119 protein-coding genes, 2 tRNA genes, 1 pseudogene and 2 other annotated features (1 of these 124 running past the window's edge) are annotated in these 115,343 nt (G+C 46.6%); of the genes and pseudogenes, 104 read left to right on the top strand and 18 right to left on the bottom strand.

Going from position 1 to position 115,343, the window contains the following annotated elements; all coding sequences use genetic code 11:
* Window positions 1–2,358 carry the 3' portion of a type I pullulanase gene (pulA, locus tag B3M90_RS01830; protein ID WP_290782343.1) on the top strand. The gene continues 555 nt to the left of window position 1, outside the view, so the window shows 2,358 of its 2,913 coding nt (coding positions 556–2,913); the start codon falls outside the window, past its left edge; it ends in the stop codon at window positions 2,356–2,358.
* Between the two features lie 67 nt (window positions 2,359–2,425).
* Here the strand turns inward: pulA and B3M90_RS01825 are convergent, their stop codons facing one another.
* Entirely contained in the window at window positions 2,426–3,679 is a 1,254-nt protein-coding gene (locus tag B3M90_RS01825; protein WP_214854837.1) for a dicarboxylate/amino acid:cation symporter, read from the bottom strand.
* A 312-nt stretch (window positions 3,680–3,991) separates the two neighbouring features.
* Here B3M90_RS01825 and rpsU point away from each other — a divergent pair, with 312 nt between their 5' ends.
* The 21 genes from rpsU to B3M90_RS01720 all read left to right on the top strand — a co-directional run bounded on the left by rpsU (window position 3,992) and on the right by B3M90_RS01720 (window position 23,151).
* Window positions 3,992–4,165, top strand: a complete 174-nt coding sequence (gene rpsU / locus B3M90_RS01820) for a 30S ribosomal protein S21 (RefSeq protein WP_012369719.1) — start codon at window positions 3,992–3,994, stop codon at window positions 4,163–4,165.
* A gap of 21 nt (window positions 4,166–4,186) precedes the next feature.
* The gene (locus B3M90_RS01815; protein ID WP_214854838.1) at window positions 4,187–4,633 is read left to right on the top strand and encodes a GatB/YqeY domain-containing protein; all 447 of its coding nucleotides are present in this window, start codon (window positions 4,187–4,189) and stop codon (window positions 4,631–4,633) included.
* Window positions 4,634–4,814: 181 nt separating this feature from the next.
* Complete coding sequence (locus B3M90_RS01810) at window positions 4,815–5,324, top strand: NfeD family protein (RefSeq protein WP_214854839.1); 510 nt, start codon at window positions 4,815–4,817, stop codon at window positions 5,322–5,324.
* Window positions 5,321–6,304, top strand: coding sequence for a flotillin-like protein FloA (gene floA, locus B3M90_RS01805; RefSeq protein WP_023467489.1), 984 nt, complete (start codon window positions 5,321–5,323; stop codon window positions 6,302–6,304). Before B3M90_RS01810 ends, floA begins: the two co-directional genes overlap by 4 nt.
* A gap of 13 nt (window positions 6,305–6,317) precedes the next feature.
* Window positions 6,318–6,788, top strand: a complete 471-nt coding sequence (locus tag B3M90_RS01800; RefSeq protein ID WP_214854840.1) for an MSCRAMM family adhesin SdrC — start codon at window positions 6,318–6,320, stop codon at window positions 6,786–6,788.
* 171 nt (window positions 6,789–6,959) lie between these two features.
* Complete coding sequence (locus tag B3M90_RS01795; protein WP_023467492.1) at window positions 6,960–7,922, top strand: PhoH family protein; 963 nt, start codon at window positions 6,960–6,962, stop codon at window positions 7,920–7,922.
* Between the two features lie 36 nt (window positions 7,923–7,958).
* On the top strand, window positions 7,959–10,016 hold the full coding sequence (locus tag B3M90_RS01790) for an HD family phosphohydrolase (RefSeq protein ID WP_214854841.1): 2,058 nt from the start codon (window positions 7,959–7,961) through the stop codon (window positions 10,014–10,016).
* Complete coding sequence (gene ybeY, locus B3M90_RS01785; RefSeq protein ID WP_056060122.1) at window positions 10,013–10,489, top strand: rRNA maturation RNase YbeY; 477 nt, start codon at window positions 10,013–10,015, stop codon at window positions 10,487–10,489. The genes B3M90_RS01790 and ybeY overlap by 4 nt, the downstream gene beginning before the upstream one ends.
* A gap of 29 nt (window positions 10,490–10,518) precedes the next feature.
* Window positions 10,519–10,836, top strand: coding sequence for a diacylglycerol kinase (locus B3M90_RS01780; RefSeq protein ID WP_251137938.1), 318 nt, complete (start codon window positions 10,519–10,521; stop codon window positions 10,834–10,836).
* A 48-nt stretch (window positions 10,837–10,884) separates the two neighbouring features.
* Window positions 10,885–11,283, top strand: a complete 399-nt coding sequence (locus B3M90_RS01775; RefSeq protein ID WP_023467498.1) for a cytidine deaminase — start codon at window positions 10,885–10,887, stop codon at window positions 11,281–11,283.
* The gene (gene era, locus B3M90_RS01770) at window positions 11,276–12,184 is read left to right on the top strand and encodes a GTPase Era (protein ID WP_023467500.1); all 909 of its coding nucleotides are present in this window, start codon (window positions 11,276–11,278) and stop codon (window positions 12,182–12,184) included. The genes B3M90_RS01775 and era overlap by 8 nt, the downstream gene beginning before the upstream one ends.
* 3 nt (window positions 12,185–12,187) lie before the next feature.
* Window positions 12,188–12,937, top strand: coding sequence for a DNA repair protein RecO (gene recO, locus B3M90_RS01765; RefSeq protein ID WP_214854844.1), 750 nt, complete (start codon window positions 12,188–12,190; stop codon window positions 12,935–12,937).
* A 290-nt stretch (window positions 12,938–13,227) separates the two neighbouring features.
* Window positions 13,228–14,118 carry a glycine--tRNA ligase subunit alpha gene (gene glyQ / locus B3M90_RS01760; protein ID WP_029341034.1) on the top strand — a complete coding sequence of 297 codons (891 nt, stop codon included), beginning with the start codon at window positions 13,228–13,230 and terminating at the stop codon, window positions 14,116–14,118.
* Window positions 14,111–16,171 carry a glycine--tRNA ligase subunit beta gene (gene glyS / locus B3M90_RS01755; protein ID WP_290782340.1) on the top strand — a complete coding sequence of 687 codons (2,061 nt, stop codon included), beginning with the start codon at window positions 14,111–14,113 and terminating at the stop codon, window positions 16,169–16,171. Before glyQ ends, glyS begins: the two co-directional genes overlap by 8 nt.
* A gap of 21 nt (window positions 16,172–16,192) precedes the next feature.
* Complete coding sequence (locus B3M90_RS01750) at window positions 16,193–16,822, top strand: helix-turn-helix transcriptional regulator (RefSeq protein WP_029341036.1); 630 nt, start codon at window positions 16,193–16,195, stop codon at window positions 16,820–16,822.
* A gap of 12 nt (window positions 16,823–16,834) precedes the next feature.
* Window positions 16,835–17,644: a pyruvate, water dikinase regulatory protein gene (locus B3M90_RS01745; protein ID WP_290782338.1), complete on the top strand. Its 810-nt coding sequence runs from the start codon at window positions 16,835–16,837 to the stop codon at window positions 17,642–17,644.
* 146 nt (window positions 17,645–17,790) lie between these two features.
* The gene (gene dnaG / locus B3M90_RS01740) at window positions 17,791–19,587 is read left to right on the top strand and encodes a DNA primase (protein ID WP_290782336.1); all 1,797 of its coding nucleotides are present in this window, start codon (window positions 17,791–17,793) and stop codon (window positions 19,585–19,587) included.
* Window positions 19,588–19,621: 34 nt separating this feature from the next.
* Window positions 19,622–20,707, top strand: coding sequence for an RNA polymerase sigma factor RpoD (gene rpoD, locus B3M90_RS01735; RefSeq protein WP_023467512.1), 1,086 nt, complete (start codon window positions 19,622–19,624; stop codon window positions 20,705–20,707).
* Window positions 20,708–20,860: 153 nt separating this feature from the next.
* Window positions 20,861–21,202: a cytochrome c550 gene (cccA, locus tag B3M90_RS01730; protein ID WP_056060134.1), complete on the top strand. Its 342-nt coding sequence runs from the start codon at window positions 20,861–20,863 to the stop codon at window positions 21,200–21,202.
* A gap of 120 nt (window positions 21,203–21,322) precedes the next feature.
* Window positions 21,323–22,039, top strand: coding sequence for a tRNA (adenine(22)-N(1))-methyltransferase (locus tag B3M90_RS01725; RefSeq protein ID WP_290782449.1), 717 nt, complete (start codon window positions 21,323–21,325; stop codon window positions 22,037–22,039).
* The gene (locus B3M90_RS01720; RefSeq protein WP_214854853.1) at window positions 22,039–23,151 is read left to right on the top strand and encodes a Nif3-like dinuclear metal center hexameric protein; all 1,113 of its coding nucleotides are present in this window, start codon (window positions 22,039–22,041) and stop codon (window positions 23,149–23,151) included. The genes B3M90_RS01725 and B3M90_RS01720 overlap by 1 nt, the downstream gene beginning before the upstream one ends.
* Before the next feature lie 98 nt (window positions 23,152–23,249).
* Here B3M90_RS01720 and B3M90_RS01715 read toward each other — a convergent pair whose 3' ends face one another.
* Window positions 23,250–24,197, bottom strand: coding sequence for a 4-hydroxy-3-methylbut-2-enyl diphosphate reductase (locus B3M90_RS01715; RefSeq protein WP_214854854.1), 948 nt, complete (start codon window positions 24,195–24,197; stop codon window positions 23,250–23,252).
* A 145-nt stretch (window positions 24,198–24,342) separates the two neighbouring features.
* On the opposite strand from B3M90_RS01715, the gene B3M90_RS01710 reads away from it, so the two are divergent.
* The 8 genes from B3M90_RS01710 (at window position 24,343) to B3M90_RS01675 (ending at window position 32,676) form a co-directional block, all read left to right on the top strand.
* On the top strand, window positions 24,343–26,106 hold the full coding sequence (locus B3M90_RS01710; protein WP_214854855.1) for a two-component system sensor histidine kinase NtrB: 1,764 nt from the start codon (window positions 24,343–24,345) through the stop codon (window positions 26,104–26,106).
* A complete protein-coding gene (locus B3M90_RS01705; RefSeq protein WP_290777402.1) occupies window positions 26,103–27,056 on the top strand; it encodes a sugar ABC transporter substrate-binding protein in 954 nt (317 codons plus the stop codon). The genes B3M90_RS01710 and B3M90_RS01705 overlap by 4 nt, the downstream gene beginning before the upstream one ends.
* A gap of 47 nt (window positions 27,057–27,103) precedes the next feature.
* The gene (locus B3M90_RS01700) at window positions 27,104–28,456 is read left to right on the top strand and encodes a DEAD/DEAH box helicase (protein WP_064300313.1); all 1,353 of its coding nucleotides are present in this window, start codon (window positions 27,104–27,106) and stop codon (window positions 28,454–28,456) included.
* Between the two features lie 98 nt (window positions 28,457–28,554).
* Entirely contained in the window at window positions 28,555–29,457 is a 903-nt protein-coding gene (locus B3M90_RS01695) for a deoxyribonuclease IV (RefSeq protein WP_290782333.1), read from the top strand.
* A gap of 20 nt (window positions 29,458–29,477) precedes the next feature.
* On the top strand, window positions 29,478–30,095 hold the full coding sequence (locus tag B3M90_RS01690; RefSeq protein ID WP_290782331.1) for a hypothetical protein: 618 nt from the start codon (window positions 29,478–29,480) through the stop codon (window positions 30,093–30,095).
* A gap of 176 nt (window positions 30,096–30,271) precedes the next feature.
* Entirely contained in the window at window positions 30,272–30,505 is a 234-nt protein-coding gene (locus B3M90_RS01685; protein ID WP_290782329.1) for a FeoA family protein, read from the top strand.
* On the top strand, window positions 30,502–32,481 hold the full coding sequence (gene feoB, locus B3M90_RS01680; RefSeq protein ID WP_290782327.1) for a ferrous iron transport protein B: 1,980 nt from the start codon (window positions 30,502–30,504) through the stop codon (window positions 32,479–32,481). Before B3M90_RS01685 ends, feoB begins: the two co-directional genes overlap by 4 nt.
* Before the next feature lie 12 nt (window positions 32,482–32,493).
* Window positions 32,494–32,676 (top strand): FeoB-associated Cys-rich membrane protein, encoded by a 183-nt coding sequence (locus tag B3M90_RS01675; RefSeq protein WP_087679837.1) that lies wholly within the window; start codon window positions 32,494–32,496, stop codon window positions 32,674–32,676.
* 55 nt (window positions 32,677–32,731) lie between these two features.
* On the opposite strand, the gene B3M90_RS01670 is transcribed toward B3M90_RS01675, so the two are convergent.
* The 3 genes from B3M90_RS01670 to B3M90_RS01660 form a co-directional block, all read right to left on the bottom strand.
* Window positions 32,732–32,902 (bottom strand): XapX domain-containing protein, encoded by a 171-nt coding sequence (locus B3M90_RS01670; protein WP_023467523.1) that lies wholly within the window; start codon window positions 32,900–32,902, stop codon window positions 32,732–32,734.
* A gap of 65 nt (window positions 32,903–32,967) precedes the next feature.
* A complete protein-coding gene (locus B3M90_RS01665; RefSeq protein ID WP_290782326.1) occupies window positions 32,968–35,121 on the bottom strand; it encodes an RNA degradosome polyphosphate kinase in 2,154 nt (717 codons plus the stop codon).
* Window positions 35,118–36,656, bottom strand: coding sequence for a Ppx/GppA family phosphatase (locus B3M90_RS01660; protein WP_290782324.1), 1,539 nt, complete (start codon window positions 36,654–36,656; stop codon window positions 35,118–35,120). The genes B3M90_RS01665 and B3M90_RS01660 overlap by 4 nt, the downstream gene beginning before the upstream one ends.
* A 215-nt stretch (window positions 36,657–36,871) precedes the next feature.
* Between B3M90_RS01660 and B3M90_RS01655 the strand changes: the two genes are divergently transcribed.
* The 5 genes from B3M90_RS01655 to B3M90_RS01635 all read left to right on the top strand — a co-directional run bounded on the left by B3M90_RS01655 (window position 36,872) and on the right by B3M90_RS01635 (window position 42,413).
* Window positions 36,872–37,639: a metal ABC transporter ATP-binding protein gene (locus B3M90_RS01655; protein ID WP_035409184.1), complete on the top strand. Its 768-nt coding sequence runs from the start codon at window positions 36,872–36,874 to the stop codon at window positions 37,637–37,639.
* Window positions 37,636–38,505: a metal ABC transporter permease gene (locus tag B3M90_RS01650; protein ID WP_035409182.1), complete on the top strand. Its 870-nt coding sequence runs from the start codon at window positions 37,636–37,638 to the stop codon at window positions 38,503–38,505. Before B3M90_RS01655 ends, B3M90_RS01650 begins: the two co-directional genes overlap by 4 nt.
* A complete protein-coding gene (locus tag B3M90_RS01645; RefSeq protein ID WP_035409180.1) occupies window positions 38,477–38,908 on the top strand; it encodes a Fur family transcriptional regulator in 432 nt (143 codons plus the stop codon). Before B3M90_RS01650 ends, B3M90_RS01645 begins: the two co-directional genes overlap by 29 nt.
* Before the next feature lie 94 nt (window positions 38,909–39,002).
* Window positions 39,003–40,433: an NAD(P)H-hydrate dehydratase gene (locus B3M90_RS01640; RefSeq protein WP_290754764.1), complete on the top strand. Its 1,431-nt coding sequence runs from the start codon at window positions 39,003–39,005 to the stop codon at window positions 40,431–40,433.
* A 204-nt stretch (window positions 40,434–40,637) separates the two neighbouring features.
* The gene (locus B3M90_RS01635) at window positions 40,638–42,413 is read left to right on the top strand and encodes a bifunctional diguanylate cyclase/phosphodiesterase (RefSeq protein WP_290782322.1); all 1,776 of its coding nucleotides are present in this window, start codon (window positions 40,638–40,640) and stop codon (window positions 42,411–42,413) included.
* Window positions 42,414–42,473: 60 nt separating this feature from the next.
* Here the strand turns inward: B3M90_RS01635 and B3M90_RS01630 are convergent, their stop codons facing one another.
* The 5 genes from B3M90_RS01630 to B3M90_RS01610 form a co-directional block, all read right to left on the bottom strand.
* Entirely contained in the window at window positions 42,474–42,854 is a 381-nt protein-coding gene (locus B3M90_RS01630) for a GGDEF domain-containing protein (protein WP_251137899.1), read from the bottom strand.
* Window positions 42,842–43,552 carry a LytS/YhcK type 5TM receptor domain-containing protein gene (locus tag B3M90_RS01625; RefSeq protein WP_290782318.1) on the bottom strand — a complete coding sequence of 237 codons (711 nt, stop codon included), beginning with the start codon at window positions 43,550–43,552 and terminating at the stop codon, window positions 42,842–42,844. Before B3M90_RS01625 ends, B3M90_RS01630 begins: the two co-directional genes overlap by 13 nt.
* Window positions 43,553–43,650: 98 nt before the next feature.
* Entirely contained in the window at window positions 43,651–44,220 is a 570-nt protein-coding gene (locus tag B3M90_RS01620; RefSeq protein WP_251137900.1) for a 5' nucleotidase, NT5C type, read from the bottom strand.
* 99 nt (window positions 44,221–44,319) lie between these two features.
* Window positions 44,320–45,429, bottom strand: coding sequence for a flavodoxin-dependent (E)-4-hydroxy-3-methylbut-2-enyl-diphosphate synthase (gene ispG, locus B3M90_RS01615; protein ID WP_035409173.1), 1,110 nt, complete (start codon window positions 45,427–45,429; stop codon window positions 44,320–44,322).
* Window positions 45,430–45,596: 167 nt separating this feature from the next.
* Window positions 45,597–45,902, bottom strand: coding sequence for a hypothetical protein (locus B3M90_RS01610; protein ID WP_290782316.1), 306 nt, complete (start codon window positions 45,900–45,902; stop codon window positions 45,597–45,599).
* A 387-nt stretch (window positions 45,903–46,289) separates the two neighbouring features.
* Between B3M90_RS01610 and B3M90_RS01605 the strand changes: the two genes are divergently transcribed.
* The 22 genes from B3M90_RS01605 (at window position 46,290) to B3M90_RS01500 (ending at window position 68,500) form a co-directional block, all read left to right on the top strand.
* On the top strand, window positions 46,290–47,933 hold the full coding sequence (locus tag B3M90_RS01605) for a Na/Pi cotransporter family protein (protein WP_290782314.1): 1,644 nt from the start codon (window positions 46,290–46,292) through the stop codon (window positions 47,931–47,933).
* Window positions 47,934–48,059: 126 nt separating this feature from the next.
* Window positions 48,060–48,133 (top strand) — tRNA-Met (locus B3M90_RS01600).
* 11 nt (window positions 48,134–48,144) lie between these two features.
* Window positions 48,145–48,218, top strand: a tRNA-Ile gene (locus B3M90_RS01595).
* A gap of 115 nt (window positions 48,219–48,333) precedes the next feature.
* Window positions 48,334–49,794 carry an alpha-amylase gene (locus tag B3M90_RS01590; RefSeq protein WP_290782313.1) on the top strand — a complete coding sequence of 487 codons (1,461 nt, stop codon included), beginning with the start codon at window positions 48,334–48,336 and terminating at the stop codon, window positions 49,792–49,794.
* Between the two features lie 93 nt (window positions 49,795–49,887).
* On the top strand, window positions 49,888–50,496 hold the full coding sequence (locus tag B3M90_RS01585) for a superoxide dismutase (RefSeq protein ID WP_035409166.1): 609 nt from the start codon (window positions 49,888–49,890) through the stop codon (window positions 50,494–50,496).
* A 133-nt stretch (window positions 50,497–50,629) separates the two neighbouring features.
* Window positions 50,630–52,702 carry a peptidoglycan D,D-transpeptidase FtsI family protein gene (locus tag B3M90_RS01580; RefSeq protein WP_056060174.1) on the top strand — a complete coding sequence of 691 codons (2,073 nt, stop codon included), beginning with the start codon at window positions 50,630–50,632 and terminating at the stop codon, window positions 52,700–52,702.
* A 226-nt stretch (window positions 52,703–52,928) separates the two neighbouring features.
* Complete coding sequence (locus B3M90_RS01575; protein ID WP_290754778.1) at window positions 52,929–53,873, top strand: PstS family phosphate ABC transporter substrate-binding protein; 945 nt, start codon at window positions 52,929–52,931, stop codon at window positions 53,871–53,873.
* A gap of 89 nt (window positions 53,874–53,962) precedes the next feature.
* Window positions 53,963–54,904, top strand: a complete 942-nt coding sequence (pstC, locus tag B3M90_RS01570; protein ID WP_035409160.1) for a phosphate ABC transporter permease subunit PstC — start codon at window positions 53,963–53,965, stop codon at window positions 54,902–54,904.
* Between the two features lies 1 nt (window position 54,905).
* Window positions 54,906–55,814, top strand: coding sequence for a phosphate ABC transporter permease PstA (gene pstA / locus B3M90_RS01565; protein WP_035409158.1), 909 nt, complete (start codon window positions 54,906–54,908; stop codon window positions 55,812–55,814).
* A gap of 95 nt (window positions 55,815–55,909) precedes the next feature.
* Complete coding sequence (gene pstB, locus B3M90_RS01560) at window positions 55,910–56,686, top strand: phosphate ABC transporter ATP-binding protein PstB (RefSeq protein WP_052019099.1); 777 nt, start codon at window positions 55,910–55,912, stop codon at window positions 56,684–56,686.
* A gap of 18 nt (window positions 56,687–56,704) precedes the next feature.
* On the top strand, window positions 56,705–57,367 hold the full coding sequence (phoU, locus tag B3M90_RS01555; protein WP_035409154.1) for a phosphate signaling complex protein PhoU: 663 nt from the start codon (window positions 56,705–56,707) through the stop codon (window positions 57,365–57,367).
* A gap of 113 nt (window positions 57,368–57,480) precedes the next feature.
* Window positions 57,481–58,206 (top strand): DUF4912 domain-containing protein, encoded by a 726-nt coding sequence (locus tag B3M90_RS01550; protein ID WP_064300297.1) that lies wholly within the window; start codon window positions 57,481–57,483, stop codon window positions 58,204–58,206.
* Window positions 58,207–58,238: 32 nt separating this feature from the next.
* Entirely contained in the window at window positions 58,239–60,422 is a 2,184-nt protein-coding gene (locus tag B3M90_RS01545) for a 1,4-alpha-glucan branching protein domain-containing protein (RefSeq protein ID WP_214854889.1), read from the top strand.
* 104 nt (window positions 60,423–60,526) lie between these two features.
* Window positions 60,527–60,676, top strand: coding sequence for a 50S ribosomal protein L33 (rpmG, locus tag B3M90_RS01540; RefSeq protein ID WP_012369771.1), 150 nt, complete (start codon window positions 60,527–60,529; stop codon window positions 60,674–60,676).
* Window positions 60,677–60,733: 57 nt separating this feature from the next.
* Window positions 60,734–61,279 (top strand): 5-formyltetrahydrofolate cyclo-ligase, encoded by a 546-nt coding sequence (locus B3M90_RS01535; RefSeq protein WP_214854892.1) that lies wholly within the window; start codon window positions 60,734–60,736, stop codon window positions 61,277–61,279.
* Complete coding sequence (locus B3M90_RS01530) at window positions 61,273–62,052, top strand: DUF92 domain-containing protein (RefSeq protein WP_290782309.1); 780 nt, start codon at window positions 61,273–61,275, stop codon at window positions 62,050–62,052. Before B3M90_RS01535 ends, B3M90_RS01530 begins: the two co-directional genes overlap by 7 nt.
* A 165-nt stretch (window positions 62,053–62,217) precedes the next feature.
* Window positions 62,218–63,174: an L-lactate dehydrogenase gene (locus B3M90_RS01525; protein ID WP_214854896.1), complete on the top strand. Its 957-nt coding sequence runs from the start codon at window positions 62,218–62,220 to the stop codon at window positions 63,172–63,174.
* A gap of 255 nt (window positions 63,175–63,429) precedes the next feature.
* Window positions 63,430–63,939: a GNAT family N-acetyltransferase gene (locus B3M90_RS01520; RefSeq protein WP_214854898.1), complete on the top strand. Its 510-nt coding sequence runs from the start codon at window positions 63,430–63,432 to the stop codon at window positions 63,937–63,939.
* A 160-nt stretch (window positions 63,940–64,099) separates the two neighbouring features.
* The gene (locus B3M90_RS01515) at window positions 64,100–65,137 is read left to right on the top strand and encodes a M42 family metallopeptidase (RefSeq protein WP_290782306.1); all 1,038 of its coding nucleotides are present in this window, start codon (window positions 64,100–64,102) and stop codon (window positions 65,135–65,137) included.
* Window positions 65,121–65,324, top strand: a complete 204-nt coding sequence (locus B3M90_RS01510) for a YqgQ family protein (RefSeq protein ID WP_035409139.1) — start codon at window positions 65,121–65,123, stop codon at window positions 65,322–65,324. The genes B3M90_RS01515 and B3M90_RS01510 overlap by 17 nt, the downstream gene beginning before the upstream one ends.
* Before the next feature lie 83 nt (window positions 65,325–65,407).
* Window positions 65,408–66,358: an ROK family glucokinase gene (locus tag B3M90_RS01505; protein WP_214854902.1), complete on the top strand. Its 951-nt coding sequence runs from the start codon at window positions 65,408–65,410 to the stop codon at window positions 66,356–66,358.
* A 216-nt stretch (window positions 66,359–66,574) separates the two neighbouring features.
* Window positions 66,575–68,500 (top strand): LTA synthase family protein, encoded by a 1,926-nt coding sequence (locus B3M90_RS01500; protein WP_035409136.1) that lies wholly within the window; start codon window positions 66,575–66,577, stop codon window positions 68,498–68,500.
* 105 nt (window positions 68,501–68,605) lie between these two features.
* Here the strand turns inward: B3M90_RS01500 and B3M90_RS01495 are convergent, their stop codons facing one another.
* Window positions 68,606–68,785 (bottom strand): DUF2759 domain-containing protein, encoded by a 180-nt coding sequence (locus B3M90_RS01495; RefSeq protein WP_035409134.1) that lies wholly within the window; start codon window positions 68,783–68,785, stop codon window positions 68,606–68,608.
* A gap of 168 nt (window positions 68,786–68,953) precedes the next feature.
* On the opposite strand from B3M90_RS01495, the gene B3M90_RS01490 reads away from it, so the two are divergent.
* On the top strand, window positions 68,954–69,571 hold the full coding sequence (locus B3M90_RS01490; protein ID WP_214854904.1) for an MBL fold metallo-hydrolase: 618 nt from the start codon (window positions 68,954–68,956) through the stop codon (window positions 69,569–69,571).
* Between the two features lie 41 nt (window positions 69,572–69,612).
* On the opposite strand, the gene B3M90_RS01485 is transcribed toward B3M90_RS01490, so the two are convergent.
* Window positions 69,613–69,876 carry a DUF2626 family protein gene (locus B3M90_RS01485; protein ID WP_023467555.1) on the bottom strand — a complete coding sequence of 88 codons (264 nt, stop codon included), beginning with the start codon at window positions 69,874–69,876 and terminating at the stop codon, window positions 69,613–69,615.
* 224 nt (window positions 69,877–70,100) lie between these two features.
* Here B3M90_RS01485 and B3M90_RS01480 point away from each other — a divergent pair, with 224 nt between their 5' ends.
* The 13 genes and pseudogenes from B3M90_RS01480 (at window position 70,101) to gcvPB (ending at window position 78,905) form a co-directional block, all read left to right on the top strand.
* Complete coding sequence (locus B3M90_RS01480) at window positions 70,101–70,487, top strand: Spx/MgsR family RNA polymerase-binding regulatory protein (RefSeq protein ID WP_035409130.1); 387 nt, start codon at window positions 70,101–70,103, stop codon at window positions 70,485–70,487.
* Between the two features lie 62 nt (window positions 70,488–70,549).
* Window positions 70,550–71,392: an ATPase, T2SS/T4P/T4SS family gene (locus B3M90_RS01475; RefSeq protein ID WP_056060197.1), complete on the top strand. Its 843-nt coding sequence runs from the start codon at window positions 70,550–70,552 to the stop codon at window positions 71,390–71,392.
* Window positions 71,393–71,406: 14 nt separating this feature from the next.
* Window positions 71,407–72,348 (top strand): type II secretion system F family protein, encoded by a 942-nt coding sequence (locus B3M90_RS01470; RefSeq protein WP_290754799.1) that lies wholly within the window; start codon window positions 71,407–71,409, stop codon window positions 72,346–72,348.
* Window positions 72,349–72,365: 17 nt separating this feature from the next.
* Window positions 72,366–72,677, top strand: coding sequence for a competence type IV pilus major pilin ComGC (locus B3M90_RS01465; protein WP_023467559.1), 312 nt, complete (start codon window positions 72,366–72,368; stop codon window positions 72,675–72,677).
* On the top strand, window positions 72,646–73,107 hold the full coding sequence (locus tag B3M90_RS01460) for a prepilin-type N-terminal cleavage/methylation domain-containing protein (protein ID WP_035409128.1): 462 nt from the start codon (window positions 72,646–72,648) through the stop codon (window positions 73,105–73,107). Before B3M90_RS01465 ends, B3M90_RS01460 begins: the two co-directional genes overlap by 32 nt.
* Before the next feature lie 5 nt (window positions 73,108–73,112).
* Window positions 73,113–73,190, top strand: a pseudogene (locus tag B3M90_RS14530) (prepilin-type N-terminal cleavage/methylation domain-containing protein); the annotation flags it as partial.
* Window positions 73,191–73,329: 139 nt separating this feature from the next.
* The gene (locus tag B3M90_RS01455; protein ID WP_290782304.1) at window positions 73,330–73,758 is read left to right on the top strand and encodes a hypothetical protein; all 429 of its coding nucleotides are present in this window, start codon (window positions 73,330–73,332) and stop codon (window positions 73,756–73,758) included.
* The gene (locus tag B3M90_RS01450; RefSeq protein ID WP_290782301.1) at window positions 73,734–74,027 is read left to right on the top strand and encodes a hypothetical protein; all 294 of its coding nucleotides are present in this window, start codon (window positions 73,734–73,736) and stop codon (window positions 74,025–74,027) included. The genes B3M90_RS01455 and B3M90_RS01450 overlap by 25 nt, the downstream gene beginning before the upstream one ends.
* Window positions 74,020–74,505, top strand: a complete 486-nt coding sequence (locus B3M90_RS01445; RefSeq protein WP_214855055.1) for a shikimate kinase — start codon at window positions 74,020–74,022, stop codon at window positions 74,503–74,505. The genes B3M90_RS01450 and B3M90_RS01445 overlap by 8 nt, the downstream gene beginning before the upstream one ends.
* Entirely contained in the window at window positions 74,502–74,816 is a 315-nt protein-coding gene (locus B3M90_RS01440; protein ID WP_214855057.1) for a hypothetical protein, read from the top strand. Before B3M90_RS01445 ends, B3M90_RS01440 begins: the two co-directional genes overlap by 4 nt.
* Window positions 74,817–75,000: 184 nt before the next feature.
* Window positions 75,001–76,083, top strand: coding sequence for a glycine cleavage system aminomethyltransferase GcvT (gene gcvT, locus B3M90_RS01435; RefSeq protein ID WP_290782299.1), 1,083 nt, complete (start codon window positions 75,001–75,003; stop codon window positions 76,081–76,083).
* Between the two features lie 13 nt (window positions 76,084–76,096).
* A complete protein-coding gene (gene gcvPA, locus B3M90_RS01430; RefSeq protein ID WP_290782297.1) occupies window positions 76,097–77,443 on the top strand; it encodes an aminomethyl-transferring glycine dehydrogenase subunit GcvPA in 1,347 nt (448 codons plus the stop codon).
* Window positions 77,436–78,905 (top strand): aminomethyl-transferring glycine dehydrogenase subunit GcvPB, encoded by a 1,470-nt coding sequence (gene gcvPB / locus B3M90_RS01425; RefSeq protein ID WP_290782294.1) that lies wholly within the window; start codon window positions 77,436–77,438, stop codon window positions 78,903–78,905. Before gcvPA ends, gcvPB begins: the two co-directional genes overlap by 8 nt.
* A 66-nt stretch (window positions 78,906–78,971) precedes the next feature.
* On the opposite strand, the gene B3M90_RS01420 is transcribed toward gcvPB, so the two are convergent.
* Window positions 78,972–79,352 carry a rhodanese-like domain-containing protein gene (locus B3M90_RS01420; protein ID WP_023467569.1) on the bottom strand — a complete coding sequence of 127 codons (381 nt, stop codon included), beginning with the start codon at window positions 79,350–79,352 and terminating at the stop codon, window positions 78,972–78,974.
* 138 nt (window positions 79,353–79,490) lie between these two features.
* Between B3M90_RS01420 and B3M90_RS01415 the strand changes: the two genes are divergently transcribed.
* The 3 genes from B3M90_RS01415 to hpt all read left to right on the top strand — a co-directional run bounded on the left by B3M90_RS01415 (window position 79,491) and on the right by hpt (window position 81,444).
* Entirely contained in the window at window positions 79,491–80,321 is an 831-nt protein-coding gene (locus tag B3M90_RS01415; protein WP_214855069.1) for a lipoate--protein ligase family protein, read from the top strand.
* A gap of 24 nt (window positions 80,322–80,345) precedes the next feature.
* Window positions 80,346–80,768 carry a transcriptional regulator MntR gene (mntR, locus tag B3M90_RS01410; protein ID WP_035398709.1) on the top strand — a complete coding sequence of 141 codons (423 nt, stop codon included), beginning with the start codon at window positions 80,346–80,348 and terminating at the stop codon, window positions 80,766–80,768.
* A gap of 148 nt (window positions 80,769–80,916) precedes the next feature.
* Window positions 80,917–81,444 carry a hypoxanthine phosphoribosyltransferase gene (gene hpt / locus B3M90_RS01405; RefSeq protein WP_035398306.1) on the top strand — a complete coding sequence of 176 codons (528 nt, stop codon included), beginning with the start codon at window positions 80,917–80,919 and terminating at the stop codon, window positions 81,442–81,444.
* A gap of 57 nt (window positions 81,445–81,501) precedes the next feature.
* On the opposite strand, the gene B3M90_RS01400 is transcribed toward hpt, so the two are convergent.
* Window positions 81,502–81,903 (bottom strand): SA1362 family protein, encoded by a 402-nt coding sequence (locus B3M90_RS01400; protein WP_023467573.1) that lies wholly within the window; start codon window positions 81,901–81,903, stop codon window positions 81,502–81,504.
* A 20-nt stretch (window positions 81,904–81,923) separates the two neighbouring features.
* Entirely contained in the window at window positions 81,924–82,856 is a 933-nt protein-coding gene (locus tag B3M90_RS01395; protein ID WP_064300286.1) for a DUF1385 domain-containing protein, read from the bottom strand.
* 156 nt (window positions 82,857–83,012) lie between these two features.
* Here B3M90_RS01395 and aroQ point away from each other — a divergent pair, with 156 nt between their 5' ends.
* The 15 genes from aroQ (at window position 83,013) to spo0A (ending at window position 96,814) form a co-directional block, all read left to right on the top strand.
* Entirely contained in the window at window positions 83,013–83,459 is a 447-nt protein-coding gene (aroQ, locus tag B3M90_RS01390) for a type II 3-dehydroquinate dehydratase (protein WP_290782290.1), read from the top strand.
* The gene (locus B3M90_RS01385; protein ID WP_023467576.1) at window positions 83,456–84,520 is read left to right on the top strand and encodes a M24 family metallopeptidase; all 1,065 of its coding nucleotides are present in this window, start codon (window positions 83,456–83,458) and stop codon (window positions 84,518–84,520) included. Before aroQ ends, B3M90_RS01385 begins: the two co-directional genes overlap by 4 nt.
* 35 nt (window positions 84,521–84,555) lie before the next feature.
* Window positions 84,556–85,122, top strand: a complete 567-nt coding sequence (efp, locus tag B3M90_RS01380; RefSeq protein ID WP_023467577.1) for an elongation factor P — start codon at window positions 84,556–84,558, stop codon at window positions 85,120–85,122.
* A gap of 168 nt (window positions 85,123–85,290) precedes the next feature.
* Window positions 85,291–85,740, top strand: coding sequence for an acetyl-CoA carboxylase biotin carboxyl carrier protein (gene accB, locus B3M90_RS01375; RefSeq protein WP_214855075.1), 450 nt, complete (start codon window positions 85,291–85,293; stop codon window positions 85,738–85,740).
* Between the two features lie 15 nt (window positions 85,741–85,755).
* A complete protein-coding gene (gene accC / locus B3M90_RS01370) occupies window positions 85,756–87,108 on the top strand; it encodes an acetyl-CoA carboxylase biotin carboxylase subunit (protein WP_290782287.1) in 1,353 nt (450 codons plus the stop codon).
* Between the two features lie 123 nt (window positions 87,109–87,231).
* Complete coding sequence (nusB, locus tag B3M90_RS01365; protein WP_035409747.1) at window positions 87,232–87,633, top strand: transcription antitermination factor NusB; 402 nt, start codon at window positions 87,232–87,234, stop codon at window positions 87,631–87,633.
* A gap of 71 nt (window positions 87,634–87,704) precedes the next feature.
* Window positions 87,705–88,538 carry a bifunctional methylenetetrahydrofolate dehydrogenase/methenyltetrahydrofolate cyclohydrolase FolD gene (gene folD / locus B3M90_RS01360; RefSeq protein ID WP_081780391.1) on the top strand — a complete coding sequence of 278 codons (834 nt, stop codon included), beginning with the start codon at window positions 87,705–87,707 and terminating at the stop codon, window positions 88,536–88,538.
* On the top strand, window positions 88,535–89,857 hold the full coding sequence (gene xseA / locus B3M90_RS01355; protein ID WP_035409097.1) for an exodeoxyribonuclease VII large subunit: 1,323 nt from the start codon (window positions 88,535–88,537) through the stop codon (window positions 89,855–89,857). Before folD ends, xseA begins: the two co-directional genes overlap by 4 nt.
* A 2-nt stretch (window positions 89,858–89,859) precedes the next feature.
* The gene (gene xseB, locus B3M90_RS01350; protein WP_023467583.1) at window positions 89,860–90,081 is read left to right on the top strand and encodes an exodeoxyribonuclease VII small subunit; all 222 of its coding nucleotides are present in this window, start codon (window positions 89,860–89,862) and stop codon (window positions 90,079–90,081) included.
* Complete coding sequence (locus B3M90_RS01345) at window positions 90,078–90,947, top strand: polyprenyl synthetase family protein (protein ID WP_214855080.1); 870 nt, start codon at window positions 90,078–90,080, stop codon at window positions 90,945–90,947. The genes xseB and B3M90_RS01345 overlap by 4 nt, the downstream gene beginning before the upstream one ends.
* Before the next feature lie 118 nt (window positions 90,948–91,065).
* Window positions 91,066–92,952, top strand: a complete 1,887-nt coding sequence (gene dxs, locus B3M90_RS01340) for a 1-deoxy-D-xylulose-5-phosphate synthase (RefSeq protein ID WP_290782283.1) — start codon at window positions 91,066–91,068, stop codon at window positions 92,950–92,952.
* Window positions 92,953–92,958: 6 nt separating this feature from the next.
* Complete coding sequence (locus B3M90_RS01335) at window positions 92,959–93,765, top strand: TlyA family RNA methyltransferase (protein ID WP_214855083.1); 807 nt, start codon at window positions 92,959–92,961, stop codon at window positions 93,763–93,765.
* A gap of 154 nt (window positions 93,766–93,919) precedes the next feature.
* Window positions 93,920–94,369: a transcriptional regulator AhrC/ArgR gene (gene ahrC / locus B3M90_RS01330; protein WP_214855085.1), complete on the top strand. Its 450-nt coding sequence runs from the start codon at window positions 93,920–93,922 to the stop codon at window positions 94,367–94,369.
* Window positions 94,370–94,381: 12 nt separating this feature from the next.
* A complete protein-coding gene (recN, locus tag B3M90_RS01325; protein ID WP_035409085.1) occupies window positions 94,382–96,088 on the top strand; it encodes a DNA repair protein RecN in 1,707 nt (568 codons plus the stop codon).
* A 3-nt stretch (window positions 96,089–96,091) separates the two neighbouring features.
* Entirely contained in the window at window positions 96,092–96,814 is a 723-nt protein-coding gene (spo0A, locus tag B3M90_RS01320; protein ID WP_214855087.1) for a sporulation transcription factor Spo0A, read from the top strand.
* A gap of 157 nt (window positions 96,815–96,971) precedes the next feature.
* Here spo0A and B3M90_RS14525 read toward each other — a convergent pair whose 3' ends face one another.
* From B3M90_RS14525 to B3M90_RS01310, 3 genes are all read right to left on the bottom strand, one after another.
* Window positions 96,972–97,184 carry a dihydrofolate reductase family protein gene (locus B3M90_RS14525; RefSeq protein ID WP_396202431.1) on the bottom strand — a complete coding sequence of 71 codons (213 nt, stop codon included), beginning with the start codon at window positions 97,182–97,184 and terminating at the stop codon, window positions 96,972–96,974.
* 18 nt (window positions 97,185–97,202) lie between these two features.
* Window positions 97,203–97,556 carry a dihydrofolate reductase family protein gene (locus B3M90_RS01315; protein WP_290754828.1) on the bottom strand — a complete coding sequence of 118 codons (354 nt, stop codon included), beginning with the start codon at window positions 97,554–97,556 and terminating at the stop codon, window positions 97,203–97,205.
* A gap of 674 nt (window positions 97,557–98,230) precedes the next feature.
* Window positions 98,231–98,485, bottom strand: coding sequence for a DUF2627 family protein (locus tag B3M90_RS01310; protein WP_023467590.1), 255 nt, complete (start codon window positions 98,483–98,485; stop codon window positions 98,231–98,233).
* A 122-nt stretch (window positions 98,486–98,607) separates the two neighbouring features.
* Between B3M90_RS01310 and B3M90_RS01305 the strand changes: the two genes are divergently transcribed.
* The 15 genes from B3M90_RS01305 (at window position 98,608) to trpA (ending at window position 115,209) form a co-directional block, all read left to right on the top strand.
* Complete coding sequence (locus B3M90_RS01305) at window positions 98,608–100,263, top strand: sigma 54-interacting transcriptional regulator (protein ID WP_290782279.1); 1,656 nt, start codon at window positions 98,608–98,610, stop codon at window positions 100,261–100,263.
* A 144-nt stretch (window positions 100,264–100,407) separates the two neighbouring features.
* Entirely contained in the window at window positions 100,408–101,328 is a 921-nt protein-coding gene (gene yqiS / locus B3M90_RS01300) for a phosphate butyryltransferase (RefSeq protein ID WP_290782276.1), read from the top strand.
* Between the two features lie 13 nt (window positions 101,329–101,341).
* Window positions 101,342–102,466: a Leu/Phe/Val dehydrogenase gene (locus tag B3M90_RS01295; RefSeq protein ID WP_023467593.1), complete on the top strand. Its 1,125-nt coding sequence runs from the start codon at window positions 101,342–101,344 to the stop codon at window positions 102,464–102,466.
* A gap of 16 nt (window positions 102,467–102,482) precedes the next feature.
* Window positions 102,483–103,586 (top strand): butyrate kinase, encoded by a 1,104-nt coding sequence (gene buk, locus B3M90_RS01290; protein ID WP_214855095.1) that lies wholly within the window; start codon window positions 102,483–102,485, stop codon window positions 103,584–103,586.
* Window positions 103,556–104,977, top strand: a complete 1,422-nt coding sequence (gene lpdA / locus B3M90_RS01285; protein WP_290782274.1) for a dihydrolipoyl dehydrogenase — start codon at window positions 103,556–103,558, stop codon at window positions 104,975–104,977. The genes buk and lpdA overlap by 31 nt, the downstream gene beginning before the upstream one ends.
* 13 nt (window positions 104,978–104,990) lie before the next feature.
* Entirely contained in the window at window positions 104,991–106,004 is a 1,014-nt protein-coding gene (locus B3M90_RS01280; protein ID WP_056060235.1) for a thiamine pyrophosphate-dependent dehydrogenase E1 component subunit alpha, read from the top strand.
* On the top strand, window positions 106,001–106,984 hold the full coding sequence (locus B3M90_RS01275; protein ID WP_023467596.1) for an alpha-ketoacid dehydrogenase subunit beta: 984 nt from the start codon (window positions 106,001–106,003) through the stop codon (window positions 106,982–106,984). Before B3M90_RS01280 ends, B3M90_RS01275 begins: the two co-directional genes overlap by 4 nt.
* A 14-nt stretch (window positions 106,985–106,998) precedes the next feature.
* Entirely contained in the window at window positions 106,999–108,267 is a 1,269-nt protein-coding gene (locus B3M90_RS01270) for a dihydrolipoamide acetyltransferase family protein (RefSeq protein ID WP_290782272.1), read from the top strand.
* 56 nt (window positions 108,268–108,323) lie between these two features.
* Window positions 108,324–108,575: a binding site (T-box leader), on the top strand.
* A gap of 48 nt (window positions 108,576–108,623) precedes the next feature.
* Window positions 108,624–108,872: a binding site (T-box leader), on the top strand.
* A 51-nt stretch (window positions 108,873–108,923) separates the two neighbouring features.
* Window positions 108,924–110,318: an anthranilate synthase component I gene (gene trpE, locus B3M90_RS01265; protein WP_290782269.1), complete on the top strand. Its 1,395-nt coding sequence runs from the start codon at window positions 108,924–108,926 to the stop codon at window positions 110,316–110,318.
* A complete protein-coding gene (locus B3M90_RS01260; protein WP_290782267.1) occupies window positions 110,315–110,881 on the top strand; it encodes an anthranilate synthase component II in 567 nt (188 codons plus the stop codon). Before trpE ends, B3M90_RS01260 begins: the two co-directional genes overlap by 4 nt.
* A gap of 6 nt (window positions 110,882–110,887) precedes the next feature.
* Window positions 110,888–111,904: an anthranilate phosphoribosyltransferase gene (gene trpD / locus B3M90_RS01255; protein ID WP_290782265.1), complete on the top strand. Its 1,017-nt coding sequence runs from the start codon at window positions 110,888–110,890 to the stop codon at window positions 111,902–111,904.
* On the top strand, window positions 111,901–112,668 hold the full coding sequence (gene trpC, locus B3M90_RS01250; protein WP_290782263.1) for an indole-3-glycerol phosphate synthase TrpC: 768 nt from the start codon (window positions 111,901–111,903) through the stop codon (window positions 112,666–112,668). Before trpD ends, trpC begins: the two co-directional genes overlap by 4 nt.
* Window positions 112,665–113,234, top strand: a complete 570-nt coding sequence (locus B3M90_RS01245; protein WP_214855115.1) for a phosphoribosylanthranilate isomerase — start codon at window positions 112,665–112,667, stop codon at window positions 113,232–113,234. Before trpC ends, B3M90_RS01245 begins: the two co-directional genes overlap by 4 nt.
* A complete protein-coding gene (gene trpB, locus B3M90_RS01240) occupies window positions 113,231–114,427 on the top strand; it encodes a tryptophan synthase subunit beta (protein ID WP_214855118.1) in 1,197 nt (398 codons plus the stop codon). Before B3M90_RS01245 ends, trpB begins: the two co-directional genes overlap by 4 nt.
* Window positions 114,427–115,209 carry a tryptophan synthase subunit alpha gene (trpA, locus tag B3M90_RS01235; RefSeq protein ID WP_290782259.1) on the top strand — a complete coding sequence of 261 codons (783 nt, stop codon included), beginning with the start codon at window positions 114,427–114,429 and terminating at the stop codon, window positions 115,207–115,209. The genes trpB and trpA overlap by 1 nt, the downstream gene beginning before the upstream one ends.
* Window positions 115,210–115,343: the final 134 nt, after the last annotated feature.

Genomic DNA, 115,343 nt, shown 5'->3' with positions numbered 1-115,343 from the left:
GGTGCCATTGCCAAAGTAACGCTTGATAACCCAACGAAAGCACGTCTTGCAGGCGTCATTCCTCATCTTGAGGGCTGGTCGGAAAAAGACGGAGCCGATCGTTTCTTTTATGCAGGTGCGAAGGACATCTGGTTGATCGAAGGGGACCAGACAGTGTACTACAGTAAACCGGAAATTGATCGCACACCAAAAATCACGAGCTTTTTGGCTGATGACTTCCGGACGATGACGCTTAAAACGAATACACCGATGACGGCAGAAGACTTAAAGGCATTTACGTTCGAAGGTGTGACGAATCCAGTCGTATCATCGATCGATGCCAAGACGGCGAAAGTCGAAGTCGCTTCTGATATCGATTTAGCAAAAGTCGTCCGCGTGACGCATCCTGTTTTTGGAGAAGCAGTTCTTGAAGCAGGCAAGGTACTGCGTTCGAAAGCATTCGATCAAAAGTATGCCTATGGTGGTAAGCTCGGCGTCGACTATCAGAAATCGAAGACGACATTCAAGGTCTGGGCGCCGACAGCGCAAGCCGTTGAACTTGAACTATATCGCTTACCGAAACAACAAGCTGCTACGACAGAGGATATCACGCGTGAAATCAAGATGGAACGAACGGAACGTGGTGTCTATCAAGTGACGGTCAAGGGTGACCTTGACGGTGTCGGTTACACGTATGAAGTCAAGCACGCAAAAGAATCGACGCGTGCGGTGGATCCATATGCGACAGCAGTCGCTGTCAATGGAGACCAAGGTGTCGTCGTCGACTTACGCGAGACGGATCCAAAACGTTGGACGAATGGGAAAATGCCACTTCGTCACGCAACAGACGCGATCATTTATGAATCACATGTCCGTGATCTATCGATGTTTGATGTGACGAACTCGGGTTACGATTCAGGTATCAAACAAAAAGGAAAATATCTTGGTGTCATCGAACCAGGTACTCGCTTGACGAAGAATGGTAAGAAAACAAAAACGAAGACAGGACTAGATCATCTGAAGGAACTTGGTATCACGCATGTCCAGTTCATTCCTGTTTATGATTTCAACACAGCGTCCGTCGATGAGACGAATCCGCTTAAATCATACAACTGGGGTTATGATCCGAAGAACTACAATGCACCAGAAGGATCGTATGCGACAAACCCCTATGATCCAAAAGTCCGAATCACAGAAATGAAGCAGATGATTCAAGGACTACATGACAATGGACTTCGTGCTGTCATGGACGTCGTTTACAACCACATGTTTGACGCAAAGGCATCAAACCTTGATAAAATCGTCCCTGGTTATTACTACCGTTATACAGAAGGCGGCGATTTAGCGAACGGAACTGGTGTTGGAAACGATACAGCATCTGAGCGTCAAATGATGCACAAATTGATCGTTGACTCTGTCTCATATTGGGCGAAAGAATACCACTGGGACGGATTCCGCTTTGACTTGATGGGCATTCACGACGTCAAGACGATGAATGCTGTCAAACAGGCGACAAAACGAATTGATCCGTCGATTCTTGTATTCGGAGAAGGGTGGAGCCTTGGAACACCGCTTCCGGAGATGGATAAGGCAAACCAAACGAATACAAAACAAATGCCAGGAATCGGACATTTCAACGACAACCTGCGCGATGCGCTTAAAGGTAGCGTCTTCATCGATTCAGATGCTGGTTTCATTAACGGAACAACGGGTCTTGAAACGCGCATCAAACGCGGAATCGTCGGAGAAATTGCTTATGACAAAGAGATTCAAGGATTTACGCAAGAACCAGATCAAGCCATCACGTACGTTGAAGCACATGACAACCATACGCTCTGGGATAAGTTGAACCTGACGAATCCGCAAGACAATGACGCAACGAAGACAAAGATGCATCGTTTGGCTTCAAGCATCTTGTTGACGTCACAAGGAACGACGTTCATCCATGCAGGACAGGACTTCATGCGGACGAAGGGCGGCGACCATAACTCATATAAATCACCGGATTCTGTCAACCAGCTCGATTGGAAACGGAAGATGGATCGTCAACAAGACGTCGATTATATGACCGGATTAATTGCATTGCGCAAGAAGAACCCTGCACTTCACTTAGCAACAGCGAAAGATATCCGTCGTTACTTGACGTTTGAAGCAGCACCGGCACAAGTCATTGCGTATCGACTAGATGACGACGCGCCACAACAGAAGAACGATTTATATGTCATTCACAATGCAAATCGAACGGTAGTTGACATGAAGCTACCGAAAGGGAAATGGAAGCTTCTCGTAGATGGTAAACAAGCAGGAACAAAAACGATCCGCACTGTTTCAGGTACGGTTCGTGTTGAGGGACTCAGCTCGTTCGTCTTAGCAAAATAATCAAACAAACGACAAAGGACGTTCCGCAGTTTGCGGAACGTCCTTTGTCGGAGTAAGAGACATACGATTACGCATAGCGTTCATCAGTTTCCTTACCTTCTTTGAGGTTATCTTCTTCTGATTTCGAGACGATGACGGCACATGCTGCGTCACCCGTGATATTGACGGCTGTACGCATCATATCCAGAAGACGATCGACACCGATGATCAAAGCGATCCCTTCGACGGGTAAATTGACCGACTGAAGAACCATCGTTAGCATGACGAGACCGACACCCGGAACACCAGCTGTTCCGACCGATGCGAGAACAGCTGTCAGAACGACCGTCGCAAGTTGCCCAGGTGTTAAATCAACCGCATAGACTTGCGCGATGAAAACAGTCGCAACTCCTTGCATGATTGCCGTCCCATCCATATTGATCGTCGCACCGAGTGGCTGAACGAAACTAGAGACGGAGCGTGGAACCTTCAGCTCTTTTTGAGCCGTTTGCATAGCGACAGGAAGTGTTGCGTTCGACGAAGACGTCGAGAAAGCAAACAACATGACAGGTGCGAATTTTCTAAAGAAGAAGAACGGATTCATCTTCCCAAGAAGTGAGACAGTCGAACCATATGTCAATACAGAATGAACGATCAAAGATAAAATGACGACACCCATATAAAGTCCCATCGCTTTTAAGGAATCAAAGCCTTGTGAACCGACTGCCGATGCAATCAAGGCGAACGCTCCGAGCGGCGCCATCTTCATGACGAGTGTGATCAAATATGTCATTAAATCGTTACCCTGTTCAATGAAAGTCCGTAACGTCGAGACCTTTTTACCGAGAAATGTGATCCCGAAACCGATAAAGACACTGAAGACGATGATTTGTAACATGTTGCCTTCTGCCATCGACGTGATCGGGTTCGTCGGGAACATACCGACGATTGTGTTGATTATGCTCGTATCTGGTAGATTTCCGTTATCATATTCAAGACCTTGCGTCTCGAAGTTACCGAATGTACCCGGTTTAATCAATAATGATAAACCGAGAGCGATGACGATCGCGACAGCTGTCGTCGTCATGAAGTAAATGATCGCTTTTCCACCGACACGACCCAGTTCTTTTGGATTACCGAGTCCCATGACACCAAGGGCGATTGAGAAGAAGACAATCGGTACGACGAGCATCTTAATCAAGTTCAGGAAGATTGTTCCGATTGGTTGTAAAGCATATTTATTCAATCCTTCATAGATCGACTTATCCGGTATGCTAGCCAGAATGATTCCGAGAACTACGCCGAGAATCAAGCCCCAGATGATGCGTTTTGCTTCTTTCATACGTGATGTCACACTCCTTTGTTTGATAATTGCCTATATTTTGACACATCATCACCCTTTTTGACAAAACATTTTAAAAAATGATGATAACGCTTACGAAAAAGTTTCTGGATTTTGATGCAGGAATGATCAGATTTTGTTGTCAAACGGATGCAAGCATGAGAGGATAGAAAAGAACAAAAAGGAACAGCGTAGGGTACAGAAAAGTCGCTTGAATCAACTGTTGACCAAATTGTATATTCCTACTATAATGTTGTATGACGTGTCTGACACGTTTCCTTTAGTCGGTAATATCGGAGGGAGGGAAAACTAGTGGAAACTCGTGTACGTAAAAATGAATCACTTGAAGACGCACTTCGTCGCTTCAAACGTGGTGTTTCAAAAGATGGTACGCTTGCAGAAGTTCGTAAACGTAAACACTACGAAAAGCCAAGTGTAAAACGTAAGCTTAAATCGGAGGCTGCGCGTAAGCGTAAGAAGTTCTAACGTTAGAGAGGGTGTATCCTCATGAGTCTTCAGGAGCGTTTGACAGCGGATATGAAAGATGCCATGCGTCTTCGTGAAAAAGATCGTCTTACGACGATTCGCATGGTGAAATCATCGCTGCAAAATGAAACGATCAAACTCGGTAAGCAAGAATTGACAGACGAGGAAGAATTAACGATTCTTTCACGTGAAATGAAGCAGCGCAACGACTCCCTCCGAGAATTCGAAAGCGCTGGTCGTCACGATCTCGTCGCGAAAATTCAAGCAGAGATTGTCGTGCTCGAAGCTTATATGCCAAAACAGCTTTCCGAGGAAGAAGTACAGGAAATCGTCGACGCAGCTATTGCGCAGACGGGTGCCTCTGCTCCTTCGGATATGGGGAAAGTAATGGGTATCGTCATGCCGCAGCTTAAAGGCAAGGCAGACGGTGCGTTAATTAATCGACTCGTCAAACAACGGCTCGCTTAATACATGAAAAAGGTGTCCTTCGGGGCACCTTTTTTGTCGTTCCTGTCACAATTAAAAGTTTCTTAATGAATTCAGAATAGTCATGAAACCTTTTTGTTTTGAAAGCGTATATAATTATAGTAACGAATCAAAGTGCAAAAGAAGCAGCTTCTGACACGAATGAAAAGGGGTGAACGTACGCATGACGTTTAGCTTAGGGATGATTTTGACGGTCTTCATGATCGGGGTCCTCATGTTACTGGTCGAAATATTCGTCACAGGGTTCGGAATCTTTGGCGTCCTTGGGATCGGTGCTGTCCTTGCTAGTCTGATCATGGCAGGTGCTACAGTTGGTCAAGTAGGCATAGCGGTTGGACTTGCTGTATTTCTATCACTTGCGGCCGGATACTGGGCATATCGCAGAATTAAATCGAATCAATCCTTATTATGGAGAGGTTTGATTTTGACAGATTCCACATCGTCTGAAAAAGGCTATCTTTCTCATCAAGACAAAGTGCAACTGTTAGGACAAGAAGGAGTCAGTCTGACACCTCTCCGTCCGTCAGGAACAATTGAAATCGACGGAAATCGAATCGATGCCGTTACGGAAGGGACCTTCATTCAAGCGGGGGAAACGATCGTCGTAAAAGAAGTGACGCACGGACGCGTCATTGTTAGAGTCCAACATACGAAGGAGGAGTCCCACACATGACACCTGAATTATTGACTGTATTACTCATATCCGGAGGAATCTTAATTTTCCTCGCCATCTTCTTCACGCTCGTTCCGATTCCACTTTGGATTAGCTCGCTCGCAGCGGGAGTGCGCGTATCGATCTTTACATTAGTTGGGATGCGTCTTCGTCGAGTAACACCGTCTAAGATTGTCAATCCGTTGATCAAGGCAGTTAAAGCGGGATTGAACTTGAATACGAACCAACTGGAAAGTCACTTCCTTGCTGGTGGTAACGTTGACCGCGTCGTCAATGCCTTGATTGCAGCACACCGTGCGAATATCGAGTTGAGCTTCGAACGCGCAGCGGCGATTGATCTTGCTGGTCGTAATGTTTTAGAAGCTGTTCAGATGTCGGTTAACCCGAAAGTCATCGAAACACCATTCATTGCCGGTGTGGCGATGAACGGGATTGAAGTGAAAGCGAAAGCCCGGATCACGGTACGTGCGAACATCGATCGTCTCGTCGGTGGTGCTGGGGAAGAAACGGTCATCGCACGTGTTGGTGAGGGTGTCATCTCAACAATTGGTTCGTGTAATGACCAAAAAGAAGTACTTGAGAATCCAGAGATGATCTCACGGACGGTTCTTGCAAAAGGACTCGATTCGGGTACGGCGTTCGAGATTCTCTCGATTGATATTGCAGATATTGATATCGGTAAGAATATCGGTGCGGTCCTTCAAACGGATCAAGCGGAAGCAGATAAGAACATTGCGCAAGCGAAAGCCGAAGAACGTCGCGCAATGGCGATCGCAAGTGAACAAGAGATGAAATCACGTGTTGAAGAGATGCGTGCGAAGGTTGTCGCTGCTGAAGCGGAAGTGCCGCTTGCTATCGCTGAAGCGATGCGTGACGGTAACTTTGGTGTCATGGATTATGCGAACTACTTGAACGTGACAGCAGATACGAAAATGCGCCAAGCAATCGGTGGGCAATCATCACCAAATGACTCACAATAAAGGGTGAGACGGTATGGATATCATATGGGTCGGATTGATGATCGCATTCGGTGTCATCTCCGTCATCTCAAAAGCAGCAGATAAAAAACCGAAGCAGACGAACCGAACTCCTTCAAAGGAGTTCGGTGAATATGTGAAGCAAATGACCGAACAGGTCGATACGATGCGACAAGAGACGCTACCTCCACCTGTCGTTCGTAAAAAAGCACCCGCGAAGAAACAACCGGGGGTAACGCAAACGAAAGCGCGACCAGTTCATGAACGAACGGAATTGCAACAACGTTTGGATCAACGTCAAAAGCAACATTCGAAAAAAGGGATGTCCTCATCGACGATTGGCGAAATCAAAGATAGCGTAGCAGATAGTGCCATTGGATCGTCTAGTCGTTCAGCATCAGCAACGACGATTTCACAAGATGAAATGCGACGTGCCATCGTTTGGAGTGAAGTTCTTGGTGCGCCTGTTTCCAAGCGCAAACGCTAATATTTGTCTAGTGAGTCGATCCTACGAGACGCGTAGGATCGACTCTTTTTATTTCCTAAAAGGTGGGAACGGGTTTTTCTTTCCATCTTTTCGGCGGAAGTGCTAAAGTGGAAGAGATTAGATATGAAGCGATGACAACTTGTTATCCATGACTAGGAGGCCATTCACAACGTGATATTCAACGAAAGAATCCCATTTGCATTTTCGAATTCAGAACAGATTCAAGCATTCGTCGGTCCGAATGATGCAGTCTTACGTACGATGGAAGCAGAACTTGACGTTCAGCTGACCCATCGAGGAGATGAGCTGTTGGCACAATCCGAACAGGAGCAGTCTGTGATCTTAGCAGGACAGGTCGTAGGCGTCTTGAAACAACTTGTGAATCGCGGAGCTGTTTTAACGGAACGTGACGCGACGAGCGCCATTCAACTCGCACGTCAAGATCGTGTGGATGAACTACTGGAACTTTACGATACGGTCATTCATACGAATCATAAAGGAAAACCACTTCGTGCAAAGACACTCGGTCAAGCACGTTACGTTCGCGGAATTGATCGCTGTGATTTGACATTCGGTATTGGACCAGCAGGGACCGGAAAAACATATCTCGCAGTCGTGATGGCAGCAAAAGCACTGAAGGAAGGTCACGTCAAACGACTCGTCCTGACGCGTCCGGCAGTAGAAGCAGGAGAAAATCTAGGATTTCTTCCAGGGGATCTTAAAGAAAAGGTCGATCCCTATCTACGTCCTCTGTACGATGCGCTACATGACGTCCTTGGTGTCGAGCATACGGCTCGTCTGCTTGAACGTGGTGTCATCGAAATCGCACCGCTTGCTTACATGCGAGGACGGACGCTTGAACATGCTTTTGTCATTCTCGATGAAGCGCAAAATACGACACGGGAACAAATGAAGATGTTCCTGACGCGTCTCGGATTCCATTCGAAGATGATCGTTACGGGCGATTTAACGCAAGTCGATCTTCCGCGTGGAAAAACGTCTGGTCTACAAGAAGCGTTACATTTGCTCGGCAATGTCAAAGGGATTCATTTTGAGCACTTTGGCTCAGCTGATGTCGTACGTCACCCACTTGTCCGAAAAATCGTTGATGCTTATAGTCAGGATTTGACCTAAGCCGTTACGGAAATAGAGGAAAAAGGGGGAGATGATATGCGCAAGGTTGGGGTCTGGGTCGGTCTTTTGACAGTAATATTCTATCTCATCGTATCGACGATGATGTATGTCAGCGTTCGACCAGAAGCCTTGTCCGCAGAACCATTCTCAATTGCAGAAGAAGATATCCGGTCACCCTTGACGATGGAGGACCGGGTCGCAACAAATCAAATCAAGGAAAATTCGGTTGCTGCAATCGAGAGTCAGTATACGATCAAACAAGAGTATGCAGCACAGCAAATTGATAAAGTAGAACAACTTTTTGCTAGTTTATCCGGTATTAAAAAAGCAAATGAGATCGGTAAAATCAAACAGCGTCTGCGTGGAACGGAGGCGGCGACACTGTTGAAGGATGATGAGTTACGCTTGCTTGTGACGTCGACGACAGCACTTCGGAATACGACACGTGACGTCGTCATTACAGCGATTGAAGAAGCGATGCGTCAACGTATCTCGTCCGATGGTGGTGAAGTAGCAGAAGCACGTGAGAATGCGCGGACTGATATCGAACGTTCGCCGCTCTCCTTCTCATTAAAAGCAGTCGCTAAAGCGCTGACCGATCAACTGATCGTGACGAATTACGTCTATGATCCGGAAAAGACGGAACAGCTTCGTAAGCAGACGAGTGATAAAGTCGAACCGGTCATCATTTCAGAAGGTGAAGTGATCGTCAAACGAGGCGAAGTGATTTCGCAAGATGCTTACCGCCAGCTACAACTCGTCGGCTTGATTTCTGACCGTCAGTCGTTGAAACCGTTACTTGGAGCGATGCTTGTCAGTGCATTGATGACTGCTTTCCTATTCGGCTTCATTCATCGCTCGAAACTACGGTATGCACAGATGGGGCGGATCCGGTTGTTTGGGCTTGTCTACCTCGTCGTCAGCTTACAATTGCTTGTCATGTATGGCATGGCCTTTTTAGCAGACGACATCAATCCTGCACTTTACTTACTCACACCGACCGCTTTTGCTGCGCTTGTCCTGCGCAATTTATTGAACGAACGGATTGCATTATCGAGTTCTCTTTTTACGGCGCTTGCTGGAACGTTCTTCTATAGTACGAATCAAAACTTCAGCTTCAATATCGCGATCTATTTGTTAGTCGGTAGTTTAGTCGCAACGTTTTTCCTACAGTCTAGTTTGTCACGTCGTCGTATTTTCATGAGCAGTATTTCGATTGCCGGAGCAAACATCGCGATTTTCTTTGCATTCGTTCTATTACGTAGTGGCACATTCGAATTACGTGAAACATTGACTTTAGTCGGTTTTGCGATTGCTAGTGGGATCTTGAGTGCCATTCTTGCGATTGGGTTATTGCCGTTCCTCGAAATGACATTTGGTATCTTAGCACCGACGCGTCTGCTCGAACTGTTGAACCCGACGCATCCCTTGTTGAAGAAACTCTTGGTCGAAGCGCCAGGAACGTATCATCATAGCATGATGGTCGCGAACCTAGCAGAAACAGCCTGTGAAGCAATCGGTGCAGATGGGTTGCTTGCGCGAGTCGGTGCCTACTATCACGATTTAGGAAAAACACGACGACCACTTTATTTCATTGAAAACCAGCATGGACGCAATCCGCATGATCGATTGACGCCGGAAGAGTCGGCACGTGTCATCTTGGCACATACAGAGGATGGTGTTGAATTGCTCGAAAAAGCAAAACTCCCGGCAGCGATCATCGATATTTGTCGCCAGCATCATGGAACATCGTTGCTCCGATATTTTTATGTCAAGGCAGCAGAACAAGGTGAAGTCGATGAGGATACGTTCCGTTATACAGGACCTAAACCACAAACGCGTGAAGCGGCAGTCATCATGATCGTCGACTCGATTGAAGCGGCTGTTCGTTCAATGAAAGCTCCTTCGGAAGAAGGAATTCGGGACCTAGTCGCGAAAATCATTCGTGAAAAGATGATGGACGACCAATTTGCGGAATGTGACATCACGACACGTGAGATTTATCGCGTCGGTGAAAGTGCGTGTCATACCTTATCCGGTTTGTTCCATGAACGAATCGAGTATCCAGAATTAAAGAAAGAGGCAACGAAATGAACATTTATATGACAGACGAAAATAATCGTCTAACGGAAGAACAACGACAGCTTGTCGAATCGATTTTGATTTACACGGCGGAACAAGAAGAAGTCGATCCGAACAGTGAGTTGTCCGTGACTTTCGTCTCAAACGATGAGATTCAAGAGATTAATCGTGAATGGCGTGGGAAAGATCAGGCGACAGACGTCATTTCCTTCGCGATGGAAGAACTCGGAGAAGATGAAATCGATTTTGGATTATTGGAAGATGAACCAGTCGTCCTCGGTGATTTGATCATTTCCGTGGAACGATGTCGCGAACAGGCGGCTGAATATGGCAATCATTTCGAGCGTGAACTCGGTTTTCTCGCCGTCCATGGTTTCCTCCACTTACTCGGATATGATCACATTGAAAAGGCAGATGAGGAAATCATGACGAAGCGACAGGAGGAAATCCTGCATCACTTCGAGTTATTCCGGGGCACGTTGTGAAAAGCTGGTGGCAACCATTTCGACATGCGATGCATGGGTTGCGCCAATCGATTCGAGAAGAACGGCATATGAAAGTTCATGTCATCATTGGCGGCATCGTATTACTTGTCGCCTTTTTATTACCGTTGACATCTGTCGAGCGAGCGATTCTTTTTCTGACGGTCGGGATCGTCATAAGTGCCGAGATGTTCAATACAGCGTTTGAGCGCGTCGTGGATCTCGTGACGCAGGAGTGGCATCCACTGGCAAAAGCAGTCAAAGATATCGCGAGTGGTGCTGTTTTAGTGTTGGCGCTTACATCTGTTGCGATTGCGCTATGCATCTTCATCCCATATTTGGTACAATAAGAATCCGGCCTTTTTGGCCAATACCGTTCCTAAAAAGGGGATACTCACATGAAAACAGAACAATTACTCGAACAAGCTAAACGTGCACGCGAAAAAGCGTATGTTCCATATTCAAAATTCCAAGTCGGTGCTGCTCTCTTGACGAAAGACGGACAAGTCTTCCATGGCTGCAATATTGAAAACGCAGCGTATGGTCTTTGTAACTGTGCAGAACGGACAGCTATCTTCTCTGCGTGGGCACAAGATGCGCGCGAGTATGCAGCGATGGCTGTCGTTGCGGACACAGAAGGACCGGTCGCACCGTGCGGACAATGCCGCCAAGTGTTATCAGAGATGTGTGATGCGGATATGCCAATCTATTTGACAAACCTTAAAGGGGATGTCACAGAAACAACAGTGGGCGCCCTCTTACCGGGAGCATTCACGAAAGGAGATTTACATGTTTAAAGAAGGATTCAAATCGGGCTTTGTCTCGATCATCGGACGCCCGAACGTCGGAAAATCGACATTCCTCAACCGTGTCATCGGACAAAAAATTGCCATCATGTCTGATAAACCACAAACGACGCGTAATAAGATTCAAGGTGTCTATACGACAGAAGATGTTCAGACGATTTTCATCGATACACCTGGGATCCATAAACCAAAACATAAACTCGGCGATTTCATGATGAAGGTCGCGACGAACGCATTGCGTGAAGTCGATGCGATCTTGTTCATGGTCAACGTGACGGAACCAAAAGGAAAAGGTGACGACTTCATTATTGAAAAATTGAAGGAACTCGATACACCAATCATTCTCGTCATGAATAAAGTCGATTTGATTCATCCGAATGATATTCCACCGATCATCGAGTCGTACAAAAATGAACTCGAGTTCGCGGCAGTCGTTCCGATTTCGGCGCTACAAGGGAATAATGTCGGACCGTTACTTGAAGAAATCGCAAAAATTCTACCAGAAGGACCGATGTATTATCCAGCGGATCAAGTCACTGACCACCCAGAGCGCTTCATCATCTCAGAGATGATTCGTGAAAAAGTCTTGCAAAAGACACGCGATGAAGTACCACACTCGATTGCCGTCGCGATTGATCAAATCAAGACACGTGAGAATGGAAACATGGTGGATGTCCATGCGACGATCTTGATCGAGCGCGATTCCCAAAAAGGAATCATCATCGGTAAACGCGGAGCACTTCTAAAAGAAATCGGCTCTGAAGCACGAACGGACATTGAGATGTTACTCGGGACGAAAGTTTACCTGAACTTGTGGGTCAAAGTCCAAAAGGATTGGCGCAACAAGGCCGGTCAATTGCGTGAACTCGGCTTCCGCGATGATGAGTATTAAGCGATGATCGATAAGGCGGAAGGGCTTGTATTACGAACGGTCGTATATGGTGAATCGAATAAGATTGTCACGCTACTGACACGTGAATACGGCAAGCTCGCCGTCATGGCGCGAGGAGCGAAGAAGCCGGGTAGCCGTTTTAACGCGGCTAGTCAGCCTTTCGTCCGAGCTGTCTATATCTATCCACGTTCACGGGGTCTCGGTCAGTTAAAATCAGCAGACGTCATTACAAGTCATGCGCATATTCGGCAAGATGTCGTGTTGATGGCTTATGCGATGTATCTATTGGAGCTTGCGGATAAAGCGCTTGATGAACGGGTGCCGCAACCGGCGCTTTACGATTTATTCGTCGAAGGACTAGAGGCGATGGATGAAGGACTAGATCCTGACGTCGTCTCTTTCATCATCGAATTGCGTCTGTTGCGTCATCTAGGCATTGCTCCACATTTGAATGGCTGTACGATTTGCGGGAGTGCTGAAGCACCATTCGCTTTTTCGTTACATCATGGCGGTCTACTCTGTCGCCGGCATCGCCATGAGGATGAACATGCTGTCTATATGTCAGAGGCAGTTGCGAAGATGCTCTATGTGTTTTCCGTATATGATTTCTCACGAATTGGTACCGTGACGGTGAAGCCAGAAACGAAGCGTCTATTGCGTCAAATCATGGATGCTTATATGGAACGCTACAGCGGATTACGTCTGCGTTCAAAACGTGTCCTCGACCAGTTGATTGATTTCGGCAATGATTGACAGCAACAAGCGGGTTCGGTAGAATGAATGCGGAAGAAGTAACTAAATGAACACGATGACGAAAAGGAGTACCGTCTTTTTTCTCAATCAAGCGATTCCAGGGTGGTGTGAGCTGGGAGTGAGAGGGGCGCGAACGGCGTTTCGGAGTGTTTTTTTGTCAAAAAGAGTGGCATGCGATGCATGCAAGTAGGGTGGAACCGCGGGCTCGTCTCGTCCCTATGTGCAACGATTGTTGTACATAGGGGCGTTTTTTGCGTTCCTTAATCATTTCGGAGGTGAAAGTCGTGAAGATGACAGTACAAGACATGATCTTGACATTACAAAAATTTTGGGCAGAACAAGGCTGCTTGACGATGCAAGCATACGACGTAGAAAAAGGAGCCGGTACGATGAATCCGATGACGTTTTTACGGAGTCTCGGACCGGAACCGTGGAACGTTTGTTATACAGAACCATCACGCCGTCCGGCTGACGGTCGTTATGGAGAAAACCCGAACCGTCTGTATCAACACCATCAATTCCAAGTCATCATGAAACCATCACCTGACAACATTCAGGAACTGTACTTACAAAGTCTCGAGTTGCTCGGGATCAATCCACTCGAACATGACATCCGTTTCGTAGAGGATAACTGGGAGAACCCAACGTTCGGTGCTGCTGGTCTCGGCTGGGAAGTATGGCTAAATGGAATGGAAATTACACAATTCACGTACTTCCAACAAGTCGGTGGAATCGAGTGTAATCCGATTGCAGTAGAGATCACTTACGGAATCGAGCGTCTCGCTTCTTACATCCAAGATGTCGAGAGCGTCTTTGATCTCGTTTGGACAGATGGTTTCAAATACGGTGATATCTTCTATCAACCGGAATTCGAACATTCGAAGTATACATTTGAAACATCAGATGTCGCTTTACTCTTTACGTTATTCGATCAATATGAAAAAGAAGCGAATCGTGCCTTGGATGAGAACCTCGTTTTCCCAGCGTATGATTACATCTTGAAATGTTCGCATACCTTTAACCTTCTCGACGCGAAGGGCGCGATTTCCGTCACGGAACGCACAGGGTTCATCCATCGTGTACGGAACATGTCGCGTCGTTGTGCGCAAAGTTTCATCGAAGAACGGGAACGTCTTGGCTTCCCATTGATCAAGTCGAAAGCAGGTGAGTCACATGCATGAATTATTACTTGAAATCGGTTTAGAAGAAATGCCGGCTCGATTCGTCCTTCAATCCGAAACACAACTCAAGGAACGCGTGACGCGTTTCCTTGAAGAAGCACGGATTGAGTTCACAAGCGTCGAATCCTTCTCGACACCACGCCGTCTTGCAGTATATGTCAAGGGTCTCGCAGCACGTCAAAGCGACCTCGAAGAGACATTAAAAGGACCCGCAAAACGAATCGCAATGGATGAAGACGGTAACTGGACGAAAGCAGCCGAAGGATTCGCGCGTGGTAAAGGGTTAACGACGGACGATCTCTTCCTTGGAGAAGAAAAAGGAGTCGAATACCTTTATGCGACACGTAAGGAAGTCGGACAAGCGACAGCTGATTTACTTCCTGGACTAAAACAAGTCGTCGAAGCGATGACATTCCCGAAAAACATGCGTTGGAGCACACAATCGTTACGTTATATGCGTCCAATTCGTTGGTTGATTGCCCTGCTTGACGATCAAGTCATCCCGTTTGAAGTCGCATCCGTCGAAACAGGTCGGACATCGCGTGGACATCGTTTCCTCGGGCAGGACATCACGATCCTACGTCCGAATGCCTATGTCGAAGCGCTCGCAGGAGAAAATGTCATCGTCAGTTACGAAGCACGTCGTCAATTGATCGAAGAACAAATCGCGGCGCTTGCGGCACGCGAACAATTCGAAGTGCCGATCGATGCGTCTTTACTTGAAGAAGTCACGAACCTCGTCGAGTATCCAACAGCCTTGTTCGGTGCATTTGATGAAGCGTATCTTGAGTTACCAGAAGAAGTCTTGATCACGACGATGAAGGAACACCAACGTTACTTCCCGGTCAAACGTGACGGGGCGTTGCTCCATTATTTCGTGACGGTACGAAACGGAAACGCAACACATCTTGAAAACGTCGCACGCGGAAACGAAAAAGTCATCCGTGCCCGTTTAGCAGATGCGCAGTTCTTCTATGAAGAAGATAAAAAAGCAGATATCGATGAACAGGCGAAACGTCTTGATAAAATCGTCTTCCATGAAAAATTAGGAACGACAGGCGAAAAAGTCCGTCGCGTCCGTCAGATGGCACTCGCACTTGCAGATCGTGTCGGTGCAGACAAAACACGTGTCGAACGTGCAGGACAGATCTATAAATTCGACCTCGTCAGTCAAATGGTCTATGAATTCACGGAATTACAAGGTCTGATGGGTGAACGTTATGCGAACATGAAAAACGAGGATCCGGAAGTCGCTGCTGCGATTCGCGAACATTACATGCCACGCTTCGCGGGTGATGCAAGTCCGGAGACACCGACAGGGACACTCTACGCGATCCTTGATAAGATGGACAGCGTCGCTGGATTCTTTGGTGTCGGTATGATTCCGAGTGGATCAGCGGATCCGTATGCATTGCGTCGTCAAGCACAAGGGATTGTTCAGATTTTATCAGATCGAAAGTTGAATCTGACATTGACTGAATTGATTGCCTTCGTCGTTTCAGCACAGGTGGCAGCAGGTCTTTATACGAAGGATGCCGAAGAAGTACAAGCCGCATTACAAGATTTCTTTGCGCAACGTTTGAAGTACCGTCTATCGGAAATGGACTTCCGTCATGATGTCGTCGAAGCCGCTCTTGACCATATGTTGACAGTCGAAGCGAATGAAAAGCGTGCTGCCATGCTTGAAGAGGCGACGAAAAAAGAATCGTTCAAGAAAACGGTCGAACAATTAAGCCGTGTCTTGAACATCTCGAAAAAAGCAGAAAGTGTCACAACTGTTAATCCAGCGCTCTTTGAAAATGATGCGGAACGCGAATTGCATGAGGCGATTGAGAAAGCCTTACCAGAGGTCGATCAAGCTATCGCGTCACTTGATTATGCACGTGCACTTGAGGCACTTGAGGCAACCGTTCCGTCGATCACAGCCTACTTTGACGGTACGATGATCATGACGGATGACGAAACGGTCCGTACGAACCGTCTTAGCGAAATGAAACGATTTGCAGAAGCCATCGAATCAGTCGCTCGGTTCAATGCACTCACTTTAGCGTAAAGAAAAAGGACGGATGAGCCGATGAAGTTAAATGAACGGCAAAAAAAGATACTCCAAATCGTCAAAGAGAATGGTCCAATCACGGGAGAGCAGATTGCTGCAGCGCTCTCCCTGACACGGGCGACATTACGACCCGATTTGTCGATTTTAACGATGACCGGCATGCTAGAAGCGCGCCCACGTGTCGGCTATATGTATGTCGGAAAGAAAAATGCTTCCATGCTTCATGAGAAACTGGACACCTTGACCGTCGGCGAATTCATGTCATCAGCAAAGGTCATTCATGAAGGGATGACCGTATACGATGCGATCGTTCACTTATTCCTAGAAGATGTCGGTTCGCTGTTTGTCGTCAGCAAGGACCATGCGTTGGTCGGTGTGCTATCACGTAAGGATTTTCTACGTGCGGCAATCGGTAATCAAGAATTAGACTCGTTACCGGTCAACATAATCATGACACGAATGCCAAATTTGACAGTCTGTGAAAAATCGGAAACGTTAATTGGTGCCGGCATGAAACTGATCGAAAAACAGATTGATTCGATGCCAGTCGTCGAAGAAGAGAACGGGGTCTTGAAAGTCGTCGGTCGAATGACGAAAACGAACATGACGAAAGTGTTGGTCGCTTTAGCACGTGATGAAGAAATTTAAGGGGGGCTCCTGATGCGTCAACGGATTTATGTCGTGAGTGATTCTGTCGGAGAGACGTGTGAACTCGTCGTCCGCGCAGCTGCTATTCAGTTCCCGGAACAAGCCATCGAAACGGTCCGCATTCCGTTCGTCGATGATGATCAAGTCATTTATGACTTGGTTCTTCATGCGAAAGAAGAACAAGCGACGATCGCTTTTACGATCGTTCATGCGACGCATCGTCGTCTGCTTGCAGACACAGCGCATGCCCACGGTGTAAAGGCGATTGATCTACTTGGTCCATTGCTTGACACGATGGAAGATCGTTTGCAGATGCAACCGAAGGAAGAACCTGGATTAATCTATCGCTTAGATGAGGAGTACTTCCGGAAAATCGAAGCGGTCGAATTTGCTGTTAAGTATGACGATGGACGTGATCCAAAAGGAATTAAACGCGCTGATATCGTCTTGATCGGTGTGTCGCGTACATCTAAAACGCCGCTCTCGCAGTATTTAGCCTTAAAGCGATATAAAGTAGCAAATGTACCACTCGTACCCGAATCGATTCCACCGGCAGAGCTATTCGATATTCCAAAAGAAAAATGTTTTGGACTACTCATCTCACCGGAAAAGTTGATCGATATCCGAATGGAACGATTGCGTTCATTAGGACTCAAACCTGAAGCAGCCTATGCGCAGATGGACCGAATCAATCGGGAACTTGAATACGCACGGAATTTATATGAACGAATCGGATGCCAAATTATTGATGTGACGAATAAAGCAGTCGAAGAGACGGCGAATTTGATTTTGACCGGAATTTCCGGGAAAGCGCATGACTAGTCAAGCAGTCAGGAACATAGTATACTTGTTTAGCTGATAAATGAGATAATGCCCTTTTTCTAATGAAACGGAACGAGTCATCGTTCCGTTTCATTGCGGGTATGGTCATGTAAGGATAAGTTCTCGAGGAAAGGGGAGAGGACGGAATGAAGCGAATTCCTGATGAAATTGTCGATCAGGTCCGCCAAGCAACGGACATCGTCGAATTGATTTCAGAACGTGTAGAATTAAAAAAACAAGGGAATCGATATTCAGGGCTTTGCCCGTTTCATTCTGAGAAATCACCTTCCTTTTCTGTTTCTCCTGATAAAGGAATGTACTACTGTTTTGGATGTGGTGCAGGAGGAAATGCAATTACTTTCGTCATGGAAACAGAAGGAATGAGTTTCAAGGAAGCCGTTTCGAAATTAGCCGACCGAAGCGACGTCACACTTCCAGAGCTAGAACCGGACCGATTCGAGCAGTCGGAATCGACGCCTGAACAGGAAAAGAAGTTCCGCATGCGCGAAGCGCATCGAATCGTCACCGAGCTCTATCACGAGGTGCTGATTCAAACGGAAGCAGGCGACGCCGGAAGAATCTATTTAGAAAATCGCGGTATACGCGAGGGGGCGATGCGTGAGTTTCGACTCGGGTATGCACCGGATCAAGATCGTTTTACAGTGGATTCCTTGGCACGACGTGGGTTTGATTTAGATGAGATGGTCGAAGCGGGATTGATTTCAATCGGACGTGATGGTGATTATCGAGATCGATTCAACGGTCGGGTCGTGTTCCCTATTTCCGATCGTGATGGCACGATCGTCGGATTTAGTGGCCGTTCGATTGACGGTCGTGACCCAAAGTATGTTAATACAGCGGAAACCCCTTTGTTCAATAAAAGTGAACTGTTATTTGGATTTGCTCAAGCACGAGGGGCGATGCGTAAAATCAAACAAGTCGTCCTTGTTGAGGGAAATCTTGATGTTGTGCGTGTTGCTCAAGCGGGTATACCTTATACGGTAGCTTCTTTAGGAACAGCGTTAACGCCTGTTCATGCCCAAAACCTGGCACGCATCGTCGATGAAGTCATTGTTTGTTATGACGGAGACAAAGCAGGACGCGCTGCGACGCTAAAAGCCTTACAGTTGCTTGAAGCCGTTGCCGTCGACTGTTCCGTCATCCGCTTACCGGATGGCGAAGACCCTGACTCCTTTATTGGGAATCAGGGAGAAGAGACGTTTTTACACTGGATCGAACAAAAACGGGTTTCAAGTCTTGAATTTAAATCTTTTTATTTTCGACAAGGAAAAAACTTGCGATTAGAAGGAGAACGCGTTCGATATATTGAAACTATGCTTGAAGAGATTGGTCGAACATCCAATCCGTTGTTACGGGACATCTATTTAGGAAAACTTTCTGAGGAATTTAAACTCTCGAAAGATTCTTTGATCTCACAAGTGCGTCCAACCGTCCAACAACCGAAAAGAGAACAAATCGTTTCCGATCGCCCGACTGCTGTACCGACAGCACCTCCTGATCGAACGTTCGCGAACTGGAAAAAGGCTGAACGCTTCTTGCTTGCCTACATGATCCGTTCCGAAGAAGTATGTCTAGAAGTGCGTGAGCAGCTGGGTGTCCAATTCAATGATCCGGCACATCAATTGATTGCCGGCAAGTTATATGAATTTTATGGGACAGGTACGCAAGGAAGTCCAGATCGTTTTTTGACGATGCTCCATGATGCTTCCCTGCAACGAATCGTAGTGGATCTAGAGTTCATGCTGATGCCTGAATATGATCCTGACTTACTCAGTCATTACATTCGTGCCGTCCAGAACGAACAGCAACGTCGATTGCTCGAAGAAGAAAAATCACGATTGAATCAACAAACAGATATCCGTGCCCAAGCGGAACTGATGCAGGCGATCATTGAACGAAAGCGTCGTTTAAAAGATCGATGACCTGCTGCATGATGTGGAAGGAGTGTATGGTTCGATGGCAGAAAAAGCAAGATCAGAAGCTGAATTACTCCGTCTCGCGAAAGAGGAACTCATCGCGCTCGGACATAAGAATGGTGAATTGTCGCACCAGAAAATCGAAGACAAACTGAGTTCCTTCGAATCAATGGATGCTCAGCAATTCGAGGAATTCCTTCAATTGCTTGAAACAGAAGGTATCAAGGTTAACAATGACGGTACAGGGGACGAAAAAGAAGAGGCAGATTTGAACGATTTGTCTGTTCCACCCGGCGTTAAGATCAATGACCCTGTCCGGATGTATCTAAAAGAAATCGGTCGCGTTGATCTGTTGAATGCAGAAGACGAAGTCGAACTCGCGAAACGAATCGAACAAAACGATGAAGAAGCGAAAAAACGATTAGCGGAAGCAAATTTACGTCTCGTCGTTTCGATCGCTAAACGGTATGTCGGACGCGGTATGTTGTTCCTTGATTTGATTCAAGAAGGTAACATGGGTCTGATCAAGGCGGTCGAGAAATTCGACTATACGAAGGGATATAAATTCTCGACGTATGCAACGTGGTGGATTCGTCAGGCGATCACACGTGCGATTGCTGACCAAGCGCGGACGATCCGAATTCCGGTTCACATGGTTGAAACGATCAATAAATTGATTCGTGTCCAGCGTCAACTCTTGCAAGATCTTGGACGTGAACCATCACCGGAAGAAATTTCGAAAGAGATGGAAATCACGCCGGAAAAAGTCCGTGAAATCCTGAAAATTGCGCAAGAGCCGGTTTCTCTTGAGACACCGATCGGGGAAGAAGACGATTCACACCTCGGTGATTTCATCGAGGATCAAGATGCGACAGCACCACAGGATGCTGCTGCATATGAACTCTTAAAAGAGCAACTCGAAGATGTGTTAGATACACTCACGGATCGTGAAGAAAACGTCCTTCGTCTTCGTTTTGGTCTTGACGATGGTCGGACACGGACACTTGAAGAAGTCGGAAAGGTATTTGGCGTTACACGTGAGCGGATTCGTCAAATCGAAGCAAAAGCACTTCGGAAGTTACGTCATCCGAGTCGTTCAAAACGCTTGAAAGATTTCCTCGATTAATTCAAAGTGTGAAGAATATATGAAATTTTAGTGGGAAGGAAGAAAAAAGTTTCGTTTTTTTCTTCCTTCCCTGTTTTTTTTACAGTAGAATAGTAACGGGGAATACCATTCAGTCACCAACTTGGTTGGGTATAGAATATGGGGGGAATCCAAATGCGTAATCCATTAGTACCGTTCGCGGCGATCGCAGTCATCGCCATCATCGCTATGATTTCATTGTCTTACTTTGGGGTCGATCAGGTGAAGGAAGCTCGCAAAGGGCCGTCAACTGCAGAAATGAAGCCAGAAGACTTGTTTGCATCTAAAGGATGTACAGGATGTCACGGTGGAAACTTAGAAGGCGGCGTTGGTCCGAACTTAACAAAGATCGGCGCGAAGCTGAAAGAAGATGAAATCAAGGACATCGCAATGAACGGTAAAGGGCAAATGCCTGGCGGTCTTGCGAATGACGAAGAAGCAGCTGTTCTAGCTAAATGGTTAGCTGCTAAGAAATAAGAACAAGAGCATCTATCTCGTTACGAGATAGATGTTTTTTTATGGGCGGATGGTTTCTTTTTTACTGTAAATCCGCTATTTTAAAAGAGAGTTTTTCGGAAAATAGGAAGGATGAAGAAGATGCAAATGAACGTCGTATTGGATCAACGACTCCAAAAAGTCGTGTCGTATATTCCACAAGGAGCCATCCTTGCAGATATTGGTTCGGATCATGCATTCGTACCGTGTTTTTGTATCCAACAAAATAAAATCGAACGCGCCATCGCGGGGGAAGTGAATGAAGGACCGATGGAAGCCGCAAAAGGACAAGTGGCACTTGTAGGACTCGAGTCCCAAATTGATGTCCGTCTCGGGAGTGGTCTATCGGTATTGAAACCGGGAGAAGCGACAGCAATCACGATCGCGGGAATGGGTGGAACATTGATTGCCTCAATCCTTGAAGAAGGGAAAGATCGATTGTCGGGAGAAGAGCGTTTGATTCTACAACCGAATGTCGATGCAGTCGATGTCCGAAACTGGTTACTCGCACATTCGTATGCCTTATTGTCAGAAGCCATCGTCGAGGAGAACGGGAAGATCTATGAAATTCTTGTCGCGGAACGTGGAGATGAAACACTGTACTCAGAGGACGAAACAACACGACAATGGGAACTCTTCTTTGGTCCTCAGTTGATGCGAGAGCGAGCGCCAGAATTCATTGCAAAGTGGCAAATGGAAAAACAAAAACGTCAGTATATTTTGGAGCAGATGAAACAAGGACAAACTACGGAAATCTTATCTGAAAAAATCATAGCGATCGAACGATTGATTCAAAAGATGGAAGAGGTGACAAGCTGATGGCGAATGGGAATTATGTCATTGAGCAGTTTGAAGCATTCGCTCCGAAAAAATTCGCGCTCGAGGGTGATCCGATCGGTTTGCATATTGGAACGTTGAACAAGGACGTAAAACGTGTGCTCGTGACACTTGATGTCTTGGAGTCTGTCGTTGATGAAGCGATTGAAAAAAAGGTTGATCTCATCATCGCGCATCATCCACCGATTTTTAGCAAGTTAGCGAATGTGACGGATCGTTCCGCAACAGGACGCATCGTCACAAAATGTATCAAGCACGATATTGCGGTGTACGCTGCGCATACGAACCTTGATGTGACACCAGGAGGGGTCAATGATTGGATGGCAGAGGCAATCGGTCTTGAGTCATGTGAAGTTCTCGCCCCCACATTTGAAAATACACGCTACAAGTTGAGTGTTTTTGTACCAACAGAAGCTGCAGAGCGTGTCTCGACAGCACTTGCAAAAGCAGGAGCCGGGCAAGAAGGGGATTATAGTGACTGCCAGTTTCATGTCAATGGAACTGGGCAATTCCGACCGTCGCCTGAGGCTACGCCATATATCGGTGAAGCGAATCAACTCGAGCGGGTTTCTGAAGTCCGAATTGAGACGATCGTGACGGAATTGGATCAGAAACAAGTCATTCGAGCGATGAAGCAGGCACATCCTTACGAAGAGGTAGCCTATGATCTCATAAAGCAGGAACGTCCGGCAGCGCCACTTGGTCTCGGACGGATAGGTCGATTGCCGAAACCCATGACGTTGCGAGCATTTGCAGAGCATGTTCGGACGGTGTTTGGTGTTCAAAACTTGCGTTTCGTTGGAGACGAATCACGGGAGATCAATAAAGTCGCTGTTCTCGGTGGCGATGGGAATAAATATGTCTCGACAGCAGCTTTTGCCGGAGCCGATGTACTTGTCACGGGTGATCTCTATTTTCATGTCGCCCATGATGCGATGGCACTTGGACTAGCGGTCGTTGATCCCGGACATCATGTAGAGTCGGTCATGAAGGAAGGCGTCGTCAACGAATTGAAGCGTCGATTCGAACAGAAAAAAATCGACGTCGAACTGCTGATTTCAACAGCGAATACGAATCCGTTTCAGTTTTTGTGAGGCAACGAATCGAGTACGCTAAGGGTATCTTTTGAGCAGTAAAAAACCGAGTCGCGAATGATAATCGCGACTCGGTTTTGCTGTATCGATTGTTAGGATTAAAGTACTTTGACTTTAGGCAAAATCCGTCTTAGTTCAAGGAATGGTGTCTTGTCATGCGTACTAATATCAGTAGGATCATATTGTTGTAAGAAGTCGATGACTTTTTTCGTGATCGGTGTTGGCGTCGATGCACCTGATGTGACGCCGACTTGCTGTACACCTTCAAGCCATGATAAATCAAGCTCCGTTAAATCGCCGATTCGATGTGCAGGAGTTCCTGCGATATCAAAGGATACCTGTGCCAAACGGTTCGAGTTGTTCGAACGTGGGTCACCGACGACGATGACGAGATCACAGTCTCCTGCTTGATCTGCTACCGCTTCTTGTCGGACTTGTGTTGCGTTACAGATTTCATTGTGTACTTCCACATGCGGATATTTTTTCCGAACGTGTTCCATCAAAGCTTGGACATCCCATTGACTCATCGTTGTCTGGTTCGTGACGATGATTTTTTTATGAGCAAGCTGAGGAGGAAGTTCATCGATATCTTCGACTTTTTCGATGAGGTGAACATGTTCCGGCGCTACGCCGACGGCACCTTCAGGCTCCGGATGACCATGTTTGCCGACGTAGATGACTTCATAATCATCCGCGACGACTTGACGAATCAAATCGTGCGTACGCGTCACGTCAGGACACGTCGCATCGACGACGTGTAAGTTCTTCTCTGCAGCACGAGCATAAACAGCAGGTGAAATACCGTGTGCTGTAAAGATGACCGTTCCCTTTTGAATCGTCTCTAAGGCTTCGAGGCGATCAGGACCATCGACAGTGATGACACCCATATTTTCGAACTCACGTGTAACGTGAGCATTGTGGACGATCATCCCTAAAATATGGATCGGGCGTGGCAAATCTTTATTCAATGCCGCTTGTTGTGCAAGTTTCATTGCATCGACGACACCGTAACAATAGCCGCGGGGGCTGATTTTTTTTACTAGCATAGTTATGGATTCTCCCTTTGTGAAAAAGAATGATTAGTTAGAGTGTACCATTGATTGAAGCTGAATGAAAATAGAGGAGTCTGTTTCATCCACAGAACATGCTATACTAATGAAGTTGTCAATTATTCAAAAGGGAGGCGAAGGGATGGAGTCTAAGAAAATGATGCGGTCGTATTTTTTTCAAATCACCGCCGTCTTATTCATCCTGATTTGTCTTGTCATTTCAGCGCTTGCCTTCACTGCAGACCGGGTCACGATTTCCCGAGTCGAACAACAAACAGAAAAACAGAGTGAAAAAAGTGTTGAAGTCTCTGGGAATGCGATTCGCGACAATGTCGGGAATTTGCATGAAGAAATCATGAGCTTGCAGTTGAATGTCAAAAACCCTAAAAAGTTGAGTCGGAAAATTGAGGAGTCTAAATTGTTAGACATTGATACAGGGTTTAAAAGTCTCTTTTATTTTGACCGAAAGACGAAACAAATCACCTGGTTCTCAAGCGATGATCGTCGAGTGGAGAATAGTACCATCCTAAAAGACGATGATTTTGTGCAAACGTTGACGAGTACGGATTTTCATATGAGCAAGCTATATACAATGGAGTCAGATGCTGTCACGTACATGTTCATCCCGATTCGAGACGGCAATGAGCGTGTCGGAGTCTTTGGTGGTGGATTAAGCATCATGAATTCGATTGTTTTTCGAAATTCACTTGAATCGTTCGACGATCAGACCATTGCTTACCTTTTCAATAGTAAAAAACAATTGTTAGCCACATCCAGTAATCTCGTGACAGATGAAGAGCGCGTATTATCGAGAAGTGTGGTTGACCGTGCTTTTAAATCGCTAGAACCTTCCGAGATTTTTAGTACGAATCAAGATATGTATTACTTTGCGAAAGATTTAAAAGTGACGGATTGGAAAATACTCGTTCGAACGCCGCGAAATGTTTTTTATGAACCGGTCTATACGACACGACAACAATATTTGATCATCGCGGCTTTAACGCTTGTCCTCAGTCTAATTGTCGGCTATTTGATGTCGAAGCAGTTGACCGCGCCGATGCTTGAACTTGTAAATAAGATCGAGAAAAGCACCTCGCCCAAACCGATCGTTCTTGAGCGAGCGGGATCTAATGAGGTCAAGACACTCGTTGCCGCCTATAACGAGTATGCACAACGGATGGAAAATGCGCGTCTTGAGCAATTGAGTCAGCAACAAACGATGTTACATCAAGAAAAATTAGCATCACTCGGTCAATTAGCAGCAGGAATCGCACACGAAATCCGTAATCCATTGACGCCTGTCAAGATGACCTTACAGTTGTTAGCGACGGAAAAAGATCGTAATGCAGAAATGCTCGTTCTTGCTTTATCAGAACTCGATCGGGCGAATGGTATGATTCAAACGATGCTCGATCTGTCAAAAGGTGAGAACAATGCGCTTCGAAAAACGACGATTGATATGAATGATTTAATGAAGAAATTGACATATATCCTCGAAGCTGAAGCGCATCATTACGAGGCGGACTGCAAGATTTATACACCATCCTTTATGCCGAAGATTTATGCGTCAGAAGAGGGGATCTTGCAGATTTTAGCAAACTGTGTCCGAAATGCCCTACAAGCTGTTGCGTTTAAAGGACCGGACGGCATATGTCATCTGCATGTCCATGTCTATCCAGAAGAGGTCGTCTTCATTGTTCAGGATAACGGAATCGGTATGGACGGAGATCAAATCGAACATGTCGGTCAAGCGTTCAAAACATCGAAAGTCGACGGAAATGGACTTGGGATCTTCATGTCGAAACAAATCGTCCGTGATCATAAAGGGAAAATGATCTTTGATAGTAAGCCGGGCGTCGGTACGACGATTCAAGTTCACTTGCCACGAAAGGAGCAAATGGAATGAAATTCAATAAGGCCTGGTTATTCGTCCTGATTGTCTGGATTTCATCCGTTCTGTTCATTTCCAACTTGTTCGTCAATCCAGATCCTAGTCCACAACGTCATCTCGTTGGATTTACGATCGTGAATGATAAGCATGAGTTCGCACAACGGCTCGTAGATGCGTTCAAGACACAAGCCAAACTGAATAAATACGAAGCGGTCGTCACGACTTCCCATAACTCACGCATCAATGAACGGGAGCAGATTCAAGAGTTCATTCGGATGAAAGTCGATGCGATCTTCGTGACGACACTAGATGACGTCTATATCGCTAATGCATTAGAAGAAGCGGCTCGTGCCGGGATTCCGGTTTTTGCCATCGATCGATTGATCCGCTCCGATGCAGTGGTCAGTTCAATCACTTCAAATAATCAATTGATCGGGGAGCAGCTTGCATCATTCATTAAACACGAACGTATCAAGCAGACGGGACGAGCTACCGCCAATATCATTGAAGTCGCAGGGACAGCAAACGTCAATACAACCAATGAACGACACCGAGGATTTTTGACCGGTCTTGAGCGTGAGCCGGAACTTCAGATTGTCGAATCCGTGAATGGGGATTACGACCCCATCACTTCAGAAAAGGTCATGACGCAGGTGATTGAGTCAGGAATTCCGTTTGATGCCGTCTATTGTCATAATGACGATATCGCGCTCGGTGTCCTCGAAGCATTGAAAAAAGCAGGCATCAAAGGAAAAATAATTGTCGGCATAGACGGGAATCGTGCTATATTAGAAGCTGTTGACATGAAATCGATGGATGCGACGGTCGTCCAGAGTGCTGATGAGATGATGAAAGTCGCCTTCAGTGCATTGAAGCTTCATACGAAAAACAAAAAGATTCCAACTCGTTTTTATACGTACTCCTATCTGTATGACGGTAGTAGACCCATAACCATGTTGAACTAATCGAGAGGCAGAAGCCTCAGCAAATAAGGAAAGGACGGTGTCAATTCATGAATGGATTCAGCCATTATCAATTACACCCGTTCGTCATCGAAGCACTCGATGACGCCCGCATCACAAAACCGACCGACATTCAGTCGCGGATCATCCCAGCTGCAGTAAAGGGACGCGATATCATCGGTCAATCACAAACAGGAACAGGAAAAACGTTATCGTTCCTTCTTCCAATCGTTCAAAACGTCGATCCAAAGCTTCAAGAATTACAAGCCATCATCGTTGCTCCAACGCGCGAACTTGCATGGCAAATTCATGAAGAACTGAAATCGTTACTCGTGAAGGAACCAGACTTCATCAAGACGAGTCTTATTACAGGTGGAATGGATCGCGAACGTCAAATCGGTCGTGTGAAAGTCTCACCTCAAATCGTTATCGGAACACCGGGACGTATTTTAGACCTATTCAAAGAACAGGCTTTAAAACCACATTTCGTGAAGCACTACGTTATCGATGAAGCGGATCAAATGCTCGACATGGGCTTCTTGCCAGAAGTTGACCGGATTGCGCAAGCTCTTCCAGAACAGCTTCAGATGATGGTCTTCTCAGCAACGATTCCTGAGAAATTGCAACCGTTCTTGAAAAAATACATGAACAACCCTCGTTATGCGCATGTGGATCCAAAACAACAGACAGCGAAGAAAATCGTTCACCATACGATTCCGGTCAAGCATCGTGAGCGCTCACAATTGACGTTGAAAGTCGCGAAAGCGCTGAATCCGTATATCTGTCTAATTTTTACGAATACAAAAGCAGAAGCAATCGAAGTCGAAGCTTTGTTCCTAGAAGCAGGACTGAACGTTGGTTCCCTTCACGGAGATCTTCCGGCACGTCGTCGTAAACAAGCCATCAAAGAAATCAACGATGCGAAGTATCAATACGTCATCGTGACGGATCTTGCTGCACGTGGAATCGATATTTCAGGTGTCTCACACGTCATCAACCATGGTATTCCGAAAGATTTGGACTTCTACGTTCACCGTGTCGGTCGGACAGGTCGTGTCGATCAAGATGGATTGGCGTACACGCTGTTTGAAGATCATGAGAACGGTATGATCAATCGTTTAGAGGACCGTGGCATTCAATTTACGAACGTCGATGTCAAAGGCAGTCAAATCGTCGAAGTCAAAGAACGTCGCCGTGCGAAACCGCACATGAAGACTGCCGTCTCGAAGACAGCGCATAGTCGCCTTTCGGGTGAAGCAGCAAAAGCGAAAAAACGTGTTAAACCAGGTTATAAGAAGAAACATCAATATAAGCTGAAAGAAACAGCAAAACGTGAACGCATCAAAGAACAACGTGGTGTCGGTCGCGCGCAACGTAAAGAAAACGCACGCAAATCAAAATAACTCCATTGATGACACCCGTGAAATGAAAAAACATTTTTCGGGTGTCTTGTCGTTTTCAAGATTTGGTACACTGTAAAAAGAGAAAGGTGGAAAAGAACATGAAAATAGGTTCACACGTCTCCGTTTCGGGGAAAAAAATGCTGTTAGGTGCAAGTGAGGAAGCGGCATCTTACGGTGCAACGACGATGATGGTTTATACAGGAGCACCTCAAAATACACGCCGTAAGCCGATGGAAGAGTTACGGATTCAAGAAGCATTGCAACATATGAGTGCTAATGGAATAGAGGAAATCGTCGTGCATGCGCCGTATATCATCAACTTAGGGAATACGACGAAACCCGAGACATTCGAACTCGCTGTTTCGTTTTTAGCAGCAGAAATTAAACGAGCAGAAGCGCTTGAAAAGGCGCAACACATCGTATTACATCCTGGTGCGCATGTCGGTGCTGGGGAAGAAATCGGAATCAAACGGATCGTCGAAGGACTCAATGAAGTACTGACAGGTGACGAACAGGTTAAGATCGCGCTTGAGACGATGGCTGGAAAAGGATCGGAAATCGGAAAAACCTTCGAGGAACTTGCTCAAATCATCGAAGGCGTCACACATCATGATCGTCTGTCCGTCTGTCTCGATACATGTCACGTGCATGATGCAGGATACGATATCGTGCACGACTTAGATGGTGTTCTTGAACAATTCGACCGGATCGTTGGACTGGATCGTCTTGGTGTCATCCATGTAAATGACTCAAAGAATATCCGTGGTGCTCGAAAGGACCGTCATGAAAATATTGGTTTCGGTGAGATTGGATTTGATGCCTTACATCGTGTCGTGCATCATCCTGCTCTGGCACATTTATCGAAAATCTTAGAGACGCCATACATCGGGCTCGATCCAAAGAAAAAAGTGGCGCCGTATAAACAAGAAATCGATATGTTACGTTCGGGTGCGTTTGATGCAGACTGGCGTCTACCGATTCTAGGAGCACCAGTCGAATAACTCATAAAGGGGTGTCTGTGATGTGTCATATACTCGTCGTTGATGAGACTAGTTTTGCGATACGACAAGCTGTTGTCCACTACTATGAAACAAAGGAACCGTTTTATTTGCCGGCAGAACTGGTAGAGGGAGAAGAGGTGTTTCTTGCGACGACTGACGGTATCATGGCGTATGCTGAAGCCTTGTTCACCGAGTATACGACACGTCCAGAAGATCCATTTTGGTTGACGAATGCTGACGATTCGGAAGGATCTTATGTATGTCTTGATCTCATCAGTGTGGATTTACGACATCCGTTACTTGGACGACCACTCGATCAACTCGGGATTAAAACCGGACCAGTCGAAGGCGCGTTTCGCACACGTCTACTTGATTCATGGCAGTATGGGTATTTCGAAACCGATGTACTGACACTCGAACAATCTAAACAACGTCGAATCGAGCGCTTCAAGGAGCGAAATCATCTGGAACAAGTCGCGCGTCAATGTATGCATTGTGAAGATTCTAGGCAGTCGATACTGGAATGGCATTTGACACCAGAAGGATATCAGACGGTTTGCCCGACCTGTCACCGATGGTTACATCAACAGATGCTCCATGCCGTGGATACGGCGGCCGCGACGGAAGAACATGAATAAAGAAAAGCTCTGCTTTCTCCTGACGTTGTTCAGTAAAGTAGAGCTTTTTTGTCGATACAAACACATTCGGTTGATTCATTTGGTGAATTCCTATGTAACTAAGGAAGTGATGGTGTTATAATCAGGAATGATAATTGTTATCAATGAATGTAAAGATAGATGGGGGAGCAGCTATGATGGATTTAGCTACGGTTCCAATGAACCAGCCTGTCGTGATGACGAACATGAATCATATCGATGATCGATTACGTCGGCGATTACTCGCACTTGGTTTTTATGAAGGATGTCCGATCATCGTGCGACGAAAAGCGATATTTCAAGGTCCTATGACGATTGAGCAACAGGATCATCACCAAATGGTTGCTATCCGTCGCAGTGATGCAAAACGAATCGAGGTGTATGTACCATGACAACACAACGCATTGCATTACTCGGAAATCCGAATACCGGAAAAACGTCTTTGTTCAATCGATTGACGAATTCCTATGCTCATGTCGGGAACTGGTCGGGGGTCACGGTGGACAAAAAAATCGGACAGTTGCGTGGAAATCGCGGGCAATTGATTGACTTACCGGGTGTATATGACTTAGATCCATTGTCTGCAGATGAAGCAGTCGTTGCTCGATTTTTAATGGAAGACTCATTTGACTCGATGATCAACATCATCGATGCGTCCCAGCTTGAGCGAAATCTACAATTAACTGCTCAGTTACTGGAAATCGGAAAACCTCTTCAAATTGGGCTGAACATGATGGATGTAGCCGATCATCGTGGGATGAAAGTCGATCCAGTACGTTTAGCAAGTGTGTTACAGGTTGATGTTTTCCCGATCGTCGCCCGAACGGGTGATGGATGTGATGTATTATTATCTTCCTTACAACAGGAACCACAGCCCGTCCTTCGAATCGATTACGGTTCAGAGACCGAACAGGCGATTGAGGATATCCTCGAAATCGTCGACATGCCGGAGATGGAACGATGGATGGCTGTTCAATATTTAGCGGGGAACCGTGTTTTTGTTGATGCGCTAGAGCAACGGACACCACAGGTCGCAACGATTCGTAAACAGCTAGAACAACAGCTAGGACGATTCGTTCATGCGCATATCACGGAGTGTCGCCGGCACTGGGCAGTGGCGACGAGAGCCGCTGTCGTCACGGAGGAACAGACGACAAGAACGAACTGGACGGAACGGATTGATGCGGTCGTCACACATCCGATTTTAGGATTACCCATTTTCTTTGCGATTCTTTATCTTTTGTTCCATGTGACGTTCAACTGGATTGGATCGCCAATGTCGGATTTACTGGATGGATTCATCGCTGGACCACTCTCAAAAGGGCTCATTAGTCTATTGAGTACGCTTGGTGCCTCACCGTTCATTCAAGATTTACTTGTTGAAGGTGTCGTGGCTGGGGTTGGTGGGGTACTTGTATTCGTCCCGCAAATCTTCGTCCTCTTCTTCTTCATCTCATTTTTGGAGGATTCGGGTTACATGGCACGTGTCGCGATCGTCATGGATCGATTCATGCAGATGGTCGGCTTAAACGGGAAAAGCTTCATTCCGATGATCATTGGCTTCGGTTGTAATGTACCAGGGATCATGGCTGCTCGTTCTGTAGAAGAAGAACGGGAGCGCTTAGTGACGATCTTTATCTCGCCATTCATGTCTTGTTCTGCTCGTTTACCGATTTACGCTGTTTTTGCGGGAAGCTTCTTTGCGACGAATCAGGCACTCGTCGTCTTATCGCTCTATATCCTTGGGATTGTACTAGCCCTCATTGCAGCAAAAGTCTTTTCAAAAGTCTTAGCTGCAGAAGATGCGACGAGCTTGTTCTTAGTCGAACAACCACCATACCGGATTCCGCAAGGGTTGACTTTGTGGCGGAGTACATGGCAAAAAGGAAAAGGGTTTGTTCGAAAGGCGGGAACGTTCATCTTTGGGGGATCGGTCGTCATTTGGCTGCTTGCTTATACTGGGCCTGGTGGACTGGACGTCAATATGAATGATAGTTTTCTTGCGATGATCGGTGGCATCATTGCTACCGTGCTCGTACCGCTTGGATTCGGAACATGGCAGGCAGGTGCTGCCCTCATTACCGGATTTCTTGCGAAGGAAGTCGTTGTCTCAACGATGGCAATCATTTATGCTGTCAATGAATCGGAACTAGGACGTCATATCGCGCAACAGTTCACACCGCTCAGCGCGTATAGTTTCATGGTCTTCGTCTTGCTTTACGTCCCGTGCTTAGCAACGGTCGCTGTCATTCGTCGTGAAGTCGGAAGTGCGAAGTGGACGTGGATTGCTAGTTTATATGGCTTATTCGTTGCTTACGGGGTGGCGTTCATCATTTATCAAACAGGACAATGGTTAGGATTCGCTTAAGGGGGAGAACAGATGCATTTCATCGATATACTCATCGGACTGATCGTCTTTGGTTATGCAGGGTTTTCACTTGTTCGCTTTACGAAAAAAGCGAAAAAAGGAAAATGTGCGACATGTGAAGTAGAGCCGACGTGTGAGACGGCATGCGATGAGGTCAACTGGGATCGTGTGATCGCAGAAGCCTTAAAAAAATAATTAAAAACCGTTCTCTTTTCTGCTTCGGGAAGTCAGAGAACGGTTTTTGTTTGGATTAGAAAAAGCGTTCTACTAAAAATAGATAGATTTTCATCCCAAGGAAGACACCAAAGATCCCGACGACGGCTGGAAAAACAGGTGGGGCAGGAATCGGCAGTTTCAGTGCGGTAAACACGACGCCGCAGATGACGCCGGCGAGAAGGGATAATAAGATTTGCTGAAGCATACATTTCGTCCTTTCTGCTGTAAATCAACATTTGAAGTAGAGTACGTAGTAAAACATGACCAACATCATGTAGCATTTTGATCAAGAATGACTTTGTCCTCTTTCTTTTCGATCGTGATCCACTTTTGTGTTAATGGTGTTGTAAAACTAGGTTTTTGTTTGAGTTTGCCGCTCGTATAGTCTTGAATCAGCAACTGGGATTCACAGCTCTGTTTTCCGTCCTTCACGTAATGATAAGATCCATCCGCTGCCTGTTCACGCGACTTCACATTATCAGCAAGGGCGAGGGCGAGACAATCCTTTAAATACTCTTTATGTTCTTCGTCCATGATCGGGAATAAGATTTCAATCCGTTTTCGCATGTTACGCGTCATCCAGTCAGCGCTTGACCCATACATCAAATCCTGTCCGTTGTGATGGAAGTAGAAGATGCGTGAATGCTCCAAGTAACGATCGACGATCGAGATGACGCGAATGTTCTCCGAAACACCTGGAATGCCAGGACGCAGACAACAGACGCCCCGAACGATGAGTTCGACTTGGACACCGGCACGCGATGCCTTGTAGAGCCGTAAAATGATGTCTTTTTCCGTTAAACTATTCATCTTGGCAACGATTCGACCGTTTCCGTGTTTTTTATGATGATGAATCTCTTCATCAATCAATGACAGGAACTTCTCAAGCATCGCGTTCGGTGAAGTTTGGATGACGTTCCATTCGGGTTGTTCCCCGTATCCGGACAACCAGTTAAAGAAGTTTGTCGCATCTTCGGCGATTTCTTCTCGAGCGGTCAGTAATCCGACGTCCGTGTATAGTTTCGCCGTCGAATCATTATAGTTGCCGGTGCCAAGATGGACGAAACGCTGAATCTTTCCTTCGTGGAGTCGGACGACGAGCGTGATCTTCGAGTGCGTCTTTAAATCACTATATCCGTAAATGACATGGGCGCCGGCTTTTTCTAGCTGCTTTGCCCACTCGATGTTCTTCGCCTCGTCGAATCGAGCTTTGAGTTCGACGAGGACAGTGACCTGTTTCCCGTTCTCGGCTGCTGTTTTTAAGGCTTTAATGATCGGTGAGTCACCAGATACGCGGTAAAGGGTTTGTTTGATGGCAAGGACGTTCGGATCATTCGCCGCTTGGACGATGAACCGGACGATCGGATCAAACGTATGATACGGATGATGCAAGAGATAGTCGCGTTCCAGTAATTGATTGAACAGATTTTTTGAACTATCGAGTGCGGGTGGGTCGACCGGCATGATCGTTTGATAGATCAAATGATCATATTCAACACCGATTTGACTGTAGAAGGCGAAGGAGAACGTCAAATCAATCGGACCATCCACAGCAAAGATATCGCGTTCCTGCAAATCAAGTACATCGCGTAGCATGTTGACTAGTTCAGTATTGATGGCAGCTTTTTGGACTTCAAGTCGAATTGCTACCCCCCAACGCCGTTTTTTTAATTCCTTTTCGATTAACTTCAATAAATCGTGTGTCCCTTCTTCGTGAAACGGAAGGTCGGCATTTCGGGTGATCCGAAATGGCATGGCAGACAACACGCGATAGCCTTTAAATAAACTGTCAATGAAGGCGATGATGACGTCTTCGAGTAAGATGACAGCCGTCGTCTCGTCATCTTCTACCGGTAAATCGACGAATCGCGGTAAAACAGCAGGTACTTGTACGAGTGCCAAATTTCGTTTCGTCCCGTCTTCTGCTTCAAGAACCGTTGCGATGTTAAGTGATTTTGAAGACAACATCGGGAACGGACGATAGGCATCGACAGCAACAGGCGTGAGTACCGGAAAGACTTGTTCACGGAAAAAGGATTTTACATAGGTCGTTTGTTCTGAAGTCAGGGCGTCGTATTTTAAGAATGTAATGCCTTCATCGGATAACGTCTGATTGATTGCTTGAAATGCTTCGTATTGCCGATCGACTAACTCTTTTGTTTTCAACGCGATCGCACGTAACTGTTGTTTAGGTGTCATCTGTTGTTTATTTTCCGGTTTATTGAACCCGGCGAGCACTTCATCCTTTAAGCCACCGACCCTTACCATATAGAACTCGTCTAAATTGGAACTAAAGATACCGAGAAACTTAAAACGTTCCATTAATGGATTGCGTGTGTCAAAAGCTTCAGCCAGTACACGTTCGTTGAACTGGAGCCAGCTGAGCTCACGATTGTTGAAATGTTCCGGTATGTCGAGCTTCATGAAGGAAGATCTCCTTTCGTTTCGAAGGTAATCGTACAATCAATGATTCGTTCCAGGTGTTTCTTTTGTTTTTCGGCTTTTTCGACTTCAAATCCATAATCGTGATCGCCTGTATCGAGGACGAATTGGAGTTGGTCCTTTTTAAGGAATAGTTCCAAATGATCGACAGCTTTTCGTTCCGTCACGTCGAGGGCATGGCTTAACTTGAGTAAAGAACCGAGTAAGTCGAAGCGGTCCAGTGATTCTTCCGTGAACCATTCTTTGAACGGCTTTGCTAATTGTTGCATCCGTTTCGCTGAAGAATAGGAGCTGACAAGGGAGAGCGCAACGCGATCCTTGTGCGTCATGCCATTCATTTCGGTGTTCGTCAACAAATAAAACGTTTGGTCTGATCGCGTATCCGGATTAATGTATTGACCGCAATAAAACAAACGACTTGCGGAATCGAGGAGGCGTAAATCGGACGTTCGTTCTGATACCAGGTCTAACGTGACGAGTTGACGGTACATCGATTTAGCAAGTGTTCCGATATACGACGCACGATCACGATTGACCTTATAATCACTTTCAAGCTGATAGAGGCTCTGCTCACGTACGTTTTCAATCCGGCGGTATGCTTCGTCCTGCACGTCGAACTCGTAAACAAGACCTTCACGAAGACCGAGATTGCTCATGATGAATTCTTCCGCTTCGATGTGTTGAGCTAACCCTTGGATCGCAATCAATGCCGGCAGGAAAATATCGATTCGATCCTTTGATAACCCTTCGATTTTCGATAGCTGTTTCGCTGATTTCCCTTCCAGATCATCGACCATCTTCGCGAGTTCCTTCGCCTTGATTTGATATTGATGAACGCTCCGAAGCGGATAATCCTGATTGGATTGATGGATACGAACGAAGTTTCGGGCAGAACCACCGACACCGATTAAAGGAAGCTTTTTATCACTTAGCCATGGTATCGATTCGAATTGTTCCCGTAAGAATTTCACCAACTTCTTCTTATCACTTGCACTAAGTGTCTCGTCGGAAACGAATTGCCGTGTCAATGTGACGGCGCCAAATGGAAAGCTATGATACGCTACCATCTCGCGATTTTCGATCAAGGTGACTTCCATGGAACCACCGCCGATGTCGACAGAAAACCCATCTGTCAGGAAGGTCGAATTGATGATAGCAAAATAACCATAGTATGCTTCTTGTTCGTCTGTTAGAACCTGAATGGAAAAAGGTGTGTTTTCAGTAACGGATTTAACAATTGCTTCTCGATTCGTCGCATTACGAATAGCAGCGGTCGCGACGCAAATCGTCTCCTCGACCTCATGGGTGACACCGACTTCGTAAAATCGATGTAACGTTTCTTCGAGTAACGAGATGCCTGCGTCGTCAAGTGCTCCGTCTTTATTGATATGAGCAGATAAACGCGCGACGACTTTAATGTTAATCTTCTCGATGTAACGACCAGAAGCGATCGGATGGAAGATGACATAACGAATTGAGTTGGAACCGATATCGATGACTGCAAGTTCTTGTTTCAAGTGACCTCGACTCCTCTCTGCGATGCGTGCATTAAAAGATTTCCCTTCCTGAACAAGCCGGAAACAGCTAGTTTCTGTCTTTATTGTACCTTGATTTTTTTCAAAGGAGGATAGGAAGTTGCTAGAGTTGCACCAATAATTAGCGAACGCTATAATAAGACAGTTGATTAAGACGTAATTATTCCGTTTTACGAAAACGGAAGGAGTGAAAATAAATGGAAACACCAATCATCGAGATTGATCAAGTCAGTTATGATTATCCAGATCGCCGGGTATTGAATCAAGTTTCGTTTCAGGTTCAACAAGGACAATTCTTAGCAATCGTCGGGGAAAATGGATCTGGGAAATCGACGCTGATCAAATGTATCTTAGGTTTATTGCAACCGAAAGGAACGATTCGCTTATTCGGACAACCCCAATCGCAATTCAATGAATGGTGGCGAATCAGCTATGTCTCGCAAAAAGCAGCTTCGTTTAACTCGGGTTTCCCGGTAACTGTCGCAGAAGTCGTCGAGATGGGGTTGTATGCTAAAAAAGGACTTTTTCGTCGTTTGTCACGTGATGATCGAGACAAAGTACGGACTGCCCTTGAAACAGTCGGGATGTGGGAACGCCGTGATTCAAAAGTCGGCGACTTGTCCGGCGGTCAACAACAACGCGTCTTCATCGCGCGTGCGCTCGTCAACGATCCAGACTTAATGATTTTAGATGAACCAACTGTTGGTGTCGATCAGCGATACGTGAAAGAATTTTATGAAATTCTTGAAGAACTGCGTCGAGATAAACGGCGAACGTTCGTCCTTGTGACACATGATATCCATTTCGTCAGCAAACTCGTCACGGACGTCATTCATTTGGTCGATGGACGCTTAGGTTGTAACTGTGGCATTAAAGAGTATTGGGAACTAGATGAACAGACGATCCGCTCCCTCTATCCAGTTCCGGGACGTGTCCTCGTTCACGAAGGGAAGAGTGTCCAATGATCGAAGCATTCATGACGTTGAAATTTTTACAGTATGCTTTAGTAGCTGCCATTTTAATTGGATTCACGGCCCCATTGATTGGCTCGTTCGTCGTCGTCCGGCGGATGAGCCTGATCGCAGATGCACTTTCGCACGTCACGTTAGCTGGGATTGCACTCAGTCTCTTGATTTCTGGTATGGTCGCGCAATTAGCGGACTTAAATCCACTGTACTTAGGAATCGTGACGTCGGTCATCGCGGCACTGACGATTGATTGGTTGCGCGCTAAATATAAGCATTTTCAAGAACTCGCGATTCCAATCATCATGGCAACAGGGATGGGGCTCGGTGCGACATTCATTAGTCTTGCGAACGGCTTTTCAATGGATCTCGTCTCCTTCTTATTTGGAACGGTTTCGGCTGTTGCCTTAACGGATGTGTATACGATTCTTATCGTGACGGTCGTGGTCGTCATCTTCGTCTTTGCCTTTTATAAGGAATTGTTGTTCCTCTCATTTGACGAGGAACAGGCACGTGTCTCGGGAATTCGACTTCGTTTAGTTCACATTCTCTTTATGATCGTCGTTGCGCTTGTGATCGCGATTAGTATGCGAATCGTCGGAATTTTACTTGTCTCAAGCTTAATCACGTTGCCGGTTGCGGCAGCACTTCGAATTGCCAAAAGTTTTAAGACGACGATTTTTTTAGCTATCATCTTCGGTGAGATTGCAACAGTACTTGGACTCATCCTGGCTTATCAGTTTGATTTAGCACCCGGCGGAATGATTGTCCTACTTGCCGTGCTCGAACTGATCATCGTCATGCTGTTAGAACGTTTTTGGATAGGAGGTAAAACACATGAAGACGAACATCGAACAAGCGCGTGAACGAATGAAAGCTTCGGGGTTTAAAATGACGCCGAAACGTCTGGATTTGCTATCGTATCTGTTTGAAGTGAATCGGTATGTCAGTGCGCGGGAAGTGGCAGAAGCTCTCCGGACGTCTCATCCTTCGTTAAGTTATGATACGATTTATCGAAACTTGAATGATTTTTCGGAAATCGACTTATTAGAAGTGACGGAATTAGACGGTGAGATGAAGTATCGGGCTGCTTGTGCTTCCGGTCATCACCATCATCATTTGATATGCCGAATCTGCGGCAAGACGGAGACGTTGAATGTCTGCCCGATGGAGTGGATTTCACCCGCTCAAGAGACTGGTTTTGAAGTCGAAGATCATAAATTCGAAATCTATGGACGTTGTGCGAATTGTCAACGCTTGACGTCTTAAATAGAAGGGAACGTCCATTCGGGACGTTTCTTTTTTGTTTTTATACGACTAGTCCTGATTAAAACGGGAATAGTCGAACAGAGGTGATGAGATGATGATTTATGATACACAGGAAGCACGACAAATTGATGAGTGGGCACGGACATCTGGGCTACCGCTCGAGGTGTTAATGGAGCGAGCCGGAAGTCAGATCGCAACACAGATTAAAACGCGCCATTCGAAGGCAGAACGAATACTGATTTTGTGTGGAACCGGTAATAATGGTGGGGATGGTTATGTCATTGGTCGCGAACTGATACGTGACGGATTCGATGTCACGCTATTCACTCCGTTTGGAAAGAGTCGTTCGGATAGTGCGGCGATTCATACTCATTATGCAGAAGCGTTCGGACTTGTAGCCGAAAAACCATGTGGTCGATATGATGTCATTTTGGATGCCTTATACGGTACTGGATTTGATCCAGGTCGGATTAATCCGGAATTCGAGGCGCAGTGTGCATTCGTATCGGAACAAAAGCAGCAAGGAGCACGCATCTATGCAATAGATGTTCCGAGCGGTGTGCCGACGGACCATACTATAGGATTCAAAGAGATAGCGATTCGAGCAGATGCGACATTTCAATTGCATGCGATGAAACGATCTACCTTTTTGATACGGACGGCACCGTTTTATGGAGAATCAGAAACGCTAGATATCGGATTACCGGCTTTTGGTGAATGGCGCGTCTCACCGAAGGATCTGGCTTCCTTGTTTAAGCGGGAACCATACGGTCACAAGGGGACATACGGAACGGCATTATTGATTGGAGGAAGTGACACGATGCCGGGATCCATCCAACTCGCGACGCGGGCAGCCTTAAGAACGGGAGTCGGTAAACTACAAGTCGCGACGACGTCACTTGCGAAACAGGGGATCATCGTTCAAGCACCGGAAGCGATGGTCATGGACCAGACGTTACCGGCGATTCAGAACGTGCTATCTTCCATATCAGCAGTTGGAATCGGTCCTGGTTTATCGCAAGAAGTAGCCGAAACATGGGTGGATCATCTACTTGAAAGTGATCTGCCGGTAGTGTTAGATGCCGGAGCACTAATAAAAGAAAGTTACCCAGAACGAACCGCGCCGATCATCGTCACACCGCATATTGGCGAATTCGCTCGGATGACGAATCAGACTGTTGCAAGTATTCAAGATGATCTATTCGGTCAAGCAACTGAGTATGCCGTCTTGCATCAAGTAACTGTCGTTTTGAAATCCCATGTCATTTTAATCGCTAAACCAGATGGAGGTGGGTTTGTCATCTCTGGTGCATCGAGTGGTCTCGCAAAGGGAGGGAGCGGGGATACCTTGTTTGGAATTTTAACGAGTCTCCTTGCGCAACATCCATCAGGAGATGTCGAAAGAACTTTAGCGCTAGGAGCAGAGTGGTATGCGCGTGCTTCAAAACAAGTTGAACGACGATTACATCCAAGTAGTTTGTTAGCAACGGATGTCATCGAAGAGTTAGGACGATTTGGGTTATAGGACAATAATTGTTAGAGAAAAGTCTTCCGCGACACGTATGAGGGAAAACTTTTCTTTTTAGGAAATAATTGACACGTTCGATACGATAGGAGTATCATCAAGCGATGTCGAAACCTATATACGAAAAAACTAATGGAAAGGAGGGAAATACATGGAGGACATTGTTCGGAAACAACAATGGTGGTCGGAAATTTTGCCCTTTTCATGATGCTTGTTGGCGCTTTAATCATTTATACGACGACGGAAGAGACGATAAAGAATGCATATTTAAGTCGTTCTGTCATTATTTCATTTTTAGTCCTCATGGGGATTTTTATTTTTTATATCAGTCGTCGTAAGATGGACGTGGTGTTGCAAACCCACTTATTGTCCTTGATGTTGCTCGTTGTTCCAATCACTTCGATTAGTTTTTTACCTTATGCGGCGGTCACCGTTTGGGTTAGCAGTTTTTTGTTTTTAATGATCGCTTTGATTTCGTATCAACGAATCATGATGTGGTACGCCATCATCATTGCCATCGCAACTAGTTTTTACGTCATGTGGAATGCCGATACCGTGACGGTGAAAATTGATCCGACTGATCATTATGGACGAATTGGCATGATTATAATTGGTGTTTCCATCGCCCTTGTCATCAATCACTTGCATATCCGTAATTTAAATCATTTGAATGATTTGGCGATACAACTACACGATACGGCACGCTGTGACGAAGAAACAGGTATTTTGAATCGTCAAGGATTGAACGAAGTCGATTTCCCAAGACCTGAAAAACAGCTCATTTTTGTCGGTATTCATTTAGAAAATTATTATGAGTTGGCACGGTATTTTGGAGAAGACATTCAGTCACAAGTGTTACGGGCATGTATCGAACGGCTCAAGCGAAAACTACCTCCATATCAAGCGTTTGCTCGAATCGAAGCAGGAACGTTATTGATCGTCATGGAAAAGCCGGACAAGGTGGCATGTAAGGAAGTGATGGAAAAATTAAGTCAAGAAATTTCCATACCTTACGAAATCGAAGGGCATCATGTCTACGTCAACATATCCATCGTCATCGATAATGGAGAAGGGGCGACGGACAATCGGAAGCGTCGAGTACAGCAGTTATTGACTGCGCTACAGGAAGCCGCTCAACAAAATGAACGTGTGATGTGCATTGACCAAGCCTGGCGAAAGGATCAAGAATTGCGAGTCAAAGCAGCACAATCATTAGCACAGGCTAATATTGAAACGGACTTTCACCTCGTCTATCAATTGCAGTACGATGTTCGATCAGAGCAATTCATTGGTCTTGAAGCATTGGTTCGCTGGAAGACCTCGTTGCAAGGAGCTGATCGACCATCCGTCTTCATCCCGATTGCTGAAAAAAGTGACTTGATGATTCGTCTAGGAGAATGGATTTTTGAGGAAGGGTGTAAGACGCGTAAAGCATTGATCGGTCTCGTTCCGGATGAATTTACCTTATCGGTTAATGTATCGCCACGACAATTGACGAGTGAGTCATTCATGCCATTCATTGAACGAACGCTACTCAAGTATGCACTAAAGCCGCAACAGATTAAGATCGAGATCACGGAAAGTCAGTCGCTTGATTTTGAGAGTCAATCGATTCATCGAGCGCTCAAACGCATCAAAACACTCGATTTTCCAGTTTCTCTTGATGATTTCGGGACTGGTCATGCCTCGTATCACGTCCTCGAACGTTTATTACCGTTACGTCAATTAAAGATTCCAAAGCAATTCATTGAACAAATCGGAGCATCAGAGAAACGACAATCAATTCTTGAGTCGATTTTTCAATTGAGTCAGTCGATGCATGTCGAATGTATCGTCGAGGGGGTAGAGACGGGAGAAGAAGTACGCATTGCCAAAGAAATCGGGATTCATTTGTTCCAAGGCTACTTCTTCGCTAAACCGGTACCACTCGAAGAAATCATCTGTCTACTACAAAAAACGAATGAAGGAACGATTCATTAATCCCTAAAAAGCCACTTCAGTCCGAACCTTTCGGAGAGAAGTGGCTTTTTCAGACATTATTTATGATTGATATAGTCGATATTGATTTCGACCTTGTGTTTTTGCTTCATACAAAGCAATATCTGCTTGCTTGAAGACCGTTTCAGCGGGATGATGATGAGCGTAAGCAATTCCAGCAGATACCGTGATCGATACAGCGTGATCCTGCATGACAAATGGCGTTTGTTGAACGGCTGCCACGATTGTTTCTGCTAAATGAATAGGTTCGTAAAGGTCACAATCTGGAATGATGACGATGAACTCTTCACCGCCATATCGACCAACCGTGATAGGTGCGGGACAATGTTCATTCAATACAATCGAAAAATGGCGCAAGACGGCGTCGCCGCCGGCGTGACCATGCGTGTCATTCACACTCTTGAAGTGGTCTAAGTCAAACAAGATACCCCCCAAGAAGCTCTGTTTTTTTCAAGCGTCGTGACCTTTTCCAAAATGACATGTCGATTCGCAAGCCTTGTTAATTGATCGGTCGAAGCGAGATAGGATTGATAAGAGTAAAGAACAAAATGTTGTTGCAGGAGTAGTGACAAACGATAAAACAAAAAGGCTCCGCCAATCGTTAAGACGAAATAAGGAATATAAATCGTCCTCCAGGCATCTACAGGGGAATTACTCGTAATCAGTCGCCAAAGAACAAGTAGAGAGCCGACTGTCACGATGGCGGTAAAAAAATATCCTTGCCGTGTAATGAAGCGACGACAAATAAATGACAGCATCAAAAAAACGAGTAGCGTCATGACAGAACTAAGTAGGGCATTTATAGAATCGCCATTATCGATTAACAAACGATAAATCAGAAGCATTAATTCCGTCACTGTGATACTGATGTTACCACCGAATAAAGCGGATAAAGCGAGAGGTAACAAACGCAAGTCAATCAGTGCGCCGTTTAAATCGATCGCATGATGCATAAGAAGAATACCGGTGATCCCATTAGCAAAACCAAAATACAGCCGAGTAGACATCATCGAGTCGGGTTGAATCGGTAAACGATCACGAAGCAGATAAAAGGCGAATGTAGAAACGAGAAAAATAATACAAATATTAATAAAAAAGATATTCACTGTAGCAAGCATCATGAAGCACTTCCTAGTTTAAAATTTAAAACGAAAAGCATTGTAAGATATCTCAGAGTTCAATAACGTAAAAAATGGAAAAAACAGCCTAATCGGCTGTTTTAACGAATCGGTGCAAATTTTTGAATCTCTTGAACGGCCTCATTCCATGAAGCGACACGAATAACATTATTCGGTACGGCTTTACGGTTATAAGGTGCGTCGAACAAAATCACAGGGATGAATGTATCTTCTGCGATCTGCACAGCATTCTCTAATCGATCTTCCATAAACAAATCGAGTGATAAATCACGGACGACTTGTACTTTGTCGTGTGATCCCGTCATGATTAAGGAATCAAGAGGAAGTTCATGTTGTTTGATCCACTCTTCAGTTACAGGACGAACGAGTTCCGATCGTGCTGTCACGTAATGGAGATCATATTGCTTCCGCAAATTCCATAAGTGGTGGCGAACATGTTCTTGAGGGATGGACTCACGATAAATTCCTGTCTCGTGACCGGAGTTCACCATGTAGTCCCAAAATTCGATTTGATTCATATCCGTATACGTATGCAATTCATATTCAGACGCCTGATTGAAGTCAATCGACGTTCCGAGATGTTTATTCATGTAAGTGAAGCAAGAGGATGGATGTGTGATCGTTCCATCGATGTCGATTCCAATTTTCATTTACAGTCACCCACGTTCTAAGAATTTTTCTTCACTTAGTATAACATAGTCGAAATCGAGATACGAAAAAAGACTCCTCATCAAAGAGGAGCCCCTATCTTATACGTGATTTGCTTTTTCGGCTTCTTTTTCAGCCTGTTTTTCGAGGACGATGGCATCAATCTCTTTTTTCAATTCTTCGACCATTGTTGCTTCTGGTACTTTACGAATGATTTCTCCGTGACGGAACAACAATCCTTCGTTGCGAGCGCCGGCGATACCGATATCGGCTTCACGTGCTTCACCAGGACCGTTGACTGCACAACCAAGAACAGCAACTTTGATGTTCGCTTGGATATTTTCGATGTAGTCTTCGATTTCTGCAGCGATCGACATCAAATCGATTTCGATCCGACCACATGTTGGACATGAGATCAATGTCGCCGCGTTGGCTGCGAGACCAAATGATTTCAAGACTTCTTTTGCGACTTTTACTTCTTCGACAGGGTCTGCTGAAAGAGATACACGAACCGTGTTTCCGATTCCGCGTGAGAGGATCGCTCCAAGTCCTGCTGCTGATTTTAATGAACCAGAACGAAGTGGACCCGATTCCGTAATCCCGACGTGAAGTGGATAGTCAAACGATTCAGAAGCAAGTTGATATGCTTCAAGCGCCAACTGAACGTCTGATGCTTTCAATGAAACGATGATGTCATGGAAGTCGAGATCTTCAAGGATCTTGATGTGGTGCAAGGCACTCTCGACCATACCACGTGCTGTTGGATAACCGTATTTTTCGAGAATGTGCTTTTCGAGTGAACCAGCGTTTACCCCAATCCGGATTGGGATGTTTTTCGCTTTTGCTGCTGTCACGACGGCTTCGACTTTTTCGCGGCGACCGATATTACCTGGGTTGATCCGGATTTTATCGACGCCAGCTTCGATCGCCATGAGCGCGAGTTTATAGTTGAAATGGATGTCTACGACAAGCGGAATGTTGATTCGGCTTTTGATTTCTGCAAGTGCGAGCGCATCACGTTCTTCTGGACAAGCGACGCGGACGATTTGGCAACCAGCTTCTTCAAGACGTAGGATTTCAGCGACTGTCGCTTCGACGTCGTGTGTTTTAGTTGTCGTCATACTTTGGATGATGACTTCATTATTTCCACCAATGACAAGGTCCCCTACACGAACGGGACGAGTCTTAGAGCGATGGACCATTTTCGGCATATCGAAAATCTCCTTTTGTGGCATACCGCCATATTGTTTATGTTTACCTTTTCTATCATATCGAACTATTCCCTAAAAATCGAGAAACAAGAACGAAAATCGAACATTTACAATTGTTTAATGAAAGTAAGGCGTCCGTCAATCCGTCGGACACCTGATTTTGATACTCATCGAGATTTACGTGACGCGCGAGGTTTCGGGGAACGGGCGATCCATAATGGCGCCAACGTGTAAACGAAGTGCCCGAGGATAAGTAAAGCGACTCCTATTTGATGATGCCCCAATTGGTAAAGAAGCATGCCAAGGGGGAAGGTCCATAGATTCGTTGCAACTGTGTAAGGGAACGTCTGACGATATGCCCATGGGCGGGGGAGTAACAGACGAACGAATCCTTTCGTCAGATATGCCATCAAGAGCAAATACAGCAAGACGGCAATAGCGATGAAGATGAAGTGAAGAACGAACCAAATCACGATTGGGATATCTTTTTGTAAAAAGAAGGAATCAATAATCGTCGTCCACAGTGAAATCCAAGCTAATCCACAAAAATACAAAGAAACATCTGCTAGGCGAAGGCGTAAAAATGAGCGATTTGGAATTAGCGAAGTGTGTAAGTAATTAATTAGTTGACGTAAAAAAGACAAGAATATCACTCTTTTCATTGTTTTATAACAGAATTTTAAATTTTATTAAATGCTTAAAAATAAAGGTTTTTTTGTAATAGTACAGATTAATAAAACCTTAACAATCGGATGTCGTAAAAACTATTTACAAGTTCATTAGACCTTTACATAATAGGGGAGTCGAAAAAATAAACTTTACAAACACATCAATCCACATCAAATAAAGGAGCTGGCAAGATGAACTATGATTTGCAGGAAATGATTTTCACCTTCATCGGTGGACTTGGGATTTTCCTTTTCGGTATTAAGTATATGGGAGATGGTCTCCAAAAAACAGCGGGAGACCGATTACGTTATATCCTCGATAAGTATACGACGAATCCACTATTAGGTATCTTAGCAGGTATCGTCGTCACGATACTGATTCAGTCGTCCTCCGGTACGACCGTTATCGTCGTTGGACTCGTTAGTGCGGGTCTGATGAATTTACGACAAGCGATCGGTGTCGTCATGGGAGCGAACATCGGTACGACGATCACTGCCTTCATCATTGGCTTCAATGTTAAAGAAGCGGCACTTCCCGCTATCGCTATTGGTGCTTTTTTGATCTTTTTCTTCAATAAAGAACGTGTTCAGTATATCGGACAGATTTTCTTTGGTTTCGGTGCGTTGTTCTACGGTCTCACATTGATGGGGGACGGGATGGCTCCACTTGAATCAAGTGCTTGGTTCCGTGAATTGACTGTCTCGATGTCGGATAATCCATTACTTGGTGTCTTCGTCGGAACGATCTTTACTGTTCTTGTCCAGTCGTCGTCAGCAACGATTGGTATCTTACAGGAGTTGTACGCTGGTGGCATGATCGATATCAAAGCGGCACTACCGGTCTTGTTCGGGGATAACATTGGAACGACGATTACGGCAGTACTTGCAGCACTTGGTGCGTCGATTGCAGCTAAACGGACAGCAGCGGCACACGTCATCTTCAACATTATCGGGACGATTTTGTTCTTGATCGCATTACCAGTGTTCTCTAGCTTCATTGCGTGGATCACAGGTGCGCTTGGTTTAGAACCAAAAATGCAAATCGCCTTTGCACATGGAACGTTCAATGTCGTCAATACGTTGATTCAATGTTGGTTCATCGCGCAAATCGCATGGTTTGTACAAAAAATCGTACCGGGTACGGATACGACGATCGATTCAAAACCGCGTCATCTCGATCAAAACATCTTGAACCAATCTTCGGCACTCGCATTAAATCAAGCAAAGCTCGAAGTATTGCGAATGGGAGAATTCTCGAAAGACGCACTTGCGAAAGCGCACCGTTACACGCAATCGCATGATAAGAAGGATGTATCGGAATCAGAGCAGATTGAATACGCGATCAACCACTTAAATACAGAAGTCACGAGTTATCTTGTCAAAGTAGCCGCACATGATTTATCAGAGCGTGAATCAAATGATCATTCGCTACTGATGCATGCTGTCAATGACTTCGAGCGGATCGGTGATCATGTCGAGAATATTGTTGAATTAATCGACTTCCAGATCGTCAACCGGATTCAGTTCACCACATCTGCGAAGCGAGAGCTTGATGAGATGTATGTCCTGACACAAGAAATCGTCGCTTGTGCGATTCGCGCCGTCGAAGAAGACGATGTCACACGGGCTCGAAAAGTTCTTGAACTTGAAGGGAAACTTGATGCACTCGAACGTTCATTCCGTAAGCATCATGTACTTCGCGTGAATGCTGGTGAATGTACAGGACAAGCGGGAATGATCTTCGTCGACTTACTTTCAAACCTTGAACGAATCGGCGATCACGCTGTGAACATCACGGATCTCGTCCTTGAACAGCGGACAGCATTAATGAACTAAGCGTAGACTTATTTTAAAACAGCTGATTTCGAAAAAAATGAAATCAGCTGTTTATTTTTTTGAAATAGCATATTGACAAGTTTCGTCACATCTCGTAATCTAATAAGAGTAAGAAACATACATCATGGCGGTGTAGCTCAGCTGGCTAGAGCGTACGGTTCATACCCGTGAGGTCGTGGGTTCGACTCCCTCCGCCGCTACTATTACTTAAGGACCCTTAGCTCAGCTGGTTAGAGCTGACGGCTCATAACCGTCCGGTCGCAGGTTCGAGTCCTGCAGGGTCCATTTGGTTGAACGCTTCTCGTTGCAAACGGGAAGCGTTTATTTTTGTTCGCTCGGGGAATAGTAAAGGTATTGTAATAATATTCATACTATAGTAACTAAGGGAGAGCGAAGAGAGATGGAACGTAACCATACGATGATGCAGTTTTTCGAGTGGCATGTAGAGAATGATGGAAAGCACTGGCAACGTTTGAAAGAACGAGCGCCTGAATTACGTGCTGCCGGCATCACGTCCGTGTGGATTCCACCGGCGTCTAAAGGTCAATCAGATGAAGATACAGGATATGGCATCTATGACGTCTATGATTTAGGTGAATTTGATCAAAAAGGAACAGTCCGTACGAAATATGGGACGAAGGATGAACTCGTCGAAGCGATTCAAGTTGCTCGCGAGAATGATATCGCCATCTATGCGGATGTCGTCATGAACCATAAAGCAGCCGCCGATGAACTTGAGACGATCAATGTCGTTGAGGTCCATCCAGAAGATCGTTCGAAAGAAATTTCAGAAGAGTTTGAAATCGAAGCGTGGACGAAGTTTACGTTCCCGGGACGTAACGGAAAATATTCAGATTTCATCTGGACACATGAGTTCTTTAACGGAACAGATTTTGATGCCCGTGAAGAAAAAACGGGTGTCTTCAAGATTTCCGGTAAAAATAAGGACTGGAACGATCAAGTCGATGACGAATTCGGAAACTACGATTATTTGATGTTCGCGAACATCGATTACAACCATCCGGAAGTACGTGAAGAGATGATCCGATGGGGGCATTGGTTCCAAGAGACGATTGATTGCCAAGGGTTCCGACTCGACGCCATCAAACATATTAACTATGAATTCGTTCATGAATTCGCCAAATCGATGATCGACAAGAATGAGGGTGATTTCTATATGGTCGGTGAGTTCTGGAAATCAGATCTTGATGATTGTCGTCATTTCCTTGACAGCGTCGACTATACGATCGATTTATTCGATGTTCCCCTTCATTATAAGTTCCACGAAGCTTCAAAGCAGGGGCAAGATTTTGATATGACGACGTTATTTGCAGATACGCTGGTTGAATCACATCCGACGAACGCCGTCACATTCGTTGACAATCACGATTCACAACCAGGTGAATCACTCGAATCATGGGTGGATGACTGGTTCAAACAACACGCCTACGCTGCCATTTTACTTCGTAAGGATGGTTATCCATGTGTCTTTTATGGTGACTATTATGGTATTCAAGGACCACATCCGGTAGAAGGGAAAAAAGAAATGATCGATGCGTTGTTGTATGCACGTTATCATAAAGCATATGGCGACCAAGAGGACTATCTCGATGATCCACATTGTGTTGGTTGGGTTCGTCGTGGTGTTGAGGAAATTGAGAACTCTGGCTGTGCTGTCTTATTGTCGAATGCTGATATGTGTGAAAAACGCATGTTCGTAGGCGTTGAACGTGCGGGTCAAGAATGGTTCGACTATACAAACCATCAAGATCATCCAGTCGTGATCGACGAAGAAGGATTTGGTGTCTTCCCGGTACCGGGCGGAGGCGTCTCTGTTTTTGCTCCGCGAGAAGTCGAGTAAATCCGAGGGTCTTGACTTGCGTCAACACAGGTACTTTTGCTAGTCTTAAAGGGTATTGAAGTTTTCGAAAATAGCACAAAGGGGGACATGAACATGTCAAAATTTGAATTACCAGAACTCGGCTACGCTTATGATGCGCTTGAGCCACATATCGATGCTCGTACGATGGAGATTCACCACACGAAACACCACAACACGTATGTCACGAACGTGAATACGGCGCTTGAGGGTACAGAACATGAAGGAAAGTCACTTGAAGAACTTCTTCAAAACTTGGATGCTCTCCCAGCAAACATTCAAACTGCAGTCCGTAACAACGGTGGCGGTCACTGGAACCACTCATTCTTCTGGAAATTGCTGAAGAAGAACGATGGCGCAGCTCCGACAGGAGAACTCGCAACAGCAATCGACGAAGCATTCGGATCATTTGATGCATTCAAAGATGCGTTCGCAAAAGCAGCAACAACTCGTTTCGGTTCTGGTTGGGCTTGGTTGATCGTTGACGGTGGGAAATTGGCAGTCGTTTCGACTCCAAACCAAGATACACCAGTCATGGAAGGCAAAACGCCAATCCTTGGTCTTGATGTTTGGGAACATGCATACTATCTCAACTATCAAAACCGTCGTCCGGATTACATCAATGCATTCTTCAACGTCGTTGATTGGGACCACGTAGCGAAGCTTTACGCTGACGCGAAGTAATGGAAAAAAGCGTATCGTTCAATTGTGAACGATACGCTTTTTTTAATGCGGAAAATCATGGGATAGGTTGTTATGGAAAGTTTCCTTCTATATAATGAAACAAGATGACTTTTGAACGATAGGGGAGTACGCCATGGCTAAACGAATCACCGTACGAGGAAGACGGCGTAATCATTTGCCGCTTCGTCTGAATTTAATGTTCTTCGTCGTTTTTTTATTGTTTGCGATTTTGATTTTCCGTCTAGGAGTCGTTCAAATCGTCAATGGTGAAAAAATTTCGCGGGAAGTCCAAAAAACGGAGATGACTGCATCAAAGTATGAAGTACCACGTGGTAAGATTTATGACCGGGATGGTCGTCTACTTGTCGATACAATTTCTAAATACTCCATTGTATATCGTCGCGCACAATCGACGAAAGTAGATGAACGTATTGAAATCGCGCAGCGTCTCGCAGCAATCATTGATCTACCTAAAAAAGACTGGAAAGTCACGGAACGTGACATCAAGGATTTTTGGGTCGCGACGAACACGGAAGAATCGGATCGTCGTTACCAAGCAGCAGTGAAAAAGAAGTATCCTTCGACGGAAGCGCAAAGTAAGCTTTCGATTGCGGAACAAGATCAAATCCGCCTGGATGCGATCACGAAAAAAGATATCGATTATGATGACAAGACAATGGAAGTCATTGCGATCAAACATAACATGGAAGTCGGTTATGCACTTGATCCACAACTCGTCAAGCTCGGTGCGTCTGCAAAAGAGATGGCAATCATCGATGAAAATTTAGAAGATTTGAAAGGTGTATCGGTTGAACCGTTTTACGAACGCTCTTATCCGTATGAAGGAACACTTCGCAATATCTTCGGAAAGTACTCGAAGATTCCGGCAGAACAACAAGCGGAGTTCAAAGCAAAAGGATATAGTTTGAATGATCGTGTCGGGACTTCGTTCCTTGAGCAACAGTACGAAGATCTTCTGCGCGGGAAACCGGCATACGATGTGTACGAAACGTTTAATGGAGAACCGGTCGGTGATCCAAAACGTGAAGAAGGCGAGTCCGGGAAGGACCTCGTTCTAACCGTTGATGCGGAATACAATAAAAAAGTAGATCAAATCATGCAACAAGCGATCAAAATGGGTCGTGGCATGGGTAGTCGTTATTTAAAAGAAGGATATGCCGTCGTCATGAATCCACAAACTGGTGAGATTTTAGCGATGTCAGGTCAAAAGCTTGATCCTTCGACTGGGAAGTTCACGGATGTAGCGATTAATAATGTCTTGACGTCTCTTCAAATCGGTTCAACGATCAAGGGTGCGACAGTTGCGATGGGACTACAGGAAGGTGTCATTCGTCAAAACGAAGTCATCAACGATGCGCCGATCACAATCGGAGGTACAAAAAAAGGATCATATGTTAACATGGGACCGATTACGGATTTAACGGCGCTTGAGCGCTCGTCGAACGTCTATATGTTTAACATTGCGATGCGGATGGCGAAATATCCGAGCAATGGGATTGCTGGTGCGAGCGTGGATGGAGCAGCTGCCATCATGCAGAATTACTATAGTCAGTTCGGTCTTGGGGTGACGACAGGTGTTGATTTGCCTTACGAAGCAAAAGGTGTTCAAGGGACGCCAGACCGTGTCACGTTGTTGATGGACCGAGTCATTGGTCAGTACGATGCCTTTACGCCGCTTCAAGTCGCGCAGTACATTTCAACACTTGCGAACGGTGGTTATCGAGTTCAGCCTCACTTCTTAAAAGAAGTATTGGCGTCGAACTCGATTGAAAAGGGTACGAAAAAAGTCGATTACAGCTTTAAAACGAATTATCTGAACCGGATTGAAGTCAGTCAAGATAATATTGATCATGTCCGGGAAGGGTTGCACCGTGTTGTAAAAGGTGAGCGTGGTACAGCCAAAGTCATCGCACAAACTGGAATCGATGCTGCAGCAAAAACAGGTACTGCACAGGTCAGCGTCTATGGGGATGACGGAATCGCCTTACGTGACGGAAGCGGGCAACCGGTTCGTTCGTTGAACTCGAATCTTGTCGGGTGGGCACCGTATGACAATCCAGAGATGGCTTGGGCCGTGTTCCTTCCTTACATGGAGCAAGAGACTGTTAACTCGAAAATCGGTCATGATCTTGTCAAAGCGTACTTCAACGTTAAGGACGTACCGTGGCAAACTAAACCAAATTAACTAGAAACTAAGCGAGAGTGAGCAATCACTCTCGTTTTTTTTGTTTGTATTGACCTTTTTTTGTAATGGATTTCGAATTGTAAACACTAAAAAACACGCCTTTACAATTCTTTTACGTTGGATTCATTTCGTTTTAATAGTTCATCCGTAGTATAAGTCTTGTAAGGAAAACGGATAAAAAGTCGTAGCATCGTCAGCGACATACTTTCGAGGAGGAAAATTAATCATGTCTTGGATGAAAAAAACAGCACTCATTACAACGGTAGCATCAATCGCAGTAGTGGGGGCAGCATGTGGTAACGATAAAGGCGGTTCTGCTAGTTCATCTGATTTAAAAGGGAAAATCGCAATCGACGGTTCTTCTACAGTCTTCCCGATCATGGAAGCTGTCGGTGAAGAATATTCAACGGAACAACCTGACGTAAATGTCACTGTCGGTGTCTCTGGTACGGGTGGCGGATTCAAACGCTTCGTCGTCGGTGAAACGGATCTCTCGAACGCATCGCGTGAAATTAAAGAAGAAGAAGCAGCTGAAGCTAAGAAAAACAACATCGAATATACAAAACTTTCACTTGCATATGATGGTCTAACTGTTGCAGTCAGCAAAGATAATACATGGGTAAAAGAACTCTCGCTTGATCAACTCGAAAAGATTTGGCTCGACCCAAACGTTAAGACTTGGAAAGATGTTGATTCTTCTTATCCGGCTGAACCACTGAAGTTCTTCAGCCCAGGGAAAGATTCAGGAACATTCGACTTCTTCTCTGAGAAAGTACTTGAGAAGAAAGACATGCGTAAAGACGTTCAACTGTCTGAGGACGATAACGTACTCGTCAAAGGGGTTGAAGGAACGAAAGGTGCGATCGGTTACTTCGGTTATGCCTACTACGCTGAAAATAAAGATAAGTTAAAAGAAGTACCACTTTCAGCTGAAGGAAAAGATGCTGTCGATCCAACACCAGAAACAATCAAAGATCTATCTTACCCGTTGTCACGTGAAATCTACACGTACGTCAACAACAAATCACTGAACGATAAAAAACAGGTGGCAGACTTCGTGAAATTCGCGAACGAAAACGCTGGAGATTTAGCTGAAGAAGTCGGTTATATCAAAATGCCACAAGATCGTTACGATGAAAACACAAAAGCAATCGAAGATGCAATGAAATAATCATCGAGTCATGAGGATGGCCCAACCGGGGAAGTCTGTACCGGTTGGGTCCCGTTCTCATGTCAAGAAGGAGTAGGGAGCGAAGAAGGATGAATTCAACACCCAATAAATCGGTTCGCGAGCTGATTCAACAGAACCGACAGCAAAAATTCAGTGTGAAAAACGTCATGGAACGCATCATGCCGATCGTTTTATTTCTGTGTGCGTTCGTCTCGGTCGTTACGACCATCGGCATCATTCTCACGTTAGTCATTGAAACCGAGCATTTCTTTGAAGTCGTTCCGTTCAAGGAATTTTTCGGCAGTACGAGCTGGTATCCACTGAACTCTCAACCAGAGTATGGGATTTGGCCGCTTGTCGTCGGTACACTTGAGATTACCGTGATTGCGATGCTAGTTGCCGTGCCGATCGGCCTCACGTCTGCGATTTATTTAAGTGAGTATGCGTCAGACCGTGCACGCCGTATCTTAAAACCGATTTTAGAAGTCTTAGCTGGTGTTCCGACGATCGTTTTCGGATTCTTCGCGTTGACGTTCGTCACACCACTACTCGTTAAATTAATTCCAGGCATTCAAATCTACAATGCGCTCAGTCCGGGGATCGTCGTCGGGATCATGATCATTCCAATGATCGCCTCGATTTCTGAGGATGCGATGAGCTCTGTCCCGAAAAAAATTCGTGACGGTGCGCTTGCTCTTGGTTCGACACGTCTTGAAGTCGCATTAAAAGTCGTTGTTCCCGCTGCCTTGTCCGGAATCATTGCTTCAATCGTACTCGGAATGTCTCGGGCAATTGGTGAGACGATGATCGTGACGATCGCTGGTGGTTCGAATCCGACAGCTGCTGTTAATCCACTCGAGCCGGTCCAGACGATGACTGCGTATATCGTTCAGGTCGCTTTAGGCGATGCTGGATTTGGAACAGTTGAATATTACAGTATCTATGCGGTTGGTACGCTCTTGTTCGTCTTTACGTTATTGATGAACTTACTCGCGAACTGGATCACACGCCGCTTCAGAGAGGAGTATTAAGATGGCCTTACCAGAAAAACAACCTGTCACAAAAAAATTCATCGACCCGGTCGCAGTTAAGAAATCCATTAGCCAACGCCTCGTCGTCAACAATGTAACGAAAGTCATTTTCCTCGTCGGTCTGTTTTTCGGTCTCGTCGTCTTAGGTATTCTCCTATTCGGCGTCATCCGTGACGGTGCTTCGTGGTTATCACTTGAATTTCTACAAAACGCACCATCTCGTCGTGCGGAACGTGCCGGAATCTATCCAGCGTTAATGGGATCGATCTTCTTGATGCTCCTGATCATCCCGATGATTTTCATCATTGGTGTTGGAGCAGCAATTTATTTAGAAGAATATGCAAAAAAGAGTCGGATGACATCGTTCATCGAGGTCAATATCTCGAACCTCGCAGGTGTTCCGTCGATCGTCTTCGGATTACTCGGATTAACGTTCTTCGTCCGTAATATGGGCTTTGGTTCGACGTTGATTGCTGGAGCTTTGACACTCGCATTGATGAGTCTTCCGGTCGTCATCGTTTCTTCTCAAGAAGCAATTCGCGCCGTGCCACAAGCGATGCGCCATGCATCACTCGCACTCGGTGCATCGAAATGGCAAACGACGTTCAAAGTCGTTCTTCCGGCATCACTTCCGGGAGTCATTACAGGAATCATCTTAGCTGTATCCCGAGCAATCGGTGAGACAGCACCGTTGATCATGGTCGGAGCTGCCATTTTCATCGCCCGTGCGCCAGAAGGGATTTTCTCAGAGTTCACGGCATTACCGATTCAAATCTACAACTGGACAAGTCGTCCACAAGCGGACTTCCAAGGTCTTGCAGCAGCAGGAATCATCATCTTGATGGTCATTCTCTTGACGATGAACTCGCTTGCGATCTGGATCCGGAACCGATTTTCTAAACGCTATTAATCGAACGAGATAGAAGGGATTTCTTTTAAGGAGGAAGACAGATGATGGATACGAAGCTGAATACGAAATCAGTCGTCACAGAAGGGGCGGAGCGTATGAACCAACCAGTAGTAGCACGCGAGAGCGTCTATAACGTTAAAAATTTAAATTTATGGTACGGTGACGATCACGCGCTTAAAGATGTCAATCTTGATATCAAAAAAAATGAAGTTACGGCAATTATTGGACCGTCAGGATGCGGTAAATCGACATTCATCAAAACATTGAACCGGATGGTCGAACTCGTTCCGATCGTGCGGACGAATGGTGTCATTGAGTATCACGGACGTAATATCTTTGAAAAAGAGTATGGTGTTGAAGAATTACGGACGTCTGTCGGAATGGTCTTTCAGCAACCGAATCCATTCCCAAAATCAATTTACGATAACATCGCATATGGACCACGTGTCCATGGCGTTAAAAACAAAAAAATCCTTGATGAGATCGTGGAACGTAGTTTACGCCGAGCAGCGATTTGGGATGAAGTCAAAGATCGCTTAAATGAAAATGCCTATGGTCTTTCGGGTGGTCAACAACAACGTCTCTGTATCGCGCGTTGCCTCGCGATCGAGCCGGATGTCATTTTGATGGATGAGCCGACATCGGCACTGGACCCGATTTCTACATTAAAAGTAGAAGAACTCGTCCAAGAGTTGAAATCGGACTACTCAATTATCATCGTCACGCACAACATGCAGCAAGCTGCACGTGTATCTGACAAAACAGCATTCTTCTTGAATGGTGAAGTCGTCGAGTTCGATCAAACAGACCGGATCTTTGGAAATCCGACCGACAAACGGACGGAAGATTACATTTCAGGACGATTCGGATAAGAAGGGGAGACGAGACGAATGGCAGCGAACCGTACAATTTTTGGAGAAAACCTTGCAATACTCGATCAAAAAGTCTTTTTACTAGCACGAAAAACGATGCAACAAATCGCAACGACAGCAGAGGCGCTCGAAAAATATGATCAAGATATCGCACGTGGTGTCATTGCGAACGACAATGAACTCGATGATCTTGAACTCGAAATCAACGATGATGCGATCCTCTTAATCGCGAAGCAACAACCAGTTGCGACGGATTTACGACGGATTATCACGGCGATGAAGATTTCATCGGATCTTGAACGGATTGCAGATTATGCGGGGAATATTTCAAAAGCGGTTCTACGTGTCGAAACATTCCCGTATGTCATCGATATCTCGTTGTTGAAGGAAGCGTTCGAGACATTACTGGATATGACGGAAACTGCAATCGTCGCCTATCGTGATGGAGATGTCGAAAAAGCAAAAGCACTGTCTGATCTCGATAACGTCATTGATGAGACGACATATAAGGCACTTCGCCAGTACATGCGTCATATGTCACTTCAGCCGATCGTCGTCGATGAAGTCATGCAATTCACGAATATTTGCCGCTACATCGAGCGGATGGGTGATCATTTGACGAACGTCGGAGAGCATCTGATCTATCTCGAAAAAGGAAAACATTATGATTTAAACGGATGAATCAAGTAGGCAGGAGGAATTTCCTCTGCCTACTTTTTTTGTAAAGGGATTCGAAACACGTTTGTAGAATAGGAAAGAAGTGAATAATGACAGAGAGGTGATTGGGAATGGGAATGCTTGAGCAAATCATTAAAATGAAGGAACAAGGGCTGACAACAAAACAAATCGCAGCTCAATTGGATACGACTGAAGGAAAAATCAAATATGCTTGGACCAAATATCGTAAATCGTTAACAGAACAACCTTCTGTAGCAGCGCCGAAAGTAAAATCAAAAACGGTCAAGCAGACGAAAAAGTCGACTGCACCGGTATTAGACGTCGTACCGTCTGTGCAAGTGGTACCTTCGCTCGAACGCGACGCGTTTGGAATGGCGACACATTACGAGGATGATATCCTCCATGCCATCGTTCAGTCACCGACAGCGTTATACGTCTACTGGGAATTATCTGAACTGTCGAAACAGTTGCTAGAGACGCACTATCACACGACGTTTGATTCGTTTCGTAAAGAATTACGCATCATTGATGTCACGCTTGTTGAATACGAACAAGGACAGGCAAATCGGACGTATCAATTCGAGCTACCGGAAATGACGAATGCTTGGTTCGTTCGACCAGTCGCCCCGAATACTACATACATCATTGAATGGGGCATTCAAACGATCGATGGGGACTTCGTTCCAGTACTGCGGTCAAAACCAGTCGAGACGCCACGCGACGAACCGGTCACGGATGGTCGGTTCGCTGAAGTCGTGCATCATTGGCAATACGGAGAGGTCGAACAGCCGGAATGGGTCGAAGTCTTACGCCCGTATTCCTATTTCGATCGCGTCCGGTAATGGAATTAGAGAGAGGGAAAGGAAGAGAAGCTATGCGAAAAGGATATTTTTCACTCGTCTTACATGCACATTTACCATATATCCGTCATGAAGAGGCGCATCGTCTAGAAGAACGGTGGATGTATGAAGCGATTTCAGAAACCTACATCCCATTATTGTGGGAGGTCGATCGCTTGTCACGTCCGCTCGGCTGGACGGTCAGCATTTCGCCACCCGTCATCGAGATGCTTGCCGATCCATTGATTCAAGAGCGGTATATCGAGCATATCGAGGATACGTTACGTTTGATTCGCCAGGAACTAAAACGAGAGCTTGCTCAAAAGGAACGAGATGCGCTTCTTTTCTATCAAGACCGTTATCAAGACTTATTGAATACGTTCCTTCACTGGGAAAAAGATTTGAACCGCGCATTCCGTCATTACAAGGAGCAAGGTTATCTTGATTTGATTACCTGTACGGCGACGCACGGATTCAGTCCGCACATGTTGTCCGAACAAGCGGCACGTTCTGAAATTCAGACAGGATTGAACTGTTTTGAACGTCATTACGGATTCCGTCCAACTGGTCTTTGGATGCCAGAGTGTGGGTATACGCCAGGACTTGACCGTATTTTGTACGAAGAGGGCATTCGTTATACATTCGTTGACGAACATTCAATCTTAAACGCGGATCCGTCACCGAAACACGGAATCGGAGCACCCGTCTATTCGCCGCACGGTGTGGCACTTTTCCCGCGTGATCAAATCATTTCCGGAAAAATCTGGAGCTCTGTCATCGGATACCCGGGTCATCCGGATTACCGCGAGTTTTATCGTGACCTTGCGTACGATCGAGAGTGGGATCAAATCGCTGAGTTCATGCACCCAGAGGGACTACGTTATGATACAGGGTTGAAATTACATCGCGTAACAGGAGAAACGGATCAAAAAGACTATTACGTCCGTGATTGGGCATGGCAACGGACAAGTGAGCACGCAGCAGACTTCGCACAAGCACTCGGTGAACATTTAGATGCGCATCAAGGACAAAACTTCCCACCATTCCTTGTCACAGCACCATTTGATGCCGAATTGTTCGGTCACTGGTGGTTTGAAGGTCCCGACTTCCTCGGTAAAGCGATGGAACGTTTAGAAGATCAAGGAATTGAGTCGATTTCACCGGCGATCTTCCTCGAACGTCACTTCCAAGACATCGACACGGCACATGTCGCGATGGGAACGTGGGGACGAAAAGGCTACGCGGAAGTCTGGATCAATGAACGGAATGACTGGATGATTCGTCATCTCCATCAACTTGAGAAGAGACTAGCAGGTGTCGTAGCCCGAAATCGTCATCAAGATGCGTTGACTGTCAAAGCAAAGCGTCAACTCATTCGAGAATACCTCCTCGCTGTCTCGAGCGACTGGCCGTTCATCCTCGATGGACAGACGACAGCTCAATATGCTGCGAATCGTTTCCGGGAGCACATCCTACGTTTTGAAGAAACGGAGCGTCGCCTGGATGCTGAGGAGCTGACGGTGGAATGGTTGGATGATCGATATCGCGAATATCCTTTCCTTCAAGATTCAGATATTGAACCGGATGTCTTCTTGACAGCACATGATTACTACGTGGCAGTGAAGCGTGAGAAATCTTGGAATACGGACGCCATCTTGTTGTTCGTCCGACAATATGATGCGTCAGACCGGCCGGCTTCGGAGCTCGCTCGACGACTTGCTGCTGCTGGTGAGAATGTCTATGTCGTCACGGAACATCCAGAAGCGTATCGATTTGAAGAAGGTGTTCATGTTTACGGAGTGCAAGTGACGGGTCTACCGCTCGTTCAGACCTATAACCAACTGGCGGCACTAAATTTAGCATTCTTACGCCAAGCGCAAGCCTTGAGTAAGATCGTTGATTTCGCAGTCATCCACAACTTCAACATGGAGACCGCATCAGCTGCCCAAGCTATCGCGAAGATGAAAGAGTTGCCACTCGTAAGTAACGTCTACGATGTCGAAAGTGAGCGTTCTCCTGATCGTTCAGGTGGTCTGGTCGTTGCCTTAAAACGACTTGAAGGAGATGCGTTGCGCCAATCAGCGGTCGTTTATCTAGAACGAGAAGAGTCACGTCACGGGGTGGAACAAGAGTATCACGTCGAAAAGAAGCCACTGCGTTTTGAAGAGAACCTTGAAAAACCATATCAACACGTGACGAATCCGAAAAAGAACGGATGAACAGTTGCAATTCCTTTCCTTTCTTGGTACGATACTTGAGTATGCTTAACCTTATGTAAAGCAAAATCACTTGATACATCGAGAGCTAGATAGGAGGGAATCCCATGCGCGTTAAAATCACATTAGCTTGCACTGAAACTGGTGACCGTACTTATATCACTAAAAAGAACAAGCGTAACAACCCAGAGCGTCTTGAGTTGAAGAAATACAACCCACGTCTCCGTAAGCACACACTTCACCGTGAAGTGAAATAATTGAGATGGAAGCCGTCACTTCGTGTGATGGCTTTTTTTGTGGAAAGGAAGACAGTCATGAACAAACAAGAAGTACGCCGTCTGATCAAAGAAAGATTAGATGTATTGGAGAATCGTACGGAGAAGGAACGGTTGATTTACGAACATGTTTTGTTGTTGCCTGAGTGGCAACAAGCGACATGTGTCGCGATCACATTAGCTTTTCGAAATGAATGTGATACAAGAATGCTGATTGAACAGGCGTGGCAAGAGGGCAAGACGGTCTTGATACCAAAAGTAGTGGGAGACGAGATGGTCTTTTATGAACATGGACCAGAAGATCAACTTCAAGCAAATCAGATGGGAATTGCTGAACCGACCGCTTCAGCACGTCGGGCTTCACTTGCTCAAGCAGAGCTTTGTCTCGTTCCGGGTCGTGCCTATCGACGGGACGGATATCGTTTAGGGTGGGGAGGAGGCTATTACGATCGTGCACTCGTGACCTATGCAGGATGTAAAGTATCGATTGCCTTTTCCGAACAACTTCTTTCCGATTTTGAAGTAGAAGCCTTTGATATCCCCGTTGACCTGATCGTCACTGATTTAGAGGTCATCCGATGCTGAGCGCGACCATTTTGTTTTGTCTATTGCTTGCTTGGACCGGACGATCTTTTCATTTATTGACGACAAGTGGTGCGATCATGACCCTGCTCGTCGGTAGTGGTGTCTCATTTGGATTTGGATGGCAAGGATTAGTAGTACTCTTACTATTCTTTGGTAGCTCGAGCTTGTTATCGAAGGTTGGACGATCCAGAAAACAATCGGTCGACTCCATCGTTGAGAAAGATGGCGCGCGTGACGGATGGCAGGTTCTTGCGAATGGAGGGGTAGCGTTCGTTGCTGCCTTAGCGTATGCCATGACGATGGATTTTGCGTATCTCTTGTTATTTCTATTCGTCATCGCAGCATCGAATGCTGATACGTGGGCATCCGAAATCGGGCCGCTCTCAAGACGTGATCCGTGGTCGCTCAAAACGTTACGGCGGGTACCAGCAGGGACGAGTGGAGCGATGTCGCTAATTGGAACGGTCGGTACGATTGCAGGAGCTGCATTCATTGCGGTAGCAGCGCATTGGATATTTTCTCTTTCTTTAAGAGACGTCTTACTCGTAACAAGCATCGGTGTACTCGGGAGCCTACTGGATACACTATTTGGAGCAGTAGGGCAACGCGTTTACCGATGTTCGGTTTGTGGGGAATACACGGAAAAGCGAGAACACCATGGTCAACCGACCGTTTACGTTTCAGGCATTCGACTTTTAGGGAATGATGCTGTCAATGTCTTAACAAGTGGTTTAGCGAGTGGAATCGGGTTTATCATCATTCGAATCTGGTAACTGGAAAGTATATGAGTGTGTAATTCCTTATGTTAGGATATTAATGACACAAAATGGACAAATGTGATTAATTTCACATGGTACAAAGAATGTGAAAGATGTTACAATTTATTTGTGAGATAGTTAACAAACTCTTAGGACGAATGAAAGGGTGGACATAACGATATGGAATTACATGCGAAAGTGACACGGGTAGCCCTCATTGGAGCTGGTGCAGTTGGTTCAAGCTTTGCTTATCAGATGTCAACAGCTGGACTTTGTGAAGAACTTGTCATCATTGATGTCAACAAAGCCAAAGCAGAAGGCGAGGCAATGGACTTAAACCACGGAACACCATTTAGCTCTTCACCGATGCGAATCTGGGCTGGAGAGTATATGGACTGCCGAGAGGCGGAGGTCGTCGTCATCACGGCGGGAGCTCCTCAAAAACCAGGTGAGACGAGACTTGATCTCGTCGCAAAGAATGCATTGATCATGAAAGAAATGATTCGTCAGATTATGGATTCCGGTTTTGACGGTATCATCGTCGTTGCTTCCAATCCTGTCGATATCATGGCACATCTGGCTTGGAAGTATTCCGGTCTTCCAAAATCACGCGTATTTGGATCAGGAACGGTACTCGACACAGCACGTCTGCGTCAAATGCTTGGAGAATACTTTCACATCGATTCTCGCAATGCCCATGCCTACATTCTTGGAGAACATGGAGATACGGAATTCGCTGCCTGGAGTAATAGCCGTATTTATGGAAAAACGATTGATGAACTGCTTGCTGAGGACAATCGTTATTCTCAAGCAGACCTTGATCAAATCTATATCAACGTTCGGGATGCTGCCTACCATATCATCGAACGTAAAGGAGCAACTTATTATGCGATTGGACTTGGACTTGTTCGAATCGTGCGTGCCATCCTTGGGAACGAGAACTGTTTGTTGACGGTCGGGGCATATGTAGATGGGCAGTACGGGATTTCCGGCATTCACATCGGAGTACCGGCGATCATCAATCGTCAAGGTGTGCGGGAAATCATTGAAGTCGCGTTGACGGAAGAAGAAATGAAGAAGTTTCATCATTCTGCTGATGTATTGCGTCAGACGCTCGAACCTGTCTTGCAAGGTTAACGGCGCGAAGCATGACGAAAACCTCATAAATAGAGAGCTTAAAAACTCAAATGGTGATCCTGTATCTTAGTGTCCACCTTTGAGTTTTTGTTATGAGAAAAAAGAAGAGGCAAACATCACTACTGTATTTAAGTGAAATTAAAGAGAAAAAATCTAGGTTTTATTTTACTAGAAAAAGGTTAAGTAAGAGATAGAAGCGTTTTTCCGTTATTTTTTGTACGTCATGAAACCCAAAAAAGGAGAGAATCGACAGTCATGTATACTTTTCGAAAATTAACTAAAGAGGATGCAGAACAATACTGGAATCTACGCCTTGAGGGATTAAAGAATCATCCAGATGCTTTCGGTCATTCGTTTGACGATGAACAGCAAACCCCGCTCCGCGAAGTACGAGAAGGTCTAGAAGGAGAACCCGACTCCGATGAGATTTGGCTCGGTATGTTCGACGGCGATGTATTGTTTGGGTTTGGTCAGGTCAAGCCATACGAACTGTCACGTGAGTCGCACAAAGCGATGATTTCCGGAGTATATGTTTCGCCTGAATATCGTGGAGGGACCGGTCGTGCTCTAATGGAGGCCTTGATCGACGAGGCGAAGAAGTTACCAGACGTTGAGCAAGTCATTCTTGCCGTATTATCAGGAAATGAAGCAGCGCAAAGTCTTTACGAATCGCTCGGCTTTGAAGTATATGCCGAAGATCCAGACTCTGTAAAATTAGAAGACGGCACATACCGCGATGATATTTGGATGAAAAAATACGTCTAAGTTCATTATATGGTGTGGACAAAAAGCTGTAGCAAAAAAGTGCTACAGCTTTTTCGCGTAGTGCATATAGGATATCAGTACCGACAAAGAATGAATATTTGTTATCATGAAAACAAAGCGGATAGTACGGTGTAGTCCGATTGAAAGGGAGCGAATGAACATGAAAGAAGTCATACGTACGATTGAAGAGTTGGTCTCGATTCCAAGTCCGACAGGTTCGACGAAAGAAGCGATTACATATGTAGAAAAGCGTTTGGTTGCAGACGGGATCACGTATCGCAAACTTGAAAAGGGAGCGATCTTAGCGACTTTGCCTGGCGCTTCAAACCGTACACGATTGCTGACGGCACACGTCGATACGTTAGGTGCAATGGTAAAAGAGATTTTGCCAACGGGGCGACTCAGTTTATCACAGTTAGGTGGGTATGCTTGGACAGCGATCGAAGGAGAGAACTGTCTCATTCATAAGATGGACGGTCAAACGATTTCCGGTACGATTGTTTTCCATCATTCGAGTGTCCATACGTCACGCGAGACGAATAAAACGGAACGGTCCGCTGATAATATCGAAGTCCGACTTGATATTCGTTCGACGACAGCAGAAGAGACGCGGGTCGCGGGGATTGAAGTAGGAGACGTCGTGACGTTTGATCCGCGTTTCCTCTATACGGAAACTGGGTTTGTGAAATCGCGCCATCTCGATGATAAAGCATCGGTTGCTTTGTTGCTCGAATTGATTAAAGAATGGAAAACCATCGACCTGCCACACACGGTCCAGATCCTGATTTCAAATTACGAAGAGGTTGGGTTCGGTGGAAATGCTGGATTCACGGAAGAAGTCGCAGAATATATCGCGGTCGACATGGGTGCGTTAGGAGATGGTCAGCACTCTGACGAATTCACGGTCTCGATTTGTGCAAAAGACGGTTCCGGTCCGTATGACTTAGAGTTACGTCATCAGCTAACACGTCTAGCACAACGCAATAGTATCCCATATAAAGTTGATATTTATCCGTTCTATAGTTCGGACGCTTCGGCAGCAGTGCGTGCGGGCCATGATGTTCGACACGGACTATTTGGTCCGGGGATTGAATCGAGCCATTCTTACGAGCGAACACATGAGACGTCATTACAAGCGACCTATGATTTGCTACATGCGTATGTAAAGGAGCCGATGGTCGATGAAGACACTGTATGATGTACAACAGTTACTTAAGACGTACGGAACATTCATCTATCTAGGAGATCGAGCATCAGATATTGCGATGATGATGCTCGAACTTGATGAATTGCAAGAAGCAGGCGTTTTAGAGCAACGTCAGTATGATTCAGCAAAACTCATCTTACGACATGAGTTAAAACGTTCACAATCCGATAATGTTTAAGGTTGCGCAACCCTTTGCGCAATACGAGTGTGTCCGTTAAAATGAACAAGTAGACATTATATGAGCATAGGGGAGACAGAGCAATGAAATGGTTACTCGGCATTGATATCGGTGGAACGACAGTGAAGATGGCAATTTTGGATTTGCAAGGCATCATCGTGGAAAAATGGGAGATTGAGACGGTGATCCTGAATGATGGGGCACAAATTCCAGGAGATATTGCAAAATCATTCTTTGAGAAGTGTCAAGAAAGCGATAAACGACCAGAGGATTTCGTCGGAGCGGGAATCGGCGCGCCGGGATTCATCGACTTCAATACAGGTGTCGTCGAAAAGGCGGTCAACATCGGTTGGCATAATTTTGAACTCGTCGGTGAATTCGAACGGTTGACAGGTTTACCGGCAGTACTTGAAAATGATGCAAATGCAGCAGCGATCGGTGAGATGTGGAAAGGTGCCGGTAGTGGCGCAACAGAATTACTCGCTGTCACACTTGGTACGGGTGTTGGTGGTGGTCTAATCACGAACGGACAAATCGTTCACGGTACGGTCGGAATGGCAGGAGAAATCGGTCATATCACGATGTTGCCTGAAGGTGGCGTCCTATGTGGATGTGGACGTAAAGGATGCCTTGAGACGATTGCTTCAGCAACGGGTATCGCCCGTCTTGGTCTTGAGAAACGTAAAGGACAAGAAACACTACTGAATGACATTAAAGCAGTGACGGCGAAAGATGTATTTGAAGCATATGAGAAAGGCGATCGTATCGCAACGGATGTCGTAGAGGAAGTGACGTTCCACCTCGGACTTGCGATTTCGAATCTAGCAAATAGTATCAATCCGGAAATCATCGTCATCGGTGGTGGTGTCTCGAAAGCAGGTGAAACACTGCTTGCACCACTACGTCAGCAATTTGAACGGTTTGCGTTACCCCGTGTCTTTGGATCAACGACGTTCAAGATCGCTGAACTCGGAAACGATGCTGGAGTCATCGGCTGTGCATGGCTTGCTAAGCAAATGTTCTTGAAAAAATGATAATATTCAATTTCAATGAAAGGTTCGCTCCGGCGAATCTTTTTTTTGTTTACAAACGTATAGTAATTGTGTGATTGTTAAGTATCTTCCGGATTCCGGTTGCATTTTTGTAAAACTAAGCGTAAAATTTTCACGTGATATGGGTATATGTACATTATGATGTAAGTTGTGTGAACTGAAAGCAGAAAGCACATGTAAATTAGGAGGCAGGTTTTTATGCAGCAAGACGCAAACATCTGGTCGCGAATGCGCCTAAAGATGGGTCAAGGCGTTCGCAGTACTTATAAAGAGCATAAGCTTTTTTGGATTGCGACCTTATTGATTTGGTTAAAAACGTATTTAGCGTATACACTTTTCTTCAACGTTCCCGTAACGAACTCCGCGCAAGCATTCATTCTACTAATTAATCCTATTAGTTCAGCGCTCTTCATGTTTGGATTTAGCTTCTTCTTCCGAGGAAATGTTCAAAAATGGTTCATTTACGGTACACTGTTCGTCGCAACCATCATTTTATATGCGGACATCATTTTTTTCCGCTTCTTTAATGATTACTTGACGTTGCCAGTATTGTTCCAAACTTCGAATGCGGAGACGGTTTCAGCTTCACTCGCATCGCTTTTAAGTTGGGCTGATTTACTGATCGTCGGCGATTTGATCATCTTACCATTTTTCTTACGGAAAATGGATATGTCTAAAAACGTCGCGTCACGTGGACGCGCGATTCTTGCATTCGTCGCAGCAGTCGTCGTCTTCCTTGGAAACTTGACGCTTGCTGAGACAGAACGTCCAGAATTATTGACACGTGCCTTTGACCGGGAATTACTCGTTAAGAACATCGGAACATTTAACTTCCATATGTATGACGCACTCATCCAGTCGAAGACATCTGCGCAAAAAGCACTTGCGGATAGCTCTGAGTTATCAGAAGTCCAAAACTTCATCGATTCGAAGCATGCTGCAGCCAATCCGGCGATGTTCGGCAAGTATAAAGGTAAGAACGTCATCGTCATCTCGTTTGAGTCAGCTCAATCATTTGCCGTTGGTTTAAAAGCACCAAACGGTCAAGAAATTACACCGAACTTGAATAAATTGATCAAGGAATCCCATTCATGGGATAACTTCTATCACAACACAGGACAAGGGAAAACGTCAGATGCTGAGTTCATTCTTGAGAATTCGATCTATCCACTTGGTCGTGGATCTGCATTCTTTACGAACGGAGAGAACGAATTCCGTGCAACACCTGAGATGTTGAAAGAAGATGGCTATTACTCAGCTGTTTTCCATGCGAATAACAAGTCATTCTGGAACCGGGACATCGTCTACAACAGTTTCGGCGTAGATCGTTTCTTCTCGGAGACGGATTATGATTTAGGGGATCCGGCAGATTTGACGGAGTGGGGCTTACTCGATGACAAGTTCTTTGAACAGTCACTTCCGATGTTAAAAGATTTACCACGTCCGTTTTATTCGAAATTCATTACGTTAACGAACCACTATCCATTTGAGATGCCAAAACCAGAAGATGAACTCGTACCACCGCTAGAAACGAGTTCTACGACACTGAACCACTACGTTCAGGCGCTAGCGTATCAAGATATGGCACTCGGTAAGTTCATCGAAGGTCTCAAAAAAGATGGTACGTGGGATGATACGATCTTCATGGTATACGGTGACCATTACGGTATTTCAACAAACCATAATGCTGCGATGGCAGAACTCATGAACAAAGATGAGTTGACTCCGTATGATGTTGCGCAACTGCAACGTGTACCGTTCGTCATTCATTTACCGGGTCAAACGAAAGGTGTCAAACACGAAAATGTTGCGAGTCAAATCGATATCAAACCAACATTGCTTCACCTGTTAGGTCATGATTTCAAGAATGAGATCTTGTTCGGTACCGATCTCTTCTCAAAACAACATAAAGACTATGCGTTGTTCCGTGACGGTTCTGTCGTAACAGATAAGACGGTCTACACGCAAGAAACATGTTATGACCGTAAGACAGGAGAAGAAGTGAAGGACGGGGAACAAGCGGAAATGTGTAAACAATCTACGAAACAATCTGAGAAAGAATTAGGACTCTCAGATAAAGTCATCTATGGCGACTTGCTACGTTTCCTTCAAACTTCAAAATAAGTAAGATAATACTGAGAGTAGGTCTACGTTCTAGTAGGTCTACTCTTTTTATAAAATAACAAAAAAGAGAGATGCTCGAGGCACCTCTCTTTTAGCGTACTCTGATTACGATGGAATACCGCCGTAAATCAATGTCGCAATCCCAAACCAGCCGAATAAGACGACAGTTAGGGCCGCGAATACGAGTGGAAACATTTGGCGTTTCTTAAGTGAACGAACGACGGCCCAAACACCGACGAGTGCGACGAAGAAGAAAAGCCAACCGATTGGTTGATCCAAATGCATGACGTACTCCCCCTTAAACAATCACATTATGAATTTCACGAAGATTTCACTTAAATCTCACTTTTTAGTTTATCCGACTCTCGGGATAAAGTCGAGAGGGCGTTGCAGGAACTTTCGACAATTTCGTGTATAGTAGGGGAAGAGTCTATTGAAAAGGGGTTTTATAGAATGGAAATCGTCATGATCACTTCTGGTATGGCATCTGAGAATGGCTACTTGTTATTTAAGGACAAGGAGTGTCTCGTCATTGATCCAGGAACAGAAGATATGCGTTTTTTCGATGAAATTGAAAGTCGAGGAGCAACCTTAAAAGGAATCCTTTTGACCCATGCTCACTTTGACCACATTGGTGGTGTGGATATGTTACGACGCTTCACGGAAGCTCCTGTCTACGTTCATGCGGAAGAGGCAGGCTGGCTTGGTAATCCAGAATGGAATGGTTCGGCAAAATTCGGCATGCCGCCGATGCGCATGAAGCCAGCCGATCATCTGTTACAACCAGGACGATTGGCAATCGGTAACTTTTCAATGCATGTACTTGAGACGCCAGGACACTCACCAGGAAGTGTGACGTTCTATTTCAAGGGAGAACGAATCGCGTTCGGTGGGGATCTCCTATTCCAACAAGGCGTCGGACGAACGGATCTTTATGGTGGGAATCAAGACGTATTGATGCGTTCGCTTGATCGACTCATTGCGGAACTACCAGCAGACACGACAGTCTATCCGGGTCACGGTCCAAATACGACGATTCGACAAGAGATGAAAACCAATCCGTTTCTATAAGCAAAAAAACTCGCCATCCAAGAGGATGACGAGTTTTTTCATTACATCTGGAAGTTCGACCAGTACGTAAAGACGATGAAAAATACAGTTAAGTAAGCTCCAAAGATATAGACATACGTTTTTTCAGTTAAACGCAAGTAACCAAGCGCTGCAAAAAAGACAGTTTGTGCCAAGAAGACGAAGCCCATGACTAAAAATGAATCCGTATGCTCACTTGAGCTTGCATCGCCACCCAATGCGCCGATAAATGCCATGACTGCGATGATACCAGTCCAGAAACCGAGTACGCGGTACATTCTCCCCATTCCTATAACCCCCTAAATCCGACAGATAGTCAATATACGTACTTATTTTACCAAGCAAACAATCATTCGTCTATCCTGTTCTAGTGATTGTTAAGGAATAACTGTGAACAAAAGATGAAGTTTCAAAAAAAGTTGTACAATAGTTGTACAAAAGGTGTACAAAGTCAAAATGTCGTGCTATAGTAACTGTAATGAAACCCCACACTTTGAGAGGAGGAGCAAAAATGGCGAATGAGTTAGTCTTTTTCACATATCCAAGCTGTACATCATGTCGTAAAACGAAATCATGGTTAAAAGAGGAACATGTTGATGTAGAGGAACGTCATCTGTTCAGAAATGCTCCAACAGTTGATGAACTCATGGAACTGTTAAAATTATCGACAGACGGGATTGAAAGTTTGCTCGCAACACGCAGTCAAGCCTTCAAAGATCTCGGCATTGATATTGAAGACATGAAACTCAGTGAGTTATTACGCCTCATGAGTGATAACCCGAAATTGTTACGCCGCCCAATCATCACTGATGGAAAACAACTCGTTATTGGGTATGATAAACCGGGTCTTGAGACATTAGCGAAGCGTAAACATCGGACAATAGCACACGTATCGTAAAGAAGCCGGTTTGGTCGGCTTCTTTTTTTTGTGTATTGTTTGCTGTAGGGAGGTGAGTAGAAATGAAGGAATGGACGACACAACTCATGGAACGATTCGAAGCACTCGGTGCAACAGATGTTCATTTCGTTCCGAACGAGACTCGCGTCCGAATCGTTTGTCGAACGAGCGATGGGCTGTGTGAACAAGATGACGTAGAACTGACACGTTACCGGACGCTTGTCAGCCATATTCGCTATGAGGCGAACTTAAAGGAACAAAATGAACGAATTCCGCAAAGTGGCTTGTATCCACATGGGAAAAAGGGAATGCGTGTCTCGTTGTTACCGAGTCGACAAGGGGATGCGATGTCGTGGCGTTTTTATCGTTCGACAGTCTCTCGAGAAACGGCTTTACAAACGTTACATGATCAATTGGACTTCGCATGGTTAGCTGAACAACGACATGGGTGTATCGTCATTTCCGGATCCACAGGTGCAGGAAAGACGACGATGTTATATTCCTTGATGAGTGCAATGGAAGAAAAACGAATCATCTCGATTGAAGATCCGGTGGAATGTACGGTACCAAACGTCTTACAACTGGAACTAAATGAAAAAGCAGGCTTCACTGCTACTCGATGTTTTGAGGAAATACTGCGAGCGGATCCAGATTGGATTGCTTTTGGTGAGGTGCGGACAAGGGAGGCAGCACGTTTGACGATGAATGCCGCCCTTAGTGGTCACGTCGTGTTGTTCACGCTACACGCTGGTAGTATTGATGAAGCGCGATTACGATTGCGCAGTTTAGGTATCGAAGAGTCAGAGCTAGCTGTCTGTCAACGCATTATTCATCTCGAGCGAAAAGGAGAGGATGTCCGCTGTACCGTCAGAAACTTACAAGCCGCGATCAAAGTCGGTTCTTAAAACGATATCATCGCTTGTTATCAAAAGGAATTTCCGCGAAAGAGACGCTACTCATTTTAAAACGATTCGAGCGTCATCCGTTCTCGGAAGTGGTCGGAGAAATGGAGCAACGTCTTGAAAAAGGAGACTCCTTTGCAGCATCCCTTGAACCGCTTGCGTTAACGAATACCTTAAAACGACTTCTTTTTGTTGGAGAAAGGACAGAGCGACCGTTGCTTGTTCTTCGCCAAATCGTGAAACTGCTCGACCTCGAAACAGAAATGCGATCGAAGTTTTGGAAGATGATCCGATATCCGCTTGTTCTAGCGACCAGTCTATTCCTGCTGTTCTTCTTTTACGCCCTCTACGTATTTCCATCTCTCCTCGAGATGTCGGACCCGAAAACTCTCCCCTCATTTCTTCATCTTCTTCTTCACCCCTCTGCGAAATATATGCTCGCAAGTATTCCCGTTATTTTGTTAACCTCCGGTTACTTCTTCTTTCGCTTCTTTCCATTAAACCGTATTTTACGACTGAAACCGCTACAGCGTTTGATTCGTCTCTACTACAGCTATTTATTCACGATCGAAGTAGGATCATTTATCGATGCTGGCTTTTCGCTCGAAGAGACCTTTCGTCATCTAGAGCAAGGACAAGCGAATAAAAAAGGTCATTTGTACGCTCGTTTGCATGCTAAACAACAGGCGGGGGAACCACTTGCAGAAGCGCTTGGCGAAGATGAGATCATCGAAGCCGAGACGATTGGAATCGTCCATTTAGCGCGAGAAAGTGGAGATCTTGGTCCGTTGTTGCTTGAACAAGCGACGCTCTTGCATGAGTCGATGGAAGAGGAGTTAGAGAAAAAGTTGTTATGGATCGAGCCGATTTTGTACGGCGGATTGACGATCATGACGGGAACGTTGTTTCTCATCTTGTATTATCCGATTCAGCTAGCGATACAGCAGCTTCCATTCTAAACAGAGGAGACGATACGATGAAACAATTCTTAAAACGACAGGATGGATTCACCTTACTGGAGATGGCAGCCGTCTTATTGATCATTTCGTTATTACTGCTCGTTTTGATTCCTACGATGACAAGCGGCAAGGACCAGGCGAAAGGTGTGAGTTGTGAGGCGAACATCCGGGTCATTCGGTCAGAAGTAAACCTTTACTATGCCAAAGAGAAGAAGTACCCAGAATCGCTTCAGACGATCAATCGGGGAACTGCTGATAAACCGAATGCCCTCGTCTGTGATCAGGAGACGTATACTTATGATCCGAAGACTGGCGAACTTACGAAGTGAACAAGGATTTACCTTATTTGAGATGACGGCGGTACTGACAATCATTGCTTGTTTACTTGTTTTGTTGTTGCCGGCACTATTTGAAAAACGACCGGACTGGATTCCGCTTGAACAAGAGGTTCGTCTAATGGAACAAGATATTCAGACGCTTCGGCTCATGCAGTACTCGAAACAAGATCAAGCATTGATGCAGTTTCGATTTCGTGGAGACGGGACAGGATACCTTGTTCTTGCGGATGACCGGCTGTTATGGCAACGAACGTTCCAGAATGGGCATACATGTGCCGTTCCCCCGTCAAACCGCATCATCTACTTTAAGAGCTATCACTCGATTTATGCAGCGACGTGGTCTTGCCGTTCGGCAACAGCCGAGTATGAAATTAAATTCTTACTTGGGAACTATCAAATGGCAATCCGTAAAGTGAGGTGAGAAGTATGCAGGACAAACGACAAGCGGGTTTCTCTTTGCTCGAAGTGATTCTCTCTATCGTTGCGATGGGTGTCTTCATAATGCTAGCGATCGATCCTTATCTCGATTTACGAACGAAACAAATCAACTGGGAACAAGAGACGAAACAGCTTGAGCAGATGGCGACGGATCAAGTTGAAAACCGAACAGTGTCCTATGTTCTGAAGCAAGGAGCGTGGTGCAATGAAACGACATGTCTTGCGAGCAGAATCCGGAATGACCCTCCTCGAACTATCGTTCGTCCTGTGGATCAGTCCGTTGCTCCTGTTGGCGATTTTGACGCTGACACCACTCGTTCGCCCACCAGAAGTCAATCGAATGAATGAAGAACTGTTCTTTCATACCGTAGAACGGCTCATGTGGCGGAGTACGATGTGTGAACGCGTTGGAGATGAGATTCGCGGAATGGACGTTAATCCGGGAGAGACGGCTGAAAAATGGCGTCTCGTCCGTGTGCAAGATCAACTACGCCTCAAGAAAGAACAAGGAGGTGAACTGACATACGCTCGCGATGTCAAACATTACACTGTGACAAGCACTGCCGAGATCCTTTCAATTCAGTTGAACGACAGCAAACGTTCCTTCCGATGCGTCAAGACGGATTCATCTTGATTCAGACCTTACTGTTACTTCTGGGAATAGGAGTCGTGCTCTTGATTTCTTGTCAGCAAATTGACGAAGAAATGCGCCATCATCAGTTGGAACAAGAAGCACTACAACTCGAATCTCTCATCCGCGCGGCAAAAGCAGATTGTACGAAGGATGAGACCCTCCGCTATCCAATCGGGCAAGTCAGCTGTACAGTGACCGATAAAGGCTTTAAAATGGAAGCGAGATTAGAGAATGGTCAAAGAATCGAGGCGGTCGCTACACATGAGTAAGGTTTATTTGATTGGCTTTATGGGAACTGGTAAATCAGCCGTCGGACATCGATTACGTGGACGATACACGGTCGACGAATTGGATGAACACTTCGAACAGAAACATGGACAAACGATTCCTTCTTTTTTTGCTGAGCATGGCGAAGCAGGATTTCGTACACACGAGAGCGAATTGTTGAGGAACAGCAAAGCGGAGGTAGTCGTCACAGGTGGTGGAATCGTCGAACGAGAAGAGAACCGACTGTTCATGAAAAAGGCTGGGACAGTCATTTGGATTGATACGCCATTTGATGTCATCTGGAAACGGATTGCTTCTGACTCGAATCGTCCACTCGTGACAGAACGGGAACAGGTGAAGCATTTATTCGATCGTCGCTATTCTTTGTATGCTGGAGTTGCCACTGTTCGCATTGAAGGAACGACATCAATCGAAGAGTTGGTTCATGCGATTGAAACTGTATTGGAGGAAAAGTCATGATTTGGATTACGTTAGGTATTATTTTATTGTCCATCGTAGGACTTGTGTTGTTCGGATTCATTCTTTACAAGAAGAAGCTATCTCAGGATATTCAACAATTAAAGCAATTGATGGAGCGCTTTACGATTCGTCAGCAAACCTTGCAGACGAACATTGATCATACGACGCAGCGAATCGATCAAATCAAAGGAAATATCAATCGAATCACTGAAGAAGGAAATCGTGTGAAGCAAGGAACAAGCCAATTGGTGACGGAAGGTCGTCGACTCCAGGAGGAAATCAAACGAACTGCCGGAATCAAACAATTTTGAAATGGCTTTCATGGGAAGAATATGAAACAATAGGAGAGAAGGGACAGGGTCCTTTCTCTCTTTTTCGTATGTTCCTTTTTCCGAATAATACTAGATAATTATGATTTAAATTGGTAAGATAAATTTGAAAATGGAACATTAATGAGAAGAGAGAGTGAAAACGTTCGTTAATAGGGGGATTTGTATGAGTCAGACGACATTGAAAAGAACACCATTATTCGAAACGGTTTCGAAAACCGGTAAGATGGTGGATTTTGCGGGATTTAAAATGCCAGTTTTGTTTTCCTCGATTAAAGAAGAACACGTTGCAGTAAGAGAGAACGTCGGCATGTTCGATGTCTCGCACATGGGTGAACTGTTCGTCAGCGGACCGGATGCTCTGACATTTTTACAAGCCACGTTATCAAATGATATTTCAAAGATTGCGGTGGGGCAAGCGCAATATAACGTCTTATGCCAAGAAGACGGTGGAACAGTGGATGATTTACTCGTCTATCGTTTAGCAGAAACGGATTATCTTCTCGTTGTCAATGCTTCGAACATTGAAAAAGACGAACAACATTTACGCCACTATCTAACAGGGGACGTCACGCTTGAGAATCAATCGGAACAATATGGTCAAATTGCGGTCCAAGGACCACGGGCGGAAGCCATCCTTTCTGGTATGACACCACTTGCTTTATCGGAGATCGGATTTTTCAAGTTCCAACGAGGGACGATTGCAGGAGTGGAAATGATCGTCTCACGTAGTGGGTACACAGGGGAAGATGGATTCGAACTCTACATGGCAGCTGGTGATGCACCTGCTGTCTGGCAAGCATTGCTTGATCAAGGTGTCGTACCATGCGGGCTTGGGGCACGTGACACATTACGTTTTGAGGCATGTCTTCCGCTGTATGGACATGAATTATCAGCAACGATTTCACCCATCGAAGCCGGAATGGGTTTTGCGGTCAAACCACAAGTCAAATCGTTCGTTGGTTCGGAAGTCTTGTTACAACAGAAAGAACAAGGTGCACCGAGACGATTGATTGGTCTTGAACTACTTGATAAAGGGATTGCGCGTCAAGATGCACCGGTTTGGCATGACGGAGAAGTCGTAGGTGTCGTGACGACGGGTACGTTACCGCCGACAGTCGGAAAAGCAATCGCTTGGGCGCTCGTTCCTTCTGAAGTGGCGGAGAAAGAAGAATTTGAAGTAGAAGTACGCGGAAAACGTCTAGCAGCGAAACGAACAGCGACACCGTTTTATCGTCGCACGAAATAAGGGGGATATTTCTATGGATTTTCGTTATTTACCAATGACAACAGAAGATGAGCAGGCGATGTTACAGACAATCGGTGCAGCATCGATTGAAGATTTACTCGCTGATATCCCGGCATCCGTCCGTGATAACGGTACATTGGAAGAAGTTGGTGTACCACTTCCGGAAACAGATTTGATTCGGACACTCTCGAAGCTTGCCGACCAAAACATGAATACGAAACAATATCCATCGTTCCTTGGCGCTGGCATCTATGATCATTATGCACCTGCTGTCGTCAACCATATGTTGCTGCGCTCAGAGTTTTACACTGCCTATACACCGTATCAGCCAGAAATTTCGCAAGGTGAACTACAAGCGATTTTTGAATTCCAATCGATGATATGTGAATTGACAGGGATGGACGTCGCGAATTCGTCAATGTATGACGGTATTACGGCGTTAGCGGAAGCGGCCATGCTTGCGTGTTCCCATACGAAGAAAAAGACGATCGTTCTTTCAGATGGCGTTCACCCGGAAGCACACGATGTCGTCCGGACGTATGCGAATGGTCCAGGATTAAACGTCGAGACGTTGTCGCTTGAGCATGGTGTCACGCGAATTGATCAACTCGATGCAATCGAAGATGTCGCCTGTGTCATCGTGCAATATCCGAACTTCTATGGTCGCGTTGAAGAACTACAAGCATTGGCCGATGCGACACATGCACGTGGTGCGCTCTTCATCGTCTCTGCGAACCCACTGGCACTCGGTATCTTAGAAGCACCAGGTAAACTTGGCGCCGACATTACGATCGGAGACTGCCAACCGTTCGGAATTCCACAAAGTTTTGGAGGACCGACATGTGGTTATTTTACGACGACAAAAGCATTAATGCGTAAGATTCCAGGACGTCTCGTTGGACAGACCGTTGATGAAAACGGAAAACGCGGTTTCGTTCTGACGTTACAAGCACGTGAACAACACATTCGCCGTGACAAAGCGACATCTAACATCTGTTCGAACCAAGCGTTGAATGCACTCGCTGCTTCGATCGCGATGAGCGCACTCGGAAAACGGGGAATCCGAGAACTCGCGACACGCAACTTGCAAACGGCGTATGCATTAAAGCAAAAGCTGAAACAAGCTGGCTTGACGATCGTTGACGATGGACCGAGTTTCAATGAATTCGTTGTTACATTACCAATCGACGCGACACATGCGAGTCAACAATTGCTCGAGCACGGAATCATCGGGGGTTTACCGTTAGGTGCTTATGACGCGGCGCGTCAAAATGAGATGCTCGTCTGTGCAACGGAATTACGGACGAATGAAGAGTTGGATCAATTCGTGACAGCGTTAGGGGGACTCACACATGAATGAGCAAACATTGATCTTTGAAATTTCCAAACCGGGTCGTATCGCCTATAGCTTGCCGCTTCCGACTGTCGATGAGGTGGCAGTAGAAGAATTGTTACCAGAGTCGATGTTACGGAAGGGAGACGTGGCGCTACCGGAAGTGTCTGAACTTGATCTCGTTCGTCACTACACGGCGCTTTCGAACCGTAATCATGGTGTGGATTCTGGATTCTATCCACTTGGTTCATGTACAATGAAATACAATCCAAAAATCAATGAAGATATGGCGCGCCTTCCTGGGTTTGCACACATTCATCCTCTTCAACCAGTCGAAAGTGTTCAAGGTGCACTCGGTTTGATGTATGATCTGCAAGAAAAACTTGCGGTCATCACAGGAATGGATGAAGTGACGCTTCAGCCAGCTGCGGGGGCACATGGTGAATGGACAGGTTTGATGCTGATTAAGGCATATCATCATGCGCGTGGTGATTTCAAGCGGACGAAGGTTCTCGTTCCAGACTCCGCGCACGGAACGAATCCGGCATCGGCATCTGTCGCTGGTTTCGATACCGTGACGGTCTTATCGGATGAACGTGGTCTTGTTGATTTAGCGGACTTAAAGAAAAAAGTCGGTGACGATACAGCGGCACTCATGTTGACGAATCCGAACACGCTTGGTTTATTCGAGTCGGATATCGTCGAAATCGCACAAGCGGTTCATGAAGCAGGCGGAAAGCTGTACTATGATGGTGCGAACTCGAATGCGATCATGGGCATCGCTCGTCCAGGGGACATGGGCTTTGATGTCGTCCACTTGAACTTGCATAAGACGTTCACAGGACCACACGGTGGTGGCGGACCAGGATCGGGTCCAGTAGGTGTCAAACAAGATTTGATTCCATACTTGCCAAAACCAATCGTCCGAAAAGAAGAAGAGCGTTATGTCCTCGACTACGATCGCCCGGAAGCAATCGGTCGCGTCAAACCATTCTACGGTAACTTCGGCATCAACGTTCGTGCGTATAGTTATATTCGGACAATGGGTGGCGCAGGACTTGCTCGCGTTTCAAAAGAAGCGGTCTTGAATGCGAACTATATGTTGGCTCGTCTCAAAGGTGCGTATGACGCGCCATACGACGTCTATTGCAAGCACGAATTCGTCTTGTCGGGTAAACGTCAAAAAGCACTAGGTGTCCGGACGCTTGACATCGCTAAACGTCTGCTTGACTTTGGATACCATCCACCAACGATCTACTTCCCGTTGAACGTCGAGGAGTGTATCATGATCGAACCGACGGAAACAGAGTCAAAAGAAACACTCGATGCCTTCTGTGATGCGATGCTCCAGATTGCAAAAGAGGTCGAAGAGACACCGGATGTCGTCTTGAACGCACCACACACGACGGTCGTCAAACGGATGGACGAGACACTTGCTGCTCGAAAACCCGTCTTACGCTATGAACCAAAACAAGAAGTACACGCATAAGCTGTTTCATAAAAAAGAGGACCTCTCCGACGAAGGAGAGATCCTCTTTTTGCGATGAACGAAGCATTAGCTCCGTTTGATTTTTCCTGACCACTGCTTGAATCCGCCTTTTAACTGATACAGATTCGTATAGCCTGCTTTTTTCAAGACTTTTGCAGCCTGTGAAGAACGCATGCTACCTTGACAATACAAGTAAATCGGCATGTCTTTTCGTAATTCCTTCGAGCGCATCTTCATTTGGCTGACCGGGATGTTACGGGCACCTACGATGTGTCCACCTTTGAATTCCTGTGTCTCGCGAACATCGACGATTTGTGCTTTACGGTAGTTCGCACGGAATTCTTCTTGCGACAATTTCGTGATGCCTTTGACCGGCATGAAACGCCAAGCGATGTAGGCGATCAGCGCGACCCATAATACGATCGTAATGATAGTTCCAGTTTCCATATTCGACTTCCAACCCCTTCGTTCGTTTAACCTCTGTTTCATTATAGTCAACGAAATCGATTTCGGCAATCGACTCGTGATTGCGCGACCGAGAATGGGTTTGATACACTAAGACGGAAACGTTTTGGGGGTGCTCAAGTGAACAGAGAGTGGCAAGTGTTGACGACGCCGGCGATGGAGCCGGCAATGAACATGGCAATCGATGAAGCATTGATTCAGTTCGTCGGGCGGGGGGAGATCGCGCCGACGCTTCGTTTTTACTCATGGGAACCACGTGGATTAAGTGTTGGTCATTTTCAACGGGCAACCCGTGATATCGATCGAAAGCGGATTGCAGAGCTCGGGATTCCGATCGTGCGTCGGATGACAGGAGGACGCGCTGTTTTGCATGCGGACGAGTTGACATACAGTGTCGTCATCCCGGAAGATACAGAAGGTTTACCACGCACGGTCATCGAAAGTTATCGGATGTTGACGGAAGGGATTCGCAAAGGATACCATCACCTCGGCATTCCGGTCGAGTTTTCCGTACCGTTGACGGAAGAGGAGAAAGAAGAATTACGGAAGCCGAAATCAGCCGTCTGTTTTGATGCAGCATCGTATTATGAACTTGCTGTCGGAAAACGGAAAGTCGCAGGAAGTGCACAAGTTCGCCATCAAGGCGTTGTCTTACAGCACGGTTCGGTCCCACTCTCTGTCGATGAAGGTGAATTGTTTGATTGTTTCTTGTATGATGATGAGTCGACGCGCGAGCGGATGAAAGCGCGTTTTTCAGGAAAAGCTGTCGCTTTGAACGAGCTAGCAGGTCGCGCTGTCGCATTTGACGAGGTACGAGAAGCGTTCACGAAAGGCTTCGAAGACGCGCTTGATTTGTCGTTCGTTCCGTTGACATTCACGAGTGAGCAGTGGCAGGAGATTGAGCGTCTTGCCGAGAAATACCGTAGTGATGAGTGGAACTGGAAACGCTAATGAATGAAATGGGAAGGTGATGTCGTGCCAACTCCGAGTATGGAAGATTATTTGGAACAAATTTATAAACTGATTGAAGATAAAGGATACGCTCGCGTATCGGATATAGCGGAGTCGTTAGGAGTTCACCCGTCCTCGGTAACGAAGATGGTTCAAAAGCTCGACCGGGAGACGTACCTTGTTTATGAAAAGTATCGGGGTCTCATGCTGACACCTAAAGGACGCAAAATCGGAAAGCGTCTCGTGGAACGACACGCCTTACTTGAAGATTTTCTTCGTCTCGTTGGTGTGGATGAAGAACTGATCTATAAGGATGTCGAAGGAATCGAGCATCATATTAGTATCGAAGCGTTGGATAAGATTAACGGAATGATTCAGTTCTTTGCGGAACGTCCTGGTTTGAAAGAGGAACTGCATCGCTATCAACAAGCCCATCCAGAGGATTGAGGCTTGTTTTTTATAGTTCCTTGCTAAAAAAAGTTCTCAAACACGAACGATCCGTTACATTTTTATGATAAAGTGCGCATTTTAAGTTAGATATGCTATACTGAGCCTGAAAATGGACGAAGGGGGTGGCGGGTGTTCGCACCTTGTCATGGAAATCACGATTAAAGAAAAATTAGTGTCGGAGTCACAACTGAAAGAAAAGGTTCGTGAATTAGCACAACAGATCGAAGTGGATGCGGCTGGGCGTCAAATCGTTCTCGTCGTCGTGTTAAAAGGGTCGATGGTCTTTGCTGCGGATTTGATGCGCGAAATCAAAGGAAGCGTTCAAATTGATACAGTCGCGTGCTCTTCTTACGGAACAAAGACCGTCTCTTCCGGGCGTGTTCAGTTGAAGAAAGATCTCGATCTCGATGTGCAAGGGAAATATGTCGTCGTCATCGAAGATATCATCGACACAGGGCGGACGCTCCATTTCTTATGTGATCACATGAAATTGCATCAACCCGGAGTTCTCAAAGTATGTACATTGCTTGATAAACCGGCACGTCGTGAAGTAGAACTCGACGCAGACTATGTCGGTTTCGAGATTCCGGATTACTTCGTTGTTGGGTACGGAATCGATTGTGCGGAGGAATATCGCAATCTACCGTATATCGGTTGGGTCGAAACGGATTGAACACGAAAAAAGGAGGTTCGTCGCATGACGAATCTCCTTTTTAATGTACTTCTGAAATTAGAAAGCACGTTTTTTCTTTTTGCCTTTTTTTCCTTCGATCACTGTCAGATGAGGCGCTTTTGAACGATCGCGCAACGGTCTGACTTTATTCGATGCCGGCGCTTTTGAGGACTTGACCGGTTTTTTCTTAAAGTCTGTCCGGCGAACAGAATTCGAAGAGCCATGCATTTTTTTTGATTGAGCGACGGATTTTCGGTACTGAGCATTTGCGCCCGTTCCGACGCTTCGATTACGAGTCAGGAACTTAAAGAGCAAGAAGATAATCCCGGCGGTAATCCCGAAGAACAGCAATTGTGAAAACAGACTACTTGGATTATTGACGAGTTTATATCCGAAGCCGACAAAAGCGAACAGTAACACGACGAGTGCAAATGTAGAACCAATGCGTTGTCTGATCATAATATCACCCCTGTTATCGATTAACCCAGTGCATTCTCATGTAGGTTATGTTCCTGTTTTTCCAATGCTTCAAACGCATAAATCGCAACCTCGATCTGTGCATCGTCCGGTTCTTTCGTCGTCAAGTATTGTAACCATAGGCCAGGCAAGGCGATGACGCGAAGTCCTTTGATGTGCTGCGCTTTATTCGTCAGCTGTAACACTTCAAATGAAAGACCGATGACGACCGGTAATAAGGCAATCCGGCAGACGAGACGCAACCAAAGCGGATCCGTGGGCACGATCAGATAGACGAAAAATCCGACGATGACGGTGAAGATCAAGAAACTCGAGCCGCAACGGTAATGAAGACGACTGCTGACGCGAACGTTTTCGACCGTGAGTGGGCGTCCTGATTCGACGCAGTTGATGACCTTATGCTCTGCACCGTGATATTGAAAGAGTCGTTTGACGAGCGGAGTCAATGAAATCACGTAGAGGTAACTGAACAAAAGCGTTAATTTGATTGTTGCTTCGATGACATTTTGAATGACATGTCCCGATAAAGCAGGGAACACATCGAATAGTGACGCAAGGAAAGCAGGTAGTAACGTAAAGAGTAATTTACCGAAGAAGAATGATAGGATCCCGACGACAGCTACGCCGAGCCATTTCGTCAAAGGGCTGGCAGTCGTTTCTTCCGGCTCTTCTTCACCAGGTTTGACACCGTATCGGTCACTTGCGAAGTTCATATGACTGGCGCCATTCGCTGAGGACTCCATTAAAGCAAACAAGCCACGCAGAAGTGGGATTTTTTTACCTTTAGCGATTCGTGGTCGAACCGGCTTTTGTTGGGCGAACGTCTCGATCGACTCATCATTTCGACGAATCGCAGAGACCGCGTGGGTCGCATTTTGGAACATGACGCCTTCGACGATGGCTTGACCACCGACCGGCGGATTAGTCGTTTTCATAATAGAACGCATCCCGTCTTCATTAAAATTAGGTGTATCGTCAGTGTACTTGATTTACGACAAAAAAACTATGTTCGACTCGTCAAAACGAGGTAATCTTTAGGAGTCGGAAATCGGGTTATGATACAATGAAAAAGAATTCGAGGAGGTGTTTTTTTGCGTGTCTTGATATTAAACGGACCAAACTTGAATTTACTCGGAACACGCGAACCGGATACATACGGAACGGCAACGTTAGCTGACTTAGAACACGAGCTTCGCGCTTATTTTCCGAACATTCAGTTTCGGTTCGAGCAATCGAACCATGAAGGACGATTGATTGATGTTCTTCACGAGGAACGGGGAGCGGACGGCATCGTCTTCAATGCGGCTGCCTACACGCATACGAGTATCGCGTTACGTGACGCGATTGCTGCGATCGAAGCACCCGTCATCGAGGTTCATCTATCGAATGTCCATGCGCGTGAATCCTTCCGGCATCATTCGATGATCGCACCAGTCTGCCAAGGAGTCATCGCTGGACTTGGCATGACGGGATATCGTCTGGCAACGGAAGCACTCCAAGCTTTACAACAATCGGAACAAGGGGGAAATCAATCATGAAACAACGGATCGAGGCGTTACAAGCAGCTTTAAAGGAACGGGACCTTCCAGGATTACTCGTCACGAAGGCAGAGAACATTCGATACATTTCCGGCTTCACAGGCTCAAGCGGTGCATGTCTCGTAACAGAAGAGCAAGCGTACTTCGTGACGGATTTCCGTTACACGGAGCAAGCGGCAGACCAAGTCAAAGGAATGGAGATCGTTCAAATCGAACGTTCGATTCCAGAGACAATGGGCGAATTGATGGCAGGAGCGCGTGTTCGCGCGGTTGGTGTCGAAAAGGATGCGATGACACTCGGTGCTTTTGAAGCATACGATCAAGCTTCGGCAATCGAGCTTGTTCCGACGACAGGAATCATTGAAAACCTACGCTTGATTAAGGATTCGTCAGAGATTAAGATGATTAAGGAAGCGGTGGAGCTCGCAGACGCGACCTTCCAACACATCTTGACGTACATTCAACCAGGACGAACGGAACTCGAAGTATCAAATGAACTAGAATTCTTCATGCGTAAGCATGGAGCGACGTCTTCTTCTTTCGATACGATCGTGGCATCGGGCTATCGTTCTGCTTTGCCGCACGGTGTTGCCAGTTCGAAGGTCATTGCGACAGGCGAACTCGTCACGCTTGATTTCGGAGCGCTCTTGAACGGTTATGTTTCAGATATCACACGGACTGTCGCAGTCGGTCCGATCAATGCTGAATTGCAGAAGATCTACGATACAGTCTTGCAAGCGCAACTAGCGGGTGTCGATGGCTTAAAACCAGGCATCACTGGGATCGAAGCAGACGCATTGACGCGTGATATCATCAAAGAAGCGGGATACGGCGAGTACTTCGGTCACTCGACGGGACACGGTATTGGTCTAGAAGTACATGAAGGACCTGGCTTGTCGTTCCGCTCTGAGACAAAACTTGAACCGGGCATGATCGTTACGGTCGAACCAGGTATCTACGTGCCGCAAGTTGGCGGATGCCGGATTGAAGATGACGTCTTGATCACGGAAACAGGTCGAGAAATTCTTTCGTCTTCACCAAAAGAACTGATCACTCTCTAATTCAGAGTGACGGGACATTTTAGGAGGAACCATTCATGGTATCAGTAAACGATTTAAAAACAGGATTAACGATTAAGACTTCAGACGGTATGATTTGGCAAGTACTTGAATTCCAACATGTTAAACCAGGTAAAGGGGCAGCGTTCGTTCGGACGAAAATGCGTAACATCCGTAACGGAAACATCCAAGAGATGACATTCCGTGGTGGTGAGCGTGTCGAGCGTGCACACATCGAGCGTAACAAGATGCAATACCTTTACCCAATGGGTGAGACTTACGTCTTCATGGACACAGAATCGTATGAGCAATTGGAATTGACGACGGCACAAGTCGAAGCAGCTCTTCCATACTTGCTTGAAAACATGGAAGTTCAAATCGCGGTTTACAACGGCGAAATCCTCGGTCTTGAATTGCCGAACACAGTCGTCATGACGATCGTTGAAGCAGAGCCTGGCGTTAAGGGTGATACAGCTTCGAACGTCAAGAAAAATGCGACAGTGGAGACAGGTCATATCATTCAAGTTCCACTCTTCATCGAAGCAGGCGAAAAAGTAACGGTTGATACACGTACAGGTGATTTCACAGGTCGTTACAACGGATAATATTGAAACGACAAGACGTCTCTCACCTTTTATCAGGTCGAGAGACGTCTTTTTTCATCCGGCGTGACTTGCATCCAATGGTATGACCAGTTAATATAAGTATTTGAGTAGGCATTAGCACCTGGTATAATAATTGTGAATACAGCATAGATGGGGGAAGAATGACAGATGAAAATCGATCAGTTGAAACAAGTACTCGAAATGCTCGATCAGTCGAGTGTAAATGAACTCTCACTCGAAACGGATACGTATAAATTAAAGTTGAAGAAACAAGGAGAAACAGTGACAGTCTCGCACCAAGCACCCGCTGCTCCAGTGGCGGCACCTGCTCCTGTGAAACAAACAGCGGCACCTGTTGAAGAAGAAGCAGTCGCTGACGATACGGTCACGATCAATGCCTTGATGGTCGGAACGTTCTATTCTCGTCCGAATCCGGATAAACCGGCATACGTCAAAGTTGGGGATCAGATCGAAGTCGGTCAAGTCGTTTGTGTCCTTGAAGCAATGAAACTCTTCAATAACTTAAACTCGGAAGTATCTGGAACGGTCGTCGAGATTCTTGTCGCCGATGGAGATCTCGTTGAATTCGGTCAACCACTCTTCCGGATCCGTCCGTAAACGGGGGTGAACAGCATGGAAAAATTATTGATTGCCAACCGTGGAGAAATCGCCGTCCGTATCATTCGAGCGGCAAAGGAACTTGGAATACAGACCGTTGCTGTCTACTCGACGGCGGATAAGGAAGCGTTACACGTTCGCTTAGCAGATGAGGCATATTGCATCGGTGAAGCAAGTTCTGCTTCATCCTACTTAAACGTTACAAACATCCTTGCGATCGCAACGAACCGTCAAGTCACGATGATCCACCCGGGTTATGGTTTCTTAGCTGAGAACGTCGATTTTGCTGAGATGTGTGAAGCGTGTGGGATCAAATTTGTTGGTCCGACGTCAGATGCGATCCGTCAGATGGGAATCAAGGACGTTGCGAAGAAAACGATGATCGAATGCGGAGTACCCGTCGTACCTGGTTCAGATGGAACGGTCACGGACGAAGAAGCGGTCGCGCTAGCGCAAGAAATCGGTTATCCGGTCATCATCAAAGCGACAGCAGGTGGCGGTGGTAAAGGGATTCGGGTCGCTCGTTCGGAAGAAGAGTTGATCAATGGTCTAAGTGAGACGCGCCGTGAAGCGAAACAAGCCTTCGGAAACGGAGACGTATACTTAGAACGCTTCATCGAAGAATTCCGCCATGTTGAAGTACAGGTGCTTGCTGACCGGCACGGTAATGTCATTCACCTCGGGGAACGAGATTGTACCGTTCAGCGCCGGATGCAGAAACTGATTGAGGAAGCACCATCTCCTGCGGTCAGTGAAACGACACGGTTGAAGATGGGCGAGGCTGCTGTAAAAGCAGCAAAAGCGATTCAGTATACAGGAGCTGGAACGATCGAATTCATTTTCGTCGAAGAAATGGAAGAATTCTTCTTCATGGAGATGAACACGCGCATTCAAGTGGAACATCCAGTAACGGAGATGATCACAGGATTCGATCTCGTTCAAGCACAACTCCAAGTCGCGCTCGATCATCCACTTGCCGTTAAACAAAAGGATATCAAGTTCCATGGTCATTCGATTGAATGCCGGATCAATGCCGAAGATCCAGACCATGATTTCCGTCCGTCTGCTGGACGTGTCACACAATATGTGACACCGGGCGGAATGGGCGTGCGCATCGATAGCGCGGTCTATCCAGGGTACATGATTCCACCATACTATGACTCTATGGTTGCGAAGTTGATCGTTCATGCAGAAACACGGGAAGAAGCATGCGCGAAAATGGAACGTGCGCTAGCTGAATTTTGGATCGAAGGTGTTAAAACGACGATCCCGTTCCACGAACGGGTTCTCAGTCACCCGGTATTCCGTCGTGGTACATTTACGACGAAATTCGCAGAGCGTGAGTTAAAAGGTACGATGGTAAACTGAATCAGGACGGGAGTTTGTGCGACGAACTCCCGTCTTTTTTTGGCGTTCTCTATGTTTTTTAAAAGAGGAATGTGCTAAACTAACTGATTGAGAACGACAAAAAAAGGAGCACGCAAAATCATGATGAAACGACACATGGCACGCGAACTCGCAGTCCAATCTTTGTTCCAAATGGAACTTTCGGATCTGACTGCACAAGAGGCCATTGAATTCGCGGTAGAAGGTAAGGAATACGATACATTCGTCGAGCAATTGGTGAACGGTGTCGAAACGAACAAAGAAACAATTGATCAGCATATTCGAGAAGCACTCGTCAACTGGTCGTTCGAGCGACTTGGAAACATCGAGCGGACGATTCTTCGCTTGGCCGTCTACGAATTGTTGTTCGAAACGAACATTCCGGTTCGAGTAACGATTAACGAAGCCATCGAATTGACGAAGGCGTTCGCAGATGAAGAAGCGACGAAAATTGTGAACGGTGTTCTTGGTAAAGTGGCACAAGGCGTCGTCAAAGAAAATTCATAAACCGATTTAAAACCGAATAGAGACAAACAGACAGAAGAGTGAATCGAACTTTTTGGGGGAGTGGACAAATCATGGCAGTAGTAATCGATGGAAAACAGGTAGCCCATTCATATCGTATGAAGCTGAAAGAAGAAGTCGCACGTCTGAAAGAACAGCGGATTCAACCGCAATTGACTGTCATCTTGATTGGTGAAGATCCAGCTAGTCAATCTTATGTACGCGGAAAAGAGAAGGCAGCGAAGGAAATCGGAATGGATTCAGAGTTGATCCGACTTCCGGCAGAAACAACGGAATCAGAACTCCTTCATTTGATTGAACGCCTGAACGTAGATGCGAGTGTCCACGGGATTCTCGTTCAATTGCCGTTGCCAGACCATATTGATGAGAGCAAGGTCATTTTTGCGATTTCTCCTGAAAAGGACGTCGATGGCTTCCATCCTGTCTCTGTCGGGAAGATGATGATTGGTGAACCGACATTTTTACCATGTACACCAAACGGTATTCTCCATCTCGTAAAAGAAATGAATGTACCGATCGCGGGTCAGCACGTCGTTGTCGTCGGACGGAGTCAAATCGTCGGAAAACCCGTCGGTATGTTGTTCTTGAATGAATCGGCTACCGTTTCATACTGTCATTCAAAAACTGCAGACCTCGGTGCGATGACACGCCAAGCGGATATCTTGATCGTCGCAGTCGGTGTACCGAAGCTGATTACTGCAGATATGGTGAAACCGGATGCCGTCGTCATTGACGTCGGTGTCAACCGTGTCGATGGTAAACTCGTCGGTGATGTTGATTTTGATACGGTACAAGACGTTGCATCGATGATTACACCTGTTCCGGGTGGCGTTGGTCCAATGACGATCACGATGTTACTGCATAACACGATCGAGGCCGCGCAATGAGTGAACCTCTTCACGTTTCCGATTTAGTCCACTATGTCAAACGTGAACTAGAAGGCGACGCCCTTCTTCAACAAGTCCAGGTGGTGGGAGAAGTGTCGAACTTTAAACGACACTCTTCCGGTCACCTTTATTTTACGTTGAAGGACGAACAGTCACGGATGAAAGCCGTCATGTTTGCTCGGGATGCGAGTCGGGTCAAGACAGACATACGCGACGGCATGCGTGTCGTCGTCACGGCACGCTTATCCGTCTACGTCTCTTCTGGAGAAATGCAACTCTATGTCGAACGGATGACGGAAGATGGTGTGGGCGCGTTATACGAGGCGTTTTCTCGCCTGAAAATGGATCTTGAAGAACGTGGTTGGTTTGATCCTGCGATCAAACAACCGTTGCCTGCTTTTCCGGATCGGATCGGGATCATCACATCGCCAAAAGGAGCGGCGCTTCATGACATTGCAACGACACTCCGGCGTCGTTATCCGCAAGCAGCCATCGTCTTCGCGCCAGTTCTTGTACAAGGAGCAGACGCGGCACCTCAAATCAGTCGTGCTATTCAACTGATGAACGAGCATGCTGCCTGTGATGTGTTGATCATTGGTCGTGGTGGCGGTTCAATCGAAGAGCTGTGGGCATTCAATGAAATGTCTGTCGTGACAGCCGTGTTTGAATCACGTATCCCAATCGTCTCTGCTGTCGGACATGAGACTGATTTTACGATCAGTGATTTCGTCGCCGACGTTCGTGCTGCTACACCAACAGCGGCGGCAGAACTTGTCACTCCGGAAGCAGAGGCACTCGTCCGTCGTGTCCAGGATGTAGAGCGACGTTTGGAACGAACGTATACACAACTCCTTAAGAGTAAACAGGAGCAAGTGACACGTCTAGCTGCGAGTTACGGTCTTAAATCGCCACGTGTTTTACTCGGACTAAAGCAGGAACAACTGGACCGGACGGAAATGTTGCTCCAAAAAGAGATGCAGTATATCGTGACCCAAAACCGACAGCAGGTGGAGCGTCTTCACACACGCTTAATGCGAATACCAGTACGTGATCGATTCGTACAACAACGAGCAACGATTGAACAGTCGCGTCGTCGACTCGAAATCGTGCGTCGGCTTTTGCAATCGAAACAACAACAAGTGCGTCATGTGCTCGCGCGACTCGACTCCGTCAGTCCGACGCATGTCCTGATGCGCGGCTATACGTATGTCGAACAGGATGGACAAATTGTTCGTTCCGCGAAGGCATTAACAGCGTCTTCGTTCGATATCCGATTCCATGATGGAACGATTCGTGCCAAACGAGAGGATGGGGAGTAAGGATGGAGACGGAACAATCTTTTGAAGAAGCACTAGAACGACTAGAAGAGATCGTCACGTTACTCGAAGAGGGCGAAGCTCCGCTAGAACAAGCGATGGCTCTTTATGAAGAGGGCGTCAAACTGACAGCTCTTTGCCAAGGAAAGTTATCCGTTGCTGAGAAAAAACTCGATCAGATCCTGGAGCAAGATGGTACGCTGCGGGAAAAAGGAGGAGCACAATGATTGCCTTGCATGAATGGAAGACACAAGTCGAAAACAAAATGGCAGAGTTCATGGAGCGACTCGATGCACCCGACCGTTTACGTGACTCCATGCGGTATTCACTTGATGCCGGTGGGAAACGGATTCGTCCGGCCTTGATTTATGCAGTACTCGATGCCTTCTCAATCGACCGCTCAAAAGGAGATGCTACTGCTGCGGCACTTGAGATGATTCATACATATTCGCTGATTCATGATGACCTTCCGGCAATGGACGATGATGATCTCCGTAGAGGTCGTCCGACGAATCATATCGCTTTTGATGAAGCAACAGCGATTTTAGCAGGGGACGCATTGCTCACGAACGCATTCAGCTGCCTCCTCGAGACACCAGCTTCGCCAGAAGTGAAGCTTGCGCTCGTCGAACGATTAGCGGCGGCGGCAGGAGCTTCTGGTATGGTCGGTGGACAACTCGATGATATGCTCGGTGAGCGTGGTGGCATAAATGATGTAGCGGAGCTAGAATCGATTCATCGTCGAAAAACAGGAGCACTTCTCGTCTTTGCGGTCGAAGCAGGCGGGTTGCTCGCCGCAGTTAGTCCGAGAGATCTTGAGCACCTGCATCAATATGGTCGCCATCTCGGCATTGCTTTTCAAATTCAAGATGACATCTTAGACGTGACAGGAGATGCTGAAAAAATCGGCAAGCCGGTTGGTAGCGATGAAGAAAATGAAAAAGCGACGTATCCGAAACTCCTCGGTCTTGAAGGTGCGAAACGTGCACTGACAGCTCAGGTAGAAGCAGCAGAACAGGCGATTGAAGCACTATCGGTCGAAGCGACGACACTTAAGGAACTGCTAGACTTCGTGGTCAAGCGTGACCATTAAGCAGGACGACGCATCGTGCGTCGTCTTTTTCTATGCTGACAATGGCGCTCGATAGATTGTTCTAGTACAATGTAGGGTACAAACCCTATAAGATTGTAAGGAAAAGAGGCGGTAAGGTATGAAATTGACAGAAATACAGGATCCGTCATTTTTAAAGCGTATGTCGGTCTCCGAACTCGAAGTTTTCGCAGGCGATATTCGGCGCTTTTTGATTGAAGAATTAGCGACGACAGGTGGGCACTTGGCACCGAATCTTGGAGTCGTCGAGTTAACGCTTGCACTGCATCGTGAATTCGACAGTCCAAATGACAAGTTCGTCTGGGACGTCGGACACCAAGCCTACGTGCACAAGATTCTCACAGGACGCGCGAGCCAGTTTGATACGCTCCGTCAGCATAAAGGACTTTGTGGATTTCCGAAACGCAATGAAAGCGTGCATGACGTCTGGGAGACAGGGCATAGCTCGACGTCCTTGTCAGCAGCAATGGGGATTGCTGTTTCAAACGAATTGAGCGGTAAGGATGACCGGGCAGTCGCGATCATCGGTGATGGGGCATTAACAGGCGGTATGGCCCTCGAAGCATTGAATCACATCGGAGCAGAGCAACAAAACGTCATCGTCATCTTAAATGATAACGAGATGTCGATTGCACCAAACGTCGGTGCGATGCATCAAATGCTAGGACGGATTCGTTCATCTCGAAAAGTACGTTTTGCGCAAAACGAGCTTGAAGCATTGATCAAAAAGATTCCGGTCATTGGCGGACGTTTGGAAAAAGGAAGCGAGAAATTGAAAGAAGCCGTCAAGGGAGCGCTCGTTCCTGGGATGTTCTTTGAAGAACTTGGTTTCAACTATTACGGTCCGGTCGATGGACACGATCTTAATGATTTGATCGAACAGCTCAATTACGTGAAAAAAGAAGAAGGACCTGTCCTGCTTCATGTCATCACGAAAAAAGGGAAAGGTTATCGTCCGGCAGAGTTTGACGGGGTCGGTACATGGCACGGTCTTGGACCATACAAGATGGAGTCCGGCGAAGTCATTAAAGGAAAATCAAAAGCACCAAGTTATTCCTTTACGGTAGCGGATACCTTGACGAAGATGGCACGCGACGATGAAAAGCTGACGTTGATCACACCAGCGATGAGTGTTGGCTCAAAACTTGATTGTTTTGAAAAAGAATTCCCAGAGCGGATGTTTGACGTTGGGATCGCGGAACAACATGCTGTTACGTTCGCAGCTGGTCAAGCGACGCAAGGCATGAAACCCGTTGTATCAATCTACTCGACGTTCTTCCAGCGCGCATACGATCAACTCGTGCATGACGTGGCGCGTCAAAATCTGGACGTAACGTTTACGATTGACCGATCAGGTCTTGTTGGAGCAGATGGTGAGACACACCAAGGGGTCTTCGATATTGCTTTCATGCGCCACGTGCCGAATATTCGAATCGTCATGGCAAAGGATGAGAATGAACTACAGCACTTGCTCTATTCAGCTGTTAAATACGAAGGACCAATCGCCGTTCGTTTCCCGCGTGGCGAAGGACTTGGTGTACCAATGGATGAGACATTGCATGAAATTTCGCTCGATACGTGGGAAGTTGAACGTGAAGGAACAGATGTCGCCATCCTTGCATTCGGACCACAAGTGCAAGACGCGCTCAAAATCGCGGATCTCTTAGCAGGCGAATTATCAGTTCGTGTCATCAATGCCCGGACGATCAAACCGCTTGATGAGAAGATGCTGAACGCTCTTTACGCAGAGGGAATTCCGCTTGTGACACTGGAAGAAGCCGTCCTAAAAGGTGGATTCGGATCAGCTGTCCTTGAGCATGCGAACGAGCAGGAAGCATTCCCACGCGTCAAACGCTTCGGTATTCCGGATTGGTATATCGAGCACGGCGGTGTGAATGAGTTACTGGAAGAAATTGGACTATTACCTGGACAAATCGCAGAAGAAGTACGCGCTTTCGTCAATCAAGGAAAGAAACAGAGTGTGTGAAGATTCATGGAAAATGTAAAGAAAATCCGCCTCGACGTTCTTCTCGTCGAGCGCGGTTTGTTTGAAACGCGTGAAAAAGCGAAACGGTCGATCATGGCTGGACTCGTCTTTAGTGGCACGGAACGATTGGAGAAGGCCGGTGAAAAGGTTAAGTCCGATATCGATTTGCACGTAAAAGGTCAGTTGATGCCTTATGTGGGGCGTGGTGGCTTTAAGATGGAAAAGGCACTTCAAGTATTCGATTTTGATGTCACGGGTAAAACAGGTCTTGATATCGGATCGTCGACAGGTGGTTTTACCGACTGCTCCTTACAAAATGGAGCAGCACATATGTATGCACTTGATGTCGGTTCCAATCAGCTGGACTGGAAGCTTCGCTCGGATGACCGCGTGACGGTGATGGAAAAAACGAACTTCCGGCATGCGACACCAGACATGTTCCCTGTCGCGCCGCAGTTTGCGACGATCGATGTCTCGTTCATTTCATTACGTTTGATGCTTCCGCCATTGAAGATGATCCTCGTTGAAGGAGGAGACGTCATGGCGCTCGTCAAACCGCAATTCGAAGCAGGTCGTGAGGATATCGGTAAAAAAGGCATCGTGCGTGACGAGCGGATTCATGTCCGAGTTCTCGATGAGATGATCGAATTCTTCATTCAACAAGGGTTCTATGTCAAGCAGCTCGACTATTCTCCGATTACCGGTGGAGAGGGCAACATTGAGTTCTTGTTGCATGCACGCCTTGGTCAACCAGGGCTTGATCCGTCCGTTCATGCGGCGGAGACGGTCAAGCTAGCGCATGCTAGTCTTTAAACGAACAGATGATAAGGAAGACGGATCCGGTTCATGGGTCCGTCTTCCTTGTTGTGTGACAAGATGAAAACCGGATAATAAAATGGGAAACGTGGACTTTTGATGATTTATTGGATTACAATAGTAACATCGAAGAATACTGTGAGGTGCAGGAATGACAAAGGGGCAACGGTTGATTAAGATTCGGGAGATCATCACCCAATCAGAAGTAGAAACCCAGGATGAATTGGTAGAGGAATTACGGAATGCAGGATATAAGGTGACACAGGCAACGGTATCACGAGATATCAAGGAACTCCATCTCGTGAAGGTCCCGTTGAATGATGGACGTTATAAATATAGCTTACCCGCCGACCAACGCTTCAACCCACTCGGGAAATTGCGGCGTCTGCTCGGAGATAGCTTCATCTCGATTGATTCTGCGCAAAATCTGATCGTCATGCATGTCCTGCCGGGAAATGCGAATGCAGTCGCTGTCTTACTAGATCATTTGAGCTGGAGCGAACTGCTTGGAACGGTGTGTGGGGACGATACGATCCTATTGATTGCACGAAGTGAGGAACAAGCGAAAGAAGTGACGGAACGAATTTTAGAAATGCTGTAAGGAGTTGACAGGATGCTAGCTGAATTATCGATCAAACAATTTGCGATCATTGACGAGCTACAGATCGACTTTAAAAAAGGAATGACCGTCTTGACTGGGGAAACAGGTGCCGGTAAATCGATCGTTCTCGATGCGATCGGATTATTAATTGGTGGACGTGGATCCGCGGAATTCGTTCGATACGGGGAAGATCGGGCGGAACTAGAAGGATTGTTTCTGATTGAAGACGATCATCTCGTCTATGATCTTGCAGAAGAGTATGGCATCGATATCGAAGACGGATTGATCATCTTGCGACGTGATCTTTTCGCGACAGGAAAAAGTGTCTGTCGCGTCAACAATAAGCTGGTCACACTGACGATTTTACGTGAGTTCGGACGTGTCCTCGTCGATATGCACGGGCAACATGAACATCAGCATTTAATGGACAGTACGTACCATCAAGCGATTCTCGATGACTTCGCGCAAGAGGCGATCGCGCCACTCCTTCAAGCCTATCAGTCCGGTTATCAAACGTATGAAGAAAAACGGACAGCGCTACAATCGCTCGCACAAAGCGAGCAAGAACTCGCCCAACGGATCGATTTGTTATCGTTTCAGACCGAAGAGATCGAGGGCGCAAAACTTCGAGCACATGAGGAAGATGAGTTACTCGTCGAGCGAAATCGTCTTGCGAACTTCGAGAAGTTATATGCGTCGTTGAAGACAGCCTATGACGCCTTACACGATGAGATGCGCGGCATCGATTCCGTTGGAGACGCGATGCGTGAACTACAACAAGCATCAAGCATCGACGAACAGTTTTCTCAGCAAAGTGACGCGATCGCAAGCGCCTTTTATGGACTAGAAGAAGTCGGTTATGCGATTCGAGATCAACTCGAAACACTTGAGTTCGATTCCAATCGACTCGATGAGATCGAACAACGTTTGTCCGTCTTCCAACAGCTGAAACGAAAATACGGGGCGACGATTGAGGAAGTCATTGCTTACGGTGAGAAAATTCGGATTGAACTTGATACGATGACAAATCGAGATGAACGAATTGAACGCTTAAAAACCGAAGTCGAACAGCTCGAAAGCGAATTGTTTGAAATTGGAGGTCGACTCTCACAACAGCGTCGCAAAGCGGCAGTTCAATTAAGTGAAGCGATTCATTTGGAGTTACGTGAGCTATACATGGAGAAGGCGCGGTTTGAAATTCGTTTTCTTCAAGACGGAAAGACACCGATGCTACGCAAGAACGGGATCGATCATGTGGAATTCTTCATCATGACGAATGCGGGAGAGCCATTCAAGTCGCTCGGAAAAGTTGCGTCGGGCGGGGAACTATCTCGTATCATGCTCGGACTGAAGTCGATCTTCTCGCGCTCGGTCGGAGTCGCCTCAATCATATTCGATGAAGTCGATACGGGTGTTTCGGGTCGTGTTGCACAAGCGATGGCTGAAAAAATCTATCGTTTGTCGGTAGACGGACAAGTGCTTTGTATTACGCACTTACCACAAGTCGCTTCGATGGCGGATCAACATCTCTATATTCGAAAGATTGAGGAGACGGATCGTACGACGACCCAAGTCAACGTCTTGTCTCAAGCAGATAGAGGGAACGAACTTGGACGGATGATTTCCGGTGCCCATATGACGGATTTGACATTACGGCATGCCGAGGAATTGATGGATCAGGCGAAGACGATGAAAGAATCGCTTAAAAATGGGGTGTAAGGATTGATTAAAGTCGGGATAGCAGATGATAATCGCGAAATGGTCGAACTGATTCGCCAGCATATCTCTGCGCAAGAAGACATGGAAGTCGTTTGCGTCGCCTACAATGGCGAGAGTTGTCTCGAACGCATGAAAGAACATGAGGTGGATGTATTGCTCCTCGACATCATCATGCCTCATTTAGATGGGCTTGGTGTGCTCGAAGAATTGATGAAAGAAAAGAAGAATCCTGCTGTCATCATGTTGAGTGCTTTCGGTAAGGACGAGGTCTCACAACAGGCGGTCACCCTTGGAGCATCATACTTCTTACTTAAACCGTTCAGCATGGATCAGCTCGTTCAAAAAATTCGTCTCGTGACGAATCAAGGACAAGCTCCGGCGATCGAAACGATTGATCTAAAAGTCGGCTCGACACTTCGAGAATTGGGAATCGCTCCGCATATCAAAGGGTTTACGTATTTAAAAGACGCTGTCTTAATGGTGCTTGAACGGGAAGACCTACTCGGATTGATCACAAAGGAACTCTATCCGACGATTGCGAAAAAACATCAAACAACAGCCTCTCGCGTCGAACGAGCGATGCGTCATGCCATCAAGTCCGCCTGGAACGAAGGAATGCAGCAACACGAGTTGTTCAACGGTCGGATCGAACAGGAGAAGAGTCCAAAGAACTCGGAATTCATCTCGTATGTATCGAGTCATATGAATCAAGAACAATCCGGTTGAAGCCATATACCGTCTAATTCGTAAACGGCGCCAGACTGAAGACAAAGTGCAGTTTTTCTCTTGACGAGAAAGATTGCACTTTTTTTGTCCATCTCGAATCGCTACGCTTCTTTCCTCTTTCTTTCTGGTAAAAGGAAGTATCTATACAATAAACGGTTTATATTTGATTCTTATTTCGTTCATAGCGAATGATTGACACTCCGTTATCAAACGTGTGTTGTTCTATGACGTTCCAAGTGAGGGGAACCATTCTTTGATCGGGAAAGAGACGCTTGCCGGAACCGATGATGACAGGATAATGGATCAATCGAAGCTCATCGATCAAATCCGCTTGATAAAGTGTATGAACGAGTTCACTACTGCCCCAGATATGAAACGGTGGGCCATCCTATTGTTTCAAAAGCTTTAGTTCAGAAGTCGGATGCTTCAAACAAGTTGTCGGCTGCCAAAGGACAGGTAGTGCATGACGCGTGGCGACATACTTCATGGCATGATCGGCAACCGGCCAGACATCTGAGTGGAGTAGCCAATAACTTGCCCATTGTTCGTAAGTCGCTCGACCGAGCAACAAAGAGCAGTCCTCATGCATCCATCCGCGAATGACTTGACCGATCTCAGGATGTTGAAACGGAACGGTCCAGCCACCATGTTCGAAATCGTTGCTTACATCCTCCTCCTTTCCACTCGGTGCTTGAACGACACCATCTAAAGATAGATGTTCGAATGCGATGATTTTTCGCATACAAGATCTCCTTTCGAATGCACTCTTTCTACAGCATACGGTAGAGGTCAAAAAAATAAAAGCGATTGCAAATAAATATTGCATAAACTGAAATGTTTGTTATAATAAAGGTACCAAATGATTTGGCAAGACGTCAGATGAACGTCGAGTCGGCGAGGACTCCGGAAATCCCGTTGATGAATATCATCTCAGAACGCCAACTGTAAATGGCTCAAGAATGCCGGACGACATTCTCTTGGTAGAAGTCGTACCAAGGTATCTTGTTCATTCTAGATGGGATATCTCGAATGAATGGGAGCTTCCATGATTTCGAAGCTAGGGAAAAGTGGAAGGTAACGGATCGTCTAAGATGAAAAGTACAGTTCGTGAAAAGGAGTGTTGTCTAGCAGTGATTGTTAGCAACCGAATGTTTGACTGCTTTAAGCGGATGACATTACGCTCCACCTAGGTCCCGAGTACAGTCAGATGATGGAACTGAAATACCATTCTATCGTTAGCTCGATAGCCAGATCTGATTTCTTTCCACCTCTTCATTAAGAGGAACACCTAAGGTTTTGGAGTACACGAATAGTTCTAACTATGAGAGGAGTTCATCCGTAAGTGAAACCAATTTTATACGAGTAAAAGGTCCCGCGCTTGAAATGAGTTCAAGAGATGGGGACCTTTTTCTGTGTTTATTTTTTTTGATAGCGGTCAGAGACTTTTCCACGTTTTCGATCGCGATAAAAGACATATCCTGCGACAAATCCAATACCACCCATCGCAAGAATCAACCCAACGAGACCTTGCAATACATATACGTAAGCCGCATCGCCTAAGTATTTAAACGGCACTTGCGCAATTAGAAAGACACTGTCGCGCATGAGCTTAATACCAATCGCGCCGATGATGCCAGGGATTAATAATGAGAGCAAACCAATGATACGCATAGGACGCCACTCCTTTCCAAGCGTATTGTATCAAAAAATCGACCGTTCTGCGAATCGGGTTTGCTTCCCTTTTTTATTCCGAGTAGGATAGAAATGTAAGCAGTTTCAAAGGGGGAATTCATATGCATCATCTACTCGTCGTCGGAGCAGGTCAAGGGGGAACAGAGGTCTTGCACGCATTTCAACGTTCACCACTATTAACGGTCATTGGTCTTGTTGATCCAAACATGGAGGCGCCTGGGGTAGCGCTTGCACGGCGCGCGGACATTCGGATCGAAACGAACTGGGCAGCATTCGAAGGAGCAGACGTCGATTTCATCATTGACGCTACGGGAGAAAGTGGCGTACTCGAACAATTAATCCATGATTTTCCGGGAGCGGCGGTCTTACCGGGTGAATTCGTCAGAGTATTACTTGAGCGTCTGACTGAAAAAGAGAAAATGCTCGAAGCGATCATTCATTGTACGAGCGAAGCGATTTCCGTCGCCGATCAAGACGGACAGACGATGCTGATCAATCCAGCGTATACGCGCATGACCGGTTTCACAGAACGAGATGTCGTCGGAAAACCGGCTAGCGCTGATATCGGGATGCAGGAATCCGTTCATTTGAAAGTCTTGAATACAGGCGAGAACGTGCGAGATGTTCGTATGAAGATCGGACAAGATCAACGCGATATCATCGTCAACGCAGCACCTGTCATCGTCGATGGACAAGTCCGCGGTTCCGTTGGGGTCATTCGAGATATTTCGGAAATGAAGGCTCTAGCAAAAGAATTAAAGGCAGCGCGACAAAAAATCCGGACACTCGAAGCTAAATATACATTCGATGATATCATCGCCGAGAGTGAAGCAATGCGCTTCGTCGTCGATCAAGCGAAGCTTGCGGCAACGATGCCAGTCAACGTCTTGATTCGCGGTGAATCCGGAACCGGTAAAGAACTGTTCGCACATGCGATCCATGCAGCGAGCGAACGTAAATACGAACAATTCGTCCGTGTCAATTGTGCGGCGATTGCACCGACGTTACTCGAAAGTGAACTATTCGGGTACGAGGAAGGCGCGTTCTCAGGAGCGCGGCGCGGCGGCAAGAGGGGATACTTCGAAGAAGCACACGGAGGGTCGCTGTTTTTAGATGAGATCGGCGAATTGCCACTCGACGTCCAAGCCAAACTGTTACGGGTGCTACAGGAGAATGAAGTCGTTCGTGTCGGTGGCACGAAGGCGATTCCAGTCGATGTCCGGATCATCGCAGCGACGAATGCCAATCTCGAACAAAAAATCATCATGAATGAGTTCCGAGAAGATCTTTATTACCGGATCAATCGTTTACCGATTCACATACCGGCACTACGTGAGAGACCGGATGATATCGTACCATTGACCTTACATTTACTCCGTAAATTGAATCAAAGTTATGGACGATCGGTCGGACGGATATCGGATGATGTACTCGAAGCAATGAAGAAGCAACCGTGGAAAGGAAACGTCCGTGAACTTGAGAATGTCATCGGACGCGCGTTGATTTTTACGGATAAAACAGAAACGGTGTTACGAAAAGGACATCTTCAACTTGTCGTGCCACAAACAACAAAAGTCACGACGAGACAGAAAAAGGAAATCAAACATTTATCCGACGAGATGTCTCACGTCGAAGAACGGTTGATCCGGGAAGCGCTTACTGCTTTTAACGGCAACAAAACAGAAGCCGCAAAACAACTTGGGATTTCTCTTCGGGCACTTTATTACAAAGTGGAACGATTTAACATTTATTCATGAAACGCAAATTTTTGCGTGCAATATATTGCAAAAAATGCAAAAGCGTGCAAAATTAAAGACGTTCTTGCTTATCCTACCGTCTCTTTTGAATTGGCACGAAAATTGCTATTACTAATTATGTATGACAGGTAAGGGGGGAATACAGTGAGATTCAGTGAAATGGTCGAGCAAGCAGCTCGACTCGAAGATTCCGTCGTTGCGATTGCAGCTGCGGATGACGAAGAAGTGATGGATGCTGTCGCATTAGCAATTGAAAACGATTTAGCGCGTTTTCATTTGTTCGGGGATGCGACACGGATTCAGCAGATGATTCAAAAACGGACATTACGAGAGTCGCAGTTCGTGATTACTCACACCTCTTCATCACAAGAAGCGGCAGAACGTGCTGCTCATGCCGTTCGTAAAGGGGATGCGAGCGTCTTGATGAAAGGTCTTGTTCCGACAGCGACGTTCATGAAAGCTGTCTTGAACAAAGAAACGGGTCTGCGTTCAGGGAATGTCCTGTCGCATGTCGCGTTGTTCGAAGTACCAGGGCGTGAATCAGCGATCGGATTGACCGATGCAGCGATTCATATCCAACCGTCACTCGAAGATAAGGTAAAAATTATCGAAAACGGTGTCTCCGCCTTACGAGCGCTAGGGTACGGATTACCGAAAGTCGCAGTCTTAGCAGCTGTCGAAGTCGTCAATCCGACGATGCAGGCAACGATAGACGCTGCCCTACTGACGCAAATGAACCGACGTGGTCAAATCAAGGATTGCCTTGTAGACGGACCACTCGCGCTCGACAATGCCGTGAATCTCGCCGCTGCCCAGCAAAAAGGCTTGACGGGAGACGTAGCAGGGCAGGCGGATTTACTCGTCGTTCCGCAAATCGAAGTCGGGAACGTCATCTACAAATCGCTCATGTATTTCACACATGCCTCGGTGGCGGCGATTCTCGTTGGAGCACGGGCTCCAGTTGTATTGACAAGCCGCGCCGATACAGCAGAAGCAAAAATGTACTCACTAGCCTTTGCGCTATTAAATGCTCAACAGACGAAAAAAGTAAAACAAACAATCTGAGGAGGAACTTAAAATGGTCGAAACAAATGTAGAATCACGCTTCAGTATCTTTGAAACAATGGAGATGGAAGATTACGAACAAGTCGTTTTTTGCCACGATAAAGTATCTGGATTAAAAGCAATCATCGCGATTCATGACACGACACTCGGACCGGCACTCGGTGGACTTCGTATGTGGAATTATGCATCAGATGAAGAAGCATTGATTGATGCGCTTCGTTTATCAAAAGGGATGACGTATAAGAATGCAGCCGCTGGTTTGAACCTTGGTGGTGGCAAAGCTGTCATCATCGGCGATGCGAAGACACAAAAATCAGAAGCACTCTTCCGGGCATTCGGACGTTACGTCCAGTCACTGAACGGTCGTTATATTACAGCAGAAGATGTCAATACGACGGTTGCAGACATGGATTACATCCATATGGAGACGGACTTCGTCACTGGTGTCAGCCCAGCATTCGGATCAAGTGGTAACCCATCACCAGTTACGGCATACGGTGTCTACCGTGGTATGAAAGCAGCAGCAAAAGAAGTGTACGGAACAGATTCACTTGGTGGAAAAACGATTGCGATCCAAGGTGTCGGTAACGTTGCCTTCAATCTATGCCGTCATTTGCATGAAGAAGGGGCGAAACTGATCGTCACGGACATCAATCAAGAAGCACTGCAACGTGCAGAAGAAGCATTCGGTGCCTTGATCGTCGCACCAGAAGACATTTATAGCGTCGAAGCGGACATCTTTGCGCCATGTGCCCTCGGTGCGACATTAAACGATGAAACGATTCCACAATTGAAAGTCAAAATCATCGCTGGTGCAGCAAATAACCAACTCAAAGAAGACCGTCATGGTGACATGCTCGAAGAACGCGATATCTTATACGTACCCGACTTCGTCATCAATGCGGGTGGTGTCATCAACGTTGCCGATGAACTCGACGGATACAACCGTGATCGTGCCATGAAAAAAGTTGAACTCGTCTACGATGCGGTCACGAAAGTATTTGAAATCGCAAAACGCGATCATTTACCGACATATCGTGCGGCTGAGAAAATGGCAGAAGAGCGTATCGCAACGATGCGCAGTGCTCGCAGCCAATTCTTGCGTCGTGATAAAAACATTCTAGGATCACGTGGCTGATCAGAGGAGGATATCCATGAGCGAACGTATTTTGACGATCAATCCCGGTTCGACGTCGACGAAGATCGGTATCTTCGAAGGATCAAACCCGGTGTTCACGAAGACGTTACGCCATCCAGCTGAAGCGGTCAGAGGACCGCTTCCAGCGCAGCTGGAGATGCGTCGTCATGTAGTACTCGAAGTGTTAGCTGAAGAACAGATTGATTTGAAAGCGCTTACTACAGTCGTGGGTCGTGGTGGGTTACTCCGACCGCTTGTCAGCGGTACGTATGCGGTCAACAGAGAAATGCGAGAAGACTTACTCAGCGGTATTTTTGGCGTTCATGCATCGAACCTCGGTGGACTCCTTGCGGATGAGATTGCTCGGACACTCGACATCCCATCATTTATCGTTGATCCGGTTGTCGTTGACGAACTAGAACCGATTGCGCGTATTACAGGCTTACCTGAACTTGAACGAAAAAGTATTTTCCATGCCTTGAATCAGAAAGCTGTTGCGAAACGGTACGCGAAGGAAATCGGACGTCCATACGAGGAACTGCGCCTGATCATTGCTCACATGGGTGGCGGCATTACAGTCGGCGTACACCATGAGGGGCGTGTTATCGATGTCAACAATGGACTCGATGGAGAAGGACCGTTTTCGCCAGAACGAAGCGGGTCGCTACCTGTTGGTCAACTAGTAGAACTATGTTATAGTACCAAGTATAAACTTGAAGAGATGAAGCGTCTGGTCGTTGGGTCAGGCGGACTTGTTGCGCACTTAGGTACGTTTGACGCGGTTGAGATCGAGCGCCGGATTGAAGAAGGCGATGAAAAAGCGGCATTGTTATATGACGCGATGGCGTACCGGATCGCGAAAGAAATCGCAGGTCAAAGTGCTGTCTTGTTCGGTCAGATCGACGCGATCATTCTAACAGGCGGACTTGCTTATAGTGATCGGTTGACGCGTGTGATCGAAGAACGCGTCGCCCACCTTGGTCAAGTCGTGCGTAGTCCTGGTGAAGATGAGTTGCAGGCGCTCGCAGAAGGAGTGTTGCGTGTATTACGTGGGGAAGAGGAAGTTAAGGAATATGGAGGCGAACCAACATGGCTAGAGAATTCGACGTCGTTGTCCTAGGTGGAGGACCCGGTGGATATGTCGCCGCGATCCGTGCAGCACAAGCCGGGAAGTCGGTAGCAATCGTAGAACAAGGAAAATTAGGCGGGACATGCTTACATCGTGGCTGCATCCCCTCTAAAGCCTTTTTGAAATCAGCAGCAGTCTATCAGACGGTCAAACACGCTACTACATATGGCGTGGACGTACCGGAATCGTTTTTACGATTCGAACAGGTCAAACAACGTAAACAAGAGATCGTAGATGGATTAGAGGCAGGCATTCAGCACCTGATGAAAAAAGGAAAGATTGAAGTCTTTCATGGTCGGGGTTCGATTCTTGGACCAAGTATCTTTTCACCGATGCCCGGAACAATCAGTGTCGAGCCGGAAGAAGGCGAAGGCGAGTTGATTCTTCCACGCCAATTGATCGTCGCTACAGGATCACGTCCACGTCCACTGAACGGTCTTGCTTTTGATTCAGAGTATATCCTCAGTTCGGATGATGCGCTCGATATGGCAGATTTGCCAAAATCAATCGTCATCATCGGCGGCGGCGTCATCGGTGTCGAATGGGCATCGATGTTGACAGATTTTGACGTCGCAGTAACGGTCGTTGAATTCAGCGACCGGATTTTACCGACAGAAGATGCGACAGTCAGTCGTGAAGTCGCCCGCCAATTAAAAAAGCGGGGCGTCAAGATTCATACGGGCGCAGCTGCACAAAGTGATACGTTCCGTATGTCAGAAGACGGCGTATCGATCGCGATCGACCGTAACGGAGAACAGACGACGCTTGAAGCGGATAAGTTGCTCGTCGCCATCGGTCGGATGGCGAATGTCGAAGGTATCGGAATCGAAAACACAAATATCGTCGTCGAAAATGGCTTCATCCAAGTGGATGACCATTTCCGGACGAAGGATCAACATATCTATGCAATCGGCGATGTCATCGGTCGCTTGCAACTCGCGCACGTCGCGTCAGCAGAAGGCGTCAAAGCAGTCGAGGCGATCGTAAACGGAACGACGACACCACTTGAATATGCGTTCGTACCACGTTGTATCTACAGCGTACCGGAAGCGGCATCGGTCGGTTTAACGGAAGACGAAGCGAAACGTGCCGGAATGGACGTTAAGGTCGGGAGCTTCTCGTTCAATGGGTTAGGAAAAGCGCGGATTGAAGGAGAAGCAGCAGGCTTCATCAAGCTTGTCTCGGATGCGAAGACAGATGATCTCGTCGGCGTTCACATCGTCGGACCAAAAGCAACGGAACTGATTAGTGAAGGTGGGTTAGCGCTCGTACTCAATGCAACGGCATGGGAAGTCGGACAGCTCGTGCATCCGCACCCGGCCTTATCAGAAGCATTTGGAGAAGCAGCACTTGCAGTCGACGGACTTGCGGTTCACGCCTAAGGAGGAATTACGGATGGAAAAGATAGAATTCAAAGAATTGGTAGAACTCGGATTAACGGAACAAGACGCGATTCACATGTTCGAAACGATGGTCCGTGCGCGGAAAATCGATGAACGGATGTGGAAGTTGAACCGAGCAGGTAAAATTCCCTTCCTCGTCTCGTGTCAAGGACAAGAAGCGGCTCAAGTCGGTGCAGCGTTCGCACTCGAAAAAGGAACAGATTACATTTTGCCGTATTACCGTGATTTAGGTGTCGTCTTGCACTTCGGTCAAACGTCACGCGATATCATGCTATCGGCATTCGCCAAAGCAGAAGATCCGAACTCAGGTGGTCGCCAAATGCCAGGACACTATGGTTCACGTGCCTTGAACATCGTGACAGGTTCAAGTCCGGTTACGACGCAAGTACCACATGCTGTTGGGATTGCACTGGCTGCGAAGATGCGTAAGGAGCCACTCGTTGCTTACGTCTCGTTCGGTGAAGGTTCTTCAAACCAAGGTGATTTCCATGAAGGAGCAAACTTTGCCGGAATTCATAAGCTTCCTGTCATCTTGTTCTGTGAAAACAATAAATACGCGATTTCGACACCACTTTCGAAACAGCTGTCAGCTAAACACGTTGCTGACCGGGCGATTGGCTATGGTATGCCAGGATATACAGTGGACGGTATTGATCCACTTGCTGTCTTCAAAGTCGTCAAAGAAGCACGCGAACGTGGATTACGGGGAGAAGGTCCAACCTTAATCGAAGTTGAAGTCGAACGTCTCGTGCCACACTCATCCGATGATGACGATAAATCATACCGTTCTGCTGAAGAACTCGATGCCTTAAAAGCACGTGACGGAATCAAACTCTTCCGTGCGCGTCTGATTGAAATGGGTGTCTTGACGGAAGAAACAGCGACTGAAATCGAACAAGCGATGGAGAAAGAAGTCGATGAAGCAACGGCGTATGCTGAAGCAGCGGCTTACGATGCACCAGAAAATGCATTACGTTACGTGTACGACGAGGAGGAAACGAAATGACGACGTTAAGTTTAATCGAAGCGATCAATAGTGCAATCAAAGAAGAGATGGAGCGCGACGAGTCCGTCTTCATCCTCGGCGAAGACGTCGGTGTCCGTGGTGGTGTTTTCCGGGCGACACAAGGATTGCTCGAACAATTCGGAGAAGAGCGTGTCATCGATGCACCGCTCGCTGAGAGTGCGATTGCTGGTGTCGGAATCGGAGCTGCGATGTACGGCATGCGCCCGATTGCTGAAATGCAATTCGCTGACTTCATCATGCCAGCGGTCAACCAAATCGTCAGTGAAGCAGCGAAGATTCGGTACCGTTCGAACAATGATTGGACGTGTCCGATCGTTATCCGCGCACCGTTCGGCGGCGGAATTCACGGAGCACTTTACCATTCTCAGTCGGTCGAGGCGATGTTCAACTCGACGCCTGGTCTGAAGATCGTCATCCCGTCTAATCCATATGACGCAAAAGGATTGCTAAAGGCAGCGATTCGTTCGAATGATCCGGTCTTGTTCTTTGAGCATAAACGTGGTTATCGCCTGTTGAAAGGCGATGTTCCGGAAGGCGATTATACCGTTGAAATCGGTAAAGCAGACGTAAAACGTGAGGGAGAAGATGTCACAATCATCACCTACGGTCTGTGTGTCCATATGGCACTCGAAGCGGCAACGCGCCTTGAAAAAGACGGGATTGATGTCCACATCCTTGATTTACGGACTGTTTATCCGATCGACCGCGAAGCAGTCGTCGAAGCGGCGAAAAAGACGGGGAAAGTCTTGCTCGTTACGGAAGATAATAAAGAAGGTAGCGTCATGAGTGAAGTGTCGGCAATCATTGCAGAAGAAGCATTGTTTGATCTCGATGCACCAATCGAACGACTCTGTGGTCCAGACGTCCCAGCGATGCCATACGCTCCGACGATGGAGAAGTTCTTCAACATCTCAAGCGAGAAAATTGAAGATAAAATCCGGACGTTACACGCATACTAAGGGGGAACTGACCGATGAAGACTGAAACACTTACGATGCCACAACTCGGGGAAAGTGTTACTGAAGGAACAATTTCGATGTGGCTCGTCAAACCAGGCGATACTGTCAAAAAATATGATCCGATTGCAGAAGTCATTACCGATAAGGTAACGGCAGAAGTCCCATCTTCGTTTGATGGTGTGATTGAAAAATTGCTTGCAGAAGAAGGCGATACGTTACAAGTCGGTGACGCGATCGTCACGATGCAAGTCAGCGGCGGATCGACGGAAGTCGCGGCGACCGAACAAGAAGTGCCGGCTGTCGAAGAAACGACGTCGGCTGATACATCGATGAAAAAACGCTATTCACCAGCGGTCTTGAAACTCTCGGGTGAGCATGGCATCGATCTCGAACAAGTGACGGGTACAGGAGCCGGCGGGCGGATTACTCGGAAAGATTTGTTGAAACTGATTGAGTCCGGCGCTATTCCTACACCACAAACAACTGACCCAAAACCGGAAGCGAAAACGGCTCCGGTAGCGCCTCTAACAGAAGCACCATCCGCACCAAAACGTCCGGTCAGTGCACCACAACCGACGGAAACGGGCGACATCGAGATTCCAACTGCCGGTGTGCGTAAAGCGATCGCTTCGAACATGGTTCGCGCGAAACACGAAGCGCCACATGCTTGGTTGATGATCGAAGTTGATGTCACGAACTTGGTCGAAGCACGTAATCGTCATAAAGATGCGTTCTTCAAACAAGAAGGGGTCAAATTGACGTTCTTACCGTTCTTCATGAAGGCGACAGTCGAAGGATTGAAGAAACATCCAATCATGAACTCGACATGGGCGGGAGATAAGATCATTCAAAAGAAAGCGATCAACCTATCACTTGCTGTCGCAACGCAGGACGCTCTGTTCGTACCGGTCGTCAAGAATGCGGATGAATTAAGCATCAAGGGGATTGCACGCGCGATCGATGACTTCGGGAAACGGGCACAAGCCGGCACGTTGTCATCTGCAGAGATGCAAGGTGGGACGTTTACGGTTAACAATACGGGATCATTCGGTTCGATCCAATCAGCACCGATTCTTAACTTCCCGCAAGCGGCGATTCTATCCGTTGAATCAATCGTCAAACGTCCAGTTTGGGTGAACGGCATGTTCGCAGCACGCGACATGGTCAACCTCTGTATGTCGATCGACCACCGGGTGCTCGACGGACTCGTTGCCGGACAGTTCCTACAAACTGTCAAACAAGCGCTCGAATCGATTGATCCGAACCAACTTTCCCTATATTGAGTTTTTCCAGTTGACAGGGAAGAAGAAGCATCGTAATATAAGAATCAATTCAACACACGATAGCAAAGACGAAGAGAAGTAACTTGTGAAACGATTCAAGAGAGCTGATGGGTGGTGCGAATCAGTATCGGGCAACAAGCGAATGGCCTTCTGAGCTTCAGACCGAATCCCTTCAATGGGTAGTAGGCTCTGACGGGTTCCTCCCGTTATCGGGGTCGACGAATCAGGACAACGGTCCGGTTCGTTTCAAAGGGGACGGTGTCAGCATCGTCAACGAAGGTGGTACCGCGGGTCTTCCCGTCCTTCATGTTCTACATGAATGGGCGAGAAGACCCTTTTCGTATACAATCGAATCGAACAAATCGTAGAGTGAGTTAAGTAGCGAGACAACATCGGCGTTTCAGAGAGCGGAAGAATGGTGCGACTTCCGTACGGCGAGGTTTCGTGAATGGTCTCATGAGAGCGTGGCTGAACGAAGAAGTAGGTCGCGACGGATGCCCCCGTTATCGTAGGCTATGATGTCTCTTATTAGACGCATCAGACAGAGTGGGAACGGTCGAACCGTTCCAATCGAGAGGTGGCACCGCGAGATCATCGTCCTCCATGCAGCATACGCTGTGTGGGGGACTTTTTTATATTCCAGGAGGCGAACAGGGATGGTTCAGACAGATACACTTATCATCGAACAACTTGAACTAAACGGCGACGAGATGACGCCGATCATGATTTTTCAACAACTGAGCGGAACACAGAAATGTTTGCTTGAAAGTTCCGCGCATACGGATCAAGGACGGTATTCGATCATCGGTGTTGATCCGGTGGAGATGATTCGCGCAGAGGGACGGACCGTGACGCGGGAACAGTTGACGACAGGTCGATTGACGCAGGAAACAGGTGATCCGGTACGACTGATGCAACAGATGATCCTCCGGGGTGGAGTTGAAGAAGACCTTCCGTTTTTAGCGGGTGGGATCGGATATGTCGGTTACGACATGATGCGCGCCTATGAAACACTCGGAGCGGTTCCTGAGCGAACGCGCCAACTACCGGACGCGCTACTCGCCGTATACGACCAAATCATCCTGTTCGATCATCTCGAACATCGTGTTCATTTGATTCAGACGTCGCTCGGTGGCATCACCAATCGTGATGAATTACGTCAACGTCTAGCAGAACGGAAAGCACAACTTGAGCAACCACGGGAGCGAACGGATATTGAGCGTCCTCTCCGGGATGTCGTCTATGAACCGTTGATGGATCAAGAGACGTTTGAAGGACTCGTCGAACAAGCAAAGAGACATATCCGTCAAGGCGACGTCTTCCAACTGGTTCTCTCACAACGCCTCGATGCGACGTTCTCAGGTGACCCGTTCCAGTTTTACCGGAAGCTCCGCAAGGACAATCCAAGCCCATACCTCTTCTATATCGACTTAGGCGAAGCGATCGTACTCGGGGCCTCCCCGGAAAGTTTGGTCCAAGTCAAAGGGGATCGCGTGACGACGAATCCGATTGCCGGTACACGCCGCCGGGGGAAGACGAAAGAGGAGGACGAACGACTGGCAGAGGAGTTGCTTCACGATGAGAAGGAACGGGCCGAGCACCGGATGCTTGTCGATCTTGGACGCAACGACCTCGGTCGGATTTGTCAGATTGGTACCGTCGAGGTGACGCGATTCATGCAAATCGAGCGCTTCAAGAACGTCATGCACCTCGTTTCTGTCGTTGAAGGAACGTTAGCAGACGGAAAGACCGGCGCAGACGCACTCGTCTCTTGTTTACCGGCTGGGACGGTCACGGGAGCTCCGAAAATTCGAGCGATGCAGTTGATTGACCAGTATGAACAGGTGAAACGAGAAGTATATGCCGGGGCGGTCGGCTATTTCGATGTTCGGGGGAATATGGATTTTGCCCTCGCGATCCGGACGATGGTGATCAAGGATGGTGTCGCTTCTGTTCAAGCAGGGGCTGGTATCGTCTACGACTCGATTCCACGCCTCGAGTACCAGGAGACGTTACACAAAGCGAAATCACTACTGGAGGTTTGGAAATGATTGTCCTAATTGATAATTATGATTCTTTTACCTATAACCTATACCAATACGCATCCGTTTATACGGACGTTCACGTCATTCGAAACGATGCGGTCAGCATCGAAGAACTACGCGAGATGAAACCAGACGGCATCATCCTCTCACCCGGTCCCGGTCGCCCGGCTGACGCTGGCATCTGCATCGATCTCATTCGTCAATTATCGGGTCGAGTACCGATTCTCGGTGTCTGTCTCGGACATCAGGCAATTGGCGAAGCATTCGGAGGACGCGTCGTCGAAGCACCAGTCATCATGCACGGGAAGACATCGATGATTCGACAATCGGGACAACTCTTCGACGAAATGACGGAAACGTTAGAGGTCATGCGCTATCATTCGCTGATCGTCGCTCGAAACGACTTACCGACGGAGCTCGTTATCACAGCAGAAACGGATGACCGGACGATCATGGCACTCGAGCACCGGACGCATCCGACGTTCGGAATCCAGTTCCATCCTGAATCCGTCGGAACACCACAAGGACAGCAGATGATTAAACGATTCACTGAATTGACGAAGGAGTGACGAACGATGAAAGAGACGTTATTGAAATTAGCAGAAGCGAAACATTTACGATATGAAGAGATGCAACAGGCAGCACGCGAACTGTTTGCCGAAGATGTTACTGATAGCGAAATTGCCGCCTTTCTCGTTGCTCTGAAAGCAAAAGGAGAGACAGCAGAAGAGCTAGCCGGTCTCGCTTCGATCATGCGCGAAGTCGCGCTCGACATTCCAGTCACCGGTGATTTCATGGATAACTGCGGTACAGGAGGCGACGGCTCGCAATCGTTCAACATCAGTACGACAGCTGCTTTCGTTCTAGCCGGTGCCGGCATGAAAGTCGCGAAGCATGGGAACCGGAGTGTCTCAAGTAAGACGGGGAGCGCTGATGTACTTGAAGCACTCGGGGTTTCACTCGATGCAACACCGGAACACTTAGTAGAGCAACTCGAGACAAACGGAATCGCCTTCTTGTTTGCACAACGGATGCATCCGCGTGTCAAGCAAATCATGAAGGTCCGACGTGATTTACGGATTCCGACGATCTTTAACTTGATTGGTCCGTTGACGAATCCGGTCCCGCTCAAGACACAACTATTAGGAATTTACCGGGAGGATATGCTCGAGACGATGGCGTTGACACTGCACCGACTCGGACGAAAGCGGGCGATCGTCTTGCACGGTGCGAATGGAATGGATGAAGCGTCTCTTGCCGGAACGAACCAACTCGTCTTACTCGACGAAGGTGAGCTGATCCGCTTCAGTCTTCATCCGGAGGAAGTCGGACTGAAGACCGCACCGCTTGAAGCGATCCGTGGAGGTAGTGCACAGGAGAATGCGACGATTTTACTGCAAGTCCTTGGTGGCGAGCATGGCGCTTATCGCGACACGGTCCTACTCAATGCCGGAATTGCCCTCTTTGCAGCAAATCGAGCGAAGACGATCGAAGAAGGGATCGCCATAGCAGCAGATAGCATCGATTCAGGACGGGCGATGGAACGATTGAACCAATTACGACAAATGACAAGGGAGGAAGCAATCGGATGAATATCTTAGATCGCATCATCGAAACGAAACGAGCAGAAGTCCTGCAATTAAAATTAACTGGTGTCGAACGGATTGATCGGGAGGCATTGAAGCCGTCGATTAAGCAACGACTAGCCGGAGCGGATTTATCCGTCATCGCGGAAATCAAACGAGCTTCGCCATCAAAAGGTGCCATCGCACTCGATGTCGACGTCATCGCTCAGGCCAAACAATATGAAGCGAGTGGGGCAACCGTCATCTCTGTCTTGACGGACGAGACGTACTTCAAAGGATCGATGGACGATTTAGCGGCAGTCGCTGCAGCAGTCGACATCCCGGTGCTTTGTAAGGATTTCATGATTGATCGGATTCAGATTGACCGGGCAAAATCACATGGGGCACGGTTGATTCTCTTGATCGTTGCCGCTCTTGAGCAGGAAACGCTTGCTGACTTGTATGCGTATGCTTACGCAGAAGGACTTGAGGTCTTAGTCGAAGTCCATGACGAAGAGGAATTACGCCGGGCAGAGGCGATCGGTGCACAAATCATTGGAATCAACAATCGGAACTTGAAAAAGTTCGAAGTCGATTTACAGACATCGGTCGGATTACTCGAACAGAAACAACCGGACGTCCGGTATATCAGTGAGAGTGGTATCAAGACGGTCGAGGAAGCACAGCGATTACACGCTGCCGGTGCAGACGGGATCCTCGTCGGTGAGACATTGATGCGAGCAGACGATCCACAAGTCTTCATCCGAGAAGTGAGTGGCGTTCGCGTATGACACGGATTAAGTTCTGTGGTCTCCGGGAAGGAGAACATGTCGAAGCGGCAGTTCGCTTAGCGGACTACATCGGCTTCGTCTTTGCTAAAAGCAAACGACAGGTCACGCTAGAAGAGGCGGCGCGTCTTAGACGCGACATTCCGAGTACGGTCCAGGTCGTCGGTGTCTTCGTCTCCCCGACTAATCAACAGGTCGTCGACGCGGTCGAGCAAGTCGCGCTAGATCTCGTTCAAATTCACGGGATCATCCCGGATGGCAAGCTACCGGTTCCCGTCATTCAAGCGATTCCCGTGACGGACATCACGGAAGTAGAGCAACAGACGGAGTACGTGCTCGTCGACGCACCGGTTGCTGGAAGTGGCGAGACATTCGACTGGTCACGAGACATTCAAGCCGATCGTCCACTGTTCATTGCCGGTGGCTTGACAGCTGAAAATGTAGGAGAAGCAATCAAACGATATCACCCGTTCGCCGTCGATGTCTCAAGTGGCATCGAAACGGATGGACAGAAAGATTCCATCAAAATGCAGGCATTCGCAGATGCCGTAAAGGAGAGAGAAGCATGAGCTACGCACAACCGGATACATTAGGGCAATATGGTAAATACGGAGGACGCTACATCCCGGAAACATTGATGCACGCGGTGATTGAACTCGAAGAAGCTTATGCAATAGTAAAAGAGGATCCAACATTTCAAGCGCGGATGGACGAATTGCTGAAAGAATACGTCGGACGTGAGACACCACTTTACTTTGCCGAACATTTGACGCAAACGATCGGTGGCGCAAAGATCTACTTGAAACGAGAAGACTTGAACCATACCGGTGCCCACAAAATCAACAATACGATTGGTCAGGCGTTACTGGCTGAACGGATGGGGAAACGAAAAATCGTTGCTGAGACAGGGGCAGGGCAACACGGTGTCGCAACAGCAACGGTCTGTGCCTTGCTCGACCTCGAGTGTGTCATCTTCATGGGCGAAGAGGACGTCCGTCGTCAAGAGTTGAACGTCTTTCGGATGGAGTTACTTGGAGCAACCGTCATCCCGGTCACACAAGGGAGTCGGACACTCAAAGATGCCGTCAATGAAGCACTCCGTTACTGGGTCAAACATGTCGAAGACACGCATTACTTGATGGGTTCTGTTCTCGGACCACACCCATTCCCGCAACTCGTCCGTGATTTCCAAGCAGTCATCGGAAAAGAGACACGACGTCAAATCATCGAAAAAGAGGGGCGTCTGCCGAAAGCGATCGTCGCTTGTGTCGGCGGCGGCAGTAATGCGATCGGCATGTTCCATCCGTTCATCGATGATACGGACGTAAAATTGTACGGCATTGAAGCAGCGGGAAGTGGTGTTGAGACGGATCAACACGCAGCGACGATGACAAAAGGAGAGGTCGGTGTCTTGCACGGCTCGATGATGTATCTCTTACAGGATGCCCATGGTCAAGTACAAGAAGCGCACTCGATCTCAGCAGGACTTGACTATCCGGGCGTCGGACCCGAGCATAGTTTGCTCAAAGATATCGGTCGTGTTCAGTATGAAGCGGTGACCGACGAACAAGCACTCGAAGCACTACAGCTGTTGAGCCGCAAGGAGGGAATCATCCCGGCACTCGAGTCGGCACACGCGATTGCCTATGCGACTCAACTCGCTGCAGAGATGGACAAGGAAGAGATTCTCGTTATCTGCTTATCAGGACGTGGCGATAAAGATGTCGTTACTGTCAGAAACGCACTAAAGGGGGAAGAATGATGCGATTAGAAACAGCGATTCGTAACGTTACAAGTAAGGGCGAAAAAGCCTTCATCCCGTACGTCATGGGGGGAGATGGAGGGATTGATCGCCTTCCGGAAATCTTAGCGTTTCTCGCTGAATCCGGAGCGACAGCGATTGAAGTCGGCGTTCCGTTTTCGGATCCCGTTGCTGACGGTCCAGTCATTCAAGAAGCGGGACTCCGGGCGCTAGAAGCGAACGTCGGACTGAAGGATGTTCTTGAGGCGGTTCGCGTTGCCCGTCAGACCGTCGATGTTCCAATCGTCTTGATGACGTACTTGAATCCGATTTTCCGCTACGGATTAACGGCGTTTCTTGCTACATGTCGCGAAGTCGGGGTTGACGGATTGATCATTCCTGATTTACCACTTGAACAGAGCGAACAGTTCTTCGAACAAGAGGACAAGTCGGATATCGCGCTCGTTCAACTCGTCTCCTTGACGAGTCCAATGGAACGGATTCAAAAGATTGCCGATAAAAGCGAAGGATTCCTTTATGCGGTTACGGTCAATGGGACAACAGGCGGACAGACGACGTTTGATAAGACACTTGAAGAACATTTAGCAAATGTCGCAGCCCATAGCCCGGTACCGGTACTTGCCGGTTTCGGAATCAGTACACCGGAACACGTCAAACAATTGAGTCGACCAGTCGCGGGTGTCATCGTCGGCAGTAAGATCGTCGACTTACTCCATCAGAACGATCGAGAAACGATTCAACAGTTGATGGCAGCACGTCTTGCGGCGACGCCGTCACATTAATAAAAAGGGGCTGTCTCAAAAGTCAGTCTCTACAAACAAAAGGGTGGCAGATTCTAATTCTGCCGCCCTTTTTTCGTTTAAACAGAAATCACTGTTTCATGCACTTCCTACAGGAAAGGGCGTGAAAAGACGAG

It is taken from the genome of Exiguobacterium sp. UBA6309 (assembly GCF_002439205.1).
Taxonomy (GTDB): Bacteria; Bacillota; Bacilli; order Exiguobacteriales; family Exiguobacteriaceae; genus Exiguobacterium_A.
The sequence above is the reverse complement of the archived record's forward strand: the minus strand, read 5'-3'. Positions and strand labels throughout refer to the sequence as shown.

Coding starts and splice junctions, on each gene's coding strand:
- rpoD (WP_023467512.1), top strand. CDS start 19,622: ATGGCAGAAAAAGCAAGATCAGAAGCTGAATTACTCCGTCTCGCGAAA.
- B3M90_RS01750 (WP_029341036.1), top strand. CDS start 16,193: ATGAAGTTAAATGAACGGCAAAAAAAGATACTCCAAATCGTCAAAGAG.
- xseA (WP_035409097.1), top strand. CDS start 88,535: ATGAGTGAACCTCTTCACGTTTCCGATTTAGTCCACTATGTCAAACGT.
- B3M90_RS01530 (WP_290782309.1), top strand. CDS start 61,273: ATGCTGAGCGCGACCATTTTGTTTTGTCTATTGCTTGCTTGGACCGGA.
- B3M90_RS01420 (WP_023467569.1), bottom strand. CDS start 79,352: ATGGAAACTGGAACTATCATTACGATCGTATTATGGGTCGCGCTGATC.
- B3M90_RS01270 (WP_290782272.1), top strand. CDS start 106,999: ATGAAGACTGAAACACTTACGATGCCACAACTCGGGGAAAGTGTTACT.
- B3M90_RS01520 (WP_214854898.1), top strand. CDS start 63,430: ATGTATACTTTTCGAAAATTAACTAAAGAGGATGCAGAACAATACTGG.
- trpE (WP_290782269.1), top strand. CDS start 108,924: ATGGTTCAGACAGATACACTTATCATCGAACAACTTGAACTAAACGGC.
- B3M90_RS01590 (WP_290782313.1), top strand. CDS start 48,334: ATGGAACGTAACCATACGATGATGCAGTTTTTCGAGTGGCATGTAGAG.
- B3M90_RS01690 (WP_290782331.1), top strand. CDS start 29,478: ATGTGTCATATACTCGTCGTTGATGAGACTAGTTTTGCGATACGACAA.
- B3M90_RS01455 (WP_290782304.1), top strand. CDS start 73,330: ATGAAACGACATGTCTTGCGAGCAGAATCCGGAATGACCCTCCTCGAA.
- B3M90_RS01280 (WP_056060235.1), top strand. CDS start 104,991: ATGGAAAAGATAGAATTCAAAGAATTGGTAGAACTCGGATTAACGGAA.
- B3M90_RS01245 (WP_214855115.1), top strand. CDS start 112,665: ATGACACGGATTAAGTTCTGTGGTCTCCGGGAAGGAGAACATGTCGAA.
- dxs (WP_290782283.1), top strand. CDS start 91,066: ATGAAATTGACAGAAATACAGGATCCGTCATTTTTAAAGCGTATGTCG.
- B3M90_RS01445 (WP_214855055.1), top strand. CDS start 74,020: ATGAGTAAGGTTTATTTGATTGGCTTTATGGGAACTGGTAAATCAGCC.
- B3M90_RS01810 (WP_214854839.1), top strand. CDS start 4,815: ATGACGTTTAGCTTAGGGATGATTTTGACGGTCTTCATGATCGGGGTC.
- ispG (WP_035409173.1), bottom strand. CDS start 45,429: ATGCCGAAAATGGTCCATCGCTCTAAGACTCGTCCCGTTCGTGTAGGG.
- B3M90_RS01710 (WP_214854855.1), top strand. CDS start 24,343: ATGGAGTCTAAGAAAATGATGCGGTCGTATTTTTTTCAAATCACCGCC.
- gcvPB (WP_290782294.1), top strand. CDS start 77,436: ATGAATGAGCAAACATTGATCTTTGAAATTTCCAAACCGGGTCGTATC.
- trpB (WP_214855118.1), top strand. CDS start 113,231: ATGAGCTACGCACAACCGGATACATTAGGGCAATATGGTAAATACGGA.
- B3M90_RS01720 (WP_214854853.1), top strand. CDS start 22,039: ATGGCGAATGGGAATTATGTCATTGAGCAGTTTGAAGCATTCGCTCCG.
- B3M90_RS01335 (WP_214855083.1), top strand. CDS start 92,959: ATGGAAAATGTAAAGAAAATCCGCCTCGACGTTCTTCTCGTCGAGCGC.
- B3M90_RS01800 (WP_214854840.1), top strand. CDS start 6,318: ATGGATATCATATGGGTCGGATTGATGATCGCATTCGGTGTCATCTCC.
- B3M90_RS01345 (WP_214855080.1), top strand. CDS start 90,078: ATGATTGCCTTGCATGAATGGAAGACACAAGTCGAAAACAAAATGGCA.
- buk (WP_214855095.1), top strand. CDS start 102,483: ATGAGCGAACGTATTTTGACGATCAATCCCGGTTCGACGTCGACGAAG.
- B3M90_RS01700 (WP_064300313.1), top strand. CDS start 27,104: ATGAATGGATTCAGCCATTATCAATTACACCCGTTCGTCATCGAAGCA.
- B3M90_RS01525 (WP_214854896.1), top strand. CDS start 62,218: ATGGAATTACATGCGAAAGTGACACGGGTAGCCCTCATTGGAGCTGGT.
- accB (WP_214855075.1), top strand. CDS start 85,291: ATGAAAATCGATCAGTTGAAACAAGTACTCGAAATGCTCGATCAGTCG.
- B3M90_RS01635 (WP_290782322.1), top strand. CDS start 40,638: ATGATGCTTGTTGGCGCTTTAATCATTTATACGACGACGGAAGAGACG.
- B3M90_RS01315 (WP_290754828.1), bottom strand. CDS start 97,556: ATGCGAAAAATCATCGCATTCGAACATCTATCTTTAGATGGTGTCGTT.
- B3M90_RS01825 (WP_214854837.1), bottom strand. CDS start 3,679: ATGAAAGAAGCAAAACGCATCATCTGGGGCTTGATTCTCGGCGTAGTT.
- B3M90_RS01305 (WP_290782279.1), top strand. CDS start 98,608: ATGCATCATCTACTCGTCGTCGGAGCAGGTCAAGGGGGAACAGAGGTC.
- recO (WP_214854844.1), top strand. CDS start 12,188: ATGATCGATAAGGCGGAAGGGCTTGTATTACGAACGGTCGTATATGGT.
- B3M90_RS01605 (WP_290782314.1), top strand. CDS start 46,290: ATGAACTATGATTTGCAGGAAATGATTTTCACCTTCATCGGTGGACTT.
- B3M90_RS01515 (WP_290782306.1), top strand. CDS start 64,100: ATGAAAGAAGTCATACGTACGATTGAAGAGTTGGTCTCGATTCCAAGT.
- xseB (WP_023467583.1), top strand. CDS start 89,860: ATGGAGACGGAACAATCTTTTGAAGAAGCACTAGAACGACTAGAAGAG.
- gcvT (WP_290782299.1), top strand. CDS start 75,001: ATGAGTCAGACGACATTGAAAAGAACACCATTATTCGAAACGGTTTCG.
- pstB (WP_052019099.1), top strand. CDS start 55,910: ATGAACCAACCAGTAGTAGCACGCGAGAGCGTCTATAACGTTAAAAAT.
- B3M90_RS01715 (WP_214854854.1), bottom strand. CDS start 24,197: ATGCTAGTAAAAAAAATCAGCCCCCGCGGCTATTGTTACGGTGTCGTC.
- B3M90_RS01275 (WP_023467596.1), top strand. CDS start 106,001: ATGACGACGTTAAGTTTAATCGAAGCGATCAATAGTGCAATCAAAGAA.
- cccA (WP_056060134.1), top strand. CDS start 20,861: ATGCGTAATCCATTAGTACCGTTCGCGGCGATCGCAGTCATCGCCATC.
- B3M90_RS01745 (WP_290782338.1), top strand. CDS start 16,835: ATGCGTCAACGGATTTATGTCGTGAGTGATTCTGTCGGAGAGACGTGT.
- dnaG (WP_290782336.1), top strand. CDS start 17,791: ATGAAGCGAATTCCTGATGAAATTGTCGATCAGGTCCGCCAAGCAACG.
- B3M90_RS01490 (WP_214854904.1), top strand. CDS start 68,954: ATGGAAATCGTCATGATCACTTCTGGTATGGCATCTGAGAATGGCTAC.
- rpmG (WP_012369771.1), top strand. CDS start 60,527: ATGCGCGTTAAAATCACATTAGCTTGCACTGAAACTGGTGACCGTACT.
- era (WP_023467500.1), top strand. CDS start 11,276: ATGTTTAAAGAAGGATTCAAATCGGGCTTTGTCTCGATCATCGGACGC.
- B3M90_RS01655 (WP_035409184.1), top strand. CDS start 36,872: ATGGAAACACCAATCATCGAGATTGATCAAGTCAGTTATGATTATCCA.
- B3M90_RS01620 (WP_251137900.1), bottom strand. CDS start 44,220: ATGAAAATTGGAATCGACATCGATGGAACGATCACACATCCATCCTCT.
- B3M90_RS01310 (WP_023467590.1), bottom strand. CDS start 98,485: ATGCGTATCATTGGTTTGCTCTCATTATTAATCCCTGGCATCATCGGC.
- B3M90_RS01670 (WP_023467523.1), bottom strand. CDS start 32,902: ATGCTTCAGCAAATCTTATTATCCCTTCTCGCCGGCGTCATCTGCGGC.
- B3M90_RS01585 (WP_035409166.1), top strand. CDS start 49,888: ATGTCAAAATTTGAATTACCAGAACTCGGCTACGCTTATGATGCGCTT.
- B3M90_RS01790 (WP_214854841.1), top strand. CDS start 7,959: ATGCGCAAGGTTGGGGTCTGGGTCGGTCTTTTGACAGTAATATTCTAT.
- B3M90_RS01650 (WP_035409182.1), top strand. CDS start 37,636: ATGATCGAAGCATTCATGACGTTGAAATTTTTACAGTATGCTTTAGTA.
- B3M90_RS01725 (WP_290782449.1), top strand. CDS start 21,323: ATGCAAATGAACGTCGTATTGGATCAACGACTCCAAAAAGTCGTGTCG.
- B3M90_RS01780 (WP_251137938.1), top strand. CDS start 10,519: ATGCATGGGTTGCGCCAATCGATTCGAGAAGAACGGCATATGAAAGTT.
- accC (WP_290782287.1), top strand. CDS start 85,756: ATGGAAAAATTATTGATTGCCAACCGTGGAGAAATCGCCGTCCGTATC.
- hpt (WP_035398306.1), top strand. CDS start 80,917: ATGGAAATCACGATTAAAGAAAAATTAGTGTCGGAGTCACAACTGAAA.
- B3M90_RS01260 (WP_290782267.1), top strand. CDS start 110,315: ATGATTGTCCTAATTGATAATTATGATTCTTTTACCTATAACCTATAC.
- glyS (WP_290782340.1), top strand. CDS start 14,111: ATGCATGAATTATTACTTGAAATCGGTTTAGAAGAAATGCCGGCTCGA.
- B3M90_RS01485 (WP_023467555.1), bottom strand. CDS start 69,876: ATGGGGAGAATGTACCGCGTACTCGGTTTCTGGACTGGTATCATCGCA.
- B3M90_RS01500 (WP_035409136.1), top strand. CDS start 66,575: ATGCAGCAAGACGCAAACATCTGGTCGCGAATGCGCCTAAAGATGGGT.
- B3M90_RS01815 (WP_214854838.1), top strand. CDS start 4,187: ATGAGTCTTCAGGAGCGTTTGACAGCGGATATGAAAGATGCCATGCGT.
- feoB (WP_290782327.1), top strand. CDS start 30,502: ATGACAACACAACGCATTGCATTACTCGGAAATCCGAATACCGGAAAA.
- B3M90_RS01550 (WP_064300297.1), top strand. CDS start 57,481: ATGCTTGAGCAAATCATTAAAATGAAGGAACAAGGGCTGACAACAAAA.
- B3M90_RS01625 (WP_290782318.1), bottom strand. CDS start 43,552: ATGATGCTTGCTACAGTGAATATCTTTTTTATTAATATTTGTATTATT.
- B3M90_RS01675 (WP_087679837.1), top strand. CDS start 32,494: ATGCATTTCATCGATATACTCATCGGACTGATCGTCTTTGGTTATGCA.
- nusB (WP_035409747.1), top strand. CDS start 87,232: ATGAAACGACACATGGCACGCGAACTCGCAGTCCAATCTTTGTTCCAA.
- B3M90_RS01575 (WP_290754778.1), top strand. CDS start 52,929: ATGTCTTGGATGAAAAAAACAGCACTCATTACAACGGTAGCATCAATC.
- B3M90_RS01475 (WP_056060197.1), top strand. CDS start 70,550: ATGAAGGAATGGACGACACAACTCATGGAACGATTCGAAGCACTCGGT.
- B3M90_RS01480 (WP_035409130.1), top strand. CDS start 70,101: ATGGCGAATGAGTTAGTCTTTTTCACATATCCAAGCTGTACATCATGT.
- pstC (WP_035409160.1), top strand. CDS start 53,963: ATGAATTCAACACCCAATAAATCGGTTCGCGAGCTGATTCAACAGAAC.
- B3M90_RS01685 (WP_290782329.1), top strand. CDS start 30,272: ATGGATTTAGCTACGGTTCCAATGAACCAGCCTGTCGTGATGACGAAC.
- B3M90_RS01400 (WP_023467573.1), bottom strand. CDS start 81,903: ATGATCAGACAACGCATTGGTTCTACATTTGCACTCGTCGTGTTACTG.
- pstA (WP_035409158.1), top strand. CDS start 54,906: ATGGCCTTACCAGAAAAACAACCTGTCACAAAAAAATTCATCGACCCG.
- B3M90_RS01695 (WP_290782333.1), top strand. CDS start 28,555: ATGAAAATAGGTTCACACGTCTCCGTTTCGGGGAAAAAAATGCTGTTA.
- trpD (WP_290782265.1), top strand. CDS start 110,888: ATGAAAGAGACGTTATTGAAATTAGCAGAAGCGAAACATTTACGATAT.
- B3M90_RS01450 (WP_290782301.1), top strand. CDS start 73,734: ATGCGTCAAGACGGATTCATCTTGATTCAGACCTTACTGTTACTTCTG.
- B3M90_RS01510 (WP_035409139.1), top strand. CDS start 65,121: ATGAAGACACTGTATGATGTACAACAGTTACTTAAGACGTACGGAACA.
- B3M90_RS01495 (WP_035409134.1), bottom strand. CDS start 68,785: ATGCATTTGGATCAACCAATCGGTTGGCTTTTCTTCTTCGTCGCACTC.
- trpA (WP_290782259.1), top strand. CDS start 114,427: ATGCGATTAGAAACAGCGATTCGTAACGTTACAAGTAAGGGCGAAAAA.
- B3M90_RS01640 (WP_290754764.1), top strand. CDS start 39,003: ATGATTTATGATACACAGGAAGCACGACAAATTGATGAGTGGGCACGG.
- B3M90_RS01395 (WP_064300286.1), bottom strand. CDS start 82,856: ATGAAAACGACTAATCCGCCGGTCGGTGGTCAAGCCATCGTCGAAGGC.
- B3M90_RS01545 (WP_214854889.1), top strand. CDS start 58,239: ATGCGAAAAGGATATTTTTCACTCGTCTTACATGCACATTTACCATAT.
- B3M90_RS01705 (WP_290777402.1), top strand. CDS start 26,103: ATGAAATTCAATAAGGCCTGGTTATTCGTCCTGATTGTCTGGATTTCA.
- lpdA (WP_290782274.1), top strand. CDS start 103,556: ATGGCTAGAGAATTCGACGTCGTTGTCCTAGGTGGAGGACCCGGTGGA.
- B3M90_RS01460 (WP_035409128.1), top strand. CDS start 72,646: ATGATCCGAAGACTGGCGAACTTACGAAGTGAACAAGGATTTACCTTA.
- recN (WP_035409085.1), top strand. CDS start 94,382: ATGCTAGCTGAATTATCGATCAAACAATTTGCGATCATTGACGAGCTA.
- floA (WP_023467489.1), top strand. CDS start 5,321: ATGACACCTGAATTATTGACTGTATTACTCATATCCGGAGGAATCTTA.
- phoU (WP_035409154.1), top strand. CDS start 56,705: ATGGCAGCGAACCGTACAATTTTTGGAGAAAACCTTGCAATACTCGAT.
- B3M90_RS01295 (WP_023467593.1), top strand. CDS start 101,342: ATGGTCGAAACAAATGTAGAATCACGCTTCAGTATCTTTGAAACAATG.
- B3M90_RS01505 (WP_214854902.1), top strand. CDS start 65,408: ATGAAATGGTTACTCGGCATTGATATCGGTGGAACGACAGTGAAGATG.
- B3M90_RS01385 (WP_023467576.1), top strand. CDS start 83,456: ATGAAACAACGGATCGAGGCGTTACAAGCAGCTTTAAAGGAACGGGAC.
- B3M90_RS01645 (WP_035409180.1), top strand. CDS start 38,477: ATGAAGACGAACATCGAACAAGCGCGTGAACGAATGAAAGCTTCGGGG.
- efp (WP_023467577.1), top strand. CDS start 84,556: ATGGTATCAGTAAACGATTTAAAAACAGGATTAACGATTAAGACTTCA.
- B3M90_RS01465 (WP_023467559.1), top strand. CDS start 72,366: ATGAAACAATTCTTAAAACGACAGGATGGATTCACCTTACTGGAGATG.
- B3M90_RS01535 (WP_214854892.1), top strand. CDS start 60,734: ATGAACAAACAAGAAGTACGCCGTCTGATCAAAGAAAGATTAGATGTA.
- B3M90_RS01580 (WP_056060174.1), top strand. CDS start 50,630: ATGGCTAAACGAATCACCGTACGAGGAAGACGGCGTAATCATTTGCCG.
- B3M90_RS01665 (WP_290782326.1), bottom strand. CDS start 35,121: ATGAAGCTCGACATACCGGAACATTTCAACAATCGTGAGCTCAGCTGG.
- ahrC (WP_214855085.1), top strand. CDS start 93,920: ATGACAAAGGGGCAACGGTTGATTAAGATTCGGGAGATCATCACCCAA.
- folD (WP_081780391.1), top strand. CDS start 87,705: ATGGCAGTAGTAATCGATGGAAAACAGGTAGCCCATTCATATCGTATG.
- B3M90_RS01775 (WP_023467498.1), top strand. CDS start 10,885: ATGAAAACAGAACAATTACTCGAACAAGCTAAACGTGCACGCGAAAAA.
- glyQ (WP_029341034.1), top strand. CDS start 13,228: ATGACAGTACAAGACATGATCTTGACATTACAAAAATTTTGGGCAGAA.
- trpC (WP_290782263.1), top strand. CDS start 111,901: ATGAATATCTTAGATCGCATCATCGAAACGAAACGAGCAGAAGTCCTG.
- ybeY (WP_056060122.1), top strand. CDS start 10,013: ATGAACATTTATATGACAGACGAAAATAATCGTCTAACGGAAGAACAA.
- B3M90_RS01440 (WP_214855057.1), top strand. CDS start 74,502: ATGATTTGGATTACGTTAGGTATTATTTTATTGTCCATCGTAGGACTT.
- gcvPA (WP_290782297.1), top strand. CDS start 76,097: ATGGATTTTCGTTATTTACCAATGACAACAGAAGATGAGCAGGCGATG.